General features: G+C 71.6%; 98 protein-coding genes, 1 pseudogene and 1 riboswitch (2 of these 100 running past the window's edge). Of the genes and pseudogenes, 48 read left to right on the top strand and 51 right to left on the bottom strand.

Features of this window, described 5'->3' with window-relative positions:
- A protein-coding gene (locus ACZOOI_RS36110) for a hypothetical protein (RefSeq protein ID WP_465283784.1) crosses the window boundary here: on the bottom strand, positions 1–590 show its 5' portion. It extends 367 nt beyond the left edge of the window; the window shows 590 of its 957 coding nt (coding positions 1–590); it begins with the start codon at positions 588–590; its stop codon lies beyond the left edge, outside the window.
- A 216-nt stretch (positions 591–806) separates the two neighbouring features.
- Here ACZOOI_RS36110 and ACZOOI_RS36105 point away from each other — a divergent pair, with 216 nt between their 5' ends.
- The gene (locus ACZOOI_RS36105) at positions 807–2,267 is read left to right on the top strand and encodes a hypothetical protein (protein ID WP_465283783.1); all 1,461 of its coding nucleotides are present in this window, start codon (positions 807–809) and stop codon (positions 2,265–2,267) included.
- 119 nt (positions 2,268–2,386) lie between these two features.
- On the opposite strand, the gene ACZOOI_RS36100 is transcribed toward ACZOOI_RS36105, so the two are convergent.
- A complete protein-coding gene (locus ACZOOI_RS36100; protein ID WP_465283782.1) occupies positions 2,387–4,648 on the bottom strand; it encodes an MMPL family transporter in 2,262 nt (753 codons plus the stop codon).
- A 102-nt stretch (positions 4,649–4,750) separates the two neighbouring features.
- On the opposite strand from ACZOOI_RS36100, the gene ACZOOI_RS36095 reads away from it, so the two are divergent.
- Both ACZOOI_RS36095 and ACZOOI_RS36090 read left to right on the top strand, forming a co-directional pair.
- Positions 4,751–5,233, top strand: coding sequence for a MarR family winged helix-turn-helix transcriptional regulator (locus ACZOOI_RS36095; protein WP_465283781.1), 483 nt, complete (start codon positions 4,751–4,753; stop codon positions 5,231–5,233).
- A gap of 205 nt (positions 5,234–5,438) precedes the next feature.
- A complete protein-coding gene (locus ACZOOI_RS36090; RefSeq protein WP_465283780.1) occupies positions 5,439–6,503 on the top strand; it encodes a glycerophosphodiester phosphodiesterase family protein in 1,065 nt (354 codons plus the stop codon).
- 202 nt (positions 6,504–6,705) lie between these two features.
- On the opposite strand, the gene ACZOOI_RS36085 is transcribed toward ACZOOI_RS36090, so the two are convergent.
- Positions 6,706–7,986: a transglycosylase family protein gene (locus tag ACZOOI_RS36085; RefSeq protein ID WP_465284113.1), complete on the bottom strand. Its 1,281-nt coding sequence runs from the start codon at positions 7,984–7,986 to the stop codon at positions 6,706–6,708.
- 32 nt (positions 7,987–8,018) lie between these two features.
- Positions 8,019–8,214: riboswitch (cyclic di-AMP (ydaO/yuaA leader) on the bottom strand.
- 807 nt (positions 8,215–9,021) lie between these two features.
- On the opposite strand from ACZOOI_RS36085, the pseudogene ACZOOI_RS36080 reads away from it, so the two are divergent.
- The 3 genes and pseudogenes from ACZOOI_RS36080 to ACZOOI_RS36070 form a co-directional block, all read left to right on the top strand.
- Positions 9,022–9,144 (top strand): annotated as a pseudogene (locus ACZOOI_RS36080) (fumarylacetoacetate hydrolase family protein); the annotation flags it as partial.
- A gap of 43 nt (positions 9,145–9,187) precedes the next feature.
- Entirely contained in the window at positions 9,188–9,382 is a 195-nt protein-coding gene (locus ACZOOI_RS36075) for a hypothetical protein (RefSeq protein ID WP_465283779.1), read from the top strand.
- Between the two features lie 222 nt (positions 9,383–9,604).
- Complete coding sequence (locus ACZOOI_RS36070) at positions 9,605–9,856, top strand: hypothetical protein (RefSeq protein ID WP_465283778.1); 252 nt, start codon at positions 9,605–9,607, stop codon at positions 9,854–9,856.
- Between the two features lie 138 nt (positions 9,857–9,994).
- Here ACZOOI_RS36070 and ACZOOI_RS36065 read toward each other — a convergent pair whose 3' ends face one another.
- A complete protein-coding gene (locus ACZOOI_RS36065) occupies positions 9,995–10,867 on the bottom strand; it encodes an aldo/keto reductase (RefSeq protein WP_465283777.1) in 873 nt (290 codons plus the stop codon).
- Between the two features lie 283 nt (positions 10,868–11,150).
- On the opposite strand from ACZOOI_RS36065, the gene ACZOOI_RS36060 reads away from it, so the two are divergent.
- A complete protein-coding gene (locus ACZOOI_RS36060; protein ID WP_465283776.1) occupies positions 11,151–12,425 on the top strand; it encodes an ATP-binding protein in 1,275 nt (424 codons plus the stop codon).
- On the opposite strand, the gene ACZOOI_RS36055 is transcribed toward ACZOOI_RS36060, so the two are convergent.
- Entirely contained in the window at positions 12,403–12,621 is a 219-nt protein-coding gene (locus tag ACZOOI_RS36055; protein ID WP_465283775.1) for an endo alpha-1,4 polygalactosaminidase, read from the bottom strand. The genes ACZOOI_RS36060 and ACZOOI_RS36055 overlap by 23 nt on opposite strands.
- Before the next feature lie 237 nt (positions 12,622–12,858).
- Entirely contained in the window at positions 12,859–13,407 is a 549-nt protein-coding gene (locus ACZOOI_RS36050) for a TlpA family protein disulfide reductase (protein WP_465283774.1), read from the bottom strand.
- Positions 13,408–13,664: 257 nt separating this feature from the next.
- On the opposite strand from ACZOOI_RS36050, the gene ACZOOI_RS36045 reads away from it, so the two are divergent.
- The 5 genes from ACZOOI_RS36045 to ACZOOI_RS36025 all read left to right on the top strand — a co-directional run bounded on the left by ACZOOI_RS36045 (position 13,665) and on the right by ACZOOI_RS36025 (position 18,109).
- Positions 13,665–13,835 (top strand): hypothetical protein, encoded by a 171-nt coding sequence (locus tag ACZOOI_RS36045; protein ID WP_391584005.1) that lies wholly within the window; start codon positions 13,665–13,667, stop codon positions 13,833–13,835.
- Positions 13,836–13,873: 38 nt separating this feature from the next.
- Complete coding sequence (locus ACZOOI_RS36040) at positions 13,874–14,047, top strand: hypothetical protein (RefSeq protein ID WP_465283773.1); 174 nt, start codon at positions 13,874–13,876, stop codon at positions 14,045–14,047.
- 83 nt (positions 14,048–14,130) lie between these two features.
- The gene (locus tag ACZOOI_RS36035; RefSeq protein WP_465283772.1) at positions 14,131–15,927 is read left to right on the top strand and encodes an ABC transporter ATP-binding protein; all 1,797 of its coding nucleotides are present in this window, start codon (positions 14,131–14,133) and stop codon (positions 15,925–15,927) included.
- Entirely contained in the window at positions 15,924–16,397 is a 474-nt protein-coding gene (locus tag ACZOOI_RS36030; protein ID WP_465283771.1) for a S26 family signal peptidase, read from the top strand. Before ACZOOI_RS36035 ends, ACZOOI_RS36030 begins: the two co-directional genes overlap by 4 nt.
- 224 nt (positions 16,398–16,621) lie before the next feature.
- Positions 16,622–18,109 carry a rhamnulokinase gene (locus ACZOOI_RS36025; RefSeq protein WP_465283770.1) on the top strand — a complete coding sequence of 496 codons (1,488 nt, stop codon included), beginning with the start codon at positions 16,622–16,624 and terminating at the stop codon, positions 18,107–18,109.
- A gap of 307 nt (positions 18,110–18,416) precedes the next feature.
- Here ACZOOI_RS36025 and ACZOOI_RS36020 read toward each other — a convergent pair whose 3' ends face one another.
- Positions 18,417–21,017: a collagenase gene (locus tag ACZOOI_RS36020; protein ID WP_465283769.1), complete on the bottom strand. Its 2,601-nt coding sequence runs from the start codon at positions 21,015–21,017 to the stop codon at positions 18,417–18,419.
- A gap of 759 nt (positions 21,018–21,776) precedes the next feature.
- Between ACZOOI_RS36020 and ACZOOI_RS36015 the strand changes: the two genes are divergently transcribed.
- The 3 genes from ACZOOI_RS36015 (at position 21,777) to ACZOOI_RS36005 (ending at position 25,709) form a co-directional block, all read left to right on the top strand.
- Positions 21,777–24,101, top strand: coding sequence for a glycosyl hydrolase family 18 protein (locus ACZOOI_RS36015; RefSeq protein WP_465283768.1), 2,325 nt, complete (start codon positions 21,777–21,779; stop codon positions 24,099–24,101).
- A 332-nt stretch (positions 24,102–24,433) separates the two neighbouring features.
- Entirely contained in the window at positions 24,434–25,261 is an 828-nt protein-coding gene (locus tag ACZOOI_RS36010; protein WP_465283767.1) for an SCO6745 family protein, read from the top strand.
- A 94-nt stretch (positions 25,262–25,355) separates the two neighbouring features.
- Entirely contained in the window at positions 25,356–25,709 is a 354-nt protein-coding gene (locus ACZOOI_RS36005; RefSeq protein WP_465283766.1) for a VOC family protein, read from the top strand.
- On the opposite strand, the gene ACZOOI_RS36000 is transcribed toward ACZOOI_RS36005, so the two are convergent.
- Both ACZOOI_RS36000 and ACZOOI_RS35995 read right to left on the bottom strand, forming a co-directional pair.
- Positions 25,663–26,136, bottom strand: a complete 474-nt coding sequence (locus ACZOOI_RS36000) for an AMP-binding protein (protein WP_465283765.1) — start codon at positions 26,134–26,136, stop codon at positions 25,663–25,665. The two genes, ACZOOI_RS36005 and ACZOOI_RS36000, sit on opposite strands and share 47 nt — an antisense overlap.
- Before the next feature lie 66 nt (positions 26,137–26,202).
- On the bottom strand, positions 26,203–28,242 hold the full coding sequence (locus tag ACZOOI_RS35995; RefSeq protein WP_465283764.1) for an FG-GAP-like repeat-containing protein: 2,040 nt from the start codon (positions 28,240–28,242) through the stop codon (positions 26,203–26,205).
- A 408-nt stretch (positions 28,243–28,650) separates the two neighbouring features.
- Between ACZOOI_RS35995 and ACZOOI_RS35990 the strand changes: the two genes are divergently transcribed.
- The 4 genes from ACZOOI_RS35990 (at position 28,651) to ACZOOI_RS35975 (ending at position 33,208) form a co-directional block, all read left to right on the top strand.
- The gene (locus ACZOOI_RS35990; protein ID WP_465283763.1) at positions 28,651–29,391 is read left to right on the top strand and encodes an RHS repeat-associated core domain-containing protein; all 741 of its coding nucleotides are present in this window, start codon (positions 28,651–28,653) and stop codon (positions 29,389–29,391) included.
- Between the two features lie 136 nt (positions 29,392–29,527).
- The gene (locus ACZOOI_RS35985) at positions 29,528–29,941 is read left to right on the top strand and encodes a DUF6973 domain-containing protein (protein WP_465284112.1); all 414 of its coding nucleotides are present in this window, start codon (positions 29,528–29,530) and stop codon (positions 29,939–29,941) included.
- A gap of 208 nt (positions 29,942–30,149) precedes the next feature.
- Positions 30,150–30,482 (top strand): hypothetical protein, encoded by a 333-nt coding sequence (locus ACZOOI_RS35980; RefSeq protein ID WP_465283762.1) that lies wholly within the window; start codon positions 30,150–30,152, stop codon positions 30,480–30,482.
- 149 nt (positions 30,483–30,631) lie between these two features.
- Positions 30,632–33,208: a hypothetical protein gene (locus ACZOOI_RS35975; RefSeq protein WP_465283761.1), complete on the top strand. Its 2,577-nt coding sequence runs from the start codon at positions 30,632–30,634 to the stop codon at positions 33,206–33,208.
- A gap of 338 nt (positions 33,209–33,546) precedes the next feature.
- On the opposite strand, the gene ACZOOI_RS35970 is transcribed toward ACZOOI_RS35975, so the two are convergent.
- The 8 genes from ACZOOI_RS35970 to ACZOOI_RS35935 form a co-directional block, all read right to left on the bottom strand.
- Positions 33,547–34,527 carry a helix-turn-helix domain-containing protein gene (locus tag ACZOOI_RS35970; RefSeq protein WP_465283760.1) on the bottom strand — a complete coding sequence of 327 codons (981 nt, stop codon included), beginning with the start codon at positions 34,525–34,527 and terminating at the stop codon, positions 33,547–33,549.
- Between the two features lie 567 nt (positions 34,528–35,094).
- Positions 35,095–35,574: a VOC family protein gene (locus tag ACZOOI_RS35965; protein WP_465283759.1), complete on the bottom strand. Its 480-nt coding sequence runs from the start codon at positions 35,572–35,574 to the stop codon at positions 35,095–35,097.
- A gap of 112 nt (positions 35,575–35,686) precedes the next feature.
- Positions 35,687–36,460, bottom strand: coding sequence for a copper homeostasis protein CutC (locus tag ACZOOI_RS35960; protein WP_465283758.1), 774 nt, complete (start codon positions 36,458–36,460; stop codon positions 35,687–35,689).
- A gap of 171 nt (positions 36,461–36,631) precedes the next feature.
- Complete coding sequence (locus ACZOOI_RS35955) at positions 36,632–37,735, bottom strand: asparaginase (protein WP_465283757.1); 1,104 nt, start codon at positions 37,733–37,735, stop codon at positions 36,632–36,634.
- Entirely contained in the window at positions 37,732–38,595 is an 864-nt protein-coding gene (locus ACZOOI_RS35950; RefSeq protein ID WP_391583988.1) for an amino acid ABC transporter permease, read from the bottom strand. The genes ACZOOI_RS35955 and ACZOOI_RS35950 overlap by 4 nt, the downstream gene beginning before the upstream one ends.
- Complete coding sequence (locus ACZOOI_RS35945) at positions 38,592–39,236, bottom strand: amino acid ABC transporter permease (protein WP_391583987.1); 645 nt, start codon at positions 39,234–39,236, stop codon at positions 38,592–38,594. Before ACZOOI_RS35945 ends, ACZOOI_RS35950 begins: the two co-directional genes overlap by 4 nt.
- Before the next feature lie 258 nt (positions 39,237–39,494).
- A complete protein-coding gene (locus ACZOOI_RS35940; RefSeq protein ID WP_396006166.1) occupies positions 39,495–40,460 on the bottom strand; it encodes a glutamate ABC transporter substrate-binding protein in 966 nt (321 codons plus the stop codon).
- A gap of 182 nt (positions 40,461–40,642) precedes the next feature.
- Complete coding sequence (locus ACZOOI_RS35935; RefSeq protein ID WP_465283756.1) at positions 40,643–41,410, bottom strand: amino acid ABC transporter ATP-binding protein; 768 nt, start codon at positions 41,408–41,410, stop codon at positions 40,643–40,645.
- A 148-nt stretch (positions 41,411–41,558) separates the two neighbouring features.
- On the opposite strand from ACZOOI_RS35935, the gene ACZOOI_RS35930 reads away from it, so the two are divergent.
- Positions 41,559–42,713, top strand: coding sequence for an ROK family transcriptional regulator (locus ACZOOI_RS35930; protein WP_465283755.1), 1,155 nt, complete (start codon positions 41,559–41,561; stop codon positions 42,711–42,713).
- A 271-nt stretch (positions 42,714–42,984) separates the two neighbouring features.
- Here the strand turns inward: ACZOOI_RS35930 and dnaE are convergent, their stop codons facing one another.
- A complete protein-coding gene (dnaE, locus tag ACZOOI_RS35925; protein ID WP_465283754.1) occupies positions 42,985–46,611 on the bottom strand; it encodes a DNA polymerase III subunit alpha in 3,627 nt (1,208 codons plus the stop codon).
- Between the two features lie 148 nt (positions 46,612–46,759).
- Here dnaE and ACZOOI_RS35920 point away from each other — a divergent pair, with 148 nt between their 5' ends.
- Positions 46,760–47,740, top strand: coding sequence for a LysR family transcriptional regulator (locus ACZOOI_RS35920; protein WP_465283753.1), 981 nt, complete (start codon positions 46,760–46,762; stop codon positions 47,738–47,740).
- 244 nt (positions 47,741–47,984) lie between these two features.
- On the top strand, positions 47,985–48,572 hold the full coding sequence (locus ACZOOI_RS35915) for a response regulator transcription factor (RefSeq protein ID WP_465283752.1): 588 nt from the start codon (positions 47,985–47,987) through the stop codon (positions 48,570–48,572).
- A 109-nt stretch (positions 48,573–48,681) separates the two neighbouring features.
- On the opposite strand, the gene ACZOOI_RS35910 is transcribed toward ACZOOI_RS35915, so the two are convergent.
- From ACZOOI_RS35910 to ACZOOI_RS35875, 8 genes are all read right to left on the bottom strand, one after another.
- Positions 48,682–50,346 (bottom strand): ATP-binding cassette domain-containing protein, encoded by a 1,665-nt coding sequence (locus tag ACZOOI_RS35910; RefSeq protein ID WP_465284111.1) that lies wholly within the window; start codon positions 50,344–50,346, stop codon positions 48,682–48,684.
- Between the two features lie 56 nt (positions 50,347–50,402).
- A complete protein-coding gene (locus ACZOOI_RS35905; RefSeq protein WP_465283751.1) occupies positions 50,403–52,202 on the bottom strand; it encodes an ABC transporter ATP-binding protein in 1,800 nt (599 codons plus the stop codon).
- Between the two features lie 153 nt (positions 52,203–52,355).
- Entirely contained in the window at positions 52,356–52,484 is a 129-nt protein-coding gene (locus ACZOOI_RS35900; RefSeq protein WP_396006173.1) for a SapB/AmfS family lanthipeptide, read from the bottom strand.
- 102 nt (positions 52,485–52,586) lie between these two features.
- Positions 52,587–55,184 (bottom strand): class III lanthionine synthetase LanKC, encoded by a 2,598-nt coding sequence (lanKC, locus tag ACZOOI_RS35895; protein ID WP_465283750.1) that lies wholly within the window; start codon positions 55,182–55,184, stop codon positions 52,587–52,589.
- A 263-nt stretch (positions 55,185–55,447) separates the two neighbouring features.
- Entirely contained in the window at positions 55,448–56,317 is an 870-nt protein-coding gene (locus ACZOOI_RS35890; protein WP_465283749.1) for a 5-oxoprolinase subunit C family protein, read from the bottom strand.
- A 73-nt stretch (positions 56,318–56,390) separates the two neighbouring features.
- On the bottom strand, positions 56,391–57,008 hold the full coding sequence (locus ACZOOI_RS35885; RefSeq protein ID WP_465283748.1) for a 5-oxoprolinase subunit B family protein: 618 nt from the start codon (positions 57,006–57,008) through the stop codon (positions 56,391–56,393).
- On the bottom strand, positions 57,005–57,769 hold the full coding sequence (locus ACZOOI_RS35880) for a LamB/YcsF family protein (protein WP_465283747.1): 765 nt from the start codon (positions 57,767–57,769) through the stop codon (positions 57,005–57,007). The genes ACZOOI_RS35885 and ACZOOI_RS35880 overlap by 4 nt, the downstream gene beginning before the upstream one ends.
- A complete protein-coding gene (locus tag ACZOOI_RS35875) occupies positions 57,766–58,488 on the bottom strand; it encodes a GntR family transcriptional regulator (RefSeq protein WP_465283746.1) in 723 nt (240 codons plus the stop codon). Before ACZOOI_RS35875 ends, ACZOOI_RS35880 begins: the two co-directional genes overlap by 4 nt.
- A 155-nt stretch (positions 58,489–58,643) precedes the next feature.
- On the opposite strand from ACZOOI_RS35875, the gene ACZOOI_RS35870 reads away from it, so the two are divergent.
- The 3 genes from ACZOOI_RS35870 (at position 58,644) to pcp (ending at position 61,094) form a co-directional block, all read left to right on the top strand.
- On the top strand, positions 58,644–59,408 hold the full coding sequence (locus tag ACZOOI_RS35870) for a DUF969 domain-containing protein (protein ID WP_465283745.1): 765 nt from the start codon (positions 58,644–58,646) through the stop codon (positions 59,406–59,408).
- Positions 59,405–60,373 carry a DUF979 domain-containing protein gene (locus tag ACZOOI_RS35865; protein ID WP_465283744.1) on the top strand — a complete coding sequence of 323 codons (969 nt, stop codon included), beginning with the start codon at positions 59,405–59,407 and terminating at the stop codon, positions 60,371–60,373. Before ACZOOI_RS35870 ends, ACZOOI_RS35865 begins: the two co-directional genes overlap by 4 nt.
- A gap of 76 nt (positions 60,374–60,449) precedes the next feature.
- Complete coding sequence (pcp, locus tag ACZOOI_RS35860) at positions 60,450–61,094, top strand: pyroglutamyl-peptidase I (RefSeq protein ID WP_465283743.1); 645 nt, start codon at positions 60,450–60,452, stop codon at positions 61,092–61,094.
- A 51-nt stretch (positions 61,095–61,145) separates the two neighbouring features.
- Here the strand turns inward: pcp and ACZOOI_RS35855 are convergent, their stop codons facing one another.
- Positions 61,146–61,277, bottom strand: a complete 132-nt coding sequence (locus ACZOOI_RS35855; protein ID WP_465283742.1) for a hypothetical protein — start codon at positions 61,275–61,277, stop codon at positions 61,146–61,148.
- A gap of 302 nt (positions 61,278–61,579) precedes the next feature.
- On the opposite strand from ACZOOI_RS35855, the gene ACZOOI_RS35850 reads away from it, so the two are divergent.
- Together ACZOOI_RS35850 and ACZOOI_RS35845 are read left to right on the top strand one after the other, a co-directional pair.
- The gene (locus tag ACZOOI_RS35850) at positions 61,580–62,122 is read left to right on the top strand and encodes a hypothetical protein (protein ID WP_465283741.1); all 543 of its coding nucleotides are present in this window, start codon (positions 61,580–61,582) and stop codon (positions 62,120–62,122) included.
- Positions 62,123–62,379: 257 nt separating this feature from the next.
- Positions 62,380–63,018 carry a class F sortase gene (locus ACZOOI_RS35845; protein WP_465284110.1) on the top strand — a complete coding sequence of 213 codons (639 nt, stop codon included), beginning with the start codon at positions 62,380–62,382 and terminating at the stop codon, positions 63,016–63,018.
- 186 nt (positions 63,019–63,204) lie between these two features.
- Here ACZOOI_RS35845 and ACZOOI_RS35840 read toward each other — a convergent pair whose 3' ends face one another.
- Together ACZOOI_RS35840 and ACZOOI_RS35835 are read right to left on the bottom strand one after the other, a co-directional pair.
- Positions 63,205–64,983 carry a histidinol-phosphatase gene (locus ACZOOI_RS35840; protein ID WP_465283740.1) on the bottom strand — a complete coding sequence of 593 codons (1,779 nt, stop codon included), beginning with the start codon at positions 64,981–64,983 and terminating at the stop codon, positions 63,205–63,207.
- A gap of 232 nt (positions 64,984–65,215) precedes the next feature.
- Positions 65,216–65,590 (bottom strand): DUF2306 domain-containing protein, encoded by a 375-nt coding sequence (locus tag ACZOOI_RS35835; RefSeq protein WP_465283739.1) that lies wholly within the window; start codon positions 65,588–65,590, stop codon positions 65,216–65,218.
- A 25-nt stretch (positions 65,591–65,615) separates the two neighbouring features.
- On the opposite strand from ACZOOI_RS35835, the gene ACZOOI_RS35830 reads away from it, so the two are divergent.
- Positions 65,616–65,858 carry a response regulator transcription factor gene (locus tag ACZOOI_RS35830; RefSeq protein WP_465283738.1) on the top strand — a complete coding sequence of 81 codons (243 nt, stop codon included), beginning with the start codon at positions 65,616–65,618 and terminating at the stop codon, positions 65,856–65,858.
- 315 nt (positions 65,859–66,173) lie between these two features.
- Here ACZOOI_RS35830 and fusA read toward each other — a convergent pair whose 3' ends face one another.
- Positions 66,174–68,294: an elongation factor G gene (fusA, locus tag ACZOOI_RS35825; protein ID WP_465283737.1), complete on the bottom strand. Its 2,121-nt coding sequence runs from the start codon at positions 68,292–68,294 to the stop codon at positions 66,174–66,176.
- A gap of 1,055 nt (positions 68,295–69,349) precedes the next feature.
- The gene (locus ACZOOI_RS35820) at positions 69,350–70,597 is read right to left on the bottom strand and encodes an MFS transporter (RefSeq protein ID WP_465283736.1); all 1,248 of its coding nucleotides are present in this window, start codon (positions 70,595–70,597) and stop codon (positions 69,350–69,352) included.
- Between the two features lie 119 nt (positions 70,598–70,716).
- Between ACZOOI_RS35820 and ACZOOI_RS35815 the strand changes: the two genes are divergently transcribed.
- The 4 genes from ACZOOI_RS35815 (at position 70,717) to ACZOOI_RS35800 (ending at position 74,104) form a co-directional block, all read left to right on the top strand.
- Entirely contained in the window at positions 70,717–71,628 is a 912-nt protein-coding gene (locus tag ACZOOI_RS35815; RefSeq protein WP_465283735.1) for a winged helix-turn-helix transcriptional regulator, read from the top strand.
- Positions 71,629–71,854: 226 nt separating this feature from the next.
- Complete coding sequence (locus tag ACZOOI_RS35810) at positions 71,855–73,042, top strand: alpha/beta fold hydrolase (protein WP_465283734.1); 1,188 nt, start codon at positions 71,855–71,857, stop codon at positions 73,040–73,042.
- On the top strand, positions 73,009–73,326 hold the full coding sequence (locus ACZOOI_RS35805; RefSeq protein WP_465283733.1) for an alpha/beta hydrolase: 318 nt from the start codon (positions 73,009–73,011) through the stop codon (positions 73,324–73,326). The genes ACZOOI_RS35810 and ACZOOI_RS35805 overlap by 34 nt, the downstream gene beginning before the upstream one ends.
- Positions 73,327–73,624: 298 nt before the next feature.
- On the top strand, positions 73,625–74,104 hold the full coding sequence (locus tag ACZOOI_RS35800) for a hypothetical protein (protein WP_465283732.1): 480 nt from the start codon (positions 73,625–73,627) through the stop codon (positions 74,102–74,104).
- Between the two features lie 73 nt (positions 74,105–74,177).
- Here ACZOOI_RS35800 and ACZOOI_RS35795 read toward each other — a convergent pair whose 3' ends face one another.
- From ACZOOI_RS35795 to ACZOOI_RS35785, 3 genes are all read right to left on the bottom strand, one after another.
- Positions 74,178–74,981: an IclR family transcriptional regulator gene (locus ACZOOI_RS35795; protein WP_465283731.1), complete on the bottom strand. Its 804-nt coding sequence runs from the start codon at positions 74,979–74,981 to the stop codon at positions 74,178–74,180.
- 129 nt (positions 74,982–75,110) lie between these two features.
- Positions 75,111–77,267 carry a SpoIIE family protein phosphatase gene (locus ACZOOI_RS35790; protein WP_465283730.1) on the bottom strand — a complete coding sequence of 719 codons (2,157 nt, stop codon included), beginning with the start codon at positions 77,265–77,267 and terminating at the stop codon, positions 75,111–75,113.
- A gap of 45 nt (positions 77,268–77,312) precedes the next feature.
- Positions 77,313–79,877: a SpoIIE family protein phosphatase gene (locus ACZOOI_RS35785; protein WP_465283729.1), complete on the bottom strand. Its 2,565-nt coding sequence runs from the start codon at positions 79,875–79,877 to the stop codon at positions 77,313–77,315.
- A gap of 352 nt (positions 79,878–80,229) precedes the next feature.
- Between ACZOOI_RS35785 and ACZOOI_RS35780 the strand changes: the two genes are divergently transcribed.
- The gene (locus ACZOOI_RS35780) at positions 80,230–80,838 is read left to right on the top strand and encodes a hypothetical protein (RefSeq protein WP_465284109.1); all 609 of its coding nucleotides are present in this window, start codon (positions 80,230–80,232) and stop codon (positions 80,836–80,838) included.
- The gene (locus ACZOOI_RS35775; RefSeq protein ID WP_465283728.1) at positions 80,825–81,502 is read left to right on the top strand and encodes a class F sortase; all 678 of its coding nucleotides are present in this window, start codon (positions 80,825–80,827) and stop codon (positions 81,500–81,502) included. Before ACZOOI_RS35780 ends, ACZOOI_RS35775 begins: the two co-directional genes overlap by 14 nt.
- Before the next feature lie 261 nt (positions 81,503–81,763).
- Here ACZOOI_RS35775 and ACZOOI_RS35770 read toward each other — a convergent pair whose 3' ends face one another.
- Complete coding sequence (locus tag ACZOOI_RS35770) at positions 81,764–82,711, bottom strand: NAD-dependent epimerase/dehydratase family protein (protein WP_465283727.1); 948 nt, start codon at positions 82,709–82,711, stop codon at positions 81,764–81,766.
- Between the two features lie 100 nt (positions 82,712–82,811).
- Here ACZOOI_RS35770 and ACZOOI_RS35765 point away from each other — a divergent pair, with 100 nt between their 5' ends.
- Positions 82,812–83,429, top strand: a complete 618-nt coding sequence (locus ACZOOI_RS35765; protein WP_465283726.1) for a TetR/AcrR family transcriptional regulator — start codon at positions 82,812–82,814, stop codon at positions 83,427–83,429.
- A gap of 147 nt (positions 83,430–83,576) precedes the next feature.
- Here the strand turns inward: ACZOOI_RS35765 and ACZOOI_RS35760 are convergent, their stop codons facing one another.
- The gene (locus ACZOOI_RS35760; RefSeq protein WP_465283725.1) at positions 83,577–83,891 is read right to left on the bottom strand and encodes a hypothetical protein; all 315 of its coding nucleotides are present in this window, start codon (positions 83,889–83,891) and stop codon (positions 83,577–83,579) included.
- 114 nt (positions 83,892–84,005) lie between these two features.
- Between ACZOOI_RS35760 and ACZOOI_RS35755 the strand changes: the two genes are divergently transcribed.
- The 3 genes from ACZOOI_RS35755 (at position 84,006) to ACZOOI_RS35745 (ending at position 85,977) form a co-directional block, all read left to right on the top strand.
- A complete protein-coding gene (locus ACZOOI_RS35755) occupies positions 84,006–84,320 on the top strand; it encodes a TetR/AcrR family transcriptional regulator C-terminal domain-containing protein (RefSeq protein WP_465283724.1) in 315 nt (104 codons plus the stop codon).
- Between the two features lie 144 nt (positions 84,321–84,464).
- Positions 84,465–84,929, top strand: coding sequence for a hypothetical protein (locus ACZOOI_RS35750; RefSeq protein ID WP_391583955.1), 465 nt, complete (start codon positions 84,465–84,467; stop codon positions 84,927–84,929).
- Positions 84,930–85,056: 127 nt separating this feature from the next.
- A complete protein-coding gene (locus ACZOOI_RS35745) occupies positions 85,057–85,977 on the top strand; it encodes an aminoglycoside phosphotransferase family protein (protein ID WP_465283723.1) in 921 nt (306 codons plus the stop codon).
- Between the two features lie 145 nt (positions 85,978–86,122).
- Here ACZOOI_RS35745 and ACZOOI_RS35740 read toward each other — a convergent pair whose 3' ends face one another.
- The 3 genes from ACZOOI_RS35740 to ACZOOI_RS35730 form a co-directional block, all read right to left on the bottom strand.
- Entirely contained in the window at positions 86,123–86,800 is a 678-nt protein-coding gene (locus ACZOOI_RS35740) for an NUDIX domain-containing protein (RefSeq protein WP_465283722.1), read from the bottom strand.
- Positions 86,801–86,922: 122 nt separating this feature from the next.
- Entirely contained in the window at positions 86,923–87,708 is a 786-nt protein-coding gene (locus ACZOOI_RS35735) for a DeoR/GlpR family DNA-binding transcription regulator (protein WP_465283721.1), read from the bottom strand.
- Between the two features lie 138 nt (positions 87,709–87,846).
- A complete protein-coding gene (locus ACZOOI_RS35730; RefSeq protein ID WP_465283720.1) occupies positions 87,847–88,668 on the bottom strand; it encodes an NAD(P)H-binding protein in 822 nt (273 codons plus the stop codon).
- Between the two features lie 144 nt (positions 88,669–88,812).
- On the opposite strand from ACZOOI_RS35730, the gene ACZOOI_RS35725 reads away from it, so the two are divergent.
- The 4 genes from ACZOOI_RS35725 to ACZOOI_RS35710 all read left to right on the top strand — a co-directional run bounded on the left by ACZOOI_RS35725 (position 88,813) and on the right by ACZOOI_RS35710 (position 92,102).
- A complete protein-coding gene (locus ACZOOI_RS35725) occupies positions 88,813–89,418 on the top strand; it encodes a TetR/AcrR family transcriptional regulator (protein ID WP_465283719.1) in 606 nt (201 codons plus the stop codon).
- A 266-nt stretch (positions 89,419–89,684) separates the two neighbouring features.
- Positions 89,685–90,035: a YciI family protein gene (locus tag ACZOOI_RS35720; RefSeq protein WP_465283718.1), complete on the top strand. Its 351-nt coding sequence runs from the start codon at positions 89,685–89,687 to the stop codon at positions 90,033–90,035.
- Between the two features lie 5 nt (positions 90,036–90,040).
- Positions 90,041–91,417: an RNA polymerase sigma factor gene (locus ACZOOI_RS35715; protein WP_465283717.1), complete on the top strand. Its 1,377-nt coding sequence runs from the start codon at positions 90,041–90,043 to the stop codon at positions 91,415–91,417.
- A gap of 52 nt (positions 91,418–91,469) precedes the next feature.
- Positions 91,470–92,102: a maleylpyruvate isomerase family mycothiol-dependent enzyme gene (locus tag ACZOOI_RS35710; RefSeq protein ID WP_465283716.1), complete on the top strand. Its 633-nt coding sequence runs from the start codon at positions 91,470–91,472 to the stop codon at positions 92,100–92,102.
- Between the two features lie 88 nt (positions 92,103–92,190).
- On the opposite strand, the gene ACZOOI_RS35705 is transcribed toward ACZOOI_RS35710, so the two are convergent.
- Complete coding sequence (locus ACZOOI_RS35705; protein WP_391583948.1) at positions 92,191–92,481, bottom strand: type II toxin-antitoxin system RelE family toxin; 291 nt, start codon at positions 92,479–92,481, stop codon at positions 92,191–92,193.
- Between the two features lie 335 nt (positions 92,482–92,816).
- On the opposite strand from ACZOOI_RS35705, the gene ACZOOI_RS35700 reads away from it, so the two are divergent.
- Positions 92,817–94,040: an acetyl-CoA C-acetyltransferase gene (locus tag ACZOOI_RS35700; protein ID WP_465283715.1), complete on the top strand. Its 1,224-nt coding sequence runs from the start codon at positions 92,817–92,819 to the stop codon at positions 94,038–94,040.
- Positions 94,041–94,065: 25 nt separating this feature from the next.
- Here the strand turns inward: ACZOOI_RS35700 and ACZOOI_RS35695 are convergent, their stop codons facing one another.
- The 3 genes from ACZOOI_RS35695 to ACZOOI_RS35685 all read right to left on the bottom strand — a co-directional run bounded on the left by ACZOOI_RS35695 (position 94,066) and on the right by ACZOOI_RS35685 (position 96,136).
- Positions 94,066–94,797: a YqeB family protein gene (locus ACZOOI_RS35695; RefSeq protein WP_465283714.1), complete on the bottom strand. Its 732-nt coding sequence runs from the start codon at positions 94,795–94,797 to the stop codon at positions 94,066–94,068.
- Positions 94,775–95,494, bottom strand: a complete 720-nt coding sequence (locus tag ACZOOI_RS35690; RefSeq protein ID WP_465283713.1) for a TetR/AcrR family transcriptional regulator — start codon at positions 95,492–95,494, stop codon at positions 94,775–94,777. Before ACZOOI_RS35690 ends, ACZOOI_RS35695 begins: the two co-directional genes overlap by 23 nt.
- Before the next feature lie 96 nt (positions 95,495–95,590).
- Positions 95,591–96,136: a MerR family transcriptional regulator gene (locus ACZOOI_RS35685; RefSeq protein WP_465283712.1), complete on the bottom strand. Its 546-nt coding sequence runs from the start codon at positions 96,134–96,136 to the stop codon at positions 95,591–95,593.
- Positions 96,137–96,359: 223 nt separating this feature from the next.
- Between ACZOOI_RS35685 and ACZOOI_RS35680 the strand changes: the two genes are divergently transcribed.
- The 4 genes from ACZOOI_RS35680 to ACZOOI_RS35665 all read left to right on the top strand — a co-directional run bounded on the left by ACZOOI_RS35680 (position 96,360) and on the right by ACZOOI_RS35665 (position 100,831).
- Positions 96,360–97,409 carry an aldo/keto reductase gene (locus ACZOOI_RS35680; RefSeq protein WP_465283711.1) on the top strand — a complete coding sequence of 350 codons (1,050 nt, stop codon included), beginning with the start codon at positions 96,360–96,362 and terminating at the stop codon, positions 97,407–97,409.
- A gap of 240 nt (positions 97,410–97,649) precedes the next feature.
- Entirely contained in the window at positions 97,650–98,738 is a 1,089-nt protein-coding gene (locus ACZOOI_RS35675) for an ABC transporter substrate-binding protein (RefSeq protein WP_465284108.1), read from the top strand.
- Positions 98,739–98,744: 6 nt separating this feature from the next.
- Positions 98,745–99,851, top strand: a complete 1,107-nt coding sequence (locus tag ACZOOI_RS35670) for a FecCD family ABC transporter permease (protein ID WP_465283710.1) — start codon at positions 98,745–98,747, stop codon at positions 99,849–99,851.
- Between the two features lie 47 nt (positions 99,852–99,898).
- Complete coding sequence (locus ACZOOI_RS35665) at positions 99,899–100,831, top strand: ABC transporter ATP-binding protein (RefSeq protein WP_465283709.1); 933 nt, start codon at positions 99,899–99,901, stop codon at positions 100,829–100,831.
- Here ACZOOI_RS35665 and ACZOOI_RS35660 read toward each other — a convergent pair.
- On the bottom strand, positions 100,779–101,990 hold the full coding sequence (locus ACZOOI_RS35660) for a cytochrome P450 family protein (protein WP_465283708.1): 1,212 nt from the start codon (positions 101,988–101,990) through the stop codon (positions 100,779–100,781). The genes ACZOOI_RS35665 and ACZOOI_RS35660 overlap by 53 nt on opposite strands.
- A 553-nt stretch (positions 101,991–102,543) precedes the next feature.
- Here ACZOOI_RS35660 and ACZOOI_RS35655 point away from each other — a divergent pair.
- Positions 102,544–104,010 carry an acyl-CoA carboxylase subunit beta gene (locus tag ACZOOI_RS35655; protein ID WP_465283707.1) on the top strand — a complete coding sequence of 489 codons (1,467 nt, stop codon included), beginning with the start codon at positions 102,544–102,546 and terminating at the stop codon, positions 104,008–104,010.
- 234 nt (positions 104,011–104,244) lie between these two features.
- Here ACZOOI_RS35655 and ACZOOI_RS35650 read toward each other — a convergent pair whose 3' ends face one another.
- From ACZOOI_RS35650 to ACZOOI_RS35620, 7 genes are all read right to left on the bottom strand, one after another.
- On the bottom strand, positions 104,245–105,225 hold the full coding sequence (locus ACZOOI_RS35650) for an NADPH:quinone reductase (protein ID WP_465283706.1): 981 nt from the start codon (positions 105,223–105,225) through the stop codon (positions 104,245–104,247).
- Between the two features lie 95 nt (positions 105,226–105,320).
- On the bottom strand, positions 105,321–106,769 hold the full coding sequence (locus tag ACZOOI_RS35645; protein WP_465283705.1) for a nitrosuccinate lyase: 1,449 nt from the start codon (positions 106,767–106,769) through the stop codon (positions 105,321–105,323).
- The gene (locus ACZOOI_RS35640) at positions 106,766–108,745 is read right to left on the bottom strand and encodes an FAD/NAD(P)-binding protein (RefSeq protein ID WP_465283704.1); all 1,980 of its coding nucleotides are present in this window, start codon (positions 108,743–108,745) and stop codon (positions 106,766–106,768) included. Before ACZOOI_RS35640 ends, ACZOOI_RS35645 begins: the two co-directional genes overlap by 4 nt.
- Positions 108,746–108,866: 121 nt before the next feature.
- The gene (locus ACZOOI_RS35635; protein ID WP_465283703.1) at positions 108,867–110,411 is read right to left on the bottom strand and encodes a class I adenylate-forming enzyme family protein; all 1,545 of its coding nucleotides are present in this window, start codon (positions 110,409–110,411) and stop codon (positions 108,867–108,869) included.
- A 70-nt stretch (positions 110,412–110,481) separates the two neighbouring features.
- Positions 110,482–111,024: an SRPBCC family protein gene (locus ACZOOI_RS35630; RefSeq protein ID WP_465283702.1), complete on the bottom strand. Its 543-nt coding sequence runs from the start codon at positions 111,022–111,024 to the stop codon at positions 110,482–110,484.
- 49 nt (positions 111,025–111,073) lie between these two features.
- Entirely contained in the window at positions 111,074–111,592 is a 519-nt protein-coding gene (locus ACZOOI_RS35625) for a GNAT family N-acetyltransferase (protein WP_465283701.1), read from the bottom strand.
- Positions 111,593–111,987: 395 nt separating this feature from the next.
- Positions 111,988–114,471: the final stretch of an SDR family NAD(P)-dependent oxidoreductase gene (locus tag ACZOOI_RS35620; RefSeq protein ID WP_465283700.1), read on the bottom strand. 4,143 nt of this gene lie beyond the right edge of the window; the window shows 2,484 of its 6,627 coding nt (coding positions 4,144–6,627); its start codon lies beyond the right edge, outside the window — the gene reads right to left on this strand; the stop codon is at positions 111,988–111,990.

The following is a 114,471-nucleotide window of genomic DNA, read 5'->3' as shown; positions in this document are numbered from 1 at the left end:
TCCGGCAGACCGTCGAGGAAGGTCACCGCCGCCTGCACCTCGTACGGGTGGGTGGTGCCCAGTGCCTCGACGGCGGTCCGGCAGAACCGCGTCGCCCGCGGCAACCAGGGATGCTCGACCCCGGCGCGCAGCAGCGGTCCGACGATCCAGCCGGTCGGGATCAGGCCCGCGACGGGCGCATCCGGGACCACCATCCACGGCGGGTGCGGGTATTCGCGCAGGCTCGTGAACGCCGGCGGTACGCCGCCCGCCTCGGTCGCCGCGCCCGCCAGCCAGTTGCACAGCCGAGTCGCCTCGGCCCCGTGCAGCGCGTCGGTCTCCACCAGGATCGGCATCACGGTACGCAGCGTGGCCGGTTGGGCGATCGGCCCCCGCACGTCCGGCTCCAGGCCGTAGGCATAACCCCCGTTTGGGGTGCGGTACGCGTGCAGCGCATCGAGCACACCGGCCCGCTCGTCGCCGGTCGCCTCGGACCCGCCCGCACCCCGCGCACCGAACAGGTATGCGAAACGGCGCTGTTCCAACACCCGGCCGGACGTCCACAGGAACCGCTCGGCTTGCTCGATCATGTCCGTCGTGATCCACGTCATTCCTCGACGCTAGCCGGCCGACCACGTCCGGTCTTGAACGATTCGGACACCGGGCGCGCCCCGGGTCCGCGGCGCCGATTTCGTGGCCGGCGCGTGTCGGGACATGGGCCCGGCGATGACGGTTGGTGGAATTTGCCCGCGCAGGGGTTGGCCCGCACACCATCGGCCGGCCACGGTGGGCGGGTCAGGCTCGCCGATGCTCTTCGGGGGATGCTCGTGTTCGCTCGTTCTGGTACCCATGGTCTGCGCCGATCCGTGATCGCCGCCGCCGTACTCGCCGCCTCGGCCGCGCTGGCCGGCCCGGCCCCGGCCGCGAACGCCGTCGCGGCGGACCGATCGGCGGGCGCGCACGGCACGTTCGGGGTGCACCGCGACGGCCGCCCGGTGGTGGTCCCGTTCCGCACCGGACGTGACGGCGAGGCCCTGGTGACGCTCACGGTCGCCGCGCCGGGCCTCGACTGGGGCATTCCGGGCCGGGAGTCGGCGGTGCTGCAACTGCTCGTGGACGGACGGCCCGCCGGCGACGTGGTGGTCTTCGGGGCCACGCCCACCGAGCGCAGTTTCGCCCTCGGCGCGCTGCGCAAGGGGCGGCACGAGCTGACCCTGCGCTACGCGGCCGACCGGTCCTCGCCGGCCGGTTCGGTGGTGCGGGTCTCGCGGCTGCGCACCGAGACCGTGGACACCGGCGACCGCGAGTACGCCGCGGCCGCGAACGCGCCGGTCCTGTACGGGCGGAGCATCCCGGGCGTGCCCGGCGGAGCGACCGGCCCGTTCCAGAACGCGATCTCCGACACCCCGGTGCTGGCCTGGTACCAGGAGGCCCCGGCGGCGACCGCCGGCCACCGGGTGCTGACCTACACGATCGTGTGGACCAACGAGGACGGCGGCACCTCGACGCCGGCGCTGATGGCCCGCTGGGGCCGGACCACCGACATAGAGTGGGCCTACCGCGTCGAGGTGGACGGGCGTGGCAAGGCGGTGCCGGGCACCGCCTACTTCCAATCGCCCGACCACGGCACGAAGTTGTTCGCCGGGCGCTACGAGGACGCCCACCCGCTGCTCCAGACCTGCACGCTGAACAACAACCTGTGCGACGTCGTGGACAACCCGATGCGCTTCGCGCCGGCGGCGGTCGAGCGGCTGGTCGAGCCGAAGCGGACCGCACGTGAGGAGATGGTGGACCGCCACCCGTGGGTGTATCCGGTGATGACGGCCGAGGTACGGCGCGAGGGCCGGGTCGTCGCCGATCCGCCGGCCGACACCACCACGCTGATCGCCGACCCGCAGGACTACCTGTACGCGGTGATCCGCAAGACCACCTCGGCGCCGCCGCCCGGTGCGGCCGGCTGGAACGGTGTCGCGATCGGGGTGCGGATCAAGGGCGACCCGACGCTGTACCGCTCGGACCGCGGGCGGGTGGACTGGTCGTTGCAGCGCGACGACCCGGCGGCGACCACGGTGCGGCTCCCGCACGGGACGCGGGCGTCCGACATCGTGGAGGTGGTCGCGATCCGTACGGTGGCCGGGATCGACCCCGGTTCCACGATCACGGTGAGCGGGGTCAATCGGGCGTTTCTGCTGGGTCGGGACGACCGGCCGGGGCGGGCGGTGCCGGTCCACCCGAAGTCGGTCACGCTGAGCGCGGCGGCGCCGGAGGCGGTGCTGTACCGCCGGTGAGCCGGTCGGCCTCGGACACCGGCCGGGCTTGGTGAGGTGTTCCCAAGCCGCGGTCGGGGGTCGGTCGCCGGGCGGGCCGAAGTCGGCCCGTCCGGCGCCCGATCGGTTGCGATGCCGCTCTATGGCGCGGAGACCGGGATGCGCGGCTCGGGTGTGACCGGCGGCTGGGCGGGGCCGCCCTCGGACAGGCCGAACCGGTCGTGCAGTCGGCGCAGCGGGGCGGGCGCCCACCACGTCGCCTTGCCGGTCAGGGCCAGCACGGCCGGCGCCAGCAGGCTGCGCACCACGAACGCGTCGACCAGGACGGCCAGTGCGAGACCCATGCCGAGCATCAGCGTGTTGGTCACCCGCGAGGTGCCGATCGCGAACATCACCACCGCCAGGACGCATGCCGCCGCGGTGATGATGCCGCCGGTGCGGGCCAAACCGGTGGCGACCGCGCCCCGGTGGTCGCCGGTGCGGTCGTGCTCCTCCTTGATCCGGGAGATCAGGAACACCCCGTAGTCCATCGACAGGCCGAAGGCGATGCAGAACATCAGTACCGGCAGCGCGGTCTCGATCGACCCGGTCGGGGTGAAGTCGAGCAGTCCGGACAGGTGGCCGTCCTGGATCACCCACACCACGGCGCCGAACATCGCGGTCAGGCTCAGCGCGGCGAACACGATCGCCAGGATCGGCAGCACCACGCTGCCGGTGAGCAGGAAGACCAGCACGAACGTGGTGAGCAGGATCAGGCCGCCGGCGAGCCACAGCCGGCTGCCGATCGCGTGCTTGGCGTCGACCACCTCGGCGGACTGTCCGCCGACCAGGGCCGGTCCCGGAGCGGCGACCCCGCGCACCTCGCGCACCAGGTCCTCGCCGGCGGCGGAGAGGTCCTCGACCGCGGGCACCACCGAGATGTACGCGCTGCCGGCGGCACGGCGGCCGGCCTCGGCCGGGCCCGCGGGTGCGCTGCGGACGCCGTGTTCGAAGGTGCCGGCCGGGCCGACCACGCGGGCCACGCCGTCCAGGGCGGAGAGCCGCGCGCTGTAGTCGGCGGTGCCCTCGGCCTGCTGCGCCGTGCCGACCACGATCTCGATCGACCCGGTGGGCCGGCCGTCGACCTGGTCCCGGATCACCTGCTGGACCTGCCGGGACTCGGCCGACCTCGGCAGTTGGCGGTCGTCGCCGGTGCCGAACTGCACGCCCAGGAAGGGCAGTCCGAGGGCGACCAGGAGGCCGGTGGTGAGCACGGCGACGATCGGCGCCCGGTGCATGATCGCCTGCGAGAGGCGGTACCAGCGGCTGTCGCGCATCGCGGTCGGCGCGCCGGCTGCGGCGGCGCCGGGTCGCAGTCGGCGGCCCAGTCGGCGCAGCGGCGTGCGCAGGTCGCCCCGGTCCACCCGGGTGCCGAGCAGGACCAGTGCCGCGGGCAGGATCACCAGTGCGCCGAATGCGGCGAGCAGCACCACCGGGATGCCGGCGTAGGCGAACGACCGCAGGAAGTACTGCGGGAACACCAGCATCGCGGCGAGGGAGACGGCGAGCGTGAGTGCGGAGAAGACCACGGTGCGTCCGGCGGTGTCGAGCATCACCGCGACCGCGCGCGCCGGCGGGGCGCCGGCGGCGAGTTCCTCGCGATAGCGGCGGACCACGAACAGGCCGTAGTCGACGGCCAGGCCCAGGCCCAGGACGGTGGTCAGGTTCTGGGCGAACACCGATACGTCGGTGGTCGAGGAGACCAGCCGCAGCACGGCGTTGGTGCCGACCATGGCCAGGATGCCGACGCCGAGCGGCAGCAGGGCGGCGACCAGGCTGCCGAAGACCAGGATCAGGATCAGCAGGGTGATCGGCAGGGCGATCAGTTCGGCCCGGACCAGGTCCTCGGAGATGGTCTTCTGCACGTCGTGGCGCACGGCGACACTGCCGCCGAGTTCGACGGTCAGGGCTCCTCGGGTGCCGCGGTAGTGCGCTGCCAGGCGTTCGAACGTGTCCGAGGCGGCGGTCTCCTCGCCGCGGATGTGGGCCAGGACCAGGGCGTGCCGGCCGTCGGCGGTGCGCAGGGTGGGGGCACCGTCGGTCCAGTGGGAGAGCACCCCCTCGACGTCGGGTTCGGCGGCGAGGCGGTCGGTCAACTCCCGTGCCTGGGCCCTGATTTCGGGTGCGTCCAGGGGGCGGTCGGCGCCGACCAGGAGGACCAGGTTGGGCCGGCTGCCGGGGAAGTCGCGGTCGAGTGCGGTCGCGGCGCGAGCGGAGGCCGAGTTCGGGTCGACGGCGCCGCCGCCGAGGAGGTGGTCGCCGACGCCTCGACCGAGCAGGCCGGCGCCGATCAGCAGGAGCAGGGCGGTGAGCAGCAGCAGCCGGGGTCGGGCCGTGGTCAGGCGGGCCAGGGCAGCGAACATCGCCGAACCCTTCCGTAGAGTCGATGGATCATATGTGGAACATACGATATGCATCGCCTGTCGTCTAGAAGACATATGATCGAGGGCCGCTAATATGTGGCCATGACGGACCGACCGAGCACGGGGCGGCCGCCGATGGGAGCACGGACCGGATACCGGCTGGTCAAGCTGGCCGATCTCCTGTTGGCGCTCGCCGATCAGACCCTGGCCACGCTGGGGGTCAAGGCCAAGCACGTACACGTGCTGGAGACCCTGCTGGCCTACGAATCGTTGTCTCAGCAGGACGTCAGCCGGCTGCTCGGGATCGACCCGAACGTCCTGGTCGGCCTACTCGACGACCTGGAGGCGCGCGGCTTCGCCGAGCGTCGGCGCAACCCGCACGACCGGCGCCGGCACGTCGTCCAGGTCACCGACTCGGGGCGCGAGTTGGTTGCGAAGAGCACCCGGCTGCTCGGAGAGGCCGAGGACGCGTTCTTCGCCGTCGTCTCGGCGGAGGAACTACAGGTCGTGCACGAGGCGTCGGGCCGGCTGCTGGCCGCGCACCGACCCGGCTGGACCGACGACGGGTCCTCGATGGGCTGCTGAACGGCCGTGCGAGCGCCGCGACTTCGGTGGTCGGGTGGGCCGCTTCGGCGGCTGTTCGGCGCGGCCCCGGTGGGCGTCTTCGTCTCCTCTTCTTCTCTTCTTCGCCGGAACGCCACGGCCCGACTCCCCGCGCATCACTTCGCGCGGGCCAGGGTGTGGGCGTCGACGGTCGATCGTCGTCGACCGGAGCGAGAAGGAGACGTCCATGTCCGGATGGAAGACCGTCACGGCCGCGGTCCTGGCCGGGGCCGCCATCGTCGCCGCCCCGGGAGCGGCCGCCGCGGCGGACCGCCACGGCGGTCACCACCGCAAGTCCTTCGACCTCCAGGCGCACCGAGGCGGACTCGGGCTGACCGTGGAGAGCACGCTCGCGTCCTTCGCCAAGGGCTTGGACCTGGGCGTGTCCACCCTCGAACTGGACGTGCAGATCACCGAGGACGGCCGCGCCGTGGTCACCCACGACCGCAGGGTCGACGGGCGCAAGTGTGCCGACACCGCACCGGTGCGGGCCGGCGACCCGGAGTTCCCCTACGTCGGCAAGTACGTCAACACGCTCAGCCTGGCCCAGATCCGCACCCTGGACTGCGGGTCGCGGCAGTTCCCCGGCTTCCCCGCGCAGACCACCTCGCCGGGAGCCCGCATGCCGCTGCTCACCGAGGTGTTCGACCTGGTCGAGCGCCGGCACGCGCGCGGCGTGAAGCTCAATGTGGAGACCAAGGTCGAGGCGGGCGCGCCGCAGGAGACCGCGCCGCGCGAGCAGTTCGTGCAGACCGTGGCGCGCGAGGTGCGCCGGGCCGGGCTGTTGCGCCAGGTCACCATCCAAAGCTTCGACTGGGGCGCGCTCAAGCGCATGCGACAGGTCGAACCGCGGCTGCCGCTGGTCGCGTTGACCAACTACGACTTCCTCCAGGTCGGCAAGCCCGGCGCCTCGCCCTGGCTGGGCGGCCTGGACATCGACGACTTCGGCGGCGACCCGCTGCGCGCGATCGCCTCGTTCGGCGCCACGACGTTCTCGCCTGTGCACGGCTTCCCGCAGAACGGCAAGGTCACCGACCCGGACTACCGCCCGTACGTGACCCGGGAGATGGTCGCCCAGGCGCACGCGAGGGGCATCAAGGTCGTGCCGTGGACCATCGACGACCCGGCGACCATGGCCAAGCTGATGGACGACGGCGTGGACGGTCTGATCACCGACTACCCCGATCGGGCACGGGAGTTGCTGGCCGCACGCGGACTGCCGCTGCCCAAGCGGTATCCGGCACGCGGCTGATCGACCCGGCCCGCGGGGCTTCGGCGCGCGCGGGGGTCTCGGAGTGCGCGGGGCTTCGGAGTCCGCGGGGATCGGGGCCTCCGCAGGGGTGCGGACGCGCACGTGGGCCGGGCCCGTCGACGCGTGGTCGACGGGCCCGGCCCTTGTACGGCTACCGCAGCGTGGCTGTTGCCGTGCGGCTACTGCCTGAGTGACGCTCGGATCAGAGGTTGACGCCGTGCGCGCGCAGGTAGCTGACGGGGTTGATGCCGCTGCCGTAGTTCGGGGTGGTGCGGATCTCGAAGTGCAGGTGCGGGCCGGTCACGTTGCCGGTCGCACCGGAGAGGCCGATCTGCTGACCGGTGCTCACCGTGGCACCGGCGCGCACGCCGATGCTGGACAGGTGCGCGTACTGCGAGTACTTGCCGTCCGCGTGCTTGATCACGATCTCGTTGCCGTAGGCGCCGCCGTTGCCGGCCTTGACCACGGTGCCCGAGGTGATCGCCTTCACCGGGGTGCCGGTGGAGGCCACGAAGTCCTGGCCGGTGTGGCTGCCGCTGGACCACATCTTGCCGCCGACGCCGAACGCGGTGCCCAGCGAGCCGCTCACCGGAGCGACGTAGCCGGACGCGTTGACCGCGGTGCTGCCGGCCTTGGCGGAGGACGCCTTGGCGGCGACGGGGGCCTTCTCCTTGACCGTGGTCTTCGGCGCGACCTTCACCGACGCCGAGGGCTTGGTCTCGGCCACGGTCTCGGTCTTGGGCGCGGCCTTCGGCGCGACCTCGACCTTGGCGGTGGTGGTGGTGGCGGTGGCGGTTGACGCCTTGGCCTTGCCGGACAGCGAGAGCTTCTGGCCGACGTGGATGAGGTTCGGGTTGCCACCGATCACGGACCGGTTGTCGGCGTACAGCTTGTGCCAACCACCGGCGATGTCCTTGTCGGCGGCGATCTTGGACAGGGTGTCACCCTTGACCACGGAGTACGAGGTGGTGGTCGACGCGGGCTTCGCGGCGGCCGGGACGACCTCGATCTTCGGGGCGGCGGCGGTCGCCGGCTTGGACTCGGCCGGCTTCTCGGCGGCCTTGGGGGCGACCTTGATCGAGGTCTTGGCCGAGCCGGAGGACTTGGTGGTCGGCGAGACGGCAGCCTTGGCGCCGCCCTTGGTCAGACCCGCCGGGCCGGAGGTGTTCGGCCAGGCGCCGGGGCCCTGCACGGCCAGGACCTTCTCGGCGATGGCGATCTGCTGGTCCTTGGTGGCCAGGTCGGCGCGCGGGGCGTACTGCTGACCGCCGAACTCGTTCCAGGTGCTCTGGGTGAACTGCAGGCCACCGTAGAAACCGTTGCCGGTGTTGATGTGCCAGTTGCCCGAGCTCTCGCCCATGGCGACCTTGTCCCAGGTGGAGACCGAGGCGGCGTTGGCGGTTGCGATACCGGTGATCAGCGGGGCGGCGACGATGGCGCCGGCCATGCCGAGAGTCAGCGCGAGGCGCGTCTTCTTGGGCATACGGGCAGGGGTGATGAACGACTGCACGAAGATTTTTCCTTCTCCCACGCCTACGAAGTGAGCTGTCGGATTCGGGCTGGAGAGTCTCGCCCGGCCGTGTTCGACCCTCGGATGAGAGGGACGGGCACGGCTTCACCCCAAGCCGTCCGCGTGGGCGCCTGTGTCACAGACGCCCGGGACGGCATTCCACTTGGTTCCCCCGCTCCTGCCTTTCGGGTTTCGTACCGTGGCCTCGCTCCGGCGGCAGGATTCGGCGAACCGGGAGACCATTTCGCCGAGCACCGGACCGGTGTGGCGAAGCACCAAACTACGCACACCCCCGGCGCGGAACCAAACATCACGATTCGCCGAAACCGAAGAATCGGGTGTTAAGGGTGGAATAACGGGACTTAAAGTCCCGAACTCCGTACGCATTGTGCCCAAAATGCTCACTCACCGTTGATTGAGAAATCACGGCGGGTGAGAATCCGGAAAACTCGGTTCACGGTGCGTGCGAGTTCCTGACGAACGGTATGCGCGTTGTGACGTGCGTCATGCGCCCGCAAAATATTGTCCGGATTACCCCTATATGCCGGTGATACTTCGGGCCGGGCCGGGTGCCTCCCGTGCCTGCCGCATCGGGCCGGCGGCTGGAGCCCGGACCGGGTACGGCGCACGCGGCCTCCCCTGTGGAGTTGCGTGCGCCACATCGGGCCCGGCCTCCTGACCTCAGCCCGCCCTCGGGTCGCCGGCCGCGGGGGTCGGCGGCGCGTGGAATGCGGTGAGGAACTCGGCGAGGTGCATCGCGCGCACCCGCGACCCGCGCCGACGCAGGCCGGTGCGCAGTTGGCGCAGGCAGCCGGGGTTGACCGCGAGACCGCACGGCCGGCGTGGGCCAGGTCGGGGAACTAGGCGATGCCGGTGCCCGTGTCGGCGGGCGCGGGCAGCAGGGCCATGGTGATCTCGGTGATCACCGCGAGGGTGGGCCGGTGCGGTCGGTTAGGCCCTGTCCGGCACGATGACAACGAGAGAGTGGAATGAGGCCGGCGGTAGTCGCTGCGGCACGGGGACAAGGACGAGGCGATGGACGCGATCGCCGAGTACACGGTCGCCAACGACGTCTCCGACCGCGACCTGCAATTCGGCGACGGCCAGTGGGCGCGCGGCAAGAGCAAGGACACGGCTCGGCCCGGCCGACGCGAGCGCCGGTTTCGATGCGACCGTGCCGGTGCGTACCGAGAAGCGGGTGCTCGGCTCGTTGGCCTACACCGGCGACGAGTTCGCCGAGGCCGCCGAACTCGTCGGCGGCTGGGGACTGGGCTGGACCGCGAGTTACCCGCTGGAGTCGGGCGCGGAGATCTTCACCGGCCTGATGCGCGGCGGCAGCCACCCGGTGAAGGCGATCCTGCGCCCCTGACGTCGTGGGCGGCGCCGCGCCTCGGCGACCCGTCCGCGAACCCCCCGGCCCAGCAGCCCGACCCGAAGTCCGTCTCGGGAAACAATGGCGGATACAGGGTGTTTCGGGGCGGCTCGGCGAGGGACGAGTTCAGTCCTGCGTCGTGGTGCCCGGGGGAACGACGGCATGCCGTACGGCCGACCGGTGGGCTTGCGCCCGGTCGACCGCGGGCATGGGCTCGGGATGGAACGCTTCGAGATCGAGATCCTCCCGTACAACGCCCAGGACATGGCCGCCGAGGCCCGAGGGCCGGCGGTGCGCTCGGCCGTGGTCGAGGCCACCGGCGAGATCGGCGCCTCCGGACATCCGCGCTATGCGGGCGAGGGCGTGGTGGCCGACATCGACCCGACGTCGCGCACGGTCGAGGCGATCACCATCGACGGTGCGGAGATCGAGGACGGGTGGAGTGTGCGGATCACGCCGAGGGAGGGCTGACCCGGATTCGGCCGGGCCGAGGTGACGCGGTCGGGCCGGCGCGCGACGGCGGGTCGTGCGACGCGGCCGGGCCGGGACGACGTGGCCGGGCCGGACTGTCCCGGTGGACGGGACGGTCCGGCCCCGGCCGCGATCGGGTCAGACCGCGGCCGACAGGGCCTCGAACTGCTCGTCGGACAGTTCGATCCGGGCCGCCTCGGTGTTCTCCTCCAGGTGCGTGACGCTGGAGGTGCCCGGGATCGGCAGCAGCACCGGGGAGCGGTGCAGCAGCCAGGCCAGCGCCAACTGTGAAGGTGCGGCGCCGTGTTCCTTGGCCAGCCGGTCCAACGGGCCGCCCGGCCGGGCGAGTTCCCCGGTGGCCATGGGGAACCACGGGATGAACGCGATGTTCTCGGCCGCCGCGTAGTCGAGCACGCTCTCGGCCTTGCGGTTGGCCAGGTTGTACAGGTTCTGCACGGAGACGATCTCGACGATCTCGCGGGCCTGGCGCAGCTGTTCCACGGTGACCTCGGACAGGCCGATGTGCCGGATCTTGCCCTCGCGCTGCAACGCGCCGAGTTCGCCGAGCTGGTCCGCGAGCGGGACCTGCGGGTCGATCCGGTGCAGTTGGTAGAGGTCGATCCGGTCCAGACCGAGGTGGCGCAGGCTCAGTTCGGTCTGCTGGCGCAGGTATTCCGGCCGGCCGAGGGCGCGCCACTCGCCGGGTCCGGTGCGGGCGAAGCCACCCTTGGTGGCGATCACCACGTCCTCGGCATACGGGTGCAGGGCCTCGCGGATGATCTGTTCGCTGACGAAGGGGCCGTACGAGTCGGCCGTGTCGATCAGGTTCACCCCGAGTTCGACGGCGCGGCGCAGCACTCGGATCGCCTCTCGGCGGTCCTTGGGTTCGCCCCAGACGCCGGTCCCGGTGAGCTGCATGGCGCCGAACCCGAGCCGGCGCACCGGCAGGTCGCCGCCGATCGGGAAGACACCGGACGCGTGGGCGGGGCCGGACGCGGACGAGAGGGTCATCTGTTCTCCGTGGGGGTCGGGCGGCCCGAGCGGGCCGGACGGCGCGGACGAGGTCGGTCGAGCGGTCGAGCGGTCGAGCGGTCGAGCCCATTGTGCCCCGGGCTCCGAACGCGGTCGCCGGGCTTTCGTCCGGCGTGCGTGTCGCAGGTCCTTCGCGAGGTGTCCATTCACAGGGTGACCAAGTCCGGGCCCGCACTTGTACACAACGACGCGTTCGCGGCGCGGCGGTGCTCCCTAGTGTTTGCCATTCGTCGAGGCACTCGATCCACGGATGGAGCTGTTCATGGTCTGGCTCATACAGGACTACCGCGAGGAGGACCTCGCGGCGGTGGTGCACCTGATCGACACCACGACCGAGCTCGGCCAGGAGTCGGTCTTCTCGCTGTCCGAGTGCATCAACGCGCTGACCTCGCGACAGCCGGCGGTGATCGCCCGGCGGGACGGCGCGGTGGTCGGCGCGGCGCTGGCCACGGTGTCCGAGGGGCGGGCCTGGGTGATGCGGATCGCCATCTCGCCGGCCGCGCGCGGCCTGGGGCTGACCAGCACGCTGCTGCTGGCGCTGGAGCGCAGGTTGGTCGAGGATCGGGTGCGCCGGATCGCCTACGTCCTGCCCGAGGAGGACTCGCGCGAGCTGGGGCTGCGCAACGCGGGCTACGAGCGGCGGCCGGCGGTGGCCTACTTCGAGAAGGTCGAGCCGGTCGACGACCACGCGGCGGAGACCCTGGACCGGCTCGGCGGGCGGATGTTGCCGGGTGACCTGTGGTCGAAGGTGGCCGGCATGGAGGTGGAGAAGAACCTGATCGAGCGGCGTGTGGTGCTGCCGCTGGCGGATCCCGAGCGCGCGCTGCGGCACGGCGTGGAACCGCCCAGTGCGATCGCGCTGTTCGGCCCGCCCGGGACCGGCAAGACCACCTTCGCCCGGGCCATCGCCTCGCGCCTGGGCTGGCCGTTCGTGGAACTGCTGCCCTCGCGGCTGGCCGACGGCGGCAACCTGGCCGCCGCGCTGCGCGAGGCGTTCGGGCGGCTGGCCAGGCTGGAGCGGATCGTGGTGTTCATCGACGAGGTCGAGGAGATCGCGCCGATCCGGCACGCCCGGCCCAGTGCCGGCCACGCGGTGACCAACGAACTGCTCAAGCTGATCCCGGCGTTCCGCGAACACGGCGATCGGCTGCTGGTGTGCGCGACCAACTCGGTGCGCTCGCTGGACCCGGCCTTCCTGCGGCCGGGCCGGTTCGACTACATCATCCCGGTGGGCACGCCGGACGCGGACGCGCGGCGGGCGATGTGGACCCGGTACGCGTCGGCCCGTCCGGACGTGGACCTGGACGCGCTGGTGGCGGCCAGCGAGTTGCTCACGCCCGCCGACATCGGCCACGCCGCCCGGATCGCCGCCCAGGCGTCGTTCGAACGCGACCTGTTCGACGAGTCCGCGACCGTCGACGGGCCGGGTGCACACACCGACGACTACCTGGACGCCCTCGCCCAGTCCCGACCCACGGTGACCGCGAGCATGGTCGAAATGTTCGAGCAGGACATCACCACCCACGCCCGGGTGTGACCCGGCGCGGGTGCTCGATGGTCAGCGGGCCCGCCGAACGGCTGTGGGAATCAAGGGTGTCCGGTTCGACGGCCTGGAAGTCGCGCCGCGCGCAGTCGTCGATCCAGGACCCGACCACGTCGGCCGGGGCGGCGCGCTTGGCCTCGGTGGGCACGTGCGCTCCTTGCGGGGCGGCCCGCTTGGCCTCGGTGGACACGTGCACTCCTCGCGGGACGGTGCGGACCCGCATCACCCTGCGCGGTGAATTCGCGCCGGCGGATATTTGATTCCGGTGATACTTTGCGAATTTGCATACCGCAACGCATCCGTGGCCCTCGACTATCCGCCCGGTCGGGGTATCGAATTACCCGCCGAAAATGATCAGGTCCGGGAATGGACCGGGCCGGAAAACGATCTTGTCGGAATCCGATCGCGCCCGGCCGAATCGGCCGAATCAGGCGGCGGTGCGCACCGGTGCGGAAAGGGCTTTCGGGTCGAAACCGCTCGCGGTGATCGTGCCGTCCGCATCCAGCAGACCGAACACCGGATATCCGGTCACCGCGAATCCGCGACCGAGTGGACCGTCGGTCGGTTCGACCACGACCTGCGCGACGGCGGCCAGTGCGGCGACCTGCTCCCGGGTCTCCGCCTCGTCGCCGTGCACCACCGCGAGCACCCGCCGGCCGTCCGCCTTGCGGGCCGCCGCCACGAACTCCGGCAGCCGCTCCTTGCAGGCTCGACAGTCCGGCGAGAAGAAGCCGAACAGCGCGGCCCCCAAATCGTCCCGGGACACCGTCTCGCCCGTGGTGGTGACCGCGGTGAAGGCGGGCGCCGGCGAGCCCACCGGCAGCACCAGGTCCGAGATGTCCACGTCCTGTGCGTCATGCCCGTGCTCACCCCGTTCGCCCTGAGTGCGAAGTTTGCGAATGACGCCGAACGTGAGCAGCAGGTTCAACAGGCACAACACCGTGACCAGCACGACGGCGGCGATCAGGAACGGCATGAAGATGCTCCCAATAGGGCGAAGGATGTCGGCCGACCTCGATGTGCGCGCGACCGGCGAACACGGCCGTCGAAATGTATCCCCGCGCTCGCCAATGGCAACAGTGCTCACTCGGCGACGGCTCGAAACAAATACGGTATTCATTGATTCGAGGTACTCGCCATCTCTTGCGACTCGGCTGACGATGGGTTTAGCGTCGCCTCCGGCAGAAGCACACCCCGCTTCCGTCGATTCGACCCTTCAATGGAAGGTCCACGATGAACCGTGTGATCGGCACCATGGGCGACAAGCTGTTGGGACTCGTCCTGCGCGAGAAGCGAGCCGGGGCGTGCGTCCCGGAACACGGCCAGTTCTGCGTGTGTCGCAACCACTACCGCTACGTGTACAGCTGCAACGGCCCGTGCGTGAAGACCGCCACCCGGTGCTGACCGGCATCCTCGCCGCCACCGCACCTCCGGAGGCTCGGATGAAGCCAGCGATCGGCACGATCGGCGACCGGCTGCTCGGCCCGGTCCTGAAGGAGAAGCGCGCCGGCGCGTGCGTCGAGTACGTCGGCCGACTGTGCTGCTGCCGCGGCGGCCGCGAGTACCGCCACAGCTGCAACGGCGTCTGCACCATCCGACCGGGCAACCCCTGTTGATCCCGGAATCGGACGGGACTCCGGAGAGCGACACCTCTCCGGGGTCCCGGTTGCGCCCGCGCGCGGTCAAGGTGGCCCTTGCGTTGCAGTTCAGGGCCGCGCCCGTGGGCGCGGTGCTGCTGCTGGTGGCCACCGTGCTGATCGGCGTGCTCCCGGCTCTGGCCGCGTGGCTGACCAAACTGCTCTTCGACGAGCTGGGCCGCGGCGAACACGCCGACTCGGGGCGGGCGGTGGCACTCGGCCTCGCGCTCGCGACGCTCGGCGCGGTGCTCGCCGTGCTGATGCAACTGGCGTCTTACCTGGACGAGGTGGTGCGTCGACGGCTCGTGGTCACCGTCGAGCGGGACCTGTTCGCCAAGGTCAACGAGTTCCGCGGACTGCGCCGCTTCGAGGACCCGGCCTTCCACGACCGGCTGCGACTGGCCCAGCAGGCATCCGAGGACGCGCCGCACAACATCACCATGTTCAGCCAGGAGGTGGTGCGTTCCGGCGCCGCGCTGAGCGGGTTCACCGGTGTGCTGCTCGCCGTGTGGCCGCCGATGGTGGGACTGCTGTTCCTGGTCGGCGTCGCCGCGTTGCTGGCCCGGTTGTCGATGGCCCGTCGACAGGTGGCGGTGCTGGAGCTGACCTCGGGGAAGCAGCGCCGCCGGCTGTTCTACCGGTCGTTGCTGACCGACCCGCGCGCGGCCAAGGAGATCCGGCTGTTCGGGCTGGGCGACTTCCTGCACGGCCGCCTGGTGCGGGCGCTGCGCGAGGCCACCGACGCCGAACTCGCCGTGGCCCGAAGGGGCATGCTGATCCAGGCCGGATTCGCCGCGCTGAACGCGGTGGTGGCCGGACTGGGCATGGTCGTGGTGGTGGCCGGCGCGGCGCACGGCCGATTCACGGTCGGCGACGTGATGTTGTTCACCGCCGCCGCGGCCGGCGTCCAGCAGGCCTTCACCGGCGTGGTCACCCAGGCCGGCATGGCCGCCGAGGCGATCCGCCTGTTCGGTCACTTCCTGGATCTGATGGACACGCCCGACGACCTGGAGACCGGGACCGGGCAGGTGCCGGCGCTGCGCGGGCGACTCGAATTCGACGACGTGTGGTTCCGCTACGACGCACAGGGCCCGTGGGTGCTGCGCGGGGTGAGCCTGGTGGTGCCCGCCGGCGCCGCCGTGGGCCTGGTCGGACGCAACGGCACCGGCAAGAGCACGCTGATCAAGCTGCTCTGCCGGTTCTACGACCCGGATCGGGGCGCGATCCGCTGGGACGGCGTGGACATCCGCACGATGGACGTGGCCGCGCTGCGCCGCCGGATCGGGGTGACCTTCCAGGACTACATGACCTACGACCTCTCCGCGGCGGAGAACATCGGCATCGGCGACCTGGCCCACCGCGAGGATGCGGCCCGGATCCGGTCGAGCGCGGTGCTGGCGGGCATCGACGCGGACCTGTCCGCGCTGCCGGACGGCTACCGGACCCAGTTGAGCCGGGTGCATCTGGACGAGGACGACGACTCGGCCGGTGTCACGCTGTCCGGCGGCCAGTGGCAACGGGTGGCGCTGGCCCGGTCGTTGATGCGCAGCGACGCCGACCTGCTGATCCTGGACGAGCCCAGCTCGGGCCTGGACCCGGAGGCCGAGCACGAGGTGCACCGCACGCTGCACCGGCACCGGGCGGGCCGGACCGGCCTGCTCGTGTCGCACCGGCTGGGCGCGCTGCGCGACGCGGACACGATCGCCGTGCTCGCCGACGGCCGGATCACCGAACTGGGCCGCCACGACCAGCTGATGGCCTTGGCCGACGGGCACTACGCCCGGCTCTTCGGGCTCCAGGCCGCCGGGTACCGGGACCGGCGCGAGGACTCGACCGGGATCGTGGAGGAGGCGCAGTGAGGGCGTACGGGCGCGCGGCCCTGGTCGTCGGGACGGTCGCGACGAGTGCGGCGCTGGCCGGGTGGGCGGTGCGCTCGCGGCTCGCTCTGGTGCGGGTGACCGGGATGAGCATGGCGCCGACGTTCGTGGACGGCGAGCGGCTGGTCGTGCGCCGGACCACCGCCGTGCGACGCGGCGACGCGATCGTCTTCCGCAATCCGGTCCGGTACGGCGCGGAGGACGACCTGCGGTGGCTGGTCAAGCGGGTCGCGGCGGTGTCCGGGGATCCGGTGCCGCGCGAGGTGCGCCCGGCGGTGCACGCGGTGCACGGAACGGCGGTGCCGCCCGGGTCGCTGGTGGTGCGCGGGGACGCGGTGTGCACCCAGGACTCGCGGCACTTCGGGTACGTACCGACCTCGACCGTGCTCGGCGTGGTGATCGGCGGGCGGGGGGAGCAGAGCCGACGCGCGGTGCGGGGGGCCGGCGTCTGACGGGTCGGGGTGGAGGAGCCGGGTCGTGACGTGCTCCGGCGGGGGCGCCGGAGACTGACGTGTTGCGGTGGGAGGGGCCGACGCTTGACGTGGTCCGTCATGGGGACGTACGTTCGCCGACATTGGATTGAAACGTTTCAGTTCAAATTCGGTCGGCGTGCTCTCGAGGGATGCCTGGCCGGGGGAGTTGGTGGGGCGGGGTCGGCGGCGAGGAGGAGTCGGGCATGCGTACGGCGCGGAGTTTTGTGGCTGTCGATCTGGGGGCGTCCAGTGGCCGGGTGTTGGCCGGGCGGGTGGGACCGGATTCGCTGACCGTGAGTGAGGCCCATCGGTTCGTCAATCGGCCCGTGCGGGTCGGCGCGACGTTGCACTGGGACGTGCTCGCGCTGTACGCGGGCGTCCTCGACGGGCTGCGGGCCGCCGGCCGCACGGCCGGGCCGCCGGTGAGCGTGGGAATCGACTCGTGGGCGGTCGACTTCGGGCTGCTGGACGCCGACGGTGCGCTGCTCGGCAATCCGGTGCACTACCGCGATACGCGTACCGACGCGGTGCCCGACCGGGTGTACGCCCGCGTGGCCGCCGCGGAGCTGTACGCGATCACCGGCATCCAGCACGCGAGCTTCAACACGGTCCATCAGCTGGTCGCGGCATCCGACACCCCGCAATTCGCGGCCGCCCGGCAGGCGTTGCTGATCCCGGACCTGATCTCGTACTGGTTGACCGGAGTTGCCGGCACCGAGGTCACCAACGCCTCCACCACCCAGCTTCTGGATCCGCTCTCCGGATGCTGGTCGAGCAGGATCACGACCGCGCTCGGCCTGGATCCGCAGTTGTTCGCGCCACTTCGCCTGCCCGGCGAGGCGACGGGCGCGCTCACCGCGCAGGTGCTTGCCGAGACCGGGCTGCGCGGACCCGTACGGGTCACCGCCGTCGGGTCGCACGACACCGCGTCGGCGGTGGTCGGGGTGCCCGCGCACGGCAGTCGTTTCGCGTACATCTCCAGCGGCACGTGGTCGCTGGTCGGTGTCGAACTCGACGCGCCGGTGCTCACCGAGGAGAGCCGACAGGCCAACTTCACCAATGAGTTGGGTGTCGACGGCACCGTGCGCTATCTGCGCAACGTGATGGGGTTGTGGCTGCTTCAGGAGTGCATGCGGCACTGGGACCGAACGGGCAGGCCGCACTCGCTGGAGCGACTGCTCGACGACGCGGCGCGGGTGCCGGCGCTGCGATCGCTGGTGGACGCGGGCGACCCCGCCTTCCTGGCGCCCGGCGACATGCCGGACCGGATCGCGGGGGCCTGTCGGGGGGCGGGCGAGCCGGTGCCCGGGACGCCCGGCGAGATGGTGCGCTGCATCGTGGACAGCCTCGCGCTCGCCTACCGGGGCGCGGTGCTGGATGCGCAACGCCTGGCGGGACACGCGGTCGACGTCGTGCACGTGGTCGGCGGCGGGGCGTTGAACTCGCTGCTGTGTCAGGTGACCGCCGACGCGTGCGGATTGCCGGTGGTGGCCGGGCCGACCGAGGCGGCGGCGCTGGGCAACCTGCTCGTGCAGGCCCGGGCCGCGGGGAGCGTGACCGGTTCGCTGGCCGACCTGCGCCGGTTGTTGCGGGAGACCCAGCCGCTGCGCCGGTACGAGCCGCGGGGCGACACGGGCGACTGGGCGCGGGCGGCGGATCGGTTGCCGGCCCGCCCGGCGGCGGTCGGTTGACCTCGGTGCGCCGGTGCACGTATCGAACTCGGGGGCGCGGTTGTCGAATTGCTCTCCGGTGAGGGAGGAGCCGCAGTCGCACACCCGTCGGCAGGTGGTCTTCCGGCCCGAGTCGGTCGTGCGCGAGTCGGCGACGGGCTACGCGAGTCCACGGCGGGCGACGCGGGTCGACGGCGGGTGACGAGAGTCGCCGACGGGCGGCGACGAGACCCGGTGGGGTCCCGCCGCCGCCCGGTGTGGGCCGCGCGACTCGTGGTGCGCGTTGTCGACTCGGGGTGCGTGTCGGCGACCGGTGGTGCGCGTTCGGTCAGTAGGCGGTGGTGACCGACGTGCCGGCGAAGGTCTGCTTCGCGTGGAGGGTGATGTAGTGGTAGCCCTCGGGCGGGGCCGTGATGGTCAACGTCTCGGCGTTTCCGGTCGCGGTGGACTTGCTGGTGTAGGCGGTGTTCGTGGCCCACACGTCACTGTTGTAGTAGAGGTCGGCGTTGCCGGTACCGCCGGTGGTGGTGATGTTGAGCCGGGCGGTACCCGCCGGGATGTAGATGTAGAAGTAGAGCTTGTCGTTCCCGCCGGCCGTCGCCGACAGGCCGCTGCGCCGGCAGTTCTTGCCCAGGACGCGGGTGTCGGGGTCGGTGCACTCGGCGCCGCCACCGCCGCCGGTGACCGTGACGGTGTGCGTGACGTTCGCGGTGGCGCCTCGGTTGTCGGTCACGGTCAGCCGCACGGTGTAGGTGCCGGCGGCATAGTTCCTGGTCGGGTTGGCCGCGGTCGAGGTGGTGCCGTCGCCGAAGTCCCAGGCCCGCGAGGCGATCGTGCCGTCGGGGTCGGTGGAGGTGTCGGTGAAGGCGACCGAGGTGCCGTTGACGGCGCTGGTGAACTCGGCCACCGGCGGACGGTTGGCGGGAGTACCGCCGCCGCAGTCGCCCGCCGCGCAGGCCGCCAGCCACGTGTACCAGTCGCTGTCGTAGCGGGTGCCGATGGTGCTCGTCAGGAACGAGCGGGCGCCGGTCCAGTCGCCGGCCCGGTAGTAGCCCAGCAGCCGGGTGACGTCCGCGGGGTGCTTTTGCAGCATGTACCGCACCCCGAGGTAGCCCCAGCGGTAGATGCGGGTCGTGTCGTGGGAGTAGGTGGTGTCGAACACCGTGCTCAACGCGTAGGTGTGCTTGCCCGCCTCGGTGATCGCCGCGTCGTAGGGCAGTTTGCGGTAGGAGTAGGAGATGTACTCGGCGAAGCCCTCGATCCACCAGATGGTCGGGGTGGTGACGCCGGCGTCGAAGTCGCCGGCCATGTCGAAGCGACCGTCGAGGTAGTGCGTGTACTCGTGGTTGAGGTTCCAGATCTCGAACGCGGGGCGCGTCCACTCGGCCTCGTAGGCGATGAAGCGCGGCTGGTTGCCGGCCGCGCTCGGGTCGCCCTCCAGGTACATGCCGCCGTTGTTGGTGTCGATGCCGAAGATCGCGCCGGCGTAGGTCTGGTAGTCGCCGCTGGAATTGAAGACCACGACCTCGATGGTGGTGTTGCGGTCGTTGGCGACGGGACCGTTGTCCGCGACCACGCCGTGGAAGTAGGCGTCCTGGTTGCGCAGGCTGGTGCACGCGGCGGTGAGGTTGGCCGCGGTCATTTCCTGCGCGCGGATCCGGATGCTGGTACTGCACGTGTAGTCGACGGTCAGCACGGCCGCGGTCAACCGAGCCTGCAGGTTGCAGGTGTCGTAATAGGCACACTGTGCCTTGTCGTAGAAGTCCGTGCCCTCGGCCAGTGCGACCCACAACGACGCGGTCGGTCCGGTGATCGAGGTGGCCTGCAGGTGCGTGCGCACCTTCGGGCGCACCTTGGCCTGCAGGGTCGGGTACTGGACGAACCGGACCAGTTCGCGGCCCGCGTTGGTGGTCAGGTACCCGCGGTCGGTGCCGAGCAGGTCGCGGTGCGCGGTCGCGAACGCGTCGACCGCGTCGACGATGCTCGGGTCGGCCTGCACGGCGGTGACGAACTCGGGCACCTGGTGGCCGCGGAACAGCACGGTGAAGCTGTTGTTGACTGCGGCCTTCATCCACCAGGACGCGTCGTAGGAGCCGTTGTAGCCGGCCAACAGGCGCTTGACCACGTACAGGTAGCGGGCGTTCTGCTCGGCGCTGTCGATCAGGGTGACCGCCTCGGCCAGCGTCTCGCCGTTGGCGTCGGTGACGTCGGAGGAGTGCGGGTTGGCGTAGAAGGCGTCCAGCCCCGACCGGATGGCGGTCTGCAGCGTGGGGCCGTAAGTGCCCACGGTGGACTGGTTGTACCAGTGCACGTAGTAGCCGGCCCGCAGGAAGAGCACGATCTGCGGGGCGCCGGTGCTGCCGTTGCCCGGGTAGGTGCCGGCCAGATCGCGCAGGGCGTAGGCGACCGTGGTCATCTGCGCCTCACGGAAGATCGAGTAGGCGTCGGGACCGGTGACCGAGAACAGCGTGTTGACGCAGTCCGTGGTCGATGCCTTGATCTGCTGAACGAGCGCGGTACCGCTGCGACTTGCGAAGTCGGCGACCGTGCAGGTCGCCGCGGCGGCGCGTTGCTCGGCGGCCATGGACGGGCGGGCCGGAAGTACCGCGGCCGAAGGGTCGTCGTAGTCGCGCCGGGCGGTGGCCGAGGCGGACGCGGACAGCGGGGGTCGGTCGGGTACCGGTAGCGGTTTGCCCTGGGTGTGCGGGACTTGGTCGGCCGGGGCACTGGGGGCGGTGCCGGCCGACGGTCCGGGGATGGAGGAGGGGGCGGAGGTCGACGTGGAGGTCGCCGGGGCCGTCGATGTAGCCGCGGTCGGATCGGAGGGGGCGGCCGATCCGGGCTGGGTGAACAATCCGAAGCCCATGGCGAGGGAGATGGTGACCACCGCGACGCGGCGAAGTCCCTGTCGTGCCAGATTGGTTCGCAAAGACCGTCTCCTTGCGGAACAGAGGCCACGCCGATGCGTGCCTCCGGATGAGGGGTGGTGCCACGGCATGAGCGGTTCGTCGCCGGTCCCGCTCCGGGGACTTCGGGATCGGCGCGAGCGTGGTCCTGGTCCCTGCCTCACCGAAAACGCAACGGTGGCAAGGCAGTTCGTGCGGCGGGGGACCGGAAGGGGAGCGTCCGGACCACCGCGTGACATGTACCATGTCACAAATCACATTTTGCGTGAAGGCCTGTCGAACATCGAGTGTGGCCAACGAAACGGCAGCCGTCGGCGGCGAAGCGGGGGTGGGGTGCGGCTGTTCGCCGTGCGCTTGCGCGTCCGTCCGCTCGCGCGCGCGTTCGTATCCGGGTACGGGTGCGTGTCCGCGTCCGCGCCTGCCTGCCTGCGTGCGCGCCCGCGCGCTCGCGTCCGCGTGCCCGCCCGCGCACGTTCGCGCCCGTCCCACGCGCGCCTGTCCGCGTGCGCCCGCGCAGGCTCGCCCGCTCGCCCGCGATTGAATCGGATCGGATCGGACCGGTTTCGCGCTCTCGCCGCTTCTCTCTCGCTGCTCCGCGCGCTCGCCTCGATGCCGTCCGTACCACCGGATTTCGATCGATCCCGGTCTCCGATGATCCCTACTGGTCTAGACCTTGATTATTGGTCCAGACCTTCATTACGCTCGCTCTACTGTGTGAGCCGGGCATCCCGGCTCATTGTGGGGCGCAGGTTCTCCATCGGATCCCAAGTCCAGGAGCACCCATGGCCATCGGTACCGTGAGGCGCACCAAACGCACCAAGCCAGGCAAGAGATTCATCGCGATCTGTGCCGCCCTCCTGCTCCCGCTCGCTGCGATGGTCGGCCTGTCGGCCGCGCCCGCGCAGGCTGCCGCGGGCGCGACCGCAACGTTCGCCAAGACCTCCGACTGGGGCGGCGGCTTCCAGGCGGAGTGGACGATCAAGAACACCGGGACCACCGCCATCACGGCCTGGACCGTCGAGTGGGACTTCCCCACCGGCACCTCCGTGGGCGCGTACTGGGACACGCTGATCACCAAGTCCGGTTCGCACATCACCGCGAAGAACCGTGAGTACAACGGCTCGCTCGCGCCCGGAGCAAGCGCCAAGTTCGGCTTCGTCGGCTCCGGGCCCGGAAGTCCCGCGAACTGCAAGGTTAACGGTGGTCCCTGCGACGGCGCACCGCCGACGGACAACCCGCCGACGGCGCCGGGGCAACCCACCGCCACCGCGACCACCGTCGACTCGATCTCGCTGAGTTGGACGGCGGCCACCGACGACAAGGGCGTCCAGAACTACGACGTCTACCGGGGCGCCACGCTGGTCGGCACGGCCACCGGAACCGCCTACACCGACACCGGCCTGACCGCCGACACCGCGTACGCGTACAAGATCGTCGCGCGGGACACCATCGGCCAGACCGGCCCGGCAAGCCCCTCCGCCACGCTGCGCACCAAGCCGACGGGCGGTGGCACCGACAACCCGCCGACCGCGCCGGGCACTCCCCAGGCGAGCGCGGTCACCGACACCTCGCTGACGCTCAACTGGGCGGCGGCGACCGACGATCACGGCATCAAGAACTACGACGTCTACCGAGGCGCGACCAAGCTCGCGACGGTGACCACCACCAGCTACGGGGACACCGGCCTGACCGCGAACACCACGTACACGTACACGGTGGTCGCCCGGGACACCCTGGACCAGACCGGGCCGGCCAGTGCGCCGCTCACGGTCAAGACCACCGGTGGGGGCACCCCCGGCAACGACTACGTGCGCGTGGGCTACTTCGTACAGTGGGGCATCTACGGACGCGCCTACACGATGAAGTCGCTGGACACCTCCGGCGCAGCGGCCAAGCTGACCCACCTCAACTACGCCTTCTCCAACATCGATCCCACCAACCTGACCTGCCTCAACGGGGTCACCCGAGCCACCACCCCGGGACCGCAGGATCCCAACCAGGGTGACGGCGCGGGCGATTCGTGGGCCGACTACGAACGTTCGGTCGGCGCGGGCGAGTCCGTGAACGGGACCGCCGACACCTGGAACCAGCCGCTGGCCGGAAGCTACAACCAGCTGCTGCAACTCAAGTCCAAGTACCCGAAGTTGAAGACGCTGATCTCGATCGGCGGCTGGACGTACAGCAAGTACTTCTCGGATGCCGCCAAGACCGAAGCGTCGCGGCAGAAGTTCGTGAAGTCCTGCGTGGACATGTACATCAAGGGCAACCTGCCGGTGACCAACGGACGCGGCGGAACCGGTGTCGCGGCGGGTGTCTTCGACGGGTTCGACATCGACTGGGAGTGGCCCGGCTCCGAGGGTCACGCCGGCAACCACATCTCCACCGCCGACAAGAACAACCTGACCCTGCTGATGGCCGAGTTCCGCAGGCAGATGGAAGCGCTGACCACGACCACGGGCAAGCACTACCTGCTCACCGCGTTCACCCCTGCCGACCCCGGCAAGATCGACGCGGGTTGGGACATCAGCACGCGGGACGGCACGCCCAGCGTGTTCGACTACATGGACTTCGCCAACGTCCAGGGCTACGACTTCCACGGTTCCGGCAGCGACAACAGCTGGGAACCCAACCGCACGGGCGACCAGGGCAACCTGTACGTCGACGCGGGGGACCCGTACCCGACCAAGTTCAGCGTGGAATCCACCGTCCAGTACTACTTGGACCAAGGCGTCGACCCGCGCAAGCTGGTGCTCGGGCTCGCCTTCTACGGCCGTGGCTGGCAACAGGTCACGGACGGTGGGGCGCACGGTGAATGGCAGGCCGCCAACGGGGCGGCACCGGGGCAGTTCCCGGAGGAGTCCGGCACCCGGGGCTACGCCAACCTGATCGCGTCGGTACCGAACCTGACCGTCTACCACGACGAGCAGTCGGTGTCGACCTACGGCTACACCGGCAACAACGGCCAATGGTGGACTTTCGACGACGCGTGGTCCATCGGTAAGAAGACGGCCTGGCTCCGCACCAAGAACCTCCTGGGCGCAATGCTCTGGGAGATGAGCGGAGACACCGGAGTGCTGATGACCGCGGTCGACAACGGGCTCAAGTAGCCCACCTGATCGGAAGGCCGGGAGCGCGGTGAGTGGCCGCCTCCCGGCCTTCCTCATGCGCCGATGTCCGGCCCCGGCTCGGCACTTATCCGGTTTCGACGCGGCTCCCTGCTCGCCTTCCGGTGGGCCGGACGGGTACAGCCCTGCCGGAGGCATGCACCGAGACTTGGTCTCTCGCACGACTCCGGCCGGGCGTATCGCCACGCTGCCCCACCGTTCGACGGAGACCACGTCGTGCCACCGGAGGGTGGGGTTCGGTTGCTGCGCGCCCAGGAGTTGATCCACCGGCCCGTACTGCTCCACAGTGCGTGACCGCAGGCATGATGTAGGCCATGACTCACACAGCCCGTCGCCTTCACGAGCTTCTGGAGCCGATCTGCCTGGTCACCTACTTCGCCGGCGAGTGCAACGAGGAGCTGGCCGCGCTCGGCCATCGCACCTACTGGGACGGTTACTTCGCCGGCCGCGCCGCGCCGCTGGGCCGGGTGCCGGCGCAGGTCGTACACGCGGCCTTCTACAACTTCGCCGAGGGGGAGGCCGCGCGGCACATCCCGAGCGCGTGGGAGACCATCCCGCCCGAGGCGTCCGTCGCCGCGCGGGAGCGGGGTAGCGCGGCCTCGGTACGGCGGATCCTCGGCGACGAGGTGGCCGACTCCCCGGGCCTGGTGCGCGCCGCCGACCTGACCACCAAAGCCGCGACGAGCGCGCCCACGGAAGGTCGGGTGATGTACGCCGGAATGCGCAGCCTTCCGGTGCCGACCGACTCGGTCGCCCGGCTCTGGCATTCCGCGACCATGCTGCGCGAGCACCGCGGTGACGGGCACATCGCCGCTCTCGTCGGCGCGCGCATCGGCGGCACGGAGGCCCACGTGCTCGACGCGCCGGCACAAGGCATCCACCCGCCGGAGTCGTTCGGCCGCATCCATCACCTGCCGAAGGAGCGGCTGGCCGCGGTCATGGACGGCTTGCGCGAGCGCGGGCTCGTCGACACCGACGGCCGGTTCACCGCCGCCGGTCGCGAGACCAAGCAACGCATCGAAGCCCTCACCGACGAACTCGCTGCTCCGCCGTACGACGCCCTCTCGCCCGCCGAACTCGACGAGTTGGTCGCCGAACTCGAACCCATCACCGCGACGCTGGTGGCCGCAGGATCGCAGTGACGATGCGCGACCGACGCGAGGAGGAGTCCGCCGTCCGGCATGGGCGATGGTGTGGTGCCGGCGTGCTCGGTCGCCGTCCTGGCAGGATGGCGACATGGAACGCGTACTTGGAATCGGTGGTTACTTCATGCGGGCCGCCGACCCGGTGGCGCTGGGCGCGTGGTATCGCGATTGCCTGGGTCTGGACGCCGACGAGAACGGCCTGTGGCGTCAGGAAGCCGGGCCGACGGTGTTGGCAACGTTCGAGTCGGAGACCGACTACTTCGGGTCCCGTACCCAGCAAACCATGATCAACTTCCGGGTCCGCGACCTGGACGCGATGCTCGCGCAACTGCGCGCCAAGGGAGCGGACGTGACTACGGCGACGCAGGACATGGCGGGAGTCGGTCGATTCGGTTGGGTCACCGATCCCGAGGGCAACCGGATCGAGCTGTGGCAGCCGGCCTGACAAACACCACGTCGTCAGGTTCGAGTTCGTGCAGATCCTGGGCGCGGACGGTGGCGTTGAGCACGAGGTTGAGGTGGGTCAGCCGGGCAGCCTTGGGCCGGCCCGTGGTGCCGCTCGTGTACAGGATGGCCGCGATGTCGTCGGCCGCGGTCGGGTGTGCGGCGGTCAGCGGCTCGCCGGCGTGCTCGTGGTCGGCGCCCAGCGCGGGGACACCGGCCGCGGCGGCGGCGGCGGCCGGCGCGGCCGGCCACAACGCGGCGCCGCTGATCACGAGTACGGATCCGCTGTGTCGCAGGATGAATTCGACCTCCTCCGCTGATCCGCGACCCGGCCGCCGACCCGTCCTCGTACGCGGCGGCCACCACCCGGGACGCGACCGACTTCGCGTGACCGGCGGCGGCCGTCGCGCATCGCAAGGCCCGGGCATGCGAACGGGCCCGGCACGTGATGTGCCGGGCCCGCCGCTCATGGATGTGCCGGTGTCGCCTCGTGGTTACCAGGTGCCGGGTGCGGCCCGCCATGCCTGGAAGGGATTCTCCAACGTGCCATCGGCCTTGCCGAGGAACGTGTTGAAGGTGCTGCTGCCGTCGCTCCAGTCGTACATGGCGCCGATGTCGGCGCGGCCGTCGCCGTTGAAGTCACCCGAGGTGGGCATGGCCCACTTGCTGTCCCAGGTGCCGGTGGCGGACTTCCAGGCACGCACGTCGGCGGTGAAGACACCGTCGGTGTTGCCCGCGAAGGTGAAGATGCCGGTCGTGTCGCCTCCGTAGTCGTAGGTCGCGGCGATGTCGGCGCGGTGATCGCCGTTGTAGTCGCCGGCGGAGAGGATGACCCGGTTCCACTCCCAGTTCCCGACGGGCACGTTCCACGACTTCACCGGGTCGTTGAATCCGCCGTCCGGGCGGGACTTGAGGGTGAACAGTGCGACGGCTCCGCCATTGAGGTCGCCGTAGCCGTACATCGCGCCGATGTCGGCCCGACCGTCACCGTCGAAGTCACCGGCCACGTACTTCCCGCGCGGCTGCACCCAATTCCCGGGGCCGCTCTGCCAACTCGCGAACACGTCGGTGAAGGTGCCACTGCCGTCGACCTTGCTGATCCAGGTGTAGGCGGCGGCCGCCTCGTTCCCGTGGTCGTAGATCATCGCCGTGTCGGCGCGTCCGTCGCCGTTGAAGTCGCCGGCCAGGAATTGGGCCTTGGCCCACTCCCAGTTGCCGGGGGGCGTGTATGCGCTGGGGACGCCTTCCTCGAAGGTGCCATCGGCGCGGGACAGGAACGTGAACAGCCGGGTGCTGCCGTTCGGGTAGCCGTACAGCGCGCCGACGTCGGCGCGTCCGTTGCCGTCGAAGTCGCCGATCGCGAACTTGGCCCGGGTGCTGTCGAACCAACCGTAGTGGCTGACCCACGCCTTCCTGGGGGCGCCCACGGTGCCGTCGGCGTTGCCCGATGCGACGTAGAAGCCCGTGGTCTCCGAGCCGAAGTCGTAGACGGTGAGTACATCGGCGCGGTGGTCGCCGTCGAAGTCCCCGGCGAATTCCGTGCGTTGGGCGGCCGTCTTGTCGTTGGCGAGGTGCGCCGCGGAACCGCCGGCGAACTCGTTCCAGCGGATGTAGCCGCCCTCGTAGTCACCTCGGACGCCGCCGGTGACGGGGTACTCGTCACTGGTGGGGAAGCCGAGCCAACCACCCTCCCATTGCTGCGCGGCCCACACGGTGAGGTTGGCCCCGTAGACCGGCCAGGCGCCGGTCGCAGCCGACCAGTAGATCGAGCCCGTACTCGCGGTAGCCGTGGGGATACGGAAGTTCACGTACTTGCCGGGCTTGAGCGTGGTCGGGCTCACGTCCATCTCGGGGAACCCGAGCCTGCTGAGCGGGCCGCCCATCGACTGCCAACGGTCGTAGATCGGACCGGTGATGACGTGCGCGCCGGTACGGCCGTCCCAGGTGACCGCACCTGCCCCGCCCGCGGGGGTACCGCCGTAGCGACTGATCCAGCCCACGACCTGGTCCGCACCGTCGCGGACGGTGATCTCGTCCGAGACCGGGTAGCCCAACGGCCCGGTGAGGCCGCCGCTGTCGAGCCACTTCTGCCGGGTGCCGCCGTGCTGGAACCAGGCGCCGGTGTAGGGCGACCAGTTGATGCAGCCGAAGGTCGCATCGTTCGAAGTCCCCTGGAAGTCGACGAACCTGCCGCCCTGGCCGTCCTCCCGCACCGGTGTGGTGGGCAGCCGCATCGGGCCGCCGGGCCCGCCCAGGGCCTCGTACTTGGCGAGGATCGGACCGCAGATGTCGAAGGTCTTCGACGCGTCGAACGCGGTGGCGAAGGGCTTGCAGGTCGTCCACGGAGTCTGGCTGTTGGCCAGCAACTGGGCGGTACCGAAGGCCGTGGCGCTGCCTGCCGGGTTGCCTCGGATGAGGTAGAGGCTGCCGCCGGGGCCCTCGGCCCACAGGTCGGCGATCCTGTCGCCGTCCAGGTCGCCGTCCGCGTGCAGGCCGGGATAGACGGCGGTGGTCATGTCGGCGGCGAGTTGCACCCGCCGGCTGTCGTCGCCCAGCGCGCCGACGTCGGTGAGCGTGGGGGAGATCTTGTGCGAGGGGTATTGGTACAGCTTGCCGGTGATGCGGTCGCGGACCCACAGGTCCGGGCGGGCGTCCGCGGTGTGGGGCGTTGGTGGCGGTCCTCTTCGGTCCCTGGGCGGCGAGGGAGGTGGTGCGCCCGCCGGTGGTCGGGTCGGTGGCGGTGTCGTACATCCGCAGATCGCCGGCGTCGTTCACGGCGAGCATGTCGATCCGGGTATCACCGTTGATGTCGCCCAGTTTGGTCCGCGCGTTCGGGTTGCCGGGCGCGTAGAACTCGTAGACGAAGGACTGGGAGCGGTTGCCGGCCCGGTCCACCGCGCGCCGTGAGGGTGTTGGTACCCCACCGCGACACGTACAGGTCCGTGATCCGCCACTTGCCGACCTTCTCGTCCCAGGTCGCGGCGGGCGCCTCGCCGACCGGCAGGGTCGAGTTGAGGGCGAACTCGACGCGGTTATCGACAAGGTCGCCTCGACGGGGGAACAGTGAGTACGTCTATGACGCGGACGGCAATCGGCTCGTCCGGCGGGAGGCGGGCAAGACCACCGTGTACCTCGGTAGCGACGAACTCACCGCCAATACCAACGGAAGCGGTCCGGTCACGGGCACTCGCTACTACCCGACTGCCGGTGGCGCCACCGTCATTCGTAGTGGAAGCGGATCGTTGGTCTACACGGCGGCCGATCACCACGGCACGGTGACGAGCATGCTGGACGCCGACACGCTCGCTGCGGTGCGGCGCCAGACGAAGCCGTTCGGTGAGGCACGCGGGGTCCAGCCCACCCAAGCGAGCGGACAGTGGCCGGACGACAAGGGGTTCCTCGGTAAACCTGTGGACGCGACCGGCCTCATCCATGTCGGAGCACGAGAATACGACTCGACGTTGGGTCGGTTCATCAGCGTCGATCCCATCATGGATCTGACCGACACTCAGCAAATGCATGGATATACCTACGGCAACAACACGCCGATCACGGCAAGCGACCCCACCGGTCTCTTCAGTATGAAGTGGGTCAGGGACCTCATCGCCGATGCGGTCAAGGCTGTCCTGGCCGCACTCAGCGGTGGGCAGGGTGGTGCCGCACCCCCCCGGCGACCAAGGTAAAGCGGACGACTGGGATCTGGGCAGCAACGACCGGAACAAGCGCAATGGTGAAGGTCTGCGGCTCGGGAGGGACTACCAGAAGAACACGAGGTGGCCGTATCGAATCAACGCACGCGATCCGCAGGTGATGGCCTAAATTCTGTCCCCGCTGAGGGAGATCGACAACTTCGGGATCCACTACGGTGAAGTCGAGCTCTGCTCGAAAGACCCGGCAGAATGCCAGCGTTATATCGAGATCTCCAAGCGGGCGAAGACGGCGGCGGACGAGAGGTATTCGGATGAGGGCGAAGGTGACAAAAAGAACGCCTATCGTCCCTTCGTGTGGCAAGGTCTGCTGACCCTGGAACTCGGCGCCAAACGGGCCGAGGCATGGGGCGACGCTCACGAGTCCTATCAGGACTATGCCGGGCTGCCCGACCACTTTGCCGACCTTTACAACAACCAAGTGTCGCGAGCGGTGGCCAAAATGTGGCCGAGAAATTCAAGCTTCCCGCGGGTGGGCGGCCTCAACTCACCCCGACTCTCGGGTCGCTCACCGGGCCGCCGCTGACACTCAGCGCGACGGATGGACTATTGCCCAACACGCCTCGTTCGTACGCCCAGAGCGCGATTTTCGTGTGGGGCGAAACCTTTATCGAGTTGGGGGGTTACGCGCGGCCATCGGACTTCACCGACTAGGATGTGGGGGAATCCGTGAAACGAACCTCGTCGGGTGATCGTGGCTCGCGTGTGCAGTGTGATGGAAGAGGAAGGAAGACGTGAAAGTCATCGTCGGGATAGTTTCCCTGGCCTGCCTGCTGATGGCATGTACCGGCGAGGAGGCCGACAAGCCTGAGGAAGCGACCGTCTCGTTTCCGGACTGCGTGAACACGTCTCGCACCGAGGCGAATATCGTGCTGAAGGTCGAGAATCTCACGGATTCCCAAAAGGTGATCGAAGTCCGCTTTCGGTTGTCGAATGACTACGACGACCCCATCTACAAACGTACGTTCACGGTGGCGGGACATGGGGCTGCCAGCGAGAATGTGCCGAACCCGCGTCCCGGCGTACCTGTCTCATGCAAGGTCACGAAGGTGATCGTCGGAGGCTGATCCAGGGCTCTCCACCCATACCAGGGGAAACGAATGGCCCGCCGGTCTCCGGCGGGCCATTTCGACACCGGCTGGGTGGGCCGTGGATCCGACCGATGAGAATGCTCGTGAGAAGCACGGACGCAGAGACGGACGCTACGGGGACGGTCATGGACGAGAGCGACGGCGCGGACAGGCTGTGCGACCCGGCCGCCGGGCAACTGGGTGAACTGTTGGGGGAGTTGGCGGGGCGGCGGGTCACCGATCGGGATCTGGGGGTGCTGCGTGGGTTGGGGGTGGCGTTGCGGGAGGCCGGGCGGGTTGCCGACGTGTTCGAGGCGGTCACCCTCGATCGACGGGACGCCGCGATGTGGACCGTGGACCTGGACCTGCTCGATGCCGCCATCGCCGCCGGCGTGCCCGTGGCCGACCCGCCCACCGGCGTCGCGTTGCGCCTGGCGGGATGGCTCGAATCGGGCAGGCGTCGGGGCGACCTCGCCGCCGTATGCGCCCACCCCGGATTTCGGCCGCTGCTGCGCGACGCGTTTCTGGATCGGCGGGCCGACCTGCTCGCGCTGGGCCGCCCGGCCGAGTTGCGCACCCACGAGGGCGCCGACGCCGCGCTCCTGGACGCGGCCGGGCCGCTCGACCTGCTGGTGGAAAACTTGCACGAGTGGGTGACGGCGGTACGGGCCGGCAGCCTGCCCGCCCTGCACGAGGCCGTCTATCACCTGGACCTGGTCGGTCCCGCCCGCCTGGTCGAGCGGCGACCGCAGACCCGCCCGTGGGTCCTGGAACTGCTGACCGCCGACCTCCCGGCCCTGCTTGCGGAAACCTGGCGGACCGGGCTCGTGGACGAACGGGGACACCGGGCGCTCGAACGCCTCGACGAACTCGTCCACAGCGAGGACGTGTATCCGGTCGATCTGTCGGACGGCGTCGGTACGGACGAGGGCTTCGCCGTGATTGCCGGCGCCCGATCGGTGGTCTTCGACGCCCGCCGGCGGATCGCCGGCCCGCTGTTCGCCCGTCTGCCCGAGTTGGCCGGCTCCGCGCTGCCGCCCACGCATCGACTGCACTTCGCGGACGGGCGACTCGCCGCCGACCGGATCGACCCGGGGGCGCCCCGCCCCGACGACCGGACGTCCCTCGTTCCGGTGGGTGGAAAGCACTCCCACGAGTTGCGCCGCGTCAACACCGGCTGGTGGGAGGTGGCCAACGCCGCCGGCGCGTGCACCTCCCGGTGGTACCAGGGGCCGGCCCGACCCCGGCGGGCATCCGGCTCGCACAGCATCGGTCGATACCGACATCGCTGGGCCGCCGGCAGCGAACTGGTCGTACCGGTACACCTGTGGCCGCATCTGACCCCGCGTGACAAGTCCGGCTCGCGGGTCCTGCGCGCCGCCGATCGGGCACTGACCGATCGGGTCCTCGGCGCGGTCGACGCCGAACTGCGGACCAGGATCACCGAGATCGGCCGCCGGATCGGCGTGTGCAGTCCGTCGCGCGAGGTGGACGAGACCTTTCGCGCGCTGCGGCAGGTGACCGACCCGCTGCTCCCGAGGATTCGCGCCGACCGGCTGCTCGACGGCATCGCCGGTACGGTCTGGACCGCGGTCGAATGCGCCGAACTGACGGCCCGCCACCTGGACCTGCCGGCCACCGAGGGCGTCAAGGGCACCAAGGGGGCCAAGGGTACCAAGGGGGCCAATGGCACCAAGGCCGCCCAGGACACCCGGGCCGCCGTCGATCCGCCCGGCGGCACGGACCCCGGCGCCGGCATCGACCCGCCCGGCGCCGACGACGCCGACGACGCCGAGGTCGGCGTGGTGCTGCGGACCGACCCACGCCCCTACCCGCGCGCCGACGCGGGTGATCTGCGGGCCCGGTACTACACCGGGATGCAGGACATGTTCGAGCGCATCGCCGCGGTTGCCGCCGCGTGTGTCGACCCGACCGTCGAGTCACCGCCGCAGACCGTCGAACCGGTCGATGCCCAGGGCTGGGAGCAGGGGCTCGGCCGGCTGGGCGCCAAGGCGTTGCGGCTCGCGCTGTTCCCGAGGTCGGGCGGCGGAGAGCAGCAGGACGAACTGGCCCGCGACCACCTGCGCATGTGGGGCGTCGCGGAACTGGGCGACCCCGGCGAACGTTGGCGCGTGCTGGAGGTCCAGGTCGATACGGGCCACCCACCCGAGCAGGGCACCGTGTGCCGTACCGCGCGCGGTTGCCTGATCGTGCTCCAGCGCCCGCCCTCGAACCGCGGCCGGGTCGTCCCGGTGCTGGAGTACGCGCACGACGGCCGGTTCGACCCGCCACCGTTCGGGCGGACCGTCGCCGAGCGGGTCTGCGCCGGCTGGGGCGGCAGGGAACGGATCGCGGCGCTGCTGCGCCTGCACCACGACCGGGGCGCGGCGCCCTGGCCCGGCCGGTCGGTCGCCGCGCTCGCCGACGCCGGGGCGATGTCGCAGGCCGACGCGGCCGTCCTGACGGCGGGCTTCGAGCCGCGCGATGCGTACCTGGTCCGACAGGGGCGGGGGGTCGACTCGCGCCTCGCCGAGATGTCCGGGCTTGATCCGCAGGAAATCGCCGACGCCACTCGCGAGTTGTCCCGTCGGGTCAGCCCCGGGCAACGCCTGGCGATCGCCGAACTGCTGATGCCGGAAGACCCGGCCGACGTCTGGGCGGACCGACTCGCGGTCGAGCGCGCCGCGAGCCGGTGGCATGCCGCCATCGGCAAGGGGGTCTGAGGTCCGCGTCGGGAGAAGGCGTCGGCTTTCTGCACACGAAGACGTCGGTTTTCTCCAATACCCGCCCGCTCGTGCCGCGGCAGCCTGGTTCTCGCCCCGCACGGCGCCTCACCCCCCGAGGTCGGCGGCCCGACCGGTGCCCCGGTCGGGCAACGGGCGTACGCGGGGCGGGCCCGATGGGGGAGGCCCGTCCCGCGTTCCGACGTACGCCCGCGTCTCGACGTGGCGTGCGGCACCCGGCTTGCGGCGACTCGTGCCGGGCCCGGCGTGTCCTTACGGCGGCAACAGCACGGTGGTCACCATGCCTTCGAGCCGAGTGGGCCGGGCCCCACGCATCCTCACGGCGGCAACAGCACGGTGGTCACCGCGCCTTCGAGCCGAGTCGGCCTGGCCGACGCATGCGGCGCGTGCGCGACGAAGTCGCCGGGAGTCAGCCCGGTGGCGGCCCGGACCTCGCGGTTGAGGTGCGACTGATCGTAGAACCCGGTTCGGGTGGCGACCTCGGCCAACGGCCGCCCCGCGTCCACCAGGCGCAGCGCGTCCTGGAGTCGCAACACCCGGGCGACGGCCTTGGGCGTCAGGCCCAGTTGTTCTCGGAAGCGGCGTTCCAACTGGCGCTCGCTCCAGCCCAGTTCCGCCGCAAGGCCGCCGATCGGCAGCCGGCCCGCCGAGGCGGAGAGCAGATCCCAGGCGCGCAGCACCCGCGGCGCCGGCCCCGGACCGGCCGCCTGCCAACGCAGCAACGTGGCGTCCAGCACCGCGAACCGGGCGGGCCAATCCGGGAGTTCGACCAGCCGTTCGGTCAGCCGACGGATCCGCGCGCCGGCGAACTCGGTCGGATCGACCAGGTGTTCGGCCAATTCGTGCATCGACACCCCGAACATCGCGTAGGCCGCCCACGGGTGCATCACCACCTCGATGCCGTGCACGAACCCGCGATGCTCACCGATCACGGCCCGGGTCCGCATGCCGGAGAACAACGAGGTGAACGCCGTGGTCGGGCTCGCCGTGCCGTCCGCGGCCATCGCACCGACCCGGATCCGCTGGTCGAAGCCGAGCACCAGGGTGGCGAAGCCGACCGGCAGTTCGAGCCGTTTGCGGGGGTGGTCGAAGGCGACGCGCAAACCGCGATAGAAGCGCACACCGGGGCGCAACAACGCATGCGGTGATACCTGGACGATCCGGGGCGCGGCGGCGGGTTCCGCACCGAACTCCGGCTCGGACGGCACCGGTTCGCTCGCGCTGCCGCTCGGCCCCGCCGGGCCGGGTGGTCCGGCGATGCGCCCCGCGGGGCCGGGCCGCGTGGCGACGGGCCTCACCGACCCGGATCCCGTCGGGCCGGGCGGTACGGGGACGGGTACGGGGAGGACGGGGGCGGGCAGCGGGACGGGCACGGGGACGGGGACGCGCGAGCGATGCGGCATGACCAACGCCTCCGGGACGATCGGACCGTGTCGCCCCCGCCCGAGACGTTCCGATACCGGGTGCGGTACCGGCGTTCGACCGTTCGTGGCCGGGCGACGTCACGGAGTAGCGGGACGCCGGCATGCTAGCGATGCGCACCCCGTCCCCGACAGCCCCCGGCAGGTACTTTCCCGCACCTTGCCGGAACCCTTGCCTCCGCTGCGCCGTTCTCCGCCCCGCCGTTCGCCGAGATGCGGCGCCCCGCTGCGCCGTTCTCCAGCAAGTCTCGCCGCCTTACCGCGCTTCGCCGCGCCGCTCCGGACCCGGCCCCTCGTCGCCCGATCCGCCCCACTGAGCCGTTCCACCCCCAGCCCTTCGCGGCCTCACCGCGCCCCGCTGCGCCGTTCTCCACCCGCGCGCGGCCGACCGGTTCGTGCCCCGGGGACGGTGGACACGATCCGGTCGGCGCATCCGCGGCGACGTCACTCCCCCGCGTACGCCTTGCGCAGCGTCGCGATGTCGAGCTTGCCCATCTTCAACATCGCCGCGGTCGCCCGGGCTGCCTTCTTCGGGTCCGGGTCGCCGACCATGTCGATCAGCTCGGTCGGCACGACCTGCCAGGACACGCCGTACTTGTCCTTGAGCCACCCGCAGGGCCCCTCCTGCCCACCCTCGGACAGCTTGGCCCAGTAGTAGTCCACCTCGTCCTGGTCCGCGCACGGGATCTGGAACGAGACCGCCTCGTTGAAGGTGAACTCCGGGCCGCCGTTGAGGCCGACGAACTTCTGCCCGAGGATCTCGAATTCGACGGTGACCACGGAGCCCACCGGACCGGGGCCGGCCTCGGTGTAGCGGTCGACCCGGCCCAGCTTGGCGTCCTCGAAGATGGACAGGTAGTGGTTCGCCGCCTCTTCGGCCTGGCCGTCGAACCACAGACAGGTGGTGAGCGCCTTGCCCGTCATCGTTACCTCCGGTACTCGGTGTGGATGGTGTACACGAGTACCGACCTGATCCGCGCGGCAAACTCATCGCCCGCCGGCCAACGAGTTTCCGCGAGGCGCTCGCGCCTGCCGGTCAGCGCCTGCGAGCGGCCTCGACCACGTCGCGGATGCCGTCCGCCGAGGTCACCCGGCGGGCGTACTCCGGCTGGCGCAGCGCGCCGCCCATGAAGGGATGCGGGTTGCGGTGGGTCGCGCTGCTCTCCAGGACCGCACCCGCCGCGAAGTGCACCTCGTGCACGCCGGTGGCGGCCAGGACCCGGTCGATGTTGCGGGCGGTGATGCCGCCGCCCGGCATGATCACGATCCGGCCCGCGGCCTGCTCGACCAGGCGCGCGATCAGCGGTGCGCCCTCCAGCACGCTGCTGTCCTGGCCGGAGGTGAGCACCCGGTCGACGCCGAGTTCGATCAGCTCCTCCAGCGCGGCGTGCGGGTCGCGGGTCATGTCGAAGGCGCGGTGAAAGGTGACCGAGCGGTCGCCGGCCGCGGCCATCAGCTGCTCGATCACCGGCCGGTCCAGGTCGCCGTCCGCGGTCAGTGCGCCGATGACCACGCCGTGTGCGCCGGCCGCCCGGATCGCCTCGACGTCCCGGCGCATCGCGGCGACCTCGTACTCGTCGTAGACGAAGTCGCCACCGCGCGGGCGGACGATGACATGGACCCGGATCGTGTCGACGGCGGCCAGGGTGGTCTCGATCAGGCCGAGGCTGGGCGTGATGCCGCCCTCGAACAGGTCCGCGCACAACTCGACCCGGTGCGCGCCCACCCGTTCGGCGGCGAGTGCGCCGGGGACGTCGTCGATGCAGATCTCGTAGGTCAGGGCGGGGGTGGGGCCGGCGGTGACGATCATGTCGTGTTTCTCCTGGTGGAGCGGGGGTGTGGGCCGGAACGAGCGTTCGGCTCGGCAGGGGTGGCGGAGTCCGGACGTGGGCCCGGCTGCGCAGAGGGTGCGGAGACCGGACACGGGTCCGGCTGCGCGGGAGCGTGCGGGCCCGGACGCGGGCCCCGCTGCGGGGGCACGTCAGGTCAGGCTTGGGCTCACGCGGACCTCGCCGACCGGCAGACCGCCGCCCAGCACCGGTACGGACGCCCACTCGTGCGCCGCGGCCGTGTCCACGCCGAGCACGCGCAACGCGGCCAGCGCGAGCGCGGTGGTCGCCCGCGGGCTGCCGTCGATCACCTTGACCGCGACCGCGTGCCCGGCCGTCGTCGCCGCCACGAACACGCCTTCGGCGCCGCCCTTGACCACGACGCCGGGCAGCAGCCGCATCACCTCGGTGTTGGCCTGCCCGTCCCCGCCGACGTACTCCGGGTGCTCGCGCATCGCGCCGGCCACCGTGCGCCCGGGACCGTTCGGCGCGGTTGCCAACGCGCGTACTCCGCGGGCCAGTCCGGTCAGGGTCATCGCGAACACCGGCGCGCCGCAGCCGTCCACGGCGGTGTGCGCCGTCGACTCGCCCGCCGACTCCTCGATGCCCTCGCGGACCAACACCTGCAACGGATGCGCCGGATCGAGGTAGCCGTCGGTCGGCCACCCGGCCGCGACGCACGCGGCCAACATCGCCGCGTGTTTGCCGGAACAGTTCATCCGCTCCCGCGAGTCCGCCTCGCCGCGCGCGATCATCGCCTTGTAGGCCGCCTCGTCCTCCGGGCGGCTCGGCGGACACCGCAGCGCGTCGCCGGTCAGCCCGGCGGCGGCAAGGATCTCGCCCACCGCCCGGACGTGGAAGTCCTGCCCGGTGTGACTGCCCGCCGCGATCGCCACGTGCGCCCCGGACAAGGGCGCGCCGGCGCGCAGACAGGCCAGCGCCTGGAACGGCTTGGCCGAGGAGCGCGGTATCACCGGCTCGTTCGGATCGCCGAGCTCGATCGCGGGCCGCCCGTCCGGGGCCAGCGCGACCAGACTGCCGAAGTGCCGGCTCTCCACGAATCCGGAGCGCACCACCTCGGCCAACTCGGCGTAGCGTGTGCTGGGTTCGGGGCGCACGGTGTCCTCCTGGCGCATGGGGTCCTCCGGGTCGGGGCGTTCGCCGGCGTCGGCGATCACGGACGGCGCGGCCGGGCCGGGTGCTCCGGCCGTCGCCGGTTGCACGTCGGTGCCGGCCGTTCGGCGGGGCGCGGTCACAGGCGGGCGTCCGCGCCGGCGCGGGCCCGCAGCAGGGTCCGCATGCTGCGCCGGCCTGCGGACTGGAAGCCCTGTCGGGCCTCCAGGGTGCGGGCCAGCTTGGACAGCGATGCGTTGAGCACGATGTAGACGAGCGCGATGATGATGTAGGTCTGGATCAGCAGTCGGTTGTAGCTGGCCAACACTCGGCCGCTGTACAGCAGTTCGGAGTAGCTGACGATGAAGCCGAGCGAGGTGTCCTTGAGCAGGCCGACCGATTGGCTGACCAGCGACGGCAACAGCCGGCGTACCGCCTGCGGCAGCACGATCAGCCGCATGGTCTGCGTGTCGGTCAGGCCGACGGCCAGGCCCGCTTCGCGCTGGCCGCGGTCCAGGGACAGGATGCCGGCCCGGAAGATCTCCGCGAAGACGGCGGAGGCGGACACCGAGAGGGGCAGCACCAGCTTCCAGAACAGCGGCAGATCCACGCCGTAGTGCGGCAGTCCGAACAGGACCAGGTAGACGAGCAGCAGCACCGGGACCGTGCGCATCACCTCGATGTAACCGGTGGCCGACCACCGCAGCACGCGACGCCGGGACAGCCGGCCCAGCGCCAGTACGATGCCGCCGGCCATGGACAGCACGGTGGCGACGACCGCGGCGCGAATCGTGGCCCAGAGCCCCTCCAGCAGGTATCGCCACATCGGCCACGTGGTGTAGGGCCGCCACTTGTCCGCGTCGAGCTGGCCGTGGTCGGCGAATCGCCGTACGGCCAGGGCCAACAGCGCGGCCGCCGCGACGGTGGCCACGATGCCGGCGATCCGCATCCGGCGGCGCGCGATCGGGCCGGGCTCGTCGAACAACACTCGGGACGCGCTCATCGCACGATCGCCACCTTCCGCTCGATCACGCCGGTGAGCAGGCCCGCGGCGGCGCAGATGACCATGTAGCCCAGGCCCGCGCCGACGAACACCGGGATGGGCTGGGCCTCCAGCAGGTTGACCCGGTTCGCGGCGGAGGTCAGTTCGACCACACCCACGGCCGCGGCCAACGAGGTGTTCATGGTCAGCGCGATGAAGATGTTGCCGATCGGCTGGACCACGCCGCGCAGTGCCTGCGGCAGGATCACCAGGCGCAGCGACTGACCGAAGGTCAGTCCCAGTGCCCGGGCCGCCTCGGCCTGGCCGATGGACACCGTGTTGATCCCGGAACGCACCGCCTCGGCGATGTAGGCCGCCTCGTACAGCGCGATCACGATCACCGCGGTGGTGAACAGCGGGAAGATCACCCCGACTTCGGGCAGGCCGAAGACGAACAGTACGAGCAGGACCAGCAGCGGGGTGTTCTGGAAGGTCTCCACGTACACGGTGCCCATGCCGCGCAGGGCGGCGACGGGGGACACCCGCAGGGCGGCCACCACGACGCCGATCAGCAGCGCGCCGGCGAAGGACAGCGCGGTGAGTTCGAGCGTGGTGGTGATGCCGTCGGTGAAGGCGGAGAGATGTCGCAGCACGACATCCATCGGCGATGGCCTTTCGGGAGAGGGCGGGTAGGGGCGCGCGGGGGCCGCTTCGGGGGAGGCGGCCGGAGAGGTGCTCGTGGCCGGGCGCCGTGGCGGTGAGGACCCCCGGCCCGAGGCCGCGCCGGGAGGCGCGCGACTCGGGTCCGTCCTCGATCCCGCTTCGCGGTGCTCGGCGGGGGATCGCGGACGGGCCGCTCGGGCCGGGCGTCGGGGAGCCGGGTCGGGAGGGCGCGGCGTGTCACCCTCCCGACCCGGGGATCAGGAGCCGGGCACGCCGCCGATCGCGGGCGGCGTCGGCGGGTTGCCCTCGACGACCGTGCCCAGGGTCTGCTTCCAGATCGCCTGCCACGAGCCGTCCTGGCCGATCTTGCGCAGCCAGTCGTTGACGAACGTCTTGAACGCGGCGTCGTCGTGCCCGAGTCCGATGCCGTACGGGTCGGCCGTGAACGGCTCGCCGACCACGGTGGTGTCGGGGTTCTGCTTCACGTCCGCGACCAGGAGCGCCTGGTCCTGGACGTACGCGTCGCCGCGGCCCTGGCGCAGTGCGGTGACACACTCCGGGTCGCTGCCGAAGGTGACCACCTTCGCGTCCGGCGCGACCTGCTTGATCGCGGCGATGGCGGGCGTGTTGGCGCCGGCGATCACGGTCTTGCCGTTCAGGTCGGCCGGCGTCTTGATGCCGCCGGCGCCCTTCTTGACCAGGATGGCCTGGCCCGACGAGTAGTACGGGCCCGCGAACGCGACCTGTTCGGCCCGCTTGGGGGTGATCGTGTAGGTCTGGAAGACCACGTCGACGGTGCCGTTCTGGAGCAGCGCCTCGCGGGTCTCGGTGGCCGAACTGACGATCTTCACCTCGGGCTTGCCGATGATGTACTTGGCGAGCAGCCGGCCCATCTCGGCGTCGAACCCGTCGACCTTGCCGGATATCGGGTTGAGCTGCGACCACAGCGGGGCGTCCTGGGAGCCACCGACGATGAGGTAGCCGCGTGCCTTGATCTTGGCCATCGTGGAGTTGGGCAGGATCGCGCTGTCCGGGGCGACGTCGGCCTTCTTGGCGACGTCCTCGCCGGCGGGCTTGGCGCCGCCGGGCACGTCCGAGGACGAGCCGCCGGAGCAGGCGGCCAGCGCGGTCAGGGACAACGCCGCGAGGACCGCCGGGACGGCGGAGCGCAGGCGACGCGCGGGTGCGGCGGTGCGCGGGCGACGCAGGGGGAAGCCGGACATCGGGGCCTTCCTTCGCAGGTGGGGGTTGGGGACGAGGGCGTACGGAGCCGGGGAGCGGAGCGGTGGCCCCGACGCTCGGCGGTTCGGTGCTGCGGTGGGTCGCGGGTCTTCGTCGGTCCGGTGAGACCCGGTGACCCGGGGCCGCGGAGGGCCCGGTTGGACCCGGTGGGTGCCCGGGTGGGTCAGTGGCTGAGCACCTTGGACAGGAAGTCCCGGGCGCGGTCCGTGGTCGGTGCGGTGAAGAAGGTCTCGGGTGTGCCGACTTCGACGATCTGTCCGTCGGCCATGAAGACCACCCGGTCCGCGGCGCGGCGGGCGAAGCCCATCTCGTGCGTGACCACGACCATGGTCATGCCCTCGCGGGCCAGGTCGACCATCACGTCCAGGACCTCGTTGACCATCTCCGGGTCCAGCGCGCTGGTCGGTTCGTCGAAGAGCATCACCTTGGGCTGCATGGCCAGTGCCCGGGCGATGGCCGCCCGCTGCTGCTGGCCACCGGACAGTTGCGCCGGGTAGTGGTCCGCCTTGTCGGCGATGCCCACCCGGTCCAGCAGCGCCCGGGCCTGTCGGTCCGCGTCGCTTGCGGACAGACCCTTGACCCGGGTCGGTCCGAGCGTGACGTTCTGCAACACGGTCTTGTGCGCGAACAGGTTGAACTGTTGGAAGACCATGCCCACTTCGGTGCGCAGCCGGGCCAACGCCCGACCCTCGGCGGGCAGTTCCTCCCCGTCCAGCAGGACCACGCCGGAATCGACGTTCTCCAGCCGGTTCAGACAGCGGCACAGCGTCGATTTGCCCGCGCCGGAGGGGCCGATCAGCACGACCACCTCGCCTGCGGCGACGGTCAGGTCCACGTCGGTCAGCACGCGGACCGCCCCGAACGACTTGTTGATGGCGCGCGCCTCGACCATGGGCGTCAGTACGGCGGAAGAAGGCGACGCGGACTTCATCAACGCTCCATCTTTGTTCGGAATCGAAGTTTCGTGTGACAGTAGAAGCCAAATTCGAAGGAAGTCAATGCCTTGCTGGTTATTACCTGGTGTGCTATTCCTGTCACAGCCGTACCGCAGCAGGTGTGCCTCGAACGGGAGTGGGACGTTGGCTGGAACCGCGGGTGACCTGGTGCGACTGGTGGCCAAGGGGCACGGTCGATCCCGGGCGGAACTCGCCCGACTGAGCGGCATGGCCCCGTCGAGCGTCTCCCTGCGCGTGGAGGAACTCATCGACGCCGGGCTGCTGCGCGAGGACGGCGAGGGCGCCTCCCGAGGCGGCCGACGTCCCCGGCAGTTGCGCCTGCACGAGAACGCGGGCGTGGTGGTGGCCGTCGACGTGGGCACCCACCACCTGCGGATGGCGGTCCTGGACCTGGCCGGCCGGGTTCTCCTGGAGCACGAACTCCCCGGCGACATCACTGAAGGACCCGAGCAGGTGAGCGAACGCCTGCTGGAACACATCCGGATGACGCTCCGTCAGGCAACCGTCGAACAGCTGCCGTTGCTCGGTGTCGGCATCGGCATGCCCGGCCCGGTCGATCCGACCGCCGCCAAGGTGATCGCGCCCTCCCGGATGCCGGGCTGGAACGAGTACCCGATCGGCCGCCGGATGAGCGAACTCCTCGGCGTGCGCGTGGTGGTGGAGAACGACGCCAATCTGATGGCGGTGGGCGAACACCGCTACGGCTGGCCGGATCGGGACAACCTGATGGCGGTCAAGGCCGGCACCGGGATCGGCTGCGGCATCATCGCGTCCGGGAAGCTGCATCGCGGGCGCGGCGCGGCCGGCGACATCAGCCACGTCCCGGTGCACGTCCCCGAACCGGTCACCTGCTCGTGCGGACACTCCGACTGCCTGGAGGCGCACGCGAGCGGCGCGGCCCTGCGCCGCACGCTGCGTGCGCAGGGCATCGAGGTCTCCTCGTCACGCCAACTGGTCGAACTGGTCAACGACGGCGTGCCGGAGGTGACCACGCTGGTCCGCAACGCCGGCCGACTGGCCGGTCAGGTGCTCACCCCGCTGGTGAACTTTTTCAACCCGGACGTGCTCGTCCTGGGCGGCGGCCTCTCCGCGGCCGAACCCTTCGTCGCCGCCGTACGCGGCGCGATCTACGAACGCTGCCTGCCGCTGGCCACCCGCGACCTGGAGATCGCCACCGCCGTCACCGGCCGCGACGCGTGCATGCTGGGCGCGGGCGCCCTGGTCCTGGACGAGGTCCTGGCCAGCGAATGGGTCGACGACACCCTGTCCGCCCGCTGACGGCCTCACCTCACGCGCGACCCCACCCCGGACGGACGGCAACGCGAGCCGGCCGGCGCGCCGTCGGTTTCCCGGACCGTCCCCTGCGCCTGGGCGGCAGCTAGTGCCGCGCCCGGCAACGTTCACCCCGTCGCGGCGCCCGGCACGGCACCTCGCCGCCCCGCCGAAACGTCCGAGTACTCCAGTACGAGAACGTTCCGGCGGCACGCCGATGCACCGCACCGAACACCGCGACGGGGCAAACGTTGCCGGGCACGGCACTAGGGAGTGCTCAGGTGCCGCCGGTCCAGGTGTCGGGGCCGAAGGTGCCCTTGATGTCGGAGGCCAGGGTGGTCGGGTTCACCTTGGCGGCCAGGGCGTAGACGGTGGTCTTGTGGGTGGCGCGGACGGTGAGGTGGACCGGGGTGTCGCCGGGGTGGGCGGCGAGGATGCGCTTGAGTTCGGCCACCGATTGTTCGGTGACGCGGTGGGCGGGGAGGGTGAGGCGGACGGGGGGTTTGCCGCCGTGTTCCGCGGAGGACACGTCCAGCACCGTCGCTTCCCGGCCGAAGATGTTCGGGGTTCCGTCCCGGTCCTCGACCCGGCCGGTGACGCGGACGACGTGGTCCTCGACCAGTGCGTGCCGGACGAGGCGGTAGACGGCGGGGAAGAACAGGACCTCGATGCCGGCGTCCCGGTCTTCGAGGTTGACGATGGCCCATACGTTGCCCTGCTTGGTCGTCTTGAGTTGTACACCGGTGATCAGCCCCGCCAGCCGGACCTCGCCCGAGCCGGAGCCGGCGCCGGAGCCGCGTTCGGAGCCGGAGCCCGAGCCGAGCAGCGCCGCGATGGAGCAGTCCCGCGCGGCGGCGAGGATGTGCTCGGCCCCGTCCAGCGGGTGGGCGGAGACGTACAGGCCGAGCATCTCGCGTTCGGTGGCCAGGAGTTGCCGCCGGGGCCACTCGGCGTCGTCGATCGGGAAGTCCAGGCCGAAGGCGGGCCCGTCGCCGTCCGCTGCGCCCGCGTCGGCGAAGAGGTCGTCCTGGCCGAAACTCGCCGCCTTCTTCACCGGGATGAACGCGTCGATGGCGTCCTCGTGGGCGGCGGCCAGGCCCTTGCGCGAATGCCCCAGGGAGTCGAACGTGCCGGCCTTGATCAGGGAGTCCACGGCGCGCTTGTTCAAGGCGGGCAGGTCCGCCTTGGTCAGGAAGTCGGCGAAGGAGGTGAACTTCCCCTTCCGGCGCCGGGCGTCGACGACGGCGTCGATGACGGTGTCGCCGACGTTGCGCACGGACCGCAGTCCGAACCGCACATCGTCACCGACGGCGGTGAACTCCGCGACGGACTCGTTGACATCGGGGGGCAGTACGCGCACCCCGTTCTTGCGGGCGTCGGCGAGGTAGATCGCGGCCTTGTCCTTGTCGTCGCCGACGGAGGTGAGCAGCGCGGCCATGTACTCGGCCGGGTGGTTGGCCTTGAGGTAGGCGGTCCAGTACGAGACGAGGCCGTAACCGGCGGTGTGGGACTTGTTGAACGCGTAACCGGAGAACGGGAGCATGACGTCCCACAGGGCCTTGATCGCTTCCTCGCCGAAGCCGTTGCCGCGCATGCCGTCGTGGAACCGGTCCCATTCCGCGGCGAGCACCTCCGGCTTCTTCTTGCCCATCGCCCGGCGCAACAGGTCGGCGCCGCCCAGGGTGTAGCCGGCCAGTTCCCGGGCGATGGCCATGATCTGCTCCTGGTAGACGAGCAGGTGGAAGGTGTTCCCGAGGATTGGCTCCAGCGCGTCGCGAAGTTCGGGGTGGATCGGGGTGATCTCCTGGCGGCCGGTCTTGCGGTGCGCGTAGTTGGTGTGTGCGTTCGCCGCCATGGGGCCGGGCCGGTACAGGGCGTTGACCGCGGCGATGTCCTCGAACCGGGTGGGTTCCATCTGCCGCAGCAGCACGCGCATGCCGCCGCCGTCGAGTTGGAAGACGCCGAACGTGTTGCCCTCGGCCAACAGCCGATACGTCCGGGCGTCGTCCAGAGGGATCACCGTCGCCGAGGAATCGGCGTTCAGCGGGTCGACGGTGGCCAGCTCGATGCCCCGGTTCTCGCGGATGTTCTCGATGGCCTGGTCGATCACGCCCAGGTTCCGCAGGCCCAGGAAGTCCATCTTGATCAGGCCCATCGCCTCGCACGAGGGGTAGTCGAACCCGGTGATCCGCACGCCGTCCGAGGCGCGCATGTGCAGCGGGATGCGGTCGGTGAGTCTGGTCTTGGACAGGATCACCGCCGCGGCGTGCACACCGGTGCCTCGGATCAGGCCCTCGACTCCGCGCGCGGTGTCCAGCACCCGCCTGACGTCCTGCTCCTCGTCGTACATGCGGCGCAGTTCGCCGGCCTCGGCATACCGCTCGTGGGCGGCGTCGAAGACCGCGGCCAGCGGGGCGGGCTTGCCGTTGTGATCCGGCGGGAGGGCCTTGGTGATGCGCTCGCCGTGGGAGTACGGGTAGCCCAGGATGCGGGCGGAGTCCTTGATCGCGTTCTTCGCCTTGATCCGGCCGAACGTGTTCACCATGGCGGTGTACTCGTCGCCGTACTTCTCGGTGACGTAGCGGACCATGCGGTCGCGTTGGCGGTCGTCGAAGTCGAGGTCTACGTCGGGCGGGTTGATCCGCTCGGGATTGAGGAACCGCTCGAACAGCAGGCCGTGTTCCAGTGGGCACAGTTCGGTGATGCGCGTGGCGTAGGCCACGATGGAGCCGGTGGCCGAGCCGCGGCCGGGACCGAGCGGGATCCGGTTGTCCCGGGCGTGCCGGCAGATGTCGGCGACGACGAGGAAGTACGAGCTGAAGCCCATCGGGCCGATGACCGACATCTCGGTCTCGAAGCGATCCAGGACGTGCACGGGGATCGGGTCCCCGTAGCGCATCGCCAACCCCCTGAGGACTTCCCTGCGCAGCCACGATTCCTGGCTCTCGCCGGCGGGTACGTCCGGGAAGTGCGGCATCTCGTCGACGTAGTCGAAGACGTCGTCGTAGGACTCGATGCGTTCGGCGATCAGCAGGGTGTTGTCGCAGGCCACGGGCAACTCCGCGAACAGGGTGCGCATTTCGGCGGCCGACTTGAGGTAGTAGCCGGAACCGTCGAAGCGGAAGCGCTTGGGGTCGTTCTTGTCCTTGCCGACGCCGATGCACAGCAGGCTGTCGTGCGCGTCGGCCTGGTCCTCGGTGACGTAGTGCGCGTCGTTGGTGGCCAGCAGCGGTAGGCCCAACTCGCGGGCCAGGCGCAGCAGTCCGTCGCGGACTTCGCGTTCGATGGCCAGACCGTGGTCCATCAGCTCCAGGAAGTAGTTCTCCGGGCCGAAGATCTCACGGTATGCCGCGGCGGCGGCCTTCGCCTCGTCGTACTGGTTCAGCCGCAGGCGGGTCTGCACCTCGCCGGAGGGACAGCCGGTCGTGGCGATGATGCCCTCGGGCCGCTGCGCGATCGACTCCCGGTCCATGCGCGGCTTGCCCGCCGGGAATTGGCCCTCGTAGCCGGCCTGGGTGCTGAGCCGGAACAGGTTCCGCAGCCCCCGGACGTCGCGCGCCCACATGGTCATGTGCGTGAAGCGGCCGCCTCCGGAGACGTCCTTCGAGCCCTCGCCGTCGTTGCCGACGGCGCGCCGGCCACCGGGTCCCCAGAACTCCTGCTTCCGGGAGAACCGGGACGAGGGCGCCACGTACGCCTCGATGCCGATGATCGGCTTGACGCCGTCGAAGCCCTTCGCGACCCGGGCGAACTCGTGCGCGCCGAACATGTTGCCGTGGTCGCTCATGGCGATCGCGGGCATCCCCAGCCGGGCGACCTCGCCGAACATCGGCCCGAGCTTCTGGGCGCCGTCGAGCATCGAGTATTCGGTGTGGTTGTGCAGGTGGACGAAGGAATTCGGCACGCGTGAGTCATCTCCGAGGCCGGCGGGAGGCCGCCATTGGTGAAACCGGGCGTTGATCGGAGACATCAAATCGAGCGTGCCGTAATGGGATCAAACAACTATCTCACCCACTGCTCACAACCTCTGGTTGTGCTTCTAGGATGACGGCGTGGATATCGCCGCCGTGCGCACCTTCGTCGCCGCCGTGGACGCGGGGCAGTTCCAGTCGGCCGCGGCGCAACTGTCGATCACCCAGCAGGCCGTCTCCAAGCGCATCGCCGCGCTGGAGAAGGACCTCGGTGTGCAGCTGTTCGTGCGAACCGCGCGCGGAGCCCGGCTGACCATCGACGGGCAGGTGTTCCTGCCACACGCCCGGGCTCTTCTGCATGCCGAGGAGCAGGCCGCCGCGTCCGTGCGTCCGGGGCGGCGCGCGCTGCGGGTCGACGTCGTGGGTCGACGGCTCGCCCCGGCCGGCCTGGTCCGCGAATTCCATCGCGCGCACCCGGAGATCGGGCTCGACGTGGTGACCCTCCTCGGTGCGGACGCGGCCGTGGACGCGGTACGGTCCGGCGCCATCGACGCGACCCTGCGTGCCGTCACGATGCCCGGTCGGCAGTTGCCGGACGGTGTCGAGGCGACCCCGGTCCTCGACGAGCCGCTTCGGCTGTTCGTCGGCCCCGCCCACGAGTTCGCCACCGCCCGTGCGGTCGCGCTCGACCGACTGGTCGGGCACCGGATCTGGATGCCGGGCAACATCCGCGGCACCGAGTGGACCGCCTACTACGACGGGCTCGCCGCCGCGTTCGGGCTCACCATCGACACGATCGGTCCCGACTTCGGCATCGAGGCGCTCCTCGACACGATCGCCGACTCGTCGACGTTGGCGACCTTCCTCACCGACCGAACGCCGCTCGTCTGGCCGGTCGGCCACGACCTGCGGCTCATCCCCCTGTGCGATCCGACCCCGATCTACCCGCACTCGCTGGTCTGGCGCACGGACAATCCGCACCCCGCGCTCACCGCGCTCCGCGACCACCTCGTCGCGTCGGCACCCGACGACCAGGAGGGCGAAACCTGGGCGCCGTCCTGGGCCCGAACCCGACGCTCCGATCGCCCGCGTCGGCCCGGTAGCGACGGGCGCCGCAGGTAGCGGGCGTTCGCGTTCCGCGTCCTTCTTTCGCGACGCCCGGGGCCGCGCCGGGCGCGCCGTCGGCCCGGTGTGATCGAGAGCGGCCCCTAGCGGTCGTGGTTCGACAGGAAGTGCGAGCGACGGATCCAAACGTCGCACAAACGCATCATTCGGTTACGGGTTGTGGTGTAAGTCGTGGGGCGGGGTAGCTATCGAGGTGCTCGACGGGCAACTTCGGGACGTCGGCGTCGATTGGGAGCGAACAATGATCCGCGTTCTCTTGGTGCACGACACGGAATTGATGCGATCGGCGCTCACCGCGCTGCTCGATCGTGAGGAGGACATAGAAGTGGAGGCCGACAGTTGGGACGGCGCACCGAATCGGGCCCGGTGCCAGCGTCCGCACGTCTGCGTGGTGGACGTGGACTGTCCCGGGTCCGTGCGGTTACCGCGTCGGCCGGTCGATCCGGACTGTGCCCTGCTCGTCCTGGCCACCACCTCCCGGCCGGGCAGCCTGTGCCGGGCGGCCGAGGCCAAGGCCATGGGCTTCGTGGACAAGGACGCCCAGCCTCCGCAACTGCCGCGGGCGATCCGGCTGGTGGCCGCCGGTCGGCGCTACGTGGACGGGTCGCTCGCGTTGGACCTGCTGCGCGCCGCGAGCGCTCCGCTGACCCCCCGCGAGATGCGGGTGCTGACCCTGGCCGCCGAGGGGGCGTCCGCTCCGGAGATAGCCCGTAACCTGCGGCTCAGCATCGGCACCGTCCGGAACTACATGTCCGCGATCACCCGCAAGACGGGCGCCCGCAATCGCATCGACGCGATCCGGATCTCACAGGACGCCGGCTGGGTATAGACCGGCCCGGTCGGATCCGGGCGCACCCCAGCCCGGATCCCGACCCCATTCGCCCCCGACGCCCCGCACCGCCCCGCCGACGCCCGCTCCCCTCGCATCGATGCCCGGCTCAGATCCGCTCGGCGTGCCAGTCCCCGACCAGATCGCGGTACAGCGAGGAGCGATCCAGGAGTTCCCGATGCGTCCCGCACATCGCGTGCACGCCGTCCAGGACGAGCACCCGGTCCGCCCGTCGGGCCGAACTGATCCGATGGGCGACCACGATCAGCGTCCCGGGCCGCTTCGCGAAGGCCCGTTCGGCACGCCGTTCGGCGACCGGGTCCAGGTGACAGGTGGCCTCGTCCAACACCACCAGGGGCGCCGGTGACAGATGGGCCCGCGCCAAGGCGATCAACTGGCGCTCGCCCTGGGACAACGAGGCCGGGTCCACCGGCGCATCGAGGCCGCCCAGTCGATCGATCAGCGGCAACAGGCCGACGGCGTCCGCCGATGCGGTCAGCGCCGAGGTGGTCGCGCCGTCCGGGCACAGGTAGAGCAGGTTCTCCCGCACGCTGCCGGTGAACACGTACGCCTGCTGCGGGATGAGCACCCGCAGCCGGGACGAATCGCCGCCGACCGGGCGGACCGGCCGTCCGTCCACGTGCACCTCGCCCCGGTCCGGCGCGAGCACCCCCGCGACGACGGCGGCCAGCGTCGATTTGCCGATCCCACTGGGGCCGACCACCACGAGGTGCTCACCGGGTTCGACGATCAGGTCCAGATCGCGCAACACCGGCGCCGCGTTCGGGCCGTACCCGAACGTCACGCGGTGCATCCGCACCCGCGGCGGCCCGCCGGTCGTGCCGGCCACGTGCCGCGCCGCCGCCGGGCCGGCCGCCGGTCCCGAGGTGAGCCGATCCAGCACTACGAGCAGTCGGGTGCCGGCCGCGCCCAGCGCGTGCATCAACGTGTGCAGCGCCGGCAGCAGCGCCTGGGTGAGGTACGTCAGCGCCCCCAGCAGCGCACCCGCGGTCAGGCCCCGGTCGAGCAGCCAGGGAGCGGTCACCAACAGCAGCAGGACCGGCAACTGCCCGGCCACCGCGAGTGCGATCGCCCGCGCACCGGCCCACCGGGCCAACGACCGCGCCGCGCGCGCCTCGGCGTCGATCAGCGCGTGCGTGTGTGCCGCGACCGAATCGCGCGCGCCGCCCGCGAGCACGTCGCGCAGGCCCGTCGCAACCGTCCCGAGTCGGGTGGACAGCGCCTCGTCGGCGTCCAGGAAGGCGCGCTGCCGGGCGGCCATCGGTGCCAGCGTGGCCAGGAAGAGCGCCAGCCCCAGCACCAGCGGCGGCACCACCACGACCAGCAACTCCGGCGCCAGCGCGGCCAGTCCGAACAGGGCACCGAGCGCGGTGAAGAGGAAGGAGCGGGCCACCAGGACCAGTCCGGCGAAGCTGTCCCGGGCGATCTCGCACTGGTTGGTCAGTCGGGAGACCACCGCGCTGTCCGCCGCGCGCGCCGGCGCCTCGATCGCCTCGATCAACGCGCCGGTCGCCACCCGCCGGACCAGCCCGTCGCGCAGCGGCTCGACCAGATCGGCCAGGCCGCGAAAGATCCCGCCCGTGGCCGCCCCGCCGAGCACGATCGCCACCGCCGCGACGGCCAGCCAGGCCAGACCGATTCCGGCGTGCCCGGCCAGGAAGCCGTGATCGAGGGCCATCGCCACGCCGTAGCCGCCGAGGAACGTCTGCGCCGACTCCAGCAGCGACCAGCCCGCGAGCCGGAGCAGGACCATCCGGCGCCGGGCCAGGAAGCGCCGGGCCAGTGCGGGCACCCGGGATCGACCGCCGCTCACCGGTCCTCCCCGGCCGGATCCGACGCCGCCCCGGCAGCCGATCCACCGGTGCTCGACACATCGCCCGGATCCGCGAAGACCGCCCGATAGTCCGGGTCTTCCCACAGCGTCTCGTGCGGGCCGAGCGCGCGTACCCGGCCGTCCTCCAACCACACGACCAGATCGGCCCGCGCCGCCGAGGAGGCCCGGTGGGCGATCAGCAGCCGGGTGCCCGCGCGGACGTCGCGGACCAGCGCCCGCCCGACCCGCAGTTCGGTGACGCTGTCCAGGCTCGAGGTGGCGTCGTCCAGCACGAGCAGCCGGCCGGCATGAGCGAACGCCCTTGCCAGACCGAGCCGTTGCAGCTCGCCGCCGGACAGCGGCGCGCTGCCCAGCGGCGCCGCGTAGCCCTGGGGCAGCAGCCGGATGAAACTGTCGGCGCCGGCCGCCTCGGCGGCGATCTCGATCCGGCCGGGGGAGCAGGTGTAGGGCCCGAAGGCGATCGCCTCGGCGATCGTGTCGCCGAACAGGGCCGGCCGCTCGAAGGCGTACCCGACCTCCCGACGCAGCTGCGCCGGGTCGATCGCGGTCAGCGGTACGCCGTCCAGCAACACCACACCCGCATCCACGTCGGTCAGCCGCCCGGCGACCGCGGCGAGCGTGGACTTGCCCGCGCCGGAGTGCCCGACCACGGCCGCGGTGGTGCCGCCCGGCACGATCAGGTGCACGTCGCGCAGCACCGGCGTGCCGTTGCGGACGACGGTGACCCCGCGCAGTTCGAGCCGGCCCGGGCCGTTCGCCGGAAGCGGGTCGCCGCCCGAACGCATCGGGGGCACGGCCAGCAACTCGGCGGTGCGGCGGGCCGCGGCGCGGCTGCGCACGAGGCCGTTGAGTTGCCCGACGGCGGCCCCCAGGCCGGCGGCCAGTACGGCGTAGCGCGAGGCGGCGAGCAGTTCGCCGACGGTCAGGTCGCCGTGGGTCAGTCGCACCCCACCGACGGCCAGTACGGCCGTGGTCAGCAGCGGCACCAGGATCCCGGCGCCGGCCATGGCTCGACCGTAGACGTGCCACATCCGCCTGCCCTGGTTGCCCAATTCGGGCAACGGCGCGAGGATTCGGTCGAGTTCGCGCGCCGAGCTGCCGGCGGCGGCGATCGTGCGTGCGCCGCCCAGCGCCTCGACGAGCCGGCCGGCGATGTCCGCCTGGACGCGCTGGTAACGAGCCACGCTGTCCGAGGAGTCGCGGACGAAGGCGCGCAACAACCAGGCCAGCAGCGGTACACCCGCCAGGAAGACGGCGAACAGCCAGATGTCGATCACCGCGAGAGCGATCAGGCCGCCGAGCGGAACGAACAGGGTGGCCACGCCGGTTGCGGCCGTGGTGGGCGCGGTGCTCGCCTCGGCGACGTTGCCGGTGAGCCGGGTGACCAGGTCGCCGGGGGTGCAGCGTTCGGCGGCGCGATGCGGGGCGAGCGACAACACGTGGTCGACGCCCAGCCGGCGCAGCCACGCGGCGGTGCGGGCGGTGGTGATCCCGCCCAGGAGCGCCTCTGCGGCGTCGAAGACGACCTCGGCCAGGATCAGCACGGCGCACAGGGCGACCGCGCGGCGCGCTCCGGCGGCGTCGTCGAGGAGCAGGTCGAGCGCGTGGCCGAGGACGGCGGGCAGCGCGATCGCGACGGCCGCGGCGCCGAGACTGCAACCGAACACGGCCGCGGTGCGGCCCGCGCTGTGCCGGAGGGCGCCGGCCAGGAGTCGGCCGGTGCCGTCGGTGGGCGCCGGTTCGGCGCGTTCGGCTGTCCGGCGCGTTGCGGCCATGCGCTGCGATTCCTCGCCTCCGGGTGCGGGGTGCGGTCCTGGGAGCTTGGCGGGTGGCGTACTTTCGAGAGCAGCGGTCCCGGGCGGAATGCCGCCGCCCGGGACCGCGTTCAGCTCGTCATCTCGGGGTGTTCAACCCCGGGAGTGAGTCGGTCAGTTGCAGGTGACCAGGCTCAGGCTGCTGTTGCCGCACAGGAGCAGGCTGGCGCGGCTGCCACCGCCACCGCCGCCGAACTCGGGGGCCTCTTCGGTTTCCAGCGCCTGCAGGTCGAGAAGTGCCATGATGATCGTTCCTCTCGGTAGTGGAGCTCGATCGTTCGGATGGTGCGCCGGCCCCCGGAACGGCGGGCCGGTCCTGCTTCGATCCCCGTGAAGGAATCGGCTCTAGGGCCGCGAAGGCGGCGGGAGGAAGGGCAGTTGCACGGGTCGGTCGTGCAGGGCGCTGCCCAACGCGAGCAGGCAACCGGCGGTGCCGGTGCTCAGGTCCATCGACAGGCGCATCATCTGCTCACCGGCGAAGGCCAGATGCCCCCGGTAGGGGACGGCGCCCCAGGACAGCGACTCGATCTGCCGACGGATGTCCTCGGGTTCGGTGCCGGGTCCTCCGGTGCTGGTGCGACTCAGGTGCAACACCATGCCCGCGGCGCCGCGGAACAGGCCGGGCTGGGCGTAGAACCTGGCCTGCGCGGCACGGACGATCTCGATCCGGGCCTGCTCGAAGTCGGCGTCGGGGCGGTGCGCGAGGTAGTCGTCGAGGACCATTCCGATGCCCACGCTGCCCGCGCCCAGGTACGGCATCGTGCGTCGGCCCTCGTCGACCTGGAGGGTGCCGCCGACCGCGACCACACAGCGGGCCAGGTCGGCCCGCAGCGCATCGGCGGCGGCGTCCAACAGGCTGGAGTCGCCCAGCCGTTCGTACAGCCGCAGGTACAACAGCGCGCTGCCGGTGGCGCCGTGCAGCAGACCGGCGCGGGCCGGTGCGGGGCCCGTGCGGGCGCGGTCGGCGAGTTGCTCGGCGCACGCGATCGCGTGGGTGTGCAGGCCGATTTCGCCGGTGGAGCAGGCCAGTGCCTCCAGGGCCAGGCCAAGGCCGGCGAGTCCGCTGTGCAGATCGGAACCCAGGGTGCGCCGGTCCTGCGCCAGGATCGTGTCGACCAGATCCAGGGCCCGTTCCCGATGGCCGAGTCGGTCCAGTGTCCAGGCGACGCCGGACAGCCCGTCGTAGAAGCCGATCGGGTTCCCGGAGGGCAGGTTCTCGGTGCTGCGCAGCAGCCATTTCTCGGCCACCGGCAGCGGCTCGGCACCGGTCTCGGCCAGGGCGTACAACACACCGGCCGCACCGTAGCCGAAGCAGGCGCCGCCGCCGGGCACGGCGAACTGGGTGATGTCGCCCGGGAAACAACGATCCTCGCGGTCCGGGGTCGCCGACGCGTGGATCGCCCGGGCCATCGAGTCGCGGCTGTTCGGCCAGTCGTCGAGGGCGACCGGCAGGTATGCGTCCGTCGACCGTGCGCCGTGCGCCGCCGGCGACGCCGCGTCCCGGGCCTGCTCCGGGTGGTGGCCGCGCAGGATCTCCTCGACCGCCGCGTCCAGCCAACCGGCCGGGATCGGGAATTGCTCGGCGGCGATTTCGGCCAGGTGCCGGGCCTTGTCCCGGTCCACGGTGAACAGGCTGGTCAGCGGCAGGAACAGGGCGATGCGCAGACAGGCGAGGGCGTAGCGGTCCACGTCGGCGCCGCGCCGGTCGCGCGGAGCGACGAAGCCGGGATTGGCGACCACCTGCCGACCGCTCTCGTCGTCCACGGTGGCGGCCTCGAAGTCGAGCAGCGTCACCGCGCTCTCGTCCTCGGACATCATGATGTTGAACAGGTGCAGGTCGTTGAACACCACGCCGCGGGCATGGATCTGCGCGACCGCGTTCTCCACGAGTGTGTACACACGCATCGCCCACTGGGTGTACTCGGCCAGCCGTTCGGGCGAGGGGTCCGTCTCGATCAGCGGATGCCGGTGTGCGAAGAACGTGTTCAGCGGACTGCCCTGGATGAACTCCAGCACCAGGAAGCGGTGTTCGCCGAGGTCGAACCAGTCGTGCACCTCGGGCGTACAGGCGAGTCCGCTCAGCCGGCGCAGCGCGTCGCGCTCGCGCTCCAGCCGGGTGACCGCGTCCGCGCCGTCCGCGGCGAGTCCGGCGTGCGGGCGGGCCTCCTTGAGCACGACCTGCTCGTCGGTGCGCAGGTCCCGGCCGATGTAGACGCCACCGCCGTTGGAGAAGTGCAGCGCACGCTCGATCTTGTACGGGAGTTCGCCGACGGTGGTCGCGGAACGGGCGGCCAGGTGCGGGCCCAGGAAGGCGGGCAGTTCGAGCCACGGCGGCAGCCGGAAGGTGGGTTCGCGGCGGTCGGGGACCAGCGTGCCGGTGTCGTCCTCGATCGCGGGGCACAACTCGCCGCGCTCGTCGTGGCAGTTGCGTTCGGTGAAGCTGCCGTACCGCAGGTAGACCGGCCCCTCGCCCCAGCGCAGATCGCTGAGGATGTACGGGCCGGGCTCGCCGGCCAACAGTGCGGCCAGGTCCGTCGCGATGCGCTGACACTGCCCGTCGTCGGCGGGGTAGACGGTGACGAACTTTCCGCTCCCGGCCCGCTCGGCGTACTTGGCGTTGCGCGTGTGCAGCAGGTACGGGCTCGGCACGCACTTGAAGGCGATGCGGCGCGGGACGCAGTAGTCCCAGACCGCGGCGAGCACCTTGTCGGCGTTGCCCAGACAGGCGGAGACGTGGATCTTCCATCCCTGGGCGGGCAGCGGGCACTCGATCGGTCGGAACGCGAGCCAGTCACCGGAGTTGTGCCGCCGCCAGCCGTCCGGGAGTTCGCGGCGCGTGGTCTGGTAGGACGCCGCCGGACCGCTCTCGTCCGTGCGGAGTCGGTGCGGCGCGTCGTAGAAGGTTCGATCGGCGTCGCAGTAGACCGCGTACCCCTTGTTCATCGCACTCCCATTCCCGTTGGCCGGGTGCCGTTGGGAACATTGCCGGCGAAGCGGAGCGGGCGGCAGTCGTATTCGTCACGAAACGGCCGTGAGGAACGCACGGATTCGTCCGTGAGGAACTCACGGGCGCGGCGGTCCCGTCGCAGGTCGGCGCCGGGGTGCGACCCGCTCCGGCGAGCGCGCGGGCGCACCCCGGCAACTCCCTTGTAGGGAGGCCGAGTTGCCGGTCGCCGGGGTGCGGCGCGATGCTGGTTTCCCGGTGGTCAGTGCGCCGTGACGGTGAAGCGGACCGGGGTGCCGGGGACCGCTTGCGCGGCCGGTGCGAGGTGTTCCTCGGGGACCACGCCGATCACCGGGTAGCCGCCGGTGACCGGGTGGTCGGCCAGGAAGAGCACGGGCCGACCGTCCGGGGGCACCTGTACCGCGCCCGACACCATGCCCTCGCTGGGCAGTTCGTCGGTGCGCGCCCAGCTCAGCGCGGGTCCGTCGGTGCGCAACCCGATCCGGTTGCTCGCCGAGGCCACCGTGTAGCGGGCGGCGCCGAGCGCGGCGGGGGCGTCGGGTGCGAACCAGTCTTGGCGCGGGCCGAGCACCAGCGGCAGCACGAGCTCGGTGGGCGGCCCCGGTCGACGGGACACGTCCGCGCCCGGCGGCGTGGGGCCGGTCGGCTCGCCCAACCCGAGCACGTCGCCATCGGCCAGCGGCGCGGGCCCCAGTCCGGAGAGCAGGTCGGTGGACCGGCTGCCCAGGACCGGCTCGACCGCCACGCCGCCGGCGAAGGCCAGGTAGCCGCGCAGACCGGCGGTGGCCGGGCCGACGTCGAGCACGGCGCCGGCCGGGATCCGGATCGCCGCGCCCCACGCCACCGGGCGGCCCTGGACCCGGACCGGGCAGGGTGCGCCGACCACCGCGGCCACGGTGGTCGCGCACACCCGCACGGCGGTGCCGGTCAAGGTGGTCTCCAGGGTCGCCGCGTCGGGCGGATTGCCGACCAGGCGATTGGCGAGCCGGTGTGCGGGCTGGTCCAGCGCGCCGGAGCGGGGCACACCCAGGTGCGCGAACCCGGCGCGGCCCAAGTCCTGCACGGTGGTCAGGGCGCCGGCCCGGACCACCTCGACGGCGCGCGTGTTCATTGCTCCTCCGGCACGGAGTGTGTCCGCACGGTGGTCGGGGCGCCGGCCCGGACCACCTCGACGGCGCGCGCCTTCATCGGTCCTCCGGCACGAAGTGCACCCGTACCCCGGGTGCGAACAGGGCGGCGGGTTCGCGGGCGGCGTCCCACAACACCGCGTCGGTGCTGCCGATCAGTTGCCAACCGCCGGGCGAGGAGCGCGGGTACACGCCCGCGTATTCGCCGGCCAGTCCCAGCGAGCCGACCGGTACGGCGGTGCGCGGGGTGGCCCGGCGGGCCAGGTGGTAGCGCCGGGGCAGGCCGGTGAGGTAGCCGAATCCGGGGGCGAAGCCACAGAAGGCGACCCGGAAGGTGATCCCGCCGATGATCTCGGGGACGCGCCCGACCGGCACCCGCCACAGCTCGGCCACCTCGGCCAGGTCCGGCCCGTCGTAGCGGACCGCGATCTCGATCAGTTCGCCCGCCTCGGCGGACAGCGGGGGGATGTGCCACCCGGGGACGTCGGCGGCCAGGGCGGCCGGATCCGCGAGCCCGTCCAGCAGCACGGTGCGTGCGGCCGGGACGATCTCGCGAACCGTCGGCAGGGTTCCCGCGGCGCGTCGGCGCAGCAGTTCGGCGTGCAGCGCCTCGGCCCGGTCGGCCGTGTCCACCTCCAGGAGCAGCGCGTGTCGGCCCACCGGCAGGGCCCTCACGCGAACGGCTCCAGGGACACGCCGGCGGCCAGCAGCGCGCGGCGGACCCGCAGCGCCAGATCGGCCGCACCCGGGGTGTCGCCGTGCAGGCACAGCGACCGGGCCGAGACGGCGACCCGCTCTCCCGTGATGGCGACGACGGCGCCCTCACGCGCCATCGTCAGCGAGCGGGACACGACCCGGTCCCCGTCGTGGACGACGGCTCCGGGTTCCCCGCGCGGCACCAGGGTGCCCTGCGCGGTGTATGCGCGGTCCGCGAACGCCTCGCGTACGCAAGGCAGTCCGGCGGACTCGGCGGCTTCGAGCAGGCGTGAGCCGGGCAGCCCCAGGACCGGCAGCGCAGCGCCGGCCAGGAGCGCGCCGGCGACCACCGCGCCGGCCTGGTCCTCGTCCCACACCGTGCGGTTGTACAGCGCGCCGTGCGGCTTGAGATAGGCCACCCGGGCCCCGGCGGCTCGGGCGAAGACCTCCAACGCGCCGATCTGGTAGGCCACTTCGGCGGCCAGCTCGGCGGCCGGCACGTCCATCGCGCGGCGGCCGAAGCCGGCCAGGTCGCGATAGGAGACCTGTGCGCCGATCCGCACGTCGTGCTCGGCGGCCAGGTCGCAGACCCGACGCATCGTGACCGGATCCCCGGCGTGGAATCCGCACGCGACGTTGGCGCTGGTCACCACGGACAGCAGTGCCTCGTCGTCGGTCAGCGTCCAGCGGCCGAAGCCCTCGCCCAGGTCGGCGTTGAGGTCGATCACGGCGGTGTTCATGCGCCGTCCATGCGCATCGCGGTGCAGATCATCTCGCACGCGTCGTCCAGGTACCGCTCCAGCACCACCGCGGCGCCGGCGGTGTCGCCGGCCGCGAGCAGGTCGGCGATCCGCCGGTTGCGGCGCAGGAACGGTTCGTGCAGCGCCCGGGCCGAGGGCATGGCCAGGAAGGCCAGCCGCAGCTCGGCGATCAGCCGGGTCATGTACTCGTCCAGGCGCGGGCTGCCCGCCAGGGCGACCAGGGCCCGGTGGAAGCGCAGGTCGGCGGTGCCGACCTCGGGCCAGTCGCCGACGTCGGCCGCCGCCTCGCCGCCGGCGACCGCCGCGTGCAGTGCGGCGATGCGCTCGGGGGCGGCCGTGGCGGCGGCCCGCAGACCGGTGCCCTCCAGGGCTCGACGGACCGCGTAGATGTCGGACACGTCGTCGGGGTCGAGCATGCGGACGAAGACGCCGCGATTCATCTCGTGCACGACCAGGCGGCCGTCGACCAGCGTGCGGAACGCCTCGCGCAGCGTGTTGCGGGAGACACCGAGGGCGGCGCCCAGGGCCTGTTCGGACAGTCGGGTGCCGGGCGGCAGCGCGCCCTCGGCGATGCGATCGCGCAACACCTCGGCGACGCGTTGTGCGGTGCCCGCGCGTCCGAGCAGGTCGCGATCGGCGGCAAGGCGTCCGAGCGTGTCGTCGGCGGAAGGCCGGGCGAGGTCGACGTCTTGGCCCATGTGGGGTTCCCCCAGAGTGCGACGGGCAGTGCGGGAGGAGTAGATCAAGTTCCCGCACCGTTCACAAGGTCTTGTGGGATTGTTCAACAATAGCTTAGCCTCCTCGGCACCTCCTCGTCCCCCTGTTCGAGGACCCGAGCGTGGAAGGCTGCGCAATGATTGTGCTCCTCGGCGTCCTACTGGTGATCGTAGGGTTCGCCACTCGCCGCAACCCCCTGTTGGTGGTCGGCGTCTCCGGCGTGGCCACCGGCCTGCTCGGAGACCTGTCACCGCGCGAAGTGCTCGCCGCGTTCGGCAACGGCTTCGCGTCCAGCCGGGGCGTGACGATCTTCGCGATCACCCTGCCGGTGATCGGCATCCTGGAACGCAACGGCCTCCGAGAGCAGGCCCGTACCCTGATCGCGCGGTTCGGCAGGCTCACCACCGGGCGCTTCCTGGTGTTGTACCTGGGCCTGCGTCAGCTCACCGCCGCCGTCGGCCTGGTCACCCTGGGCGGACCGGCCCAGACGGTACGCCCGTTGGTGGTTCCGATGGCCGAGGGCGCCGCCGAGCGCAGCCACGGGCCGCTCCCGGACAAGGTCCGGGAGAAGATTCGTTCGCACGCCGCGGGCGCCGACAACGTCGGCCTGTTCTTCGGCGAGGACTGCTTTCTGGCGGTCGGTTCGATCCTGCTGATCACCGGCTTCGTGAACACCACCTACCACCAGCACATCGAGCCGCTGCACGTGGCGCTGTGGGCGATTCCCACCGCCGTCTTCGCGTTCCTCATCCACGGCGGGCGACTGCTGCGGCTGGACCGCACGTTGGCCCGCGAGTTCGCGGCGGTCGCCGCCGCCGGGCCGGTCGCCGAAACCGTCGCCGCATCCGTGTCCGCACGTCCCGCCGCCGATGGTGCCGTTGCCGAGGGGAAGCTCAAGTGATCGAGGTCGAGTGGTTCTTCTGGCTGGTCGGCGGCATCTTCCTGGTGATGGCCGGGCAGATGCTCGTGGACCGCAGCAATGCCAAGCGCTTCGGCAGCGCCGCGTTCTGGGGCCTGCTCGGTGCGGGCTTCATCTACAGCACCCGCGTCGTGGAGAAGACCTCCCCGGCCGAACCGCTGGGCGTGGCCGTACTGGTGATGGTGTGTCTGGCCGGCTTCGGCTTCACCGGCAAGGGCGCCGTGCACAGCACCGACAGCGAGCAGCGGGTGGCCATCGCCGCCCGCCTCGGCAGCCGCCTGTTCATTCCGGCACTGACCATCCCGGTGGTGGCGATGGTGTGTGCGGTGATCGTGAAGAAATGGCACATCGGCTCCGAACCGGTCCTGCAAAAGGGCAGCGAGACTCTCCTGGGCCTGGGCATCGGCGCGATCGTCGCACTCGTGGTCGGCATGATCGTGGTCCGCGAGAAGCGCATCAGCGTGCCGATCCACGAGGGCCGTTCGATGCTGGAGGCGATGGGTTGGGCGCTGCTGCTGCCGCAACTGCTGGCCACGCTCGGCTCGATCTTCCAGGTCTCGGGGGTCGGCAAGCAGGTCGGCGTGCTCACCTCGAAGGTGCTGCCGGAGGGCCAGATCTACATCGCGGTGATCGTGTACTGCCTGGGCATGTTCCTGTTCACCACGATCATGGGCAACGCCTTCGCCGCGTTCCCGGTGATGACCGCGGCGATCGGCTGGCCGGTGCTGGTGGTCGAGGGTGGCGGCGACCCGGCGGTGGTGCTCGCCCTGGGCATGCTCGCGGGCTTCTGCGGCACGCTGTGCACCCCGATGGCGGCCAACTTCAACCTCGTGCCCGCGGCCCTGTTGGGGCTCAAGGACCAGTACGGGCCGATCAAGGCGCAACTGCCCACCGCGGGCGCGCTGTTGGTCGTCAACATCGGCATCATGTCGGCCTTCGCCTTCTGAGCCCGCCCGGCAACTGTTCCCCGCCTCCTTCCGTTTGCCTCGTTCCGCTCGCTCGCCGTCCCAGGAGACAACAGTCATGACCCGCGTACTCGTCACCGGATTCGACACCTTCGCCGGTGAGGCCACCAATCCCTCGTGGGAGGCCGTGCGGCTGCTCGCGGACGCACCCGAACCGGGCCTGGCGGTTACGGCGGTGAAGCTGTCCTGCGTGTACGGGGTGGCGCTGAAGGAACTGCGGGCGGCCGTCGAGCGGATCGATCCCGACCTGGTGCTGTGCGTGGGCCAGGCCGGCGGCCGGCCGGACGTCACCGTGGAGCGGGTCGCGGTCAACATCGACGACGCCCGGATCCCGGACAACGCCGGCCGGCAGCCGATCGACACACCCGTCGTCGAGGCGGGCCCCGCCGCGTACTTCGCCACGCTGCCGGTCAAGGCGTGCGTCGCGGCGGCCCGCGCGGCCGGTGTGCCCGCATCGGTGTCCCAGACGGCCGGCACCTTCGTCTGCAACCACGTCTTCTACGGCCTGATGCACCTGCTCGCCACCGAACGCCCCACCACCCGCGGCGGCTTCGTGCACGTGCCGTTCTCCTCCGACCAGGCCACCGATCGGGTGGTCCCCTCACTCCCGTTGCCCACCATCACCGCCGGCCTGCGCGCGATCGTGACCACGGCCGCCACCCGCACGGACGACATCACCGCCCCGGGCGGCGCCACCCACTGAACCCCACCGGGGCGCACCGGCGGTGGCGGCCACCGGCAGAGGCGGCGAGGCTCACTCCCGGCCCGGGCGCGGGACCGCGGCGAACGGCGGGAGGGTGAACCGGGCCAGGACCCGGCGGCGCAGCGCCTCCGGGCCCGCGATCGCCACCACGCCGGAGCGCAGCGCCTCTGGCGGATGTCCCACAGCAGCAGCTTCGGATCCAGGTCCTCAGGTCGGTCGGGCGGCTGTGCCCGGGGCGCCGGGTGGGGTCGAGTACCGAGGGTCACCCATTCGGCCAGTTCGCGGGCGAGTCGTGCGAACCGGGTCCCGATACCGGGTGGGGTGCGGAAACCCGGGGCCCGGTGGGTGACACAGTGTATCCAGTCGGCTTCGAGGCGGCATTCTCGGCATGCGAGGGGCCGTGCGCCCGGCTTATCTGGAAGTCGCGAGCACGGCTGTCCCAGCGGTAGGTCGCTACCGCGTCCGGGCTCGCCGGAGGTTGCATCATGCGTTCGATCACCAGGTTTGCGGGCGCCGTGCTTCTCGGTGCGAGTCTCGCGCTGGCCGCTCCCACGGCCGGCCACGCGGCCCCCGCCCGTATTCAGGTGGACCCGGCGGACTGCGCCAAGGCGGTCGCCGCGGCGGCGAAGGCCCAATTGCAGTATGACGCCGCGGTCGCGGACTTCGCCAAGGGCGCGGCCGCAGCGGCCGGGCGGCCCGACAAGTCCCGGCAGGAACAGCTCGACCGCACCAAGACCGAGATGAGCACCGCGACCTCGGCCGCCGGCACGGCCTGCCCGGACGTCAAGATCCCCGCCGGCGAGGGCGGATCCGACAAGGGCCGGGCGGACGCGGCCCAGGCCGCGCACGGCGGCGCGGCCGGATCCGACGGCAAGCACGCCCAGGCCCCCTCGGGCAGCATGCACACCGGCGCCGGTGGTACGTCCGGCGCTGCCGGCGGCAGCGAAGTCGCGCTCGGCGCGGGCCTGTTCGCCGCCGGTGCGGGCGTCGTCGTGCTGCGTCGCCGACGCGGCACGGACCGAATCTGAGCGGAACCCTCACCGCTCGGACCACCGCGTTCCCGCAACGCCCGGCCCCGGTCGCGGCGGTGCGGGAACGCGGGTGGAACACACCGACCATGCGGGTGACTTCGGGCCACGCCCAGCCAAGTCACGCCGGGAGCAACCGACGACAGCCCGATCAGCCGCTGCAACCGCGCCGCCCAGCCCGGGCGCGCCGGGAGCAACCCCCGTCAGGAGCAGCAGTGGACCCTTCGGCCCCGCCCGACGAAGGTCGCAGGCGCACCATGGGGCCGGTGGGCGCCGGCGTCGTCGCGATGTGCCTCGGCGCCGCGTTGATCGTCAACGGCACCGGGGCCGCCCATCCGCCGCCGCAGCCCGGCGAGGCCCGGGTCTATCCGGACGAGCCACGCCCCGCGCCGGACGAGCCGCCGCCGCTGGCCCCGCTGGCGTCCGCGGCGCCGATCCGGGTGCGGATCCCGGCGATCTCGGTGGACGCACCGCTGACCGGTCTGGGTCTGGAGGACGGCGGCCGACTCGCGGCCCCGCCCGACGACGAGGTCAACCTCGCGGGCTGGTACCGCAACGGCACCGCACCCGGTGCGGGTGGTACCGCGATCGTGGCCGGGCACGTGGACACCCGGGAGGGTCCGGCGGTCTTCTACCACCTCGGCGAACTGCATCGGGGGAACACCGTCGAGGTGGATCGCGCCGACGGCGGCACGGCGATCTTCACCGTCGACGCGATCGAGGTCTACCGCGCCGAGCAGTTCCCCGACCGCCGCGTCTACGGCGCCGCGAAGGGCGCGGAGTTGCGGCTGATCACCTGCGGGGCCGGCTTCGACCGGGCCGAGCAGCGCTACCTGGGCAATGTCGTCGCGTTCGGGCACCTGACCGGCCTGGTCTCGCAACGGCACACGTCCTGAAACGCCGCCGCCCCGCCGACCGGATGGCCGTCGGGGCGGGGCGAACGGTGGGGGCGAACAGCGCGGCGGGGTCGAGGCCGAAGCCGGGACCGGGGGGCCCGGGTCCGCGCCGAGCGCCCCGACCCCCGCCCCCACCTCGACTCCGGCCAGGCCCCTGCCTCGCCGTACCGCGTGCGGGTGGTCGCCTCAGTGCGAGCCCTTGACGTCGACGAAGATCGGGTTGCTGTAGAACCAGATGTCGCGCCACGGGTCGCCGTCGTTGTTCGGGTGCTGGATCGGGCCGGCCGGGTCGACGCCGGCGCCGAACGGGCCCACGCCGTGCCGGTTGCCGTCGCTGCCGCGCAGGCGGACGTAGTACGGCTTGTTCCGGCGCGGCAGTTGCACCTTCAGGGTGTAGGTGCCGGTGCGGCCGGACACGTCGATGCGCTTGCTCACCCGCGTGTCCGGGGCCTGCCACGAGTCCGCGTCGCGGGACTTGCCGGTGACCGTTCCGGTGATCACGTCCACGTGCGCGAGCCGGGGCACCTCGCCGTGGTAGTTGGGCCGGCTCGCGGTGGTGATCCGGATGTAGAGGGTGGCGCCGCGGTTGGCCGCCAGCGGCAGCCGGCCGCCCAGGGTGACCGGCTCGGTGTGGCCGTTGTCCGCGACCATCCACACGTCCAGGCCGTCCAGAAGCTGGCCGTGGTCCACCCACACCCGACCGGCCCGCAGGCCGGCCATCACGTCGCGGTAGCCGAAGCGCTCGACACCCACGTGGGTGCGGCTGAACTGACCCGGCCAGAAGTCGCTGCCGGGCTGCGGGACTCCGGTGTCCACCGGCAGCGGCTTGGAGCCCAGGTCGTCGAAGCCCTTGCCCGGCGGGTAGGCGCCGTCCGCGTGGGTGTCGAACATGGTGCGGTGGTTGTCCGAGTTCGAGGTGACCGACCACAGCCGGCCCTCGGCGAGCAGCGCGTCCCACATGCCGCCGACCGTCGAGGTCATCCAGTCGAAGCCGCCGTGCGTGCGGTAGCTCTCGATCGGGTACCTCGGCCAGCTCTGCGGCGACGGCGCGTTCTGGTACTCGCCGCGCTGGAAGGTGCCCGGGCCCGACTGCCCCTCGCGGAACTTCACCCAGGCCGGGTCGGCGTTCGCCTGCGAACCCGGTGCGCCCTCGAAGCCGAGGAAGATCGAGGGGTCCGCGTCCTGCCACGCGCGCAGTTCGTGCGGCGAGACGATGCCCAGCCGGCTGGGGTGGTTGGCCAGCACCAGGACGTCCTCGACGAAGCCCTCACGCCGGCGTTGCCCGAGCCAGCGGATCGCCTCCACCGCCTTGGCCTCGTTGGCCGCGGTGACCGGGTCGCCGGGGGCGCCCACGTCGAACTTGTTCAGCTTGGCGTCGAAGGTCAGCTCGAATCGGCGGAGCAGTTCCACCTCGTTCCGGCCGGGCGCGACCATCACGGTGGCGTGCTCGGCGGCGGGGACGTACCACTCCAGGCCCTGGAAGATCAGCACCCGGGGGTTCTCCTGGCGGGCCTTGACGATCTCCGCGTGCTCGCGCTCCGCGCCGCCGGCGTTGGCGTGGCCGAAGTTGGCGTGCTCGGTGTAGACGATCCAGTCCAGGCCGAACTGCCGACCCTGCGCGGCCGACTGGGCGAAGCCGTACTTGGCGTCGTGGCTGTAGACCGTGTGTACGTGGTGGTCGCCCACCAGGTAGACGAACCTGCCGGGCGGGCCGTCCTGGCCCGGCCGCGAACTCGCCTGCACCGCATCGTCGGACTCGGCCGCGGCGGCCGAACCCGCACCCACCGCGCCGAGCGCCGACGCGCCGAGGAAGCCGGCTCCGAACAGGCCGGCCCGACCGATCAGACCACGCCGGGACACACCCTGCGGGTCGAGCCGGTCCTCGGCCACCTCCGGGTCCGCCCATTCGGGCAACTGCGGAGTGGGGTGGTCGTCGGGTCGGTTCGAGTGGTCCTCGGTCGCCATGTGCGTTCCTCCGGTCTGGGGCATCGGCGGATGCCGCGGCAGACGCTATGGGCCGTAGGTGGCGATTGGGCGACATCCGCCCTTCGCGCACATGACGGGCACAATGATCTTGAGGTATCCGGGCATCGACCGGCATCGACCGGCATCGACCGGCATCGACCGGGCGGACCGGCATGAACCGGCTCGAAAAAGCTCGGACCGGCTCGAACCCGCTTCGACCGGATGCCTCAGCTCAGCCGGCCCGCGGCTGCGGATCGGGCGCCGGGTCGCGGGCCGGCTCGGCCCGCCGGTGCCCGGCCGGCGGGCGTTGGCCGCGCCGGCGCAGCAGCAGTTCGACCACGATCAGATTGGGCACCCAGCACAGGAACGGGACGACCCGGTACGCGCGGTCGAAGTCGCTCATCGGGATCAGGACGACCAGCCACAGGCGCAGCGTCACCGCCGCGTAGGTGAACGCGAAGGCACGCTGCATCCACCGCCGGTGTTCGCCGACCGTGCCCCAGCGGATGGCCCGCAGGCCCATCCGTGCGCAGGTCACCCACAACACCGCCGGCATGCCGAAGCCGGCCGTACCCACTGCGCCGGCCAGGTTCAGCGGCGCCGGCACCAGGCCGGCCGCGCACGCCGCGCGCGTGGGGCCGGATCACGCGTGCGCGGCCCGGCTCACCGAGCGCGAGGCGGACGTGTTGCGGGCAATGGCGCTGGGCCTGTCGAACACCGAGATCGCCCGCACGCTGCATCTGTCCGTGGAGACGGTCAAGACGCACGTCAAGCACATACTGGCCAAACTGCACGTGCGCGACCGTACCCAGGCGGTGGTGTGGGCCTACCGAACGGGCTTCGCGTACCGCGGTGCGGTGGCCGCCCCGGACTGATCCGGACCGAATCCGGGTCGGGGGCCGCGAGGTTGGGGCGAGGGTGTTCGCGCCTGTCGGCGCAGGCGTCGCGGGATCGGGTCCCGGGCGTCTTCGCGCCTGCCGGCATGGCGTCGTGGTGTCGGGTCCGGAGGCGTTCATGCGTGTCGGAGCATGCGTCGCGCAGTCGGTGGGTCGTCACGTGCCGATGCGTGCCGCTGCCCGCCGATGCCGCGCAGCGTGGGCGGCCTCCCGTCGTGTCGGTCGCGACGGGAGGCCCGATCCGAGGGTGCGGAGTTCCGCGTGGTGACCGGAACTCCGCACCCCCGTCGGCGATTACGCCGTGCCCGCCTTGGCGAGGATCGCCTCCGCGACGTGCCCGGGTACTCGGGCGTACGCGGCGAACTCCATCGTGTAGCTCGCCCGACCCGAGGTCCGGCCGCGCAGGTCGCCCACGTAGCCGAACATCTCGGCGAGCGGCACCAACGCCGTGACCACCTTGGCGCCGGAGCGCTCGGTCATCGTGGCGACCTGTCCACGCCGGGCGTTGAGGTTGCCGATGACCTCACCCAGGTAGTCCTCGGGCGTGGTCACCTCGACCGCCATCGTCGGTTCGAGCAACGCCGGCGACGCGAGTCGCGCGGCCTCCTTGAAGGCCAACGATCCGGCGATCCGGAAGGCCATCTCGGACGAGTCGACGTCGTGGAAGTCGCCGTCGAGCAGGGTGACTCGAAGCCCGGTGAGCGGGTAGCCGGCCAGCACCCCGAACTCCATCGCGGCGCGGCAGCCCGCGTCCACCGACGGGATGAACTCCTTCGGGATGCGCCCGCCGGTGATCTTGTCGACGAACTCGTAGCCCTCTCCCTCCAGTGGTTCGATCGCGATCCGGACCTTGGCGTATTGGCCCTTGCCGCCGGTCTGCTTGCGATAGGTGTAGTCGTGCCCGGCCACCGCCGCGCACACCGTCTCGCGGTAGGCGACCCGGGGCCGGCCGACGTCGGCGGCGACGTCGAACTCCAGCCGCATCCGGTCGACCAGCACCTCCAGGTGCAGTTCGCCCATGCCGGAGACGATGGTCTGGCCGGTCTCCCGGTCGGTCTTGACCCGGAAGGACGGATCCTCCTCGGCCAGGCGCTGGATGGCGACGCCCAGTTTCTCCTGGTCCGCCCGGGACCTGGGTTCGATCGCCACTTCGAGCACCGGTACGGGGAAGTCCATCGATTCCAGGATCACCGGGTGCGCCGGATCGCACAGGGTCTCGCCGGTGGTGGTCTGCCGCAGCCCCATCACCGCGACGATGTCGCCGGCGCCCACGGACGCGATCTCCTCTCGTTTGGCGGCATGCATTCGGTAGATCTTGCCGACCCGTTCCTTGCGACCCTTGACCGGATTCTGCACCTGGTCGCCGGCGGCGAGTCGGCCCGAGTACACCCGGATGAAGGTCAGCTTGCCCAGGTGCGGATCACTCGCGATCTTGAACGCCAGTGCCGCGAGCGGCTGTTCGTCCGACGGTTTGCGCTCGACCTCGGTCCGTTCCGCGTCGACCGCGTGACCCACGATCGCGTCCACGTCCAGCGGCGACGGCAGATAGCGTACGACGGCATCGAGCAGTGGCTGAACTCCCTTGTTCTTGAAGGCGGTTCCACACAGGACCGGAGTGACGGTGCGACCTTCGTCGAGACCGGAGGCGATGGTGATCCGCCGGATCGCGGCGTGCAGCTGCGCCTCGGTGGGCTCCTCGCCCGCCAGGTACAGCTCCAACATCGCCTCGTCGTGTTCGGCCACGGTCTCCAGCAGTCGGCCGCGCCAGGTCAGCGCGGTCGCCAGGTACGCGGCCGGGATCTCGACGTCCTCGTACGCCTCGCCGAGTCCGCTCTCGGCGGACCACAACAGGGCCCGCATGCGGACCAGGTCGACCACGCCGCGGAAGTCGGCCTCGGCGCCGATCGGCACCTGCACGACCAGGGCCACCGCGCCCAGCCGTTCGCCGATCATCTCGACGCAACGATGGAACTCGGCGCCGGTGCGGTCGAGTTTGTTGACGAAGCAGATCCGGGGCACCCGGTAGCGGTCCGCCTGCCGCCACACCGTCTCGGACTGCGGTTCGACGCCGGCGACCCCGTCGAAGACGGTCACCGCGCCGTCGAGCACGCGCAGGCAGCGTTCCACCTCGACGGTGAAGTCGACGTGGCCGGGCGTGTCGATCAGGTTGATCCGGTGCCTCACCCCGTCCAGGGTCCAGTCGCAGGTGATCGCGGCGGACGTGATGGTGATGCCGCGATCGCGCTCCTGCGGCATCCAGTCCGTCGTGGTGGTGCCGTCGTGCACTTCGCCGATCCGGTGCGAGGCGCCCGTGTAGAACAGGATGCGCTCGGTGGTGGTGGTCTTGCCGGCGTCGATGTGGGCCATGATCCCGATGTTGCGGATGCCGGCGAGGTCGCGGGCGGTTGTGGTCATGACGGGTCTTCTCTCCTGCTCGACGGGATGGATGGTGACGAATCCGGGCAGCCGGCATCGACCCGTCGCCCCGCCGAGCCGGCCCGGCGCGCGGCACGGCCGCGTGCGGTGGGTGAACGGCACGGAGGGAAACGGATTTCATCGGATGGCAGGCATGCCCCGGGCGCGGTGGCCGCCGGGACCTATGCGCGCGCTACCGGACACACCCCATCGACCCATGCGCGCACCGCGCACGCACCGGTCGGCGACACCGCCCGCCGGTACGCGGGCGGGACGGTGTGCCGGACCGGTGCGGCGCGGGGCGCGGCACGGTCGGTCGGTGGGGGATCAGGGTGCGGGCGCCGGCGGAGCCGGGACGGACCGGGCTCGGCGCGGGGCGGCGGCCTTCGGGTCGGCTCGGGGGCGGCTGTTCGGCCGCGGGCCGGTGGGTGGGACGACCGTGGTCGTCACACCGCCTACCGGCGGCGGTTCAGCCGCGAGGCGACCCGGAGCGATCGGGCCAACGGCCCTTCCACGGCTCCCGGTTCGTCGTCGGATGCGCGCTCCGCGGGCGGTTGCCGAACGCGTGGCGCGGCTCACCGATCCGCTTGCAGGTCACATCCATGCCCCCAACCTAGATCAGGAACTGCCGCACGGTCACCTGGATTTCCCGCCCCGCTCGCGAACGGCGCGCAGCGCCGCAGCGCCGGGATCGGGGTCGGCGAGCACAGTCGGTGAGCCACCGGCCGGCGGCGGGCGCGGCCCGTACCGACACCCGCCTCGGCCGGGCCGACCCCCCGCGCCAGCTCGCTCGCGAGCCTGCCCGAGTCCGCACCCCGCCGCCCGACCACCCGCGCCTGCCTGCCCGTCCGTGCGCCTGCCCACCCGTCCCGGCCGGGCGGGCGGGTGAGCGGGGGCACGGCGGTAGTTCCGCGGGCGCAGGGCGGAGCCGAGAGTGGCCGGCGGTCTCGATCCGGGCACCGATCTCGACCCCGACTCCGGTCCCGAACCCGGCGCTGATCCGCTGCCGGCCTCGGTCCCGGTCGCAGCCCCGTGGGCCCCACGGGCGCCCCGCCTCAGATCAGGTCTCGTTGGGTGCGGATCGGGCTCGACCACAGTACGAGGGGGGTCAGGAAGGCGATTCCGCACAGTGTGGCCAGGGCGGCCCGGTTGCCCAGCCAGGTTGCGATCAGGCCGGCGGTCAGCGCGCCGATCGGGATCGCGCCCCAGGACACGAACCGGACCGTGGCCATCACCCGCGGCAGCAGGTCGGGCGGGGTCACCGTCTGGCGGTGGGTGCGGGTGAGGATGCTGAGCACCACGACCCCGGCGCCGAAGCCCGCGTTCGCCACCGCGAAGACGAGCAGTCCGAGACCGTGGCCGGCCAACGGCACGAACCCGAGCGCGACGGCGCCGAAGAGCGCGGCCCCGATCAGGGCGCGGGCGCTGCCCACCCGGGCCACCAGGTGCGGGGTCAGCGCCGCGGCGAGCAGGCTGCCCATCCCCTCGGAGGCGATCAGTACGCCCACCAGCGCGGCCGGCGCGTCGAGGGTGCGCACCAGGAACGCCGGGACGAGCGCCAGCAGCGCGCCGCAGACGAAGTTGACGGTGGTCGCGGCGGCCACGCACGGGCGGATCACCGGGTGTCGGCGTACGTAGCGCAGCCCCTCGGAGATCAGCGCGGACACCGAGGGCCCGGCGGTGGTCGACGTGGTCCGGGCCGGGCGCGGCAGGCCGCGCAGCAGCACCGCGGACACCAGGAAGCTGACCGCGTCCACCAGCAACCCGCTCGCGGCGCCGCACAGTTGCACCAGCACACCGCCCAGGGACGGCCCACCGAGCTGGGTGGCCGAGACGGAGCCCGAGGTGAGGCTGTTGCGGGCGGTCAACTCCTCCTTGCTCACGATCGACGGGAGCAGCGTCGCGTTGCCCACGTCGAAGACCACGCTCGCCAGGCCGACCACGAAGGCGACCACGATCAGTTGCCACAGGCGCAGCACCCCCAGGGCCCACGCGAGCGGGACGGAGGCGACCGCGACGGCCCGCAGCACGTCCATCGCGACCTGGGTGCCGCGCAGCGGGAGTCGTTGCACGATCACTCCGGCCGGGAGCCCGATCAGGATCCACGCGGTGTATTGCGCGACGGTGATCAGACTGACCTGGAGGCTGCTCGCGTGCAGGCCCTGGAGCGCCACCAGTGGCAGTGCGACGGCGGTCACCGCGTCGCCGACGTGGCTGACGGTCGTGGCGGTCCAGTAGCGCCAAAACGCGCCGGCCGTGCGGGTGGTGGTCGGGCCGGCCTCGCTCGTCGTCGTTTCGCTCATCTGCGCCCCCGGAATGCCTGGCCCACCGGGCGGCCGAGCCGGGCCCGCCGGACGAGCAAGTGAGTAACCAATGGAAACTCACTATAGTGAGCGGGTCGAACCAGGCAAGGCGAGGTCACATGCGATACACGGATCTGACGGACGCCGACTGCGCCATCACCCAGGCGCTCGGCATCGTCGGCGACTGGTGGACCCTGCTGCTGATCCGCGATGTCGCGGCGGGCGTGCACCAGTTCGGCGCACTGCACGAGCAGGTCGGGATCAGCCGCAAGGTGCTGGCCCAACGGCTCAAGGCACTGGTGGAGCACGGGGTGCTGGAGAAGCGGCTCTACCACCCGCACCCGCCGCGCTACGAGTACCACCTCACCGAATCCGGTCGCGGCCTGCTCCCCGTCCTGGTCGCACTACAGAACTGGGGCTCACGGCACGTCCTGGGCGACGGCACGCTCACCGCCACCGGCGAATCCGACTCGGCCGAGGCCCGTCAGGCGCACGCCCTGGTCGGCACCCGGCTGCCCGCACTGACCCTGCGCACCGCCGCCGACGAGCGCATCGACCCGATCGCGGACACCGGGTGGACGGTCCTGTACTGCTTCCCCGGCGCCTACGCTCCCGGCCTCCAGGGCCATCCGCCCGGCTGGGACCGGATCCCCGGCGCACCCGGCTGCACGCTGGAATCGTGCACCTACCGCGACCGGCTGGCCGAATTCACCGACCGTGGCGCCACCGTACGCGGCGTGAGCACCCAACGCCCGGACGAATTGGCCTCGTTCGCCCGGCACGCGAACATCCCGTTCCCGCTGCTCTCGGATGCCGACCTGGAACTGACCGCCGCGTTGCGGCTGCCCACCTTCCGGGCGGCGGGCGTGGACCGGCTCAAGCGCCTGACGCTGCTCCTGGACGACACCCGCACGGTCCGCGGCGTGCTCTACCCGCTGCCCGACCCGGCCGGCTCCGTGGAGGACGCGCTCACCCTGATCGACACCCGCCCGACCCGGACCACGCACGCCGGTCAACGAGTCGATCGGTAGGACGTCCCCGCTCACCCGCAGGTGGCACCCGCACGGCGACACCGCTACCTCCCGACGGCCCCCGACCCGGTACGCGTGAGGGACGCGCCGCCCACAGGCCCCTTCCTAGCCTCGCAGCATGCGCCCACCAGTACCGCGAAACTCCCGTCCGCAACTGAACTCGCCACGAAATAGCGGACATCGGTCGGCATCGCGCTCCGGCGGACGAAGCGTTCGCCTGCTCGCCGTGTTCGTCGCCTGCGCGAGCGTCGCAGGTCTCGGCACGGCCGCCGGCCCCGCCCGCGCCGCCGCCGAACCCGCCGCCGCCTCGATCGCCCGACCGCTCACCTGGCAGCCGTGCGCCGAGGACCCCACCGCCGACTGTGCCGAGCTGACCCTGCCCGTCGATTGGTCCCGCCCGCACGGCCCGAGCTTCGAGATGGCCGTCGTCCGCCGCAAGGCGACCGACCCCACTCGGCGGATCGGCTCCCTGGTGGTGAACTTCGGCGGACCGGGCTCGCTCGGTGTGGACGACGTACTGACCACCTACAAGGACTTCTTCTCGGCGCAGGTGAACGCGCGCTTCGACCGAGTCGGCTTCGACCCGCGCGGCTGGGGCCGCAGCGCCGCGCCGACCTGCCCCCAGGCCGGGCCGAGGCCGACCGCCGACCCCACCACACCGGCCGGCTTCGCCGAATTCGCGGCCGACAACCATAAGTTGGTGCACGGCTGCCGCGCCGGCACCGGCCCGCTGTACGACCGCCTCGACACGCTCTCGGTGGTCCGCGACATCGAGGCACTGCGGGCCGCACTCGGCGATCGGCGGCTGACCTTCTGGGGCGTGTCCTACGGAACACTGATGGCACAGCAGTACGCCGAGCTGTTCCCGCAGCGGGTCCGGGCGTTGGTCGCGGACAGCAACATGGACCACAGCGTGGGCGGTGCGGACTTCCTGCGGGCGCAGGCCGCGACCGTCGAGGACTCCTTCACCGAATTCGTGAACTGGTGCGCCGCGGCCGCGGACTGCCCGCTGCACGGCGCCGACGTCGGCGCACTGTTCGAGCGGCTCTACGCCCGGGCCGAGGCGGGCACCCTGTACGAACCCGGCAACCCGACCCGCGGCGTGCGCCCGAGAAACCTGCTGTCCGCGATCCAGTGGAAAATCTCCTACCTCAAGGAGGCGCCCACCGACACGCTCGCCGGCGCCAACGCCGCTCCGCCGCCGACCTCCTCGCCGCCCTGGACGCCTCGCCGCCCAGGCCCGCGCCGCCGATTCCCGACATCCCGGACTCGGACGCGCGCAGCAGGCAGTCCGTGCTCTGTGCCGACTGGCGACTGGACATACCCGACGCGGGCACGCTCGCTGCCATCGACCGCCGCTCGCAGACGATCGCGCCGCACATGCGCCGCTCGATCCAGGCATGGGACGCGATGACCTACTGCCTGGGTCGCCCGATGCCCGTGAGCAACCCGCCGCGTCCCTACCGGATACCCGGCCACACCCCGATCCTGCTGGTCAACAACCTGCACGACCCGCAGACGCCATACTCATGGGCGGTGCACGCGGCCCGGCAGATCCCCGGCGCGACCCTGCTCGCCGTAGACGGCTGGGGTCACATGAGCTACGACAAGAGCCGTTGTGCCGCCGCACTGACCGACCGCTACCTGATCGACCTCGCCATGCCGGCGCCCGACACCCACTGCGCACCCGACGATTAGTCGGCTCGACCCACTTCGGGTCGCCGGCTCGCGCCGTGCGAGCCGGCGGCCCGACCGCCGTCTCCGGCTCGACGCGGAGCGAATCGAGACGCCGTGGGGACGTCGCCCCCGTCGGGCATGATCCGCACCACGGTGCTTTGTGGTGGACTTCGGCGGAATCGGCGTGTTCGGGGCCGGATGTGGGCAAGAATGCGCCCAACGGCGGGCCCGCGACGACGGACTCGGCGACGACGCGGTTCCGGGGTGGGCGATGTGCGTCGGTCGGCCCGCCCGGCGGCCACAACTGCGGGGGGTCGGTGTGGAGGCAGAGTTGATGACCTTGGCGGCATCGGGCGCGACCACGATGGTCGGGCTGATGGTGTCCGAGTCCTGGGCGCAGGCCCGGACCCGGATCGCCGCCCTGTTCGGCCGGGGCGATCCGGCCCAGGGGATCGTGGTCGAACGCGAACTGGACTCTTCCCAACGCGAGTTGTCCGTGGCCCGGGAGTCCGGTGACGATCCGGTGATCGCGGACATCGAGGCCGAGTGGCGCACCCGGCTGCGTCGCCTGCTCCGCGCCGATCCGGTGGCGGCGGCGGAACTGCGCGCGCTGCTCGACGAGTTGGCGCCGTTGCTGCCGGCGGAGGCGGCGGGTGCGGTGCACAACACGATCAGTGGCGGCACCCAGCAGGGCCCGGTCGTCCAGGGACGAGACTTCACCGGCCTGACCTTCGGCTCGCCGGGCATCGTGCCACCGCCACCGGACCCGGCCCGGGGCGGTCCCGAACCGCGCCGCTGACCACGCGCCGCGCTCCGCCGTCCGTCGGCAGAGCCGGCTCCCGGCCCGCGCCCGCCGTCGTTGCCGCGTCGTCCTACAGGCCCATCCGAGCCACCTGGACGGACAGTTCGCCCGCCGAGGCGACCACGGCCGACACGTAGTCCGGTACCTGCTCGTCGGGCACCCGGTGGGACAGCGCCGCGATGCTCACGGCCGCCACGACGTCGCCGTCCTCGCGGCGCACCGGGGCGCCGATGCCGAGCACGTCCGGGTCGAGTTCGCCGCGTGCCACCGCGTAGCCCCGGGTGCGGATCTCGGCGAGTCGCGTGCGCAGCCGCTCGGGGTCGGTCACGGTGGCGTCGGTGAACCGGGGGAGCGGGCGGGCCAGGAGCCGGTCGAGCTCGGCGTGGTCGGCCCAGGCCAGCAGGGTCAGTGCGGCGGCGCCGGCGTTGAGCGGCAGCACCTGTCCGCGCTCGTAGGACAGCCGCAACGTGTGCACGGCCTCCTCGCGTTCGAGGCAGACCACCGCATCGCCGGCCCGGCGGGTCAACAGCACCGGCTGACCGACCGCACGGGCCAGGGTGCGCAGCACCGGACGGGCCAGGTCGGACAGGCCGACGCCCTTGCGGGCCAGCCGGGCCAGGTCCAGCACCCGGGGCCCGAGCCGGAACCCGGAGCCGCCGTCGTTCTCCTCCAGGAACCCGTTGGCGGTCAGGCTCTGCAGATAGCGGTACGCGGTGGAGCGGGCGACGCCCAGGTGCTCGGCGACCTGGTTCGCGGACAGCGCGAGTCGGTCGTCGCCGAACAGCAGAAGGATGTCCAAGGCGCGGTCCGCGGTGGAGTTGCGCCCGCGATACGTCTGCCCACTTCCTGATTCGCGGGGGATGGTTCCTGACATGCGAAAAACCGTAGCAGGGCTCGCGGTGACACCCGAGAGCCCCGGGGCTCGTGGTGAGACCACGGAGCGCGGGCCCGCGACGCCGGGGCGTCGCGGGCCCCGAGGCGGGACCGAGGACAGGCCCCGGGCTCACAGCGGGGCCGGCAACAACTGCTCCGTCCAGATCGTCTTGCCGTCGCCCGTGTAGCGGGTGCCCCAGCGCTGGGTGAACTGGGCGACCAGGAACAGCCCGCGCCCGCCCTCGTCCGAGGTGCGCGCGTGCCGCAGCCGGGGGCTGGTGCTGGTGGCGTCGGAGACCTCGCAGATCAGCGTGGCGTCGCGGATCAGCCGCAGCCGGATCGGCCCGGACGCGTACCGGATCGCGTTGGTGACCAGTTCGCTGATCACCAGCTCGGTGGTGAACGCGATGTCCTCCAGTCCCCATTCGGCGAGTTGTCGGCCGGTGAGCGTGCGGGCCTCGGCCACGATGGCCGGGTCGGCGGGCAGCTCCCAGGACGCCACCCTGGAGGAGTCCAGGGTGCGGGTGCGGGCGATCAGCAGGGCCACGTCGTCCGGCGGCGGATTGTGCGTCAGCGTGTTCAGCACCGAGCGACACAGCTCGTCCAGAGGCCGGTCCGGTTCGGCGAGCGAGGCGCGCAGCCGATCCATGCCGAAGTCCACGTCCCGATCGCGGGTCTCGATCAGGCCGTCGGTGTAGAGCACCAGCAGACTGCCCTCGGGCAGCTCGAACTCGGCCGACTCGAACGGCAGGCCGCCCAGGCCCAGCGGCGGCCCGGCGGGCAGGTCGAGGAACTCCACCGCGCCGCCGGGGCGGACCAGGGCGGGCGGCGGGTGCCCGGCGCGGGCGAACGTGCACAACCGGCTGACCGGGTCGTACACCGCGTACAGGCAGCTGGCGCCCAGTGCGGTGGTGTCCACGCCGCCCTCGCCGGTGCCCTCCTCGTCGACGAACCGGATGACCAGGTCGTCCAGGTGGGCGAGCAACTCGTCCGGTGGCATGTCCAGGTCGGCCAGGGTGTGCACCGACGCGCGCAGCCGGCCCATCGTCGCCGCGGCGTGCGTGCCGTGGCCGGCCACGTCGCCGACCACCAGGGCGACCCGGGCGCCGGACAGCGGGATCACGTCGAACCAGTCGCCGCCGACCCCGGCCCGGTCGTCGGCGGGCAGGTAGCGACTGGCCACCTCGACCGCGGTCTGTCGGGGCAGTCCGTGCGGCAGCAGGCTGCGCTGCAGGGCCAGTGCGGCGGCGTGCTCGTGGGTGAAGCGGCGTGCGTTGTCGATGCACACCGCGGCGCGCGAGACGAACTCCTCGGCCAGGATCAGGTCGTCGCCCTCGAACGGGTCCGGGGTGTCCCGGCGGAAGAAGTGCGCCATGCCCAGGATCGTGCCGCGGGCCCGGATCGGGACCACCATCATCGAGTGCAGGCCCACCGTGCGGGTGCGCTCCGTGGACACTTCGTCCTCGGCCAGCCAGGGCAGGATCACCGGGTCCAGGACCGGCTCCAGGACCGCCTTGCCGTCGACCAGGCAGCGCGCGCCGGGGGAGTTGCGGGCGACCGGGGCCCGCTCGCCGATCCGGGCGATCGACTCGGCCGGGTCGCCGTCGGTCCTGCCGTCCCGGCCCTCGCGGGCCGAGCGCTGCCCGAGTCGGATCAGCTCCGGGTTGTCCCGGCTGACCGGGCCGGGCGCCGGCTCGATCCCGCCGAGCACCGGTTCCAGCAGGTCGACCGCGACGAAGTCGGCCAGGTCGGGGACCGCGACGTCGGCGAGTTCCTGCGCGGTGCGCGCGACGTCCAGGGTGGTTCCGATCCGGGCCCCGATGTCGCTGAGCAGCGCGAGCCGCTGCCGGGCCCGCCAGCGGTCGGTGACGTCGATGACGAGGTAGCACACCCCCGCCGGTGTTCCGGTGCTGTCGTCCAGCCGGAAGAACGAGGTGGAGTACGCGTGCACGTGGTCCGGGTCGCTCGCGGTGCGGCCCTGGTACTCGTGGTCGATCAGCGGGACCCCGGTCTCCAGCACCTCGCGCATCCGCGCCTCGATGGTCTCGGCGGGCAGGCCGGGCAGCACCTCGGAGAGCCGCCGGCCCAGGCGCAGCGCACGCGGGATCCCGCCGTTGCGTTCGAGCTGGTCGTTCAGCCACACGCAGCGCAGCTCACGATCGACCACCGCCATGCCGACGGGTGCCCGGTTGAGCAGGTGGTCGAGCAGCGCCCGGTCCGCGCCCCACGGCACGGAGGACGCGTCGGCACCGGCATCGTCGGCACCGGCCGGGGTGGGTGTGCCCATCGAGCCCTCCTGTTCCTCCTCGTTCCATGGTCGCGCGTTTGCCGCTCAGCGCAGATCGGCCGAGTCCCCCGCACCCGGCGCCGGTCCGGCCGCCCCCGGCTTCGCGGGCCGGGTCGCCGGCCGCCGGGTCAGCAGCACGGCCACGTCGTCGGCCCGCTCGGTCAATCGGCCCGCGTCGCGCAACATCCGGTCCGCGAGTTCGGCCAGGCCCGCGTCGGGGGCCTGCGACAACGACGCGCGCATCCGGTCGATGCCCAGGTCCAGGTCGGTGCCGGCCTCCTCGACGAGGCCGTCGGTGTACAGGGCCAGGACCGAGCCCGGCTCCAGGGCCAGCCGAGTCACCGGATACTCGGCGGCCGGGTCCACCCCGAGCAGGGTGCCGCCGGCCACGTCGAGGACCCGGGTACGCCCGTCCGGGCCGCGCAGCAGCGGTGGCGGGTGGCCCGCGCGAACCGCCTCGGCGTTGCCGGTGGCCGGGTCCAGTTCGATGTAGCAGCAGCTGGCGAACAGGCCGGGATCCAGATCGGCGAGCAGCCGGTTGGTGCACCGCACCACCTCGTCGGGTCGTTGTCCGCCGGTGGCGAAGGCGCGGACGGCGCTCCGCAGTTGGCCCATGGTGCCGGCGGCGGCCACGTTGTGCCCCTCGACGTCGCCGATCACCAGGGCGACTCCGCGCCCGGTGTCGATCACGTCGTACCAGTCGCCGCCGATCTCCATGCCCTGGGTGCCCGGCAGGTAGCGGGCCACCACCTCCAGGTCGGGCAGGTCGGGCAACCGGTGCGGCAGCAGGGCGTGCTGCAGGCCGCGGGCGAGGGCGAATTCCGCGTCGTAGAGCCGGGCTCGTTCCAGCGCCTGGGCGATCAGGCCGCTGAGCGCGGTGAGCACCGAGCGCTCCTCGGGGGTGAACACGTGGTTGCGGTCGAAGCCGAGGATGCAGCTGCCCACCGACCGGTCCGAGGCGATCAGCGGCAGGAACGCCCACGCGGACATCTCGTCGAGCGGGATGCCCGGATACGCCGCGGCCAGTTCCTCGGCCGATTCGAAGAAGATCGGCACGCCGCGGGTGAGCGCCTCGACGCCGGGCAGCGAGGCGTCCAGCGGGACACCCTCGAACCGGTCCAAGAAGTTCTCGGGGTAGCCGGTCTGCAGGGCCAGGAAGAAGCGTTTGTCCCGGACGATGTAGATCGCCAGCTCCCGGCCGCCGAAGGCGGGCAGGATCTGGTCGGCGACCACCTCGCACACCTCGCCGACCGACACCGCCTCGGTGAGCGCGCCCGCCATCTGGAGCACGTGGTAGATCGCCCCGAGCCGGGGCGGCTCGGTCTCGGTGCGGGAGGCATCGGCCTCGGTCGCCCGGCCGCCGGCGCCCGGTGGCGCGCCCACCGGGACCACCTTGCCGGTCAGCCCGTACGGGTCGGGGTAGAGCGAGAACGCCAGCCAGCGGTCGCGCGGGGTGTGGGCCAGGAAGGAGCCGGGCTGCTGGGAGAGCATCGCCGCCCGGTAGCGATCCTCGTAGGACGGGTCGGCCAGCCAGGGCAGGGCCTCCCAGGGGGTCCGGCCCAGCACGTCCTCCAGCCGCACGCCGAGCAGGTCCGCCAGGTTGCGGCTGGCGTAGGTGATCCGGCCGCCCGGGTCGAGCGAGAAGACGCCGTCGCGCAGCCGCTCCACCGCCTCCGCGGCGGCTGCGCCGGCACCCAGGTCCAGCACCGCGCCCACCAGGTGTCGCGACCGGTCGCCGGACCCCTCGTCGGGAACCCGGCCCCACACCTCCAGCGGCCGGCCGGCACCGTCGCGGCCGGCCACCTGGAGCCGCCAGGCCAGTACCCGGCCGGTCGCCACGGCCTGCCGCGCGGCATCGCGAAACTCCTGCCCGCCGCCGGAGATCACCCGAGCCGCCAGGGTCGTCGCGCGTCGATCGAAGTCGGCCGGGTCGACGCCGAACAACTCGCACAACTCCTCGTCCGCGTCGAAGTAGCCGGTGGCCACGTTCCAGTCGAACAGGCCCACCCGGATCAGCGGGAACGTGTTGGCGGGCAGCAGGGTCACCGTGGGTGGGCCGTCGTAGTCGATGGGCACACCGCGGGCGATTCGTGCGCCGAGCGCGTTGCCCAGGCGCTGGGCCGCGGCGCGCAGACTGCGCCGGCGCGAGGGGGGCAGGCCGCGTCCGGGGGAGGCGGGCCACATCACACACACCACGCCGAACGTCTCGGTGCCCGCGCGGACCGGCGCCGAGGCGGACGCGTAGGCGTAGGGCATGCCCAGGGCCAGCTGCGGAAAGCGCCGCATGGTGTCGCCGTCGTCGGCGAGGAAGACGATGCGGCCGGTGCGGTAGGCCTCGGGGGCGGGCAGTGCGCCGGTGACCGCGACTCGACTCCACGGACCGAGCAGGGACAGGGCCAGTCCGGCGACCTTGGTCAGGACCAGCGAGCGCCGATCGGGTGAGCGCAGGTAGACCACCCCGGCGTAGGCGCCGGTGCCCCGGACCGCGCTGTCCAGGCACGTGGAGCAGTCGGCCAGGACGGCTTCGCGTTCCTGGTCGAGGTCGGCCTCGCTGTGCACCGCACGAAGGGGACGAGGCCCGGCGCCGGGCCCCGGCGCCGCGCCGGTCATGGGCGCCACCCACGTCCGGACACCGGGCGTCTTCGTACCGTGCGGCGCGGCGGCCGCTCCGCTGCTTGCGCGCACATATGTCTCGGATTACGCCTACTCGGACCCGATGTCAAACCGGCGTATTCATGAGTGGATCCGGCATATTGCCACGCGGGCCGCCCGGGTGTCGCCGGGCCGGGTGTCCGAGCCGGGGCGGGACGACGGCGGTGCAGGTGCTGCGACATACGGGTGAATCCGTGACGGGGTGGTGTGTGTCGTCGCCGTGGGGGCGGATGCGGAAGGCACCGTCGGAATGTCCCATCTTCAGGTGATGCGACCACCTTTATCCGTCCTCTTCGTGGAGCCCATCGTGATGCCATCCCCGTGCCATAGTCCGTCCACCCGCACCCGGCGGCTGACCCTCGCGGCGATCGCGCTGGGTGCCGCCACGCTCGCCGGTACCGGCGCCGCACATGCGCTGCCGATGGCGCCGGGGGACAACGGCGACGTGAAGGTGCACATGAGCACCACGTCGCCGACCGACCAGCGCAACGAACCCAAGGTGTGCCTGTTCAACCTGGCGGCGTTCAACTTCGACACGCTCCAGTCCGTCACCTACACGATCGCCCCGCAGCCGGCGAACAGCGCGGGATCCGTGCTGGGCGGGACCATCACCCTCACGGACGGCACCGGTCACACCCCGAACCTGTCGCTGCCCAACGGGCAGTACAAGCTGGTATGGACCTTCGAGGGCGAGCAGGGGGCCGGCAAGCAGAAGGTCTTCAGGGTCGACTGCCCCGCCGGCGCGACCACCGGTGGCGGCCGGCCCGCAGGCAGCGTCAACGCCGGTGGTGGTGGCGGCAGTTCGCAGGTGGACGCGGGTGAGGTGGCGGCCGGCGTGCTGGTCGCGGGCGCAGCGCTCGGCGGCTTCGGCCTCTACCTCGCCCGTCGTCGCCGTGCCGCGGGCGATGGGACGAACTGAGCCCGCGCCGGCGCAGCGCGCGCGTCGCTCCGGCCCGTTCGCGGCCGGGGCGACCGCGTTGGCGGTCGCCGTCGGACTGTGGCTGGTCCAGCACGGATCCGGCGGCCCGGTCGAGCGGCCGCCGGCTCCCGTCGCGGACGCGGCCCGGGTGCCGGTCCAGGCCCGAACCCCGAACGACGCGCCGCACCGGGTGGACGCCGCGCCGCTGACGGCGTCGGCGCCGACCCGGATCAGGATTCCGGCGATCGGCGTCAACGCGCCGACGAGTGTGCTGGGCATCGGTCCGGACCGGCGGCTGGCCACCCCGCCGGTGGGCAACAAGAACCTGGTCGGCTGGTATGGCGACGGTGTCACCCCCGGTGCCCGCGGAAACGCGATCACCGTCGGCCACGCGGACACCCGCTCCGGCCCGGCCGTGTTCTTCAAGCTGGGCCTGCTCCGGGTGGGGGACCGGATCGAGGTGCAGCGGCGGGACCGCCGGACGGCGGTCTTCGCGATCGACGCGGTCCGGTCCTACCCGAAGGACGCCTTTCCCGACGACGTGGTCTACGGGCCGACCGAGGCCGCGGAGTTGCGGGTGATCACCTGCGGTGGTCGCTACGACAAGCACACCGGATACGCCGCGAATGTCGTGGTCTACGCGCATCTGACGGGCAGCCGGTAGGGCTGCTCGACCCGTCCGCGATGCCGACCCGCACCCGCCTTTCGCGCGGGGCGGGATCGGCGCGGGGGTGTCACCCGGTGGTCCCGGATCCGGCTTGTAGCGGGTCCGGGCCACCCGGGTTCGGGCTGCTCGGGTTGGATCACCAGGGTCCGGGCTGCCGGGGGCCGGATCACCGGTGTCCGATCGGCATGGGACAGGTGCCGGTGCCGGGGCGAAGCGCGGAGGAGCGAAACGACGCGGGTTCGGGCCCGGGTGCGGCCGTCAGGCGTGCGCGCTGCGGAACCAGGCGACCGTGGCCGCGATCGCCTCGGCGTGCGCGGTCGGCGGGAGCGGGCCGAAGGTCTCGGTGAACCGGCCGGCGTCGACCACGAACGGGCGGTCGCGCTGGTACCAGGTCTCGCCCAGCGCACGCACCGTCGGGTTCACCAGACCCAGTACGCGCTGCAGGGTGCGGCCCACCGCGGCCGACTTGTTCGGGCGGCCCAGTTCCGCGAAGAGCAGGTCGAGGAACCGTCGTCCGGTCACCGGCTCGGCGGCGGGAATGTGCCACGCGTGCCCGTCCGCGCGCGGGTCCTCGCCGAGCACCACCAGCCCCTTGGCGAAGTCGGGCAGGTAACCGAACGAGTGCGGCTGGTCCAGCGGTCCCACCCAGCGCGCGACCTTGCCCTGCACCGCGGCGCCGAACACGGTCTCGCCCACCACGCTGTTCACCCCTCGGGGGCCGTAGTAGTCGGACGCCCGGCCGATCGCCACCCGCAGTTCGCCGGCCTCGTGCGCGGCCAGCAGCGACCGGGCCATCGCGGCCCGGACCCGGCCCTTGGGAAAGTCGGCCGCGTAGGGCATGTCCTCGGTCATCGGCGCGCTCACCGGCCCGTACATGTACAGGTTGTCCGCGAACACCAGCTTGGCGCCGGCCGCGGCGGCGCCCGCGCGGATCGCGTCGGTCAGCGGCGGGAACTCGCTCGTCCACCGGGTGTAGGCAGGAGCCGCGCAGTGGTAGACCACCGCGGCGCCGGCACACGCCGCCGTTGCTCCCTCGGTCGTGGTGACGTCGCCGCGATGGACCTCGACGCCCTCGGGCACCGTCAGGCCGCCACTGCGGTTGACCGCACGCACCCGCCGGTCGCGCGAGACGAGTTCGTCGACGACGGTTGCGCCGACCGCGCCGCCGGCGCCGAGAACCACGTGCAGATCGGACCCAGTGGACATGAGGACTCCCGAGGTGGTCCTCCCTGTGGCGCGCGCCCGACCCGGGGAGGGTGATTTTTGATACGGCGTTATGAAACAGCGTTGCGATACTGTTGTCAACATGGGACGGCCACGCGCGCGCGATTGGGACGAACTCCGCGGGGAGTTGCTGGAGGCCGCCGGGAGGCTGCTCGCGCAGGAGGGCCCGCAGGCGTTGAGCACCCGTCGGGTCGCCCACGAGGTGGGCACCTCGACGACCGCCGTGTACAGCCTCTTCCAGGACAAGGCCGGGCTGCTGCGGGCGGTGTTCCTGGACGGATTCGCGGCCCTGGAGCAGCGGTTCGCCGACGTGCCGGTCGACGGCGACCCGGAGGCGGACCTGATCGCGCTGGGCCACGCCTACCGGGCCGCGGCGCGGGCCGACCCGCATCGCTACGACCTGATGTTCGGCCGGCCGATCGCCGACTTCCTCCCGAGCGAGGCGGATCTGGCTCGGATCCAGGGCACGTTCGACACCCTGGTGCGGGCCGTCGACCGCTGCGTGGCAGCCGGCCGCTTCGCGCCGACCGACCCGCACGACACGGCCACCCACCTGAGTGCCCTGGTGCACGGGCTGGCCAGTCTGGAACTGCGCGGTGCGCTGGGCGAGGGGGAGGTGGCCGACCACCGGTGGCGGGTCGCGCTGGAGGCGGCCTGTCGGGGCCACCGCGCGGTGACGTGGGCGGCAGCGCCGGGGTGACGACGGCCCGCGGGCGGAGGTCGGGTCGGCGCGACGCGTGCCGGAAGGGCCGGATGCGACGCCTCCGGCGGGACCCGTTGCCGGTGGGCGAGGTCGAGGTCGGCGCCCGGGTCGGTCCGAGCCCACCCGGGTCCGCCGGACCGGGACCTACTCGTCGTCGAGGTCCGGGTAGTCCGGGAGTTGCCAGTCGCCGCCTCGGGCCGTCTTCGAGTGGCGGGCGACGAGATCGGGGATGCGCAGGAAGCAGGCCAGTGCGGCGGCGGAGTGGAAGGCGTCGATGGCCCACTTGTTCCTGGGCATGGCCAGGCGCAGGAGATGCGGCTTGACGGTTGCCTGGATCTCGTCGACGAAGGGCCGCAGTGTGGTGTCGTAGTTCGCCAGGGCGCTGGGCAGATCATGGGCGTGCCGGCTGATCTCGCCGGCCAGGACGTACGCGCCGACCAGGCCACCGGAGACCCCCATGCCGCTGAAGGGGGAGGCGCAGCGCCTCCATGCGACGGCTCCGCTACCGGAACCCGACGACGACTGGCGTGACTGGTTCGTCGAGAACACGCGAGGCCGCGCCGCACCCTGTTGATGCGTCGCGACGGTGCGCGGCTGCACGCCGGAAGCAGCCCCGGGGGCACCGATCTCGACCGAATCACCCACAAAATGGCCTTTCTGGTCGCGTCCGGCGTGCCTGAGCGAGATGCCCAGATGGCGATGCTGGCCGCCGGCCGCTTCACGATCGGCTCCGTTCTGGAGGAGCAGGCGGACGCCGACCCCGGTGACGGCGCGGGCCATCCCGCCGTCCCGCCGATCGAGCACGAGTCGGCGTTCGAGGAGGGGCTGGCCCTCATCCTGGACGGCCTGGCGAACCGCCTGGGCGAAACCGGCCCCGCGCCCTGCTGAGCCACCGGCGCCTGGGCGAAACCGGCCCCGCGCCCTGCTGAGCCACCGGCGCCGGTCGGGGCTTGGCGGAAATCCGCTCGCCGTTGTCGGTGGGCTTGCCTACGCTCGTGCCATACCACGCGACGACACCTCGGGGGAACCCTCATGAGCATGCCGAACTACACCCAGGACCCACTGGTTCGCCTCGACCGGCACCGGATCGAGTTCACCACCTACCCCGGCGACCACGCCGCACTCGGCTTCGTCGCCACCCGCGCGACCTGCTCGTGCGGCACCTGGGCCTCGAACCGGCCCTGGGAGCGCAGCGATCACCTGCGCGCCTTCGGTCGGCACATGAGCGACGTCCAGGTCATCGCGCACACCGTGCCCGGTGCCTACGCGCAACTCGCGGTGGTCCCGCTGCGCTGCGTCGACGCCGAGCACGCCGCGGCCGTGGTCCGCGACTGGCCCGAGGCGCAGGACGCCGAACACGGCCTGTTCCGGCGCGAGGAGACCGTGTTCATCGCCTACCGGGACGGCGAATTCCCGTGTTCCGTCGCGGTCTGGGCACACCTTCAGGGCCACGTGAGCGACGTGTACGCCGGTCGCCTGTTGCGGGACGTGGCCTGACCGCGGCCGTCGCTTCGCAACAACCGACCCGGTGGAACCATGCCTTGTCGCCCGCTTGGCGGCCGGGCACCGCCGTCACCTCCTTCGTACCCGCGTGAAATCCGGCCCCACGAAGGAGAAACCCCCTGTGAGCACCCCGATTTCCGTCGACCTCCCCACCACGTTCGTCGAGGCCCACGGCCGCCAGGGCGCCTCCGCCCGCGCCTGGCTCGACGCGCTGCCGGGACTGGCCGCGGACCTGCTGGACCGCTGGACCCTGTGCCCGGACGGCCCCGCCGCGCACGGCATGGCCGCGCTCGTGCTGCCGGTGATTCGCGCGGACGGCACACCCGCCGTGCTGAGGCTTCGGCAACCCACCGAGGACGACGCCGGCGTCGCCCTGGGCCTGCGCACCTGGAACGGCGACGGTGTCGTGCACCTGCTCGACCACGACCCGGACTCCGGTGCGATGTTGCTGGAACGGCTGGACGCGAGCCGCACCCTGTCCGCGGTGCCCGACGACGACGTCGCCATGCGTACGCTCGCCGAGTTGACGGCGCGCCTGGTCGCGGTCCCGGCGCCGCCGGGGCTGCGGCACCTGGCGCAGATCGCCGCCGACATGCTCGACCGGACGCCGCGCGCGGTGCCGGCCCTGCGCGACCCCGCCGAACGGCGCCTGGTGCGCACCTGCGCGAGCGCCGTCGCCGAGTTGATCGACGAACCCGGCGACCGACTGCTGCACTGGGACCTGCACTACGACAACGTGTTGGCCGCCGACCGCGAACCGTGGCTGGCCATCGACCCCGAACCACTCGCCGGCGACCCGGGGTTCGAGCTGTGGCCGGCGTTGGACAGTCGGTGGGAGGCCGTCGTGGCCACGGGCGACCCGACCCGCGCGCTGCTCCGCCGCTTCGACCTGCTGACCGAGGTGCTGGATCTGGACCGGCGGCGGGCGGCCGGATGGACGCTCGGTCGGGTGTTGCAGAACGCGTTGTGGGACATCGAAGACGGTCGAAGCACACTGGAACCCGCGCAGGTCACCCTCGCCGAGGCGCTGCTCGGGCGGTAGTACGCGACGGCGCGCCCGACCGCGGACCGCCGGCCCGCCGGCGCGAGCCGATCCGGCGGGCGGGGCGGTGGACGGTTGGCCGCGGTGGTGCGCCGGAGACGGGGGACGGAGATGGTGGGGTCGGGCAAGTGCCCGGTGGGCGCGTTCAGTTCCCGGGATCGGTCGCGGCCGGCCGGAACGGGCCGTCCAGGGCCGCCCATTGGAGCAGCATGATGGTCTTCGCGTCCGCGATGGAGCCGTCCCGGATCATCGCGAGGGCCTGGGCGAAGGGCAGTTCCAGGGTGCTGATGTCCTCGCCCTCGGCGGCGATGCCGCCGCCTTCGCCGGTGGCGCTCCACGGGCCGTAGGGAGCCGCGAAGAAGTGCACGCGCTCGGTGACCGAGCCGGGGCTCATGTACACGTCGAAGACATGCTCGGGAGAGCCGACCCGGTGCCCGGTCTCCTCCTCCGCCTCCCGTCGGATCGCCTCGTCCGGGCTGTCGCCGTCCAGCAGCCCGGCGGCCGTTTCCACGAGCAGCCCGTCGGGATGGCCGTTGACGTAGGCGGGCAGCCGGAACTGGCGGGTGAGCAGCACCGTTCGGCGATCGGTGTCGTAGAGCAGGATCGTGGCCCCGTCGCCCCGGTCGTAGTTCTCCCGCTGCTCGCGGCTCCAATGCCCGTCGGCGTGCCGGTAGTCGAATGTGGTCTTGCGCAGCACGTACCAATCGCAGGACAGCACCTCGACGTCGCGGATCCGCACCCCCGGGTTGCCGGTCAGGTCGCGGCCGTAGCGGTCCAGGCCGGTGCGGCCGCGGCGGTCGGGGACGTCGATGCCCTCGGTCATCGGGGGCTCGGGCGGTCGGGGGCGGGACGGAGGGTGCTCACGACGGTGCTCCTCGGATCGGGTGGTCGGGCCACCGGGCGGACCGGCGTCGGGACACGGGGGTGGAACATGGGTTGGGCCGGTCAGCCCAGGACGGTGTGCACGCCCGCCTTGTGCAGGGCCGCCAATGTGCGCGGCCCGCTCGGATGGGTCGCGGCGTCGTCGGCGGCCCGGTCGGTGACGAAGTCGTCCACCGCGCCGAGCGCGGCGACCCGACCGAAGGCGCGGACGCCCAGCTTGGTGGCGTCCGCCACCACGATCGTGCGGGTGCTGCGGGCGAGTCCGACCTGTTTCACGGCCGCGTCGTCCAGATCGAATTCGGACCAGCCGTGCTCGGCGTGCACGCCGCCGATGGACATCACGAAACAGTCGAAGGCCAACGACTCCAGGGTGCGCAGGGCCAGCGGGCCGACCAGGGAGTGCTCGCCCGGCCGGGAGCGCCCGCCGACGACGAGCAGTTCGATGCCGGGGCGGTCGGCGAGCCGTACCGCGGCCTGGAGGCTGAGCACGGCGACGGTCAGCGGAGCCCGCGCGGCCAGGTGGTCCGCGACATGCACGGTGGTGGTGCCCGCGTCCAGCAACACCCGCGAGCCCGGTTCGACCAGGCCGGCCACGGCCGCGCCCAGCCGGTCCTTCGTGGCCGCCTGCCACGGCTCGCGCGCGGCGAATCCGGCCCCGTCCTCGCGGGCGCGGGCGGCGATCGCGGCGCCGTGCACCCGGCGCACCAGGCCCTGGCGCTCCAGCGTGTCCAGGTCCCGGCGCACGGTCATCTCCGAGACGCCGAGACGCCGGGCGAGTTCCGAGACCGGGATGCGCTCGGAGCCCTGCACGAGGCGAAGGGTCAGGTCCAGGCGGGCGGCGACATCCATGCGCCATTTCTAACATGCTCGTGTGCGATTGAACATCCATGTGTTCGTTCCAGGCGGTCGGCGATCGTCGTCGGGTTCGTGGCGCCCGCGAGACGAATCCGACGACGAGCCGTGCCCCGGCGATCGCGGCCCGCCCGGTCAGCGGAAGGCCGCGACGTGGCGGGCGGCCCAGTCGGCGAAGGTGCGGGCCGGGCGGCCGAGGACCCGTTCCACGTCCGAGCCGACGGCCTGCTCCGCGGGGGTGGGCGTGCCGAGGATGGCGAGCGTGGCGTCGGCCACGGGCTCGGGCATGACGTGCAGGAGGTCGGCGCGGGCCTCATCCCGGGTCTGCTCGACGAAGCGGACGGGTTCGCCGAGCGCACCGGCCAGCACCTCGGCACGCTCGCGCGGGGACAGGGCTCGGGGGCCGGTGAGTTCGTAGGTGCGCCCGTGGTGACCCTCCTCGGTCAGGACGGCCACCGCCACGTCGGCGATGTCGGCCGGGTCGATCGGGGGCAATGCCACGTCGGCGAACGGGGCGGCGACCTCGCGCCGGGTCCGGACGCCCTCGATCCACTGGAACGTGTTGGTGGCGAAGCCGCCGGGGCGCAGCAGGGTCCAGGCCATGCCGGACTCCTTGACGGCTTGCTCGAAGGCGACCGGATGTCCGTACGCCTCCGGTCGGGTGCCCGCGCCCTGCGAGGACAGCAGCACGACGTGCCGCACACCCGCCGCGGCAGCCGCCTTGAGGACACCGTGCGGGTCGTCGCCGGCCACGAGCAGGAACAGCGCCTGCGCGCCGACGAGCGCCTCGGTCAGGCTCGCCGGGTCGGCGAGATCGGCGACGTGGTGCCGCACGCCGGCGGGCGGCTCGATGGTGGGGGCGTTGCGGGAGACCGCGACGACCTGCCGGCCGGCGGCGGCGAGCTGCTCGGTGACGGCGCGTCCGACGTTTCCGGTGGCGCCGGTGATGACGATCATGAGGTTCCCCTTGTGTTCGTGTGCGGGTGTTCCTGTGCGTGTGTTCGTGTGCGGGTGCCGCGGAGTGCTCTCCGAGTGAGTTAGTTGACTAACTAAGAGGGACGCTAGCAAGCGGGAGGACCGCTGTCTATATTTGTTAGTGAGATGACTGACTCAGTGCAGAAGAAGAAGAGCCGGCGCGGAGCCGAATCCGGTCCCGGCAAGCGGGAGCGGCTGGTCACGGCGACCGCGCGCGTGCTGCATCGGCAGGGCGTCGAGCGGACCACCCTGGCGGACATCGCGACCGAGGCCGACGTGCCGGTGGGCAACGTCTACTACTACTTTCGGACCAAGGACCAACTCGTCGAGGCCGCCATCGGCGACCACGAACGGCAACTCCGCGAGCTGATCGCGACATTGGCCGAACTGCCCACGCCCCGTGAGCGGTTGCGGGCGCTGGTCGGCGGCTGGGTGGAGCAGCGCGAACTGGCGGTGCGGTACGGCTGTCCGTTCGGCACGCTGGTCTCCGAACTCGACAAGCGCGAGGACGACTTGGACCGCCGCGCCGCCGAGGTGATGCGCCGGCTCCTGGTCTGGGCCGAGGAACAGTTCCGGGCGATGGGCCACGACGCGGACGCGCGCGAGCTCGCGCTCTCCCTGATCGGCGCCTACCAGGGCATGTCCCTGCTCACCAACACCCTCCGGGACCCGGAGATCATGGTCAGCCAGGGCCGGCGCCTCACCGCGTGGATCGACTCCCTGGCCGCCTGAGCGGCCCGGGTGCGATCCGGCCCGGTTTCGATCCGGCGGACCCGCCGCCCGGAGGAGGCGGGGCGTTGGCGGCCGGGGGAGGCTGTCGGGGACGACGACGGTGTCGGTGTCGGGTCGAGCCCGGCCCGACCGGGCTCGATCGGGTCCGTCCGGATCGGGTCGAGAAAGTTTTTGCGGGCCTGTCGATCCCGCCGCTGCTCGTTCGTCGTCATGGTGTACGGCAACCCGCCGGACGCGGAACGACCGGACAGAGCAGGAGTCGGACCATGAAGTACATGTTGTTGATCCACAGCGGCGCGATCGACGCGGACGGCGGAGCCGCCGAGTGCACCGTCGAGGACTGGATGGCGTACGACAAGGAGGTCAAGGACGCGGGGATCTTCGTGTCCGGCGAGTCGCTCGCGGACCTGATCACCGCGACCACCGTCCGGGTCGATCCCTCGGGTGATCGGACCGTGACGGACGGGCCGTTCGCCGAGACCCGCGAGGTGCTCGGCGGCTTCTACGTGATCGACGTCCCGGACCTCGACGCCGCGCTCGACTGGGCCGCGCGTTGCCCCGGTGCGCGCGGCGCCGGCGCGGTCGTGGTGCGGCCGATCGCCGACTTCGCGGGCTGACGGGGATGGACGAGCGAGCCGCCGGTCCCGAGGTGCCCCCGGGAGGACCCGGCGACGGGCCCGCCGAGGGGGTCCGGGGGGCGTCGGTGGATGCGTCCGTCGAGTCGGTGTTCCGGGAGGAAGGGGGTCGGCTGCTCGCGTCCCTCGCCCGCCGCTTCGGGGACCTGGACCTGGCCGAGGAGGTCGCGTCCGAGGCGATCGAGGCGGCGCTGGTGCACTGGCCCGTCGACGGTGTGCCGGACCGACCGGGAGCCTGGCTGCTGACCACGGCCCGGCGCCGGGCGGTCGACCGGCTGCGTCGCGACCGCACGTACGCCGCCCGGCTGGCGGTATTGCAGGTGGAGGCGGATCGGGCCGATCCCGCGCCGCCGGCGGATGCCGGCGACGACCTGCCCGACGAGCGACTCCAGCTGTTCTTCACGTGCGCCCACCCCGCCCTGCCCGCCGAGGACCGCGGCGCGCTGACGCTGCGCTGCCTCGCCGGGCTGACCACGCCCGAGGTGGCCCGGGCGTATCTGGTGCCGACCGCGACGATGGCTCAGCGGATCGTCCGGGCGAAGAAGAAGATCCGCGAGGCGCGCATCCCGTTCCGGGTGCCCGGTGCGGACGAGCTGCCGGAGTGCCTGCCGGGTGTGCTCCAGGTGATCTACTCGATCTTCACCGAGGGCTACACGGCCAGCTCCGGCCCGCACCTGCAGCGGCTCGACCTCGCGGAGGAGGCGATCCGGCTGGCCCGGATCCTGCGCCGGTTGTTGCCCGCCGAGCGTGAACTCGCCGGGCTGCTCGCGCTGATGCTGCTGATCCACGCGCGGCGCGCGGCCCGGACCGATCCCGACGGCGCCGTCGTGCTGCTCGACGACCAGGACCGGGGTCGATGGGACCGGGCGATGATCGAGGAGGGTCGGGGCCTGGTGGTCGCCGCGCTGAGCGGGGGTCCGCCCGGGCGGTACGGGGTGCAGGCCGCGATCGCCGCGCTGCACGACGAGGCCGCGAACGTGGCGACCACCGACTGGCCGCAGGTGGTGGCGTTGTACGACGTCCTGCTCGTACTCACCCCGTCGCCGATCGTCGCGCTCAACCGGGCCGCGGCGGTGGCGATGCGGGACGGCCCGGAGGCGGGCCTGGCGTTGCTGGACGAGCTGGCGGACGAGCCGAGGTTGCGCGGCTACCACCCCTTCGCGACCGCCCGGGCGGATCTGCTGGGCCGCCTCGGTCGCCGCGCCGAGGCGGCGGCGGCCTACCGCGAGGCGCTGGACCTGGCCGGTACCGAACCCGAACGGGCACACCTGCGACGCAGATTGCGGGCGCTCGGAGCGCCCGGGAAGGCCGGGAAGGCCGAGGGCTGCGAGGGCTCCGAGGCGGATCCGACCGACGACGAGTGACGGCCGAGTGGCCGACCCGATCACCACATCTGCGACCCGAGGAGAACCGGACATGGACCGCGACCAGATCCTTGCGTGGGTACAAGCGGAACGACTGAGCCTCGCCGATCTCTTCGACGACCTCGACGAGCGGGAGTGGACAGCTGCCTCGCTCTGCGGAGAATGGACGGTGCGCGAGGTGGCCGCGCACCTGACCACGTCGACGCGTACGACGCTGCCGGGCATGATCAAGGGCGCGATTCGGGCCCGGGGCGACTTCGACCGGATGGTCGCCGACGAGGCCCGGGAGCTGGCCGTCCGGTTCACCCCGGCGGAGCTGGTCGCGCAGATCCGGGAGACCGCGGGTTCGGCACGTCGTGCGCCGATGGCCGCTCCGTTGGACCCGCTGGCCGACGCGCTCGTGCACGGACAGGACGTCGCCAGGCCGCTCGGGCGCGTGCGCACCATGCCCACCGAGCCGGCGCTCGCGGCGCTCGGCCACGTGCTGACCAGCCCGTTCTACGGTGCGCGCAAACGCTTCCGAGGCACGCGCGTGGTGGCCACCGACGCACAGTGGTCGGCGGGCAAGGGTCCCGACGAGATTCGCGGCCCCGCCGCCGACCTGCTCCTCCTGGCCACGGGCCGCCCGGCCGGCCTCGACACCCTGTCCGGACCGGGATTGCAGCGGGTCGCGGCGACGCTGTAGGGCGAGGTTGTGCGGGCGACGCGGTGAGCGGGTGCACGCCGGCCCGCGGGGCGGTCCGGATCGGGCGGACGGGGACCGGCGGGTGGGGCTATTCGTCGGCGTCGCCGAGGAATTCCATGCCGTCCAGGACGGTCACCACGACGACGACCATGACCCCGCGCAGCACGCCGTACTCGATCAGCAGCGCGGGGGCGACCATCGCCTGCCGGGTGTCGTCGTCGGGGCCGATCGGGGCGGACGCCTTGGTGTAGGGATTGCGGGCCAGGACCCGGAGGGCCTTGGTGAGCTGCTCGCGGCGCTCGGGCGGAAGCGAGTCGCGAACGGTGGCCGCCGTTTCGGTGTACTCCACGCGGTACGGGCCGCTCGGATGCGCCTTCACGGTGCCCTCCTTCCCCTGCCGTTCCGGTCTGTGCCGTTTCGGTCTGTGGCGTTCCGGTCCTGAGGGGACGGTAGCCGGTGCTCGACGCGGTGACCAGATCGGGGACGGATCGACGGCTCCGGGGATTCGGTCGCCGGCCGTCGATTGTCAAGCATCGGCGCCCGGGCATCGGGTGGGGTTCGGACGGTGCGGGTCCGGCCATTCCGGCTATTGCGGCCATTCCGGGGGAGATGTGCGGTTGGCGGGCGCGGCCTCTGGTCAAGATACCGACCAGTCGGTACCTTCACGAGGCGTGGGCGTCGCGACCCACTCACTCTCACAGCAGGGATTCCGTCATGCCCGAAGCAGTCATCGTCTCGACCGCCCGTTCGCCGATCGGCCGCGCGGTCAAGGGTTCGTTGAAGGACGTCCGGCCCGACGACCTGGCCGCGCTGATGGTTCGGGCCGCGTTGGACAAGGTCCCGGGCCTGGACCCGCACGACATCGCCGACCTGATGCTCGGCTGCGGCGGCCCCGGCGGTGAGCAGGGCTTCAACATGGGCCGCAACGTCGCGGTCATGTTGGGCATGGACCACCTGCCCGGGACCACCATCACCCGCTACTGTTCGTCGTCGTTGCAGACCACCCGGATGGCGATGCACGCGATCAGGGCGGGCGAGGGCGACGTGTTCGTCTCGGCCGGCGTCGAGTCGGTGTCCAGTGCCGCACTCAAGGGCAGCAGCGACTCGCTCCCCGACACCCGCAACCCCCTCTTCGCGCCGGCCGAACTGCGCTCGGCCGAGCGGTCCGGCGCCGGGACCGCGCCCTGGACCGATCCGCGCGAGGAGGGTGTACTCCCGGACGTCTACATCGCGATGGGCCAGACCGCCGAGAACCTCGCGCAGTACAAGGGCATTTCCCGGGCCGAGCAGGACGAGTTCGCGGTCCGCTCACAGAACCTGGCGGAACGGGCGATCGCGGACGGCTTCTGGGCCGAGGACATCACCCCGGTCACGCTCGCCGACGGCACCGTGGTGAGCAAGGACGACGGCCCGCGTGCGGGCACCACGCTGGAGGGCATCTCCGGGCTCAAGCCGGTCTTCCGTCCGGACGGCACGGTGACGGCGGGCAACGCGTGCCCGCTCAACGACGGCGCCGCGGCGTTGGTGGTCATGTCGGACACCAAGGCGCGCGAGCTGGGCCTGACCCCGCTCGCGCGGGTGGTCTCCACCGGGGTGACCGGACTGTCGCCGGAGATCATGGGCTACGGCCCGGTCGAGGCGTCCCGGCAGGCGCTGCGCAACGCCGGTCTCACCGTCGCGGACATCGATCTGGTGGAGATCAACGAGGCGTTCGCCGCGCAGGTGATCCCGTCGTACCGTGATCTGGGCTTCGACCTGGACAAGGTCAACGTCAACGGCGGCGCGATCGCGGTCGGCCACCCGTTCGGGATGACCGGTGCGCGGATCACCAGCACCCTGATCAACTCGCTGCGGTGGCACGACAAGCAGTGGGGCCTGGAGACCATGTGCGTCGGCGGCGGCATGGGCATGGCCATGGTCCTCGAACGCCTGAGCTGACCCGAGCACCGACCCGATCCAGGGCCTAACGGTGGTCCGGGTCGGCGGTGTCGTGCGGGCCGGGGCGGCGGGGGCGATACTGCTGGGCGCCCTTGCGGTCGCGGACGGCGACGCCCAGGGTGCGCAGCCCGTCCAGCGCGTCCTCGGCCGCCCCGGCCTGCTTGTCGGTCAGGGCCCGCTTGCGGGCGCGGAGCAGGGCGTGGGCGGCCTCGTCGAGGTCGGGGGTGCCGTCCACCCAGGTGGTGAACTCCGCCTCGCGCGGATCGGTGGTGCCGCGCCACGGATAGTCGAACCGGGCGAAGGCGTCGTGCAGCCGGCCGGTGGGCAGGTCGGTCGCCTGGACCCGGGCGAGTTCGGTCTCGATCGGGTCCAGGGCGACCAGGTCCCGGCCGTCGGTGAAGACGGCGTGGATCCGCTCCCGGAGTATGTGCAGGCCGGAGCCGTCCCGATGGATCGCGACGTGGTCCTCGGCCACGGTCACCACCGGGCTCTCCCGGCGAGCGTCGGCGGCCATCCAGGCCCCGAGGCTCGCGCCGAGTACGGACAGGATCGGTACGGCCCAGTGCGTCGGCAGCCGCGCGGCCAGCCGCAGCGGGCCGGGTGCGGAGCCGACCAGATCGATCAGCCAGTCCACGAACGGCGCGACCGCGAATCCGGCGCCGAAGCCGAGCAGTGTGGTGCCGACGCCGATCAGCCAGAGCCACACCGACGGCATCCGCACCGTGAGGGCCTGCTCATCGGGCTTTGTGCGGCCCATGCCTTCTCCTTGTCTCGCTCGGCTTTGCTTCGTTCGGCTCTGTCTCGTCCGGGCTTGTCTCGTCCGGGCCTGGCTCAGCCGGTTCTGCGTTGTCCGGTCTTGCTTTCGGCCCTGGCCCGGGCGCCAGGTAGCGCGCGACGGTGCGGCGCAGTGCGGGTGTGGCGTCCCGATCGGGATCGGCGCCCAGGTACACGGCGTCGACCACGGTCTGGATCCACCCGGCCGCCTCGTTCGGGTCCAGTGCCGCGTCGATCGTGCCGTCGGCGATGCCCCGGGCGATCAGGCCGGCCAAGCCGTCCCGGACGACCGCCTCGGTCCGGGTGACCACCTCGACCAGTTCGGGATCCCGGCCGACCTGGCGCAGCAGTTCCACGAGCAGGCCGGCGGCGCTCGGGTCGCGGGCGTCGGCGGCGAGTTCGGTGACGAGTTCGACGATCGCCTCGGCCGGGTGTTCGGCATCGGCGAACCGGGCGATGCGTTCGTGGGACAGCGGGAGGTCCCGTTCGAACACGGCGCGGAACACCGCCCGCTTGTCCGGGAAGTAGTAGAAGACACTCGCCGCACTGAGACCGGCCGCACGAGCGATGTCGGCGACGGTCGTCGGCTCGAACCCCTGTTCCGCGAAGAGCCTGGCGGCGGCGAGCGTGATCGCTTCGCGGCGCTGGGCGGTGCGGCCGGGGTCCACGGTGCGGGGCACTGCGCTTGCCCTTCGATTCGATGACTGATCGGTCAATCGAAGAATAGCAGGCGGGCCTTCGGGGGTGGCGGGAGGACAGGACCCGGGCGGCCGGGCTCAGGGGGTGGGCGGGCCGCAAGTAGTCCGGGTATCGGGCAGGGCGGCGTCGGTGGCGATTTCGGCCTCCGCCCTGGTCGTGGCCGTCGTGTTGGTCTCGGCCTCCGACTCGATCTGCGGCCGGGCCGCCGTCGCCGTTTCCGTCGCCGACTCGCTCTCCGTTTCCGTCCCGGCGAGATGGTCCTCGTAGACGCCCACCTTGTAACCGATCAGGTCGAGGCACTTGTGCAGCTGCTCGATCTGGGCGGCTATCCGGGACTGGTGCTCGCGGAGGATGGCCAGTCGGGCGCGTTCGGTGCCCTCGCCGGCGCGGGCCAGTTCGGTGTACTGGCGGATGGCGGGGATGGGCATGCCGGAGCCGCGCAGGATCATGCACATGTTCAGCCAGGCGATGTCGTGTTCGGCGTACACGCGTCGGCCGGCCGGGTTGCGGCGGACCGGATTGGCCAGGATGCCCTCACGCTCGTAGAAGCGCAGGGTGTCGATGCTCAGGCCGGTGCGGGTGGCGACCTGGCCGATGGTCAGGTCCTCGTGGGTGTCGGTCACGGGTCTCAGGATGGGACTTGACCTGGAGTCGAGTCCAGCTCGTAGATTTCCGGTCGGGAACGCTTCCGCGTCCGGGAGCCCGGGCGCACCCACGGCGATTGCCCGACCCCCGTCCGGACGGCCCGTGCCCGGCGCGGTGGGGGGCTGCGGGATCGCCCACCCGGCGGGCCGCCCGGTGGCCGGCCCGTGGGAACACGCACGCACGTACACAAGGAGCACGATCATGCGCTACCGCACTCTCGGCCGCACCGGTATTCAGGTCAGCGTGCAGGCCCTCGGCACGATGATGTTCGGGATGGTGGGCAATCCCGACCACGACGACTGCGCTCGAATCGTGCACTCCGGGTTGGACCACGGGATCAACTTCGTCGACACGGCCGACATGTACTCGGCCGGCGAATCCGAGGAGATCGTCGGCAAGGCCCTGGAAGGACGGCGCGACGACGTGGTCCTGGCGACCAAGGTGCACTTCCCGATGGGGGAAGGCATCAACCGGGGCGGCAACTCGCGGCGTTGGATCACCACGGCGGTCGAGGACAGCCTGCGGCGGTTGCGGACCGACTGGATCGACCTGTACCAGATCCATCGTCCGGACGAGTCGACCGACGTCGAGGAGACCCTCTCCGTCCTGACCGACCTGGTGCGGCAGGGCAAGATCCGCGCCTTCGGCTGCTCGACGTTCCCGGCCGAGGACGTGGTCGAGGCCCATCACGTGGCCGAGCGTCGTGGGTTGCAGCGGTTCCGGACCGAGCAGCCGCCCTACTCGATCCTGGCCCGGGGCATCGAGGGCTCGTTGTTGCCGGTGTGCGAGCGCCTGGGCATGGGTGTGCTGACCTGGAGTCCGCTGGCGTCCGGGTTCCTCACCGGCAAGTACCGCAAGGGCGGCCCGATCGACCTGACTTCCGGTCGGGCCGGGCTCAACCCCGGGCGCTTCGACCCGGCACTGCCCGTGAACGCGGCCAAGCTCGACATCGTCGAGCAACTGGTCGAACTGGCCGAGGAGATCGGCTGCACGCTGCCCGAACTCGCGGTCGCCTTCCCGACGGCGCACCCGGCGGTCACCTCGGTCATCATCGGGCCGCGCACCATGGAACAGCTCGAAGGGTTGGTCAAGGGCGCGACGCTCACCCTGGACGACGCGACGCTCGATCGCATCGACGCGATCGTTGCGCCGGGTACGAACGTGTACCACCCGGACGGCGCGTGGACCCACCCGGCACTGGCCCGAAGCGCCCTGCGCCGACGCCCCCTCACCGACCGCGCGGCCGGCTGACCGACCGGCGCGCCTCACGGCTTCGGCGGCTTGTACTCGCAGTACTCCCGCCGACAACGCACGCCGTGAGCCCGGTCCCACGGACAGGCGTCCCGTTCGACAGACCGGGGGTGGGGCGGCGTGGGGGGGCTCGGGGTTCGCGGGGAACTTTGTTCGGGGGTTGGCCGACTGTGTGTGTGGGTTCGCGTTTGCGGGCGACTGTCGGTACTTCCGGGGAGCGAAACTGTGCGGGGCAGCAAGGTGTGTGGCGTGGCCGCCGTGGTGGTTTTGTTCGCGACGGCGTGTGGGGGCGATTCGAAGGACACGGACGGTGCGGCCTCCGGCCCGACCGTGGCGGCGACGAGGCCGGGTGCCGGTGGGGCGTCCGGCTTTCCGGTGAAGGTGGCGGACTGCGCCGGTGTCGAGACGACGTTTGCCGAGGCGCCGAGGAAGGTGGTCACCAGCAACGCCTCCAGCCTGGAGATGTTGTTCTGGCTCGGCGCCGGGGACCGGGTGATCGGCACCGGCTTCCCGCCCGGCAAAGGCGCCATGCCGGCGCAGTTCTCGGCCCAGGCGGGCAAGGTCCGGGTGCTCGGCGACATGGTGATTCCCAAGGAGCAGTTGCTCGGCTCGGGCGCCGATCTCTACATCGACACCTTCGCCGACATGGGCGGCATGGGAGCGATGGGCGCGGGGCCCTCGCCGAAGGAGTTCGCGGCGGCCGGCATCAAGCACATCTATCTCAAGTCCACCGCCTGTGCGAGCAAACGCCCGGGCCCGCAGCAGGACTTGGCCGCGGTCGAGGCCGACATCCGGGAACTGGGCGCGGTGACCGGGACTTCCGCCAGGGCCGAAGAACTCGTCGCCGGCATGGAACAGACCCTGGGCACGGTGCGCACCGCGCTCGCGGGCGTGCCGCAGGACCGGCGGCCGACCTACTTCTTCTTCGACTTCGACGCCGGTACCAAGCAGCCGATCGCGGTATGCGGCAAGCAGGTTGCCAACGCGGTGATCACCCAGGCCGGAGCGCGCAACGTGTTCGCCGATTGCGCCGGCGACTTCAAGCCCGTCTCGTGGGAGGACGTGGTGGCGAAGAACCCGGACTGGATCCAGTTGGGTGTACGGAACAAGGGCAGTGCCGAGGACAACGCGAAGGCATTCGACGAGGCCGAACGCTTTCTGCGCACGTTCGACGCGACCAAGGGCCTGAACGCGGTGCGGGACAGGAAGTTCGTCCGGATCGGTTCCGAGAGCACCACGATCGCCGGGGTCCGCAACGCCGACACGGTGCGGCGGATCGCGAGCACGATCCACCCGGGACTGGTCCCACCCGCGCCGGCCGCAGGGTAGAGGCCGATGGTTTCGGTATTCGAGCGCAGGGCCCGACGCCGAACCGAGGCGGTGCCTGCGCCCGCTGCCCAGGTCGGCGACGACCGGGCCCGCCCGGCGCGCACCGCGTGGGTGGCCGTGGTGCTGGCCGTGCTCCTGGTCGTCGGATTGACCTCGGCTGTGTCGCTGGGATCGGTGGACATTCCGATCGGCGAAGTGTGGTCGGTGGTGGGGCGACGGCTGACCGGCGAGGCGCCCGAGCCCGGCACCCGCGATCTGATCGTGTGGCAACTTCGGCTGCCGCGAGCCTTGTTGGCCGCCGTGGTCGGCGCCGGACTGGGACTGGTGGGCACCGCCGTCCAAGCGCTGGTGCGCAATCCGCTCGCCGATCCGTACCTGCTGGGCATCTCCTCCGGCGCCTCGCTCGGCGCGGTCGCGGTGATCGTGCTCGGCGCGGGCACCGGAGGGGTGCTCGGCTACGGGCTGTCCGCCTCGGCGTTCGCCGGCGCGTTGGCCACTTTCGCGCTGGTGTGGGCGCTGGCTCGGCGCGGCGGCGGATTCTCCCCGCTGCGCCTGGTGCTGGCCGGGATCGGGGTGGGCCAATTCCTGTCCGGATTCACCAGCTTCCTGGTCCTGCAGGCCGGCGACGAGCAGCAGACGCGGGGCGTGCTGTTCTGGCTGATGGGCAGCCTCAGCGGGGCGCAATGGGAGCAACTGGCGCTGCCCACCGCCGCGGTGGCGCTCGGTCTGCTCGGGTTGCAGTCCCGGGCCCGGGCGCTGAACGCGCTGTCGATGGGCGACGAGACGGCGGCCGGACTGGGCGTGGACGTGGCCCGGCTGCGGCGTGAACTGTTCGCGGTGACCAGTGTGCTGACCGGTGTGCTGGTCGCCGTCTCGGGGGCGATCGGCTTCGTCGGACTGATGGTTCCGCACGTGTGCCGGTTGCTGATCGGCGGCGATCACCGCCGACTGCTGCCCGTCTCCGCGCTGTTCGGCGCGGTGTTGCTGGTGGCGGTGGACACGCTGGCCCGTACGGCGGTGAGTACCCAGGAGTTGCCGATCGGCGTGGTCACCGCCGTGATCGGTGCACCGGTACTGCTGCTCCTGCTCGACCGACGGCTGGAGACGCGATGACGGGCGGCGGCGGGCGGGAGAGCGCGGGCGAACGAGCGGGCGGCGGAATGAGCGACCGAGCGGACAGCGGAATCGGCGACGGAACCGGCGAGGGAGCGGGCGCGGGGTTCGGCGCGGCGCGGACGCGGATCACCGTGGAGGATCTGCACATCACCCTCTCCGGGCGGGACATCCTGACCGGAGTCGGGCTGATCGCGGCCGGCGGCGAGATCACCGGCCTGGTCGGCCCCAACGGCAGCGGCAAGTCCACCCTGTTGCGCACGGTGTATCGGCACCTGAAGCCGCAGGCCGGCCGGGTTCTGCTCGGCGACCGGGATCTGCGGGCGATGACCCCCGCGGCGGCGGCCCGGCATGTGGCGGCGCTGCCGCAGGAGCGGGAGAACGACTTCGACTTCACCGTGCGTGAGGTGGTCGCGATGGGTCGTACGCCGTATCAGAAGGCGTTCGCGGGCGACAGCGCCGCCGACCGGGCGGCGGTGCTGATCGCCTTGGTGCAGGCCGGCGTGGAGGCGCATCAGGGTCGACGGTTCTCCACGCTGTCCGGAGGCGAGCGGCAACGGGTCCTGCTGGCCAGGGCGTTGGCCCAGGAGCCGGACGTGTTGGTGCTGGACGAGCCGACCAACCATCTCGACGTGCGGCATCAGGTCGAACTCCTGGCGCTGCTGCGCGCCCAGGAGCGGACCACGCTGATCGCGCTGCACGATCTCAACGCGGCGGCCTCGGTGTGCGATCGGCTGCACGTGCTGCACGACGGTGCGTTGCGGGCGTCCGGTACGCCGCGCGAGGTGCTCACCCCGGAATTGCTCGCCGAGGTGTTCGGCATCCGCGCTGTCGTCCTCGACCATCCGCTGACCGGCGACCCGCTGATCGCGGTCGACCATCGAACGCCGGCTCCGCCGCCGCCGGCCCCGCGGCCGGTGGGGCGGATCAGGGGGGCTCCGCCGGGGTCGGGACGATGTCGAGGCGGGTCGGGCCGTTGACCATCAACGAGGGGATCGGCGGCGGGGGTTGGTCGGGGTGGGCGAGAGCAACCCGCGGGAGGCGGTCGAACAGGGTGGTCACCGCGATGCGGGTCTCCAACCGGGCCAGATGTGCGCCGAGGCAGAAGTGCGGACCGTATCCGAAGGCGAGGTGCGCCTTGTCGGTGCGCGTGGGATCGAACGTGTCGGGTGCGTCCGAGTGCACCGCGGGGTCCCGGCCGGCGGCGGCGAAGGCGATGATGATCGCATCACCCCGACGGATCGACACACCCTCGCCCAACTCGATGTCTTCGATCGCATAGCGCAACGGCAGGTACATGACCGGGCCTTCGTGCCGCAGCGTCTCCTCGATCACGTCGGTCCAACCGATGCCGCCCGCCCGGAGCCGAGCCGCCTGCTCGGGGTGGGTGAGCAATTCGGACAGGACGCTGGTGATCAGATTGACCGAGGTCTCGTAGCCGGCGCCGAGCATCAGGAAGAGCGAGTCGAGGAGTTGCTGCTCCGAGGATTCTTCCTGGTCGGCCGCGGTCGGGATCAGCAGATCACTGGTCAGGTCGGCGCCCGGGTGCTCCCGCTTGTACTTCAGCAACTCGACCAGCCTGACCTGGAGTTCACCCTGCCGCAGAACCGCCTCGGGGGCGTCGATGGTGGTGTCCAGGATCGCGTCGATCGCGGTGCCCAGCCCGGCGCGCAGGTGGTCCGGTACGCCGAGCAGGTCGCAGATGACGGTCATGGTCAGCGGCAACGACAGGGCTTGGCGCACGTCGACGCTTTCGCCCGGCGGTACGGCCGCCAGCGCGTCGACCAGACGATCCGCTGTCGCCTGAACCCGCGGGCGCATCGCCTCGACCCGTCGGGGCGCGAAGGACGGCGCGACCCGGGCGCGCAGTCGGCGGTGTTCCTCGCCGTAGGTGTTCGCGAGACTCTGCTGGAGCGCCACCGAGGCCATCGGCCAGCCGTCGGGCAGTTCGGCCAGTCCGGGCCAGTGCCGGCGGAAGTCGCGGGAGACCCGGGGATCGGTGGTCAGCGCCTGGATCACGCCGAACCGGGTGATCGACCAGGCCCTTACCCCTCCCGGGTGTTCGACCAGGACGGCCGGTCCTCGAGCGCGCAGAGCCGCGGCCTCGGCATGCGCGGCGCGGGCGGTGGGGTCGAGCACGGGGCATCGGTGAACGGGTTCCGCCGACATGCCAGGCTCCCTTCGAGGGGAACGTGCGGAGTGGTCGCCGCGCCCACAAAGCTTGCGGCGCAGTCGTGTTCGCGAACCACGCCGACGTCCGAGGACGCCGCATACCCCTCCCTTCTACGCCTGGTTCCGCACCCTGACAACACCGCGGACGGAGTGGGTCGGCTCGGGTGCCGGTCGGATCCGCCCGTGCGGGGGTGCGTCCAGGCGAAAGGCCGATGCAAGCGATAGTCGAGGTTGCGCCGCTTTAATGGGTCGGTACCTCGTGGCGGCGCCGGCGCCGCCGGGGGAGTACCGCTGCGCGAGGTCCGGCAACACGAGCCGAGAGAGTTCGGAACTCTCCCGAGAACGACGGGAGTCGTGGGTCGGCCGACCGGTCGACCGGGATCGACGGGCCGGGTGCGACGCGAGAACCGCAGGAGTGTGCGATGTGCGATCCCCGGGCGGATGTCCGGGGGTGCTTGCAGTCACGAGTCGAGGTCGACGGAACCTCGCGTCGATCGACGACTCGGGAAACGGGGAAGCCATGACGACCACTGCCACCACCGGGATTCCGGAGCAACGCGAAGCCACATCGGCGCAGCCGCCGGTGTCCGATCCGGTCGATGCGCGCGATCCGCGACTACGGTTGCGCCGGTTGCTCGACGCGGACGGGGTGCGGGCCCTGCCGGGGGAGGATCCGGCCGGGGTCTACGCGGTGTCCGGTCGGATCGATGGCGCCCGGGTGATCGCGTACTGCACCGATGCGACGGTGATGGGCGGCGCGCTCGGGTGGGCGAGTGCCGAGCGCATTTCGCGGGCGGTGGACACGGCGGTGCGCGAGCGTTGCCCGGTGGTGGGCCTGTGGCATTCCGGCGGCGCCAAGCTCGCCGACGGGGTGGAGTCGATGGACGGCGTGGGCCGGATGTTCGCGGCGATGACCCGTGCCTCGGGCCGGGTTCCGCAGATCTCGGTGGTGCTCGGGCCGGCCGCGGGCGCCGCCGCGTACGGCCCCGCGCTGACCGACATCGTGGTGATGGCGCCGGCCGGCCGGATGTTCGTGACCGGGCCGGACGTGGTGCGCAGCGTCACCGGCGAGGAGATCGACATGGCGGGCCTGGGCGGCCCGGAGGCACACGCCAGACGTTCGGGCGTGGCGCACGTGAGCGCCGGTTCCGAGGACGAGGCGTACACCCACGCACGTCGGCTGGCCGGGTTCTTCGCCCGGCCCGGCCGGTTCGATCCGGACGCCGCACGCGGCCGTACCCGGGACCTGCGCGCGCTGCTGCCGGAGTCGGCGCGCCGGGCCTATGACGTACGCCCGTTGGTGCACGCGATCGTGGACGGCTCGGGTCCGGAGGACTTCACGGAACTCCAGTCGCACTGGGCGCCGAACATCGTGGTCGGCTTCGGTCGGATGGCCGGGCGCAGCGTCGGGGTGATCGCCAACAACCCCCTGCGCAAGGGCGGTTGCCTGGACTCGTTGTCGGCCGAGAAGGCGTCGCGGTTCGTCCGGATGTGCGACGCCTTCGGAGTCCCGCTCGTGGTGCTCGTGGACGTGCCCGGCTATCTGCCGGGGGTGGGCCAGGAGTGGGGCGGGGTGATCCGGCGCGGCGCCAAGCTGCTGCACGCGTTCGCCGAAGCCGAGGTGCCGCGGGTGACCGTGGTCACCCGCAAGTCGTACGGCGGTGCCTACATCGCGATGAACTCCCGTTCCCTGGGTGCCACCGCCGTGTTCGCGTGGCCGGAGGCCGAGGTCGCGGTGATGGGTGCGGAGGCCGCGGTGGGCGTCCTGCACCGCAAGCGGCTTGCCGCCGTGCAGGGGGCGGCGCGCGAGGAACTCCTGGCCGCGCTGGTCGCCGAGCACGAGCGGATCTCCGGCGGCGTCGGCCGGGCCGTGGACTTCGGCGTGGTGGACGACGTGATCGAACCGAAGGACACCGTGGAGCGGGTCGTGGAGGCACTGGCCGGCGCACCCGCCGGTCGCGGCCGACACGGCAACATCCCCCTTTGAGCCATCCTTCCCCACCCGGTGGCGCCGTCCCCCCGTGCGGCGCCACCGGGTCCTTCCTGCGGATCGACGGGTTCCCGACGAGTTCCGGGACCGGCGAGGCCGCTCGATCGGCGAGGCCCCTCGATCAGCGCGGCCCCTCGATCCGCGAGGCCCCCTCGATCGGCGCGGCCCCTCGATCGAGCGGACCCGGCGATCCGGGGGCCGGCGATCGAGAGGCCCTGACGATCGGCAGGATCAGGAATCGGGCAGGAGCACGACCCGTCTGCCGTGCAGGAGTCCCTGTTCCATGCGGCGATGGGCTTCCGCGGCGGCGCTCAGCGGAAGGCGCTCGACGGCACGGGCGCGCAGCCGACCGCGGGCCACGAGACGGTTGATGGTGACCGCGGCTTCGGCGAGTTCGCCGGAATGGGCGTGCGAGATGACGAAGCCGGCGATCGAGCAGTCCTTCATGTACAGCCGGCGCGCCGGTAGTTCGGTCTCGGCCCGGGAGACGGCCAGCATGACGATTCGCCCGCGCGGAGCCAGCAGTTCCACCGCGGCGGTGAGGTCGTTGCGGCCGGAGGTGTCGAAGTGGGCGTCGACACCGTCGGGGCACGCCCGGGCGAGGAGCGTGCCGAGCTTGGGGTCGCGGTAGTCGAAGACCTCCGCCGCTCCCAGGCTCCGGCAATGATCCAGGTCGGAGGCCGCCGCGGTGGCGATCACCCGGGCGCCGGCCTCGGTGGCCAGTGTCACCAGGGCACTGCCGACGTTGCCCGCCGCGCCGAGCACCAACACCGTTTCGCCGGCCCGGACCCGGCCGTGGGTGAACAGGGCGAGATAGGCGGTTGCCGCCGGGTGCACCACCGCGACGGCCTCGATCGGGTCGACGCCGACCGGGAGGTGGTACAGCCGGTCGGCGGCCACCACCGCCTGCTCGGCGGCGGCGCCCTGCCTGCCGGCGTGTCCCAGGCTGTTGGCCCACACCCGATCGCCGACGGCGAATCCCGTCGCGCCGGATCCGGCGAAGGCCACGGTGCCGACCAGGTCCCGGCTGATCACCAGCGGGAAGGTGACGGGCGTTCGGAAGACGCCCGAGCGAAGCAGGATGTCGACCGGGTTGACGGTGCTGGCGACGACGTCGACCAGGACGTCCGTGGGACCCGGTGTCGGCGAAGGCAGTTCGCCGTAGCGGATGTTCTCCGCCGGGCCGAGGGTCTCGATGAAGGATGCACGCATGGTCACCGAGTGTTGCGGATCTCCGAGTCGGGCCACACCCCTATCAACCGGACACGCAGTCGTGCCCCCTCATCGGCGCGGCGGGCTCCCGACCCCTAAATCCCGTCCGGCGGATCCTGGTGCGGCCGGGGTGCGCCGGTCGGGGTCCGGCGAAGCGCCCGGTCCACGAGGGGTCCGGCGGCGCCGGTGTACGTGGTCGGATCGCCCAGGCGGGCCAGTTCGTCGGCGTCCAGGACGCCCCGCAGTTCCGGTGCGGCGGCGAGCAGTTCGGCCAGAGGCCGGCCGGACGCGGCGGCGCGGTCGGATGCCTCGGCGGGCAACCGCCGGGCGGCGGCCCGACCGAGCAGCGGGGCGAGTGTCGCGGCGATCCGCTCGGAGACGATCCGACTGCCGGTCAGGGCCAGGTTTCGGGCCATCCGCTCCGGGTGCACCTCCAAGCCCTCGGCCAACTCGACCGCGGTGTGCGCCGCGCCGCCGGTCAGGCGCAGGCATTCGCGCAGCAGGTTCCACTCGGCGTGCCACACACCGGCCGCGCGCTCGTCCTCGGTGACCAGACACTGGGTCAATCCCGCTGCCATGACCGGTACTTGGAGCGCAGCGGAGCGAATCAGGGTGGCCAGTACCGGATTTCGCTTGTGCGGCATCGCGGAGGAGCCGCCGCGGCCGGCGACCGGGCCTTCGCTCACCTCGCCGACCTCGGTCCTGGTCAGCGACAACACGTCGACCGCGATCTTGCCCAGCGCGCCGGCGGTGAACCCGAGAGCCGCGGCCAGATCGGCGATCGGCGTGCGCAGCGCGTGCCACGGCAGGGTCGGCCGGGACAGCCCGGTTTCCGCGGCGACGGCCTCGACGAGCCGATCCGGGTAATCGCCGGCGTCTCCGGCGTCGGCGCCGTCGATCCGGGCGTATTCCAGGTAGCCGGCCAACGTCCCCGCCGCGCCGCCGAGCGCCACCGGCAGGCCGTGGTCCAGGACTCGGCCCAGGCGCCGGTCCGCGTCCAGCACCAACGCGCGCCATCCCGCGGCCTTGAGGCCGAAGGTGGTGGGGACGGCGTGCAGGGCGAGCGTACGCCCGGCCATCGCGGTGTCCCGGTGCCGCTCGGCAAGAACCGCCAAGGCGTCGGCGGTGCGTGCCAGGTCGGACCGGACGATTCGCAGTGCTCGCGCGGCGACCAGCATCGCGCCGGTGTCGAAGACGTCCTGACTGGTCGAACCCCGATGCACGTACTCCGCGGCGGCCGGGTCGTCCTGCGCCACCACTCCGGACAGGGCCTGGATCAGGGCCACCACCGGGTTCGCCGTCTCCCGGGACGCCAGTGCCAGCGCGCGCGTGTCCAGCCGCTCGGCCCGGGCGGCCCGGGTGATCGCGTCGGCGGCGGACTTCGGGACGGTACCGAGGCCGGCCTGGGCCCGCGCCAAAGCGGCCTCCGCGTCGAGCATGGCCTGCACCCACGCCCGGTCGCATACGGCGGCCTCGACCGGGGTGCCGGCCCGAACCGGGGACAGCAGACCGGTGTCGGCGAGGTCGTGGGGTGCGACGCTCATACGATCACGCCGGTGAGGTCGGTTTCCCCGCGCACGGGTCGAACTTCCGCCGGGACGTGGGCGACCGGTGGGAGGGACAGGATCGCCCGGGCGATCGCGTCGGAGTCGCCGAGGGTGACCGAGTCGACCCCGGGGCGAATCCCGGCGGCGGTGACCCAGTGCACCGACTCGGTCGGTACGCCGTAGGCGAACCGACGCGGATGGGCCCGCCCCCGCGTGTCCAGGAGCCGGTACGGCCGTTCGGTGACCGCCAGGCCGCCGGTCTCGTAGGGCGTGCCGCACGCCGCCGGGATGCGGTACGTGGTGGCCTGCTCGGTGTTCAGCAGGTGCAGCATCAGCGGGTCCGCGGTGCGACGCAGATCGGGTTCCGGCAGCCGGGCCTCGACGAGCACGCTCGACCGCACCTCCGGCCCGGGCACGACGAGCGAACGGGCGCTGAACGAGGGGGAGACCATGTCGATCCGGATCTCCGTGGCCGGACCGGTGAGCACCACCACGTCCGCCTCGATCAGCGCGATCAGCTCCTCGATTCGCGAGGCCGGCGGGCCGATCGAGAAGAACGCGTTGAGTGGCGTGTACCAGCCCTCCAGGTCGTCCCGGTGCGAGTTGCCCTCCAGGCCGCCGTGGTCCACCGCGAGGCGGATCTCGTTGCGCAGATCGCGCAGCACGTCCAGGGCGGCCTTCAGCGGGCCGCTGAGGTTGCCGGCGCGGGCCTCGCGGACGTCCTTGGCCAGATGGGCGAGCAGCCATCGTTTGAAGTCCGCGCGATCGGCGAACACCCGGTCGCCGTACGGCCGGGACAACCGCTCCCAGTCCCAGCGATCGACCGGCGCGATGTCGAACTTGTCCAACAGAGCCCGCAGTTCCTGCTCGTCGGTCGCCGCGAGGTAGCGTTCGACCAGGGTTTCGCGCTCCTCGTCGCGGCCGCGTGCGGTCAGCAGGACGCCGTAGTACACGCTCTCCACCTCGCGGGCGATCAGCGGCCACAGATCGACCCCGAACCGCACGGGGGAGCCGTCGGCGGCCCGCCTGCGCAGGCGCTGTACGTGTTCGGCGGTGAGCAGCCGTGGGAAGTACCGCCCGTGCGCGCCCTTTTCGTTCTCGCCGCGAGCGTGGTACGGGATCCCGCGTCGGGAACTGGCGTACAACCGGGGCTCCCGGCCGGAGGGCCGGTAGACGAGGCGGCCGTCCTCGCGGACGAAACTGCCGCCGCGGCCGGCCGTGAACAGCGCCATGTGATCGAAGAAGTTGAGCCCCAGGCCGCGGACCAGGACGTCCTGTCCGGGGCGGATGTCGCTCAGGTCCAGATCGGCCGGGTTGGCCGGGGTGATGTAGGTCAGGTGATGGATGCGGGCCAGGCTCGCGGTCTTCTCCTCGCGCGGGGTCAGCCGGGCGGGCACGTGTCCCTGGGCCATCACGATCGCGTCGAGCCGGTTCAGCCGGGTGCCGTTCTCCAGTCTGATCCCCTGCGGACCGCCGACCACTCCGAGGGTGTCCGCGATGGCCACCGCGCGCGATCGGTGCACCCGGACGGTGACGTGCCCGGGGGCGCCGTCCACCACTCGGCGGAAGCTGTCGTGCAGGTAACAGCCGTAGAAGGCGCGGGTGGGGTAGGTGTCCGGGCCCAGGTCGCGGGCCTCGGCCAGGATGCCGTCGTCGTGGGTGCTCTCGGCACCCGGCGCCACCAGGGCGACGGCCCACTCGTAGAGACTGGGACCGGGCTCGACGGGGCCGTCGATCCGGACGCTGTCGTCGGTGTACACGGTGACCTGTGCGGCGACCGTGTTCATCAGCAGGTGCCGGGACTGTTCGGGTCGCCACACGGTGCCCGACCCCGGTGGGGACGGGTCGATCACGTGCACGATCACGGCCGTGTGCGTGGGCGTGGCCCGTTCGTTGGCACACAGCCGCTCCAGGACGGACAGCCCTCTGGGGCCGGCCCCGATGATGCATATCTCGATCTGACTGGCGCTCATCATGAGTACCTTTCGGTGCCGCCGTCGCGGGCGGGGCCGGTGCGGCCGGGTACGACCGGCCCGGCCGCCGCCGAGTGCGGGCGGCGACCTGCGGCGGCCGTGGTGGAGGGCTGCGTCGTGCTCAGGAGGTGCCGAGGTCGGCCGCCAGGAGACGGGCCAGTTCGAGCCGCTTGATCTTGGTCGTGGCGGTCTGCGGAAGCTCGTCCAGCTTGCGCTGCACCGGTTCCGCCATCGGCGGCAGACCCCGGGTCGCGGCCCGCCAGCCGGCGAGATTCAGCGGCCGGTCGTTCTTGGTGCACACGACCGGGACGGCCCGGCCGTCGGGGCCCGGGATGATGATGACCTCGGCGAGATCGGGCATCCGCCCGAACAGGGTGTCCTCGGCGGCCAGCGTGCTGCCGAACCCCTCGATCAGGTCGACCTCGCGGTCGAGCAGGTGCACGCAGCCCCACTTGGTGCGGTAGCCGACGTCGCCCATCCGCCACCACCCGCCGTCGGACACCTGCTGCTCGTAGCGCTCCTGTTCGCCCAGGTAGGTGACGATCCGGCCGTCGCTGCGCACCTCGATGTAGCCGGGGTTCTCCTCCGAGGGCGGGTTGCCGTTCCGGCTCACCACGCGAACCTCGGTCATCCCGGGGAACGGCATGCCGACACAGCGGCCGTCGGCGTCGGGTGTGCGGCGCCTGCCGAACGAGCGCGCCACGGCGGGGCCGACCTCGCTCTGCCCGTACAGCTGACCGAAGATCGGCGCCCGGCGCCGGGTGGCGCTCAGCAGGCGGTGCACGGTCCTGGGGTGGATGGCGTCGAAGGTGCTGCTGAACAGCTTTACGTTGGAGAGCGGTTCGCGCGGGTCGTCCGCCAACTCCTCCCACTCCATGAAGGAGTTCGGGTGCGCCTCGAGGATGCCGGGCTTGAGCCGGGCGAAGATGTCGGCGACGTGCCCGGGCCGGGAATCGACCAGGACGGCGATCGGGAAGCCGCGCAATAGCGAGATGGTCAGCGCGGTGAAGATCCGCGAGTGCACGAACGAGACGTGCATCGCGATGATTTCGCGCCCGCGCACGAGCGGGAAGAGCGCGGACACCTGGGGCCGGTAGCGGGCCTGCATGGTGCGACCGGTGTGCACGGCGAGTTTGGGTGTGCCGGTGGTTCCCGACGTATGGGTGATCAGCATCGGGTGGTCCGCCGGCATCGTCACCGGCGGAACACGGCGCACACCGGCCAGATCGGCCAGTTCGGTCGCGCGCGGATGACTGCCCGAGGTGAGCAACACCCCCTCGGCGAGCTCGAACACCGTCTCCGGCAACTCGTCGCGGAGCTTGGCCTCGTCGGTCACCAGGTGCGGGCGGTCGGCGCGGCGGACCAGCTCCGCGACGGTCGCCCCGTCCAGCTTGGGCGACAACAACACCGGCACGGCGCCGATGCGTACGGTGGCGCAGGCCAGGATCGTGATGTCGAAGCCGTCGGACTTGTGGATGACCACCCGGTCGCCCGGGCGTACCCGGGCGGCCCACAGTCGGGAGGCGAAGTCGTCCACGAGGTCGGCGATCTCGGACACCGTGGTCCGCCGGCCCAGATGCGGCGCGATGTCGAGATCGTGGTCGAGAATGACGACGTTGGCCGGGTGCCGGGCGGCCGCTCGCTCGAAAAGCGTGCCCAGCCGCATTCCCCGATTTGCTACCCGTTGCAGAAACACTCGTGGACCCCCTCGGTCGGTGCCGTGCGGATGAGCTGATTCACTTCTTCTCGATGATGTCCTTGATACGGCCGAGAGTGGCGTGGATGTCACCCTCCAGCTTGACGGCCCAATCCGCGTAGAATTTCAGCGTCTCGGCCTCGTCCAGGCCCGAGACGATCCGCAGAATTCCCTTTGTGGGGCGGTTCATCCGGAAGCGGTGGACCAGAATGCTGCCGTCCCCGTCCGGCGTGATGTCATACGTCCAGACGCTGTCCTCGCGCAATCCGTCGCTGTTGTACATCTGCCACGCGAACGTCTTTCCCGGCTCGGCCGCGACGATCTCGGATTGGGTCGTCCATGCACCGCGAGGAACCGGTGCCCAGGCGACGACTTCGTTCTTTCGGTAGTTCACACTCCGGAAGATCGCACCGACGGTGCCGGGTTCCCCCGACACCCATTCGATGCTCTTGCACTCCCGGCTCCATTCCTTGCTGCGTTCCAGATCACTGAGCACGGCAAAGATCTCCGACGGCGTTGCGTCGATGTGCAGTTCGGCACGAACCTGGAAAAGCGGCGTTGCCTTTTCGGCGGTCTCGGTCATGGTCGGTTCCGACCCTTTCGGCCTCGGTGAGCGATGTGGTGTGGGGGGATCAGGTGGGCGGGAGCGGCGGATGATCCCCGGGCGGGACGTCCTTGGCGAAATGCAGGGCGATGAACGAGAGTCCGCATGCGTGGTAAAAGCGCTGGGCTCGGTGATTGCTCACCCCGGAGTCGAGTTCGATCCGGACGCAACCGGCCTGCCGGGCCCGGCGCTCCAACTCGGCCATCAACTCGCCGCCGATGCCGGTGGATCTGGCCTCGGGGGCGGTGACCAGGTCGTCCACGAACAGCAGTCGGCCCCGACTGGTGGCCAACACGCGGTGGGTGGCAACGGCCGCGCAGCGCCCCCGATCGTCGTACGCGCCGGTGAAGACCAGCCCCTGTCCGGTTGCCGCCAGGGCGAATTCGTGGAATGCCTCGGCGGTCAGATCCGGTCTGAGCGTTCGGATCAATGGCGCGACGTCCGTGCCCAGCTCGGGATCACCGGGCCCGATGTCCCGCATGATCAGTCGGGCCCGATCGTGGCTCGCATCATCGAATCCGGATGGCCCGGGCTGTGCAGAAGACATGAGGATTCCCGACCGAGTGCTTTCCCGAAATCTGTGAACGTATCGAGGAGTATGTGGAATGCCGTGAACGAATCTTCACCGCTTTCACGTGACTTTGCTCCACGCCCCGATGTGCCGGCCGCCGCTGTGTCTGGTCCGCTGCCGGATGTCGCCGCCGCCCGAAGGGGCTTTCGGTGACCAGTCAAGCAGCGGCCCCGCGTCGGCAGAACCCCTAGCTCGGCGGAGTAGGGGAGCAGCTAGGGGTGAGCGGAACGACAATGCCCCCGGGACCGAATTGCGTGGTCCCGGGGGCATTCGGATCGTCCGATTCCGAACCTCGGATCAGGGGTTCGGCGCGCTGATCGGCCGGAGCCTTACGCCGATTGAAGCTGGGTCGATGAACGCGAACGATCCCGCTAAAGCTCGCTGTCGATGAACGCGAACAGTTCCTCGGCGCTGGCCGAGTCGAGACGGGACGTGACGGTCGAGCCCGGTTCGGTGGATTCCGGATCGTCCAGCTCCGACAACAGCGCATGCATACGCGCCGGAATCCTGGCGGCGGCGATATCGGCCGCCGGGACCGCCGCCAGCATCACCGCGATTCGGTCCAGCTCGGACAGAATTCGCTCCGCAGCAGCCCGCGACGCCTGTGCGGTGGTGTGGGTGGTGTCGGGGGTGAGTTGGTCGGTGAGGTAGCGGGTGAGTGCGGTGGGGGTGGGGTGGTCGAAGACGGTGGTGGCGGGGAGGCGGATGCCGGTGGCGGTGAACAGGCGGTTGCGGAGTTCGACGGCGGTGAGGGAGTCGAGTCCCTGGTCGAGGAATCCGCGGCCGGGTTCGATGGTGTCGGGGTTGTCGAGGGTGAGGATGACGGCCATTTGTCGGCGGACGAGGGTGAGGACGTGTTGGTGGGCTTCGGTGGGGGTGAGGCCGGCGAGTTGCTCGGCCAGTGCGGGGCCCTGCTCCCGGGTCGCCGCGGTCGGCCGGACGCTGCTCAGCTTGGACCAGATGGGGTGGGCGGGGAGGCGTTCGAGGTCGAACATCGCGGCGAGATGCAGCGGCCGGTCCACGGTGCCGTGCGCGTCGAAGAGCTCCAGGCCCCGTTCGGAACTCAGCGGCAGGACCGCGCTGCGGGACATCCGGGCGAGGTCCTGCTCGCCGAGGTGGCTCGTCATTCCGCCGGCCTGGGCCCACAGTCCCCAGGCGAGGCTGGTGGCGGGGAGTCCTCGGGCGTGGCGGTGGGCGGCGAGTGCGTCCAGGAACGCGTTGGCCGCGCTGTAGTTCGCCTGCCCCGCACTGCCCAGCACACCGGCCAGGGACGAGAAGAGCACGAACGCGCCCAGGTCGAGGTCCTTGGTCGCCCCGTGCAGGTTGACGGCGGAGTCGACCTTCGCGGTGAGCACGGTCTGAAGCTGCTTGGCGGTGAGCGAGGTGAGCAACGCGTCGTCCACGATCCCGGCCGTGTGCACGACGGCGGTCAGCGGGTGCTCGGCCGGGATGTCGTCCAGTACCCGACGCAGCGCGACCGGGTCCGTGGTGTCGCATGCGGTGATGGTGACGGTGGTGCCGAGTCGGGTGAGGTTTTGGTGGAGTGTGGTGGCGTTGGGGGCTTGGGGGCCTTGGCGGCTGAGGAGGTGGAGGTGGGTGGTGGGGTGGTGGGTGGCGAGGTGGGTGGCGAGGAGGGTGCCGAGGGTTCCGGTGCCGCCGGTGATGAGGATGGTGCCGTGGGGGTTGATGGGGGTGGGGATGCGGATGATGTTTTTGCCGGTGTGTTTGCCTTGGCTCATGTGGCGGAGGGCGTGGCGGAGGTCGGCGAGGTTCCAGGTGGTGGTGGGGAGGGGGGTGAGGGTGTGGTGGTGGAAGAGGTCGAGGAGGGTGGTGAGCATGGTGGTGGTGAGGGTGGGCCCGGCGTCTTTGAGGTCGAAGGCTCGGTAGGTGGTGTGGGGGTGGGTGGTGGCGATGTCTTGGGGGTCACGGATGTCGGTTTTGCCCATTTCGATGTAGCGGCCGCCGGGGGCGAGGAGGTCGAGGGAGGTGTCGACGGGTTGGCCGGCGAGGGAGCCGAGGACGACGTCGATGCCGTGTCCGTTGGTGGTGGTGCGGAATTTGTGGGCGAAGTCGAGGGTGCGGGAGTTGGCGATGTGGTCGTCGTCGATGCCCAGGGCTCGGAGGGTGGGCCATTTGGTGGGGCTTGCGGTGGCGTAGATTTCGGCGCCCCAGTGGCGGGCGAGTTGGATGGCGGCCATGCCGACGCCGCCGGTGGCGGCGTGGATGAGGACGCGTTCGCCGGGTTGTAGGCCGGCCAGCTCCCGCAACCCGTAGAACGCCGTCAGGAACACCGTCGGAACGGAGGCGGCCTCCTCGAACGACCATCCCTCCGGAACGTGCGCGAGGGTCCGCGCATCGGCGATCGTGAGTGGGGCGAACGCGGCCGGGAAACCGCCGAACACCCGGTCCCCGGGCACGAACCGCGTCACGTCGGAACCGACTTCCACGACGACGCCCGAACCCTCGGTGCCCAGGCCCTCGTTCGACGGCGCCAGCCCGAGGGAGACGGCGACATCGTAGAAGTTCAGTCCTGCCGCGTGGACTCGGATGCGGACTTCGCCGGGTTCCAGAGCTCGGGTGGCGCGGGGGTTGTCGGTACGGCCGACGTCGTCCAGGGTGCCGCCGCCCAGCGCGTCCACCCGCCAGGTGTCACCCGCACCGAACCCGCCCACCGCCGGGATCTGCCCCCGATCCGCACCCCGCACCACCCGCGGAGCCCACAACACACCCTCACGATCCGCCAGTTGCGGCTCCCCCATCGCCACCACCCGCGACAACAAAGCCGCCGGATCCGACACCCCCGACACCGGATCCACATCCACCACCACGAAACGATCCGGATGCTCGCTCTGCGC

The sequence above is a fragment of the Embleya sp. L77 genome (genome assembly GCF_055557415.1).
Note: the sequence above shows the minus strand (reverse complement) of the source record. Positions and strands in the feature narration are given on the sequence as shown.

Excerpts from the sequence above, each read along its gene's own strand:
- ACZOOI_RS36100 (WP_465283782.1), bottom strand. The coding sequence starts at position 4,648 with ATGTTCGCTGCCCTGGCCCGCCTGACCACGGCCCGACCCCGGCTGCTG.
- ACZOOI_RS36095 (WP_465283781.1), top strand. The coding sequence starts at position 4,751 with ATGACGGACCGACCGAGCACGGGGCGGCCGCCGATGGGAGCACGGACC.
- ACZOOI_RS36090 (WP_465283780.1), top strand. The coding sequence starts at position 5,439 with ATGTCCGGATGGAAGACCGTCACGGCCGCGGTCCTGGCCGGGGCCGCC.
- ACZOOI_RS36085 (WP_465284113.1), bottom strand. The coding sequence starts at position 7,986 with ATGCCCAAGAAGACGCGCCTCGCGCTGACTCTCGGCATGGCCGGCGCC.
- ACZOOI_RS36070 (WP_465283778.1), top strand. The coding sequence starts at position 9,605 with ATGGAACGCTTCGAGATCGAGATCCTCCCGTACAACGCCCAGGACATG.
- ACZOOI_RS36065 (WP_465283777.1), bottom strand. The coding sequence starts at position 10,867 with ATGACCCTCTCGTCCGCGTCCGGCCCCGCCCACGCGTCCGGTGTCTTC.
- ACZOOI_RS36060 (WP_465283776.1), top strand. The coding sequence starts at position 11,151 with ATGGTCTGGCTCATACAGGACTACCGCGAGGAGGACCTCGCGGCGGTG.
- ACZOOI_RS36050 (WP_465283774.1), bottom strand. The coding sequence starts at position 13,407 with ATGCCGTTCCTGATCGCCGCCGTCGTGCTGGTCACGGTGTTGTGCCTG.
- ACZOOI_RS36045 (WP_391584005.1), top strand. The coding sequence starts at position 13,665 with ATGAACCGTGTGATCGGCACCATGGGCGACAAGCTGTTGGGACTCGTC.
- ACZOOI_RS36040 (WP_465283773.1), top strand. The coding sequence starts at position 13,874 with ATGAAGCCAGCGATCGGCACGATCGGCGACCGGCTGCTCGGCCCGGTC.
- ACZOOI_RS36025 (WP_465283770.1), top strand. The coding sequence starts at position 16,622 with ATGCGTACGGCGCGGAGTTTTGTGGCTGTCGATCTGGGGGCGTCCAGT.
- ACZOOI_RS36015 (WP_465283768.1), top strand. The coding sequence starts at position 21,777 with ATGGCCATCGGTACCGTGAGGCGCACCAAACGCACCAAGCCAGGCAAG.
- ACZOOI_RS36010 (WP_465283767.1), top strand. The coding sequence starts at position 24,434 with ATGACTCACACAGCCCGTCGCCTTCACGAGCTTCTGGAGCCGATCTGC.
- ACZOOI_RS36005 (WP_465283766.1), top strand. The coding sequence starts at position 25,356 with ATGGAACGCGTACTTGGAATCGGTGGTTACTTCATGCGGGCCGCCGAC.
- ACZOOI_RS36000 (WP_465283765.1), bottom strand. The coding sequence starts at position 26,136 with ATGCCCGGGCCTTGCGATGCGCGACGGCCGCCGCCGGTCACGCGAAGT.
- ACZOOI_RS35975 (WP_465283761.1), top strand. The coding sequence starts at position 30,632 with ATGGACGAGAGCGACGGCGCGGACAGGCTGTGCGACCCGGCCGCCGGG.
- ACZOOI_RS35965 (WP_465283759.1), bottom strand. The coding sequence starts at position 35,574 with ATGACGGGCAAGGCGCTCACCACCTGTCTGTGGTTCGACGGCCAGGCC.
- ACZOOI_RS35960 (WP_465283758.1), bottom strand. The coding sequence starts at position 36,460 with ATGATCGTCACCGCCGGCCCCACCCCCGCCCTGACCTACGAGATCTGC.
- ACZOOI_RS35950 (WP_391583988.1), bottom strand. The coding sequence starts at position 38,595 with ATGAGCGCGTCCCGAGTGTTGTTCGACGAGCCCGGCCCGATCGCGCGC.
- ACZOOI_RS35945 (WP_391583987.1), bottom strand. The coding sequence starts at position 39,236 with ATGGATGTCGTGCTGCGACATCTCTCCGCCTTCACCGACGGCATCACC.
- ACZOOI_RS35940 (WP_396006166.1), bottom strand. The coding sequence starts at position 40,460 with ATGTCCGGCTTCCCCCTGCGTCGCCCGCGCACCGCCGCACCCGCGCGT.
- ACZOOI_RS35935 (WP_465283756.1), bottom strand. The coding sequence starts at position 41,410 with ATGAAGTCCGCGTCGCCTTCTTCCGCCGTACTGACGCCCATGGTCGAG.
- ACZOOI_RS35915 (WP_465283752.1), top strand. The coding sequence starts at position 47,985 with ATGATCCGCGTTCTCTTGGTGCACGACACGGAATTGATGCGATCGGCG.
- ACZOOI_RS35910 (WP_465284111.1), bottom strand. The coding sequence starts at position 50,346 with ATGGTCCTGCTCCGGCTCGCGGGCTGGTCGCTGCTGGAGTCGGCGCAG.
- ACZOOI_RS35905 (WP_465283751.1), bottom strand. The coding sequence starts at position 52,202 with ATGGCCGCAACGCGCCGGACAGCCGAACGCGCCGAACCGGCGCCCACC.
- ACZOOI_RS35900 (WP_396006173.1), bottom strand. The coding sequence starts at position 52,484 with ATGGCACTTCTCGACCTGCAGGCGCTGGAAACCGAAGAGGCCCCCGAG.
- lanKC (WP_465283750.1), bottom strand. The coding sequence starts at position 55,184 with ATGAACAAGGGGTACGCGGTCTACTGCGACGCCGATCGAACCTTCTAC.
- ACZOOI_RS35890 (WP_465283749.1), bottom strand. The coding sequence starts at position 56,317 with ATGAACACGCGCGCCGTCGAGGTGGTCCGGGCCGGCGCCCTGACCACC.
- ACZOOI_RS35880 (WP_465283747.1), bottom strand. The coding sequence starts at position 57,769 with ATGAACACCGCCGTGATCGACCTCAACGCCGACCTGGGCGAGGGCTTC.
- ACZOOI_RS35875 (WP_465283746.1), bottom strand. The coding sequence starts at position 58,488 with ATGGGCCAAGACGTCGACCTCGCCCGGCCTTCCGCCGACGACACGCTC.
- ACZOOI_RS35870 (WP_465283745.1), top strand. The coding sequence starts at position 58,644 with ATGATTGTGCTCCTCGGCGTCCTACTGGTGATCGTAGGGTTCGCCACT.
- pcp (WP_465283743.1), top strand. The coding sequence starts at position 60,450 with ATGACCCGCGTACTCGTCACCGGATTCGACACCTTCGCCGGTGAGGCC.
- ACZOOI_RS35850 (WP_465283741.1), top strand. The coding sequence starts at position 61,580 with ATGCGTTCGATCACCAGGTTTGCGGGCGCCGTGCTTCTCGGTGCGAGT.
- ACZOOI_RS35845 (WP_465284110.1), top strand. The coding sequence starts at position 62,380 with ATGGGGCCGGTGGGCGCCGGCGTCGTCGCGATGTGCCTCGGCGCCGCG.
- ACZOOI_RS35840 (WP_465283740.1), bottom strand. The coding sequence starts at position 64,983 with ATGGCGACCGAGGACCACTCGAACCGACCCGACGACCACCCCACTCCG.
- fusA (WP_465283737.1), bottom strand. The coding sequence starts at position 68,294 with ATGACCACAACCGCCCGCGACCTCGCCGGCATCCGCAACATCGGGATC.
- ACZOOI_RS35820 (WP_465283736.1), bottom strand. The coding sequence starts at position 70,597 with ATGAGCGAAACGACGACGAGCGAGGCCGGCCCGACCACCACCCGCACG.
- ACZOOI_RS35815 (WP_465283735.1), top strand. The coding sequence starts at position 70,717 with ATGCGATACACGGATCTGACGGACGCCGACTGCGCCATCACCCAGGCG.
- ACZOOI_RS35805 (WP_465283733.1), top strand. The coding sequence starts at position 73,009 with ATGCGCCGCTCGATCCAGGCATGGGACGCGATGACCTACTGCCTGGGT.
- ACZOOI_RS35795 (WP_465283731.1), bottom strand. The coding sequence starts at position 74,981 with ATGTCAGGAACCATCCCCCGCGAATCAGGAAGTGGGCAGACGTATCGC.
- ACZOOI_RS35790 (WP_465283730.1), bottom strand. The coding sequence starts at position 77,267 with ATGGGCACACCCACCCCGGCCGGTGCCGACGATGCCGGTGCCGACGCG.
- ACZOOI_RS35785 (WP_465283729.1), bottom strand. The coding sequence starts at position 79,877 with ATGACCGGCGCGGCGCCGGGGCCCGGCGCCGGGCCTCGTCCCCTTCGT.
- ACZOOI_RS35780 (WP_465284109.1), top strand. The coding sequence starts at position 80,230 with ATGCCATCCCCGTGCCATAGTCCGTCCACCCGCACCCGGCGGCTGACC.
- ACZOOI_RS35775 (WP_465283728.1), top strand. The coding sequence starts at position 80,825 with ATGGGACGAACTGAGCCCGCGCCGGCGCAGCGCGCGCGTCGCTCCGGC.
- ACZOOI_RS35770 (WP_465283727.1), bottom strand. The coding sequence starts at position 82,711 with ATGTCCACTGGGTCCGATCTGCACGTGGTTCTCGGCGCCGGCGGCGCG.
- ACZOOI_RS35765 (WP_465283726.1), top strand. The coding sequence starts at position 82,812 with ATGGGACGGCCACGCGCGCGCGATTGGGACGAACTCCGCGGGGAGTTG.
- ACZOOI_RS35760 (WP_465283725.1), bottom strand. The coding sequence starts at position 83,891 with ATGGGGGTCTCCGGTGGCCTGGTCGGCGCGTACGTCCTGGCCGGCGAG.
- ACZOOI_RS35755 (WP_465283724.1), top strand. The coding sequence starts at position 84,006 with ATGCGTCGCGACGGTGCGCGGCTGCACGCCGGAAGCAGCCCCGGGGGC.
- ACZOOI_RS35750 (WP_391583955.1), top strand. The coding sequence starts at position 84,465 with ATGAGCATGCCGAACTACACCCAGGACCCACTGGTTCGCCTCGACCGG.
- ACZOOI_RS35740 (WP_465283722.1), bottom strand. The coding sequence starts at position 86,800 with ATGACCGAGGGCATCGACGTCCCCGACCGCCGCGGCCGCACCGGCCTG.
- ACZOOI_RS35735 (WP_465283721.1), bottom strand. The coding sequence starts at position 87,708 with ATGGATGTCGCCGCCCGCCTGGACCTGACCCTTCGCCTCGTGCAGGGC.
- ACZOOI_RS35730 (WP_465283720.1), bottom strand. The coding sequence starts at position 88,668 with ATGATCGTCATCACCGGCGCCACCGGAAACGTCGGACGCGCCGTCACC.
- ACZOOI_RS35725 (WP_465283719.1), top strand. The coding sequence starts at position 88,813 with ATGACTGACTCAGTGCAGAAGAAGAAGAGCCGGCGCGGAGCCGAATCC.
- ACZOOI_RS35720 (WP_465283718.1), top strand. The coding sequence starts at position 89,685 with ATGAAGTACATGTTGTTGATCCACAGCGGCGCGATCGACGCGGACGGC.
- ACZOOI_RS35715 (WP_465283717.1), top strand. The coding sequence starts at position 90,041 with ATGGACGAGCGAGCCGCCGGTCCCGAGGTGCCCCCGGGAGGACCCGGC.
- ACZOOI_RS35710 (WP_465283716.1), top strand. The coding sequence starts at position 91,470 with ATGGACCGCGACCAGATCCTTGCGTGGGTACAAGCGGAACGACTGAGC.
- ACZOOI_RS35700 (WP_465283715.1), top strand. The coding sequence starts at position 92,817 with ATGCCCGAAGCAGTCATCGTCTCGACCGCCCGTTCGCCGATCGGCCGC.
- ACZOOI_RS35695 (WP_465283714.1), bottom strand. The coding sequence starts at position 94,797 with ATGGGCCGCACAAAGCCCGATGAGCAGGCCCTCACGGTGCGGATGCCG.
- ACZOOI_RS35680 (WP_465283711.1), top strand. The coding sequence starts at position 96,360 with ATGCGCTACCGCACTCTCGGCCGCACCGGTATTCAGGTCAGCGTGCAG.
- ACZOOI_RS35670 (WP_465283710.1), top strand. The coding sequence starts at position 98,745 with ATGGTTTCGGTATTCGAGCGCAGGGCCCGACGCCGAACCGAGGCGGTG.
- ACZOOI_RS35665 (WP_465283709.1), top strand. The coding sequence starts at position 99,899 with ATGAGCGACCGAGCGGACAGCGGAATCGGCGACGGAACCGGCGAGGGA.
- ACZOOI_RS35655 (WP_465283707.1), top strand. The coding sequence starts at position 102,544 with ATGACGACCACTGCCACCACCGGGATTCCGGAGCAACGCGAAGCCACA.
- ACZOOI_RS35650 (WP_465283706.1), bottom strand. The coding sequence starts at position 105,225 with ATGCGTGCATCCTTCATCGAGACCCTCGGCCCGGCGGAGAACATCCGC.
- ACZOOI_RS35645 (WP_465283705.1), bottom strand. The coding sequence starts at position 106,769 with ATGAGCGTCGCACCCCACGACCTCGCCGACACCGGTCTGCTGTCCCCG.
- ACZOOI_RS35640 (WP_465283704.1), bottom strand. The coding sequence starts at position 108,745 with ATGAGCGCCAGTCAGATCGAGATATGCATCATCGGGGCCGGCCCCAGA.
- ACZOOI_RS35635 (WP_465283703.1), bottom strand. The coding sequence starts at position 110,411 with ATGCGGCTGGGCACGCTTTTCGAGCGAGCGGCCGCCCGGCACCCGGCC.
- ACZOOI_RS35630 (WP_465283702.1), bottom strand. The coding sequence starts at position 111,024 with ATGACCGAGACCGCCGAAAAGGCAACGCCGCTTTTCCAGGTTCGTGCC.
- ACZOOI_RS35625 (WP_465283701.1), bottom strand. The coding sequence starts at position 111,592 with ATGTCTTCTGCACAGCCCGGGCCATCCGGATTCGATGATGCGAGCCAC.